Source organism: Microbulbifer mixtoriginis (SeqCode) (genome assembly GCF_052466865.1).
Window position 1 is genome coordinate 1480576 of record NZ_CP174293.1, and the last position, 115343, is coordinate 1595918.

Here is a 115343-nt window from a genome sequence, read left to right on the forward strand (position 1 = left end):
CTCGACCTGGCCGGTGGTGTGCACTTCCTGATGGAGGTGGATACCAACACCATCGTAAAAACCAATATGGAAGGCTATGTGCAGGATGTGAAAACCAAACTGCGCGCGGCCAAGGCCCGTTACCGTAGCGTTAACCTGATCGACGATCGCGAGATTGTGGCGCGTTTCCGCAACGAGGAGCTGCGCAGTCTGGCCCTTTCCACCATGCGCAAGGAATTCCCGCAGTTGCAACTGCGCGAGACCGGCAGTGGCGAGAACCTGGAAATCCGAGCCACCTTGTCTGAGCAAGAGATCAAGCAACTTGAGGATTATGCGGTTTCCCAGAACCTCACCACCCTGCGCAACCGGGTGAATGAGCTGGGTGTGGCCGAGCCGATCGTACAGCGCCAGGGGCGCAACCGTATTGTGGTGGAGCTGCCCGGTGTTCAAGACACCGCCGAAGCCAAGCGGATTATCGGTAAGACCGCCAACCTGGAATACCGTATGGAGGCCCGCCCCGATGAGCTGGTCACCAACAAGGAGTACTTCGAGTACCGCAGCGAGCGCCAACAGCAGATGTACGGCGGCGCCTGGCTGGAGCGCAAGATCATCATCAAGGGTGACAGCGTAACCAATGCGCGTGTCGGCTACGATGAGAGCGGTCTTCCCCAGGTGAATATCACCCTGGATTCCCGTGGTGGTGAGCTGATGCACCGTGCCACCTGGAAGAATGTCGGCCGCCGTATGGGCACCCTGTTTATCGAGACCCGTTTTACCCCGCAGACCAAAACGGATGCCGAAGGCAATGAGATTGTCGAGCAGGTTAGAACTGAAGATAAAAAGATTATCAGCCTGGCCACCGTGCAGAGCGCCCTGGGCAAACAGTTTCGTGTAACTGGACTGGACAGCCCGGCAGAAGCCCAGGAACTGGCCCTGCTGCTGCGCGCTGGTGCGCTGGCCGCTCCCATGTACTTTGTGGAAGAGCGTGTGATCGGCCCGTCCTTGGGTGCGGATAACATCAAGGTGGGTGTGCAATCGGTACAGATCGGTCTGCTCGCAGTCATTATTTGTATGCTGATCTCCTACCGGGTATTTGGTCTCGCCGCCAATATTGCCCTGGCGGTCAATATGATTCTGCTGGTGGCGGTGATGTCGATTCTCGGCGCCACCCTGACGCTACCCGGTATCGCCGGTATCGTATTGACGGTGGGTATGGCGGTGGATGCCAACGTGCTGATCTTCTCGCGAATACGGGAGGAGCTCAGGAATGGGATGCCTCCCCAAACGGCGATTAGTGCCGGTTTCGATAACGCCTACAGCACCATTGTGGATGCGAATATCACTACCCTGATTGTGGCGGTGATCCTCTACGCTATCGGCTCCGGCCCAGTACAGGGCTTCGCGGTGACCCTGTCTATCGGTATTCTCACCTCTATGTTTAGTGCCATCATGGGCACACGCGCAATCATCAATTTGTTCTACGGCGGTCGCCGTGTACAGAAACTCTGGATTTAAGGAGGCTGGCCATGAGTGAGACCAAAGTGGAAAGCGGAAAGATTACCGAGTACATGGGCAAGCGCGTGTACGACTTTATGCGCTGGCGCAAGTTTGCCACCGTACTATCCGTTGTACTGGTGCTGGCTTCGATCGGGATACTGGCGGCCAAGGGCCTGAAGTTCGGTCTGGATTTTACCGGCGGTACGCAGGTAGAAGTGGGCTACGAAGTTACTCCGTTTATTAACGACGTGCGCACTCAGTTGGAAGATGCCGGCTTCGAAGGCGCCACGGTTGTTAACTACGGCTCCGATAACGAGCTGATGATCAAGTTGCCCCCAGAGGTAGCCGAAGAAGAGACTCGTATTAGCGCCACCGATCAGGAGACCACTACGCCTATTGGTGACAAGGTGGTAGAGGTTCTACGTGCCGGCAGTGAGGGCACCGTTACCCTGCGCCGGGTCGAACTGGTCGGCCCGCAAGTGGGTGCCGAGCTGCGCGACGATGGCGGCCTCGGTATGTTGGTGGCGCTGGCACTGGTGATGATGTACGTCGCTTTGCGCTTCCAGTACAAGTTCTCGGTTGGCGCGGTAGCGGCATTGGGGCACGATGTCATTATTGTGCTGGGCTTCTTTGCTCTGATGGGGTTGGATTTCGATCTGACCGTGTTGGCGGCGGTGCTGGCAGTGATCGGTTACTCGTTGAACGATACTATCGTGGTATCCGACCGTATCCGCGAGAATTTCCGTAAAGTGCGCAAGGCAGAGTCGGAGGAGATTATTAACATCTCCATCAGTCAGACCCTGGGCCGTACCTTTATGACCTCTTTCACCACCTTGTTAGTGCTTTGGGCACTGCAGTTCTTTGGTGGTGAGCTGATCCACAACTTCTCCCTGGCGTTGATTGTCGGTGTGGTTGTGGGTACTTACTCGTCTGTTTACGTCGCTGCGAACGTGCTGATGGCATTGAAGATCAGCAAAGAGGATCTGATGCCGCCGGTGAAGGAAGGTGCAGAGCTGGAAGAAATGCCCTAATCGGGAAGAGCTTCCAAATAAAAAAGGCCGCTGCTTAGCGGCCTTTTTTTTGCCCCGATTGTTCAGTTACTGATAAGTAAGCACTGCAATCGGGGTTTTCACTGTGGGGTGATTTGCCTAGCTAGTTGCAAACAGTTAGCTGCGAGGTTTTTTGCCCAGAGTGATATGTTTGGGACCGGAAGTGTTGGTCTGGCCGCTGACACCCTTGGGGACCTGCTCGATCTCGCCACCCTTCTCCAAAAAGGCTTGCACTTGCGCCTCAATACTCTCGCTGGTCTCTAAGGGGGCGGTCTGCTTACGACTGGAAGAGGAGGATGCTTTTTTGGCCACGGTGACTGTCCGGTGTTTTGGGTTGGCCAGTCATCATACAGCAAATTGGATAAAAAAGCATCCAACTGCCTAAGTGGCACTCATAGTGCACAGTTTGCCGCCATTAAAGCCGCAAGGATATTGCCGCCGCCAGCAGTGGCGACTTACTTTGTACGTGATAATGGGAACTTAGCAGTCGCGCAAAATAAGGCGTCCCGCGGTACCCCAGAAGGGGGGAATAAACTGCTTGGCGCTGTTATATGTGATCATTATCACCAGACTTTGAGAAAAGCCAAGTTCCATCCTGGATTAGGATGCGTAATGTGATTGGGAGAATTGCAATCGCTACCAGCATCTTCATTGAAAATGCCACCCACTTAGGTACACCTTTAATGGCGGAGTAGATTCCTATAAGCCAGCAGATGGATAAAGCTACGTAGAAATATGGAGAATCCAGCAGTGAAAACATCCAATCCCCACGTATGTGAGCAGAGCTAGAGCCTCCAGCGCCCCCCAAAAATACAAAAGGAATCATTAAACCAAAGACGAAGCCTGTGGCGAGTACACAATATATTACTGCTTTCGCAACAACCTCCGGCTTACTCGGTTTGTACGCCACCATTACCTCACACAATAAGTGATTAAGAATCGCGAGAGCGAAGATCGCCTCTCCAGCTCCACCTGGAGCTCACCTAAGTAAGAGGCTCGCAGAGAATTATTCGGTCTCCTGCTCCAGGAGTTCGGTATTGGCCACTGGCCAGCCACCCAGTTCCCGCCATTTATTGACGATACCGCAGAACAGGGTTGCGGTTTTTTCCGCGTCGTATTCGGCGGAGTGGGCGCAGCTATTGTCGAACTCAATACCGGCTACCTGGCAGGCTTTCGCCAACACGGTTTGGCCGTAGGCGAGCCCGGCGAGGGTAGCGGTGTCAAAGCAGGAGAAGGGGTGGAAGGGATTGCGCTTGATCCCGGTCCGTTCAACCGCGGCATTCACAAAGCCCAGGTCGAAGTGGGCGTTGTGGGCAACCATAATGGCGCGGGTGCAGCTGTGTTTCTTCACGGCACTGCGGATCTTGCGGAACATTTCCGGCAGGGCGATTTCCTCGGGCCAGGCCTCGCGCTCGGGGGATTCCAGATCGATGCCGATAAAGTCGAGCGCCGATTGCTCCACATTGGCGCCATCGAATGGTTCCAGGTGAAAGCTGTGGGTTTCCAGCGGAAAAAGTTTCCCCTCTTCATCCATATCCAGGATTACCGCCGAAATTTCCAGCAGGGCATCGGTGCGCGCATTAAAGCCGCCGGTTTCCAGATCGATCACAACCGGCAGGAAGCCGCGAAATCGCTGGGCAAGGGAGCTCTTTGGTCCTGTGGGTTCTTCGGCCGGGGTCACTTTGGGTCCTTGTAAATCTCAGTTGTGCCGGGGTAAATCCGGCGGGGTAGGGGATTCGCGGGCTTGGGCCCGCGAGGGTTTGAACTGGAATTATACGAGCTTCCAGTTCAGGGTTTCCCCGGCGGCCAGGGGGATCAGCTTTTCGCCGCCCATATCCAGCGCTTCGGGAAGTGCCCAGGGCTGCTTCACCAGAGTGATGGTGTCCTGATTGCGCGGCAGGCCGTAGAAATCCGGGCCGAAATTACTGGCGAAGCCTTCGAGCTTATCCAGCTTGCCGGCACGCTCAAAGGCTTCGGCGTACAGTTCGATAGCGGAGTAAGCGGTGTAGCAGCCGGCACAGCCGCACTCGTGCTCCTTCTTGTGGTGCGCGTGGGGGGCCGAGTCGGTGCCGAGGAAAAATTTCGGGCTGCCACTGGTGGCGGCTTCAATCAGTGCGGACTGATGATCGCCGCGTTTGAGAATTGGCAGGCAGTAAAAATGCGGGCGAATACCGCCAACCAGCATATGGTTGCGGTTGTAGAGTAGGTGGTGCGCGGTAATCGTCGCGGCAACGCCTTCGCGGGCATTTTGCACAAACTCAGCGGCATTGGCGGTAGTGATGTGCTCAAAAACCACTTTCAGAGTGGGGAAATCTTCTACCAGGCGCGCTAGGGTCTTCTCGATAAATACCTGCTCGCGGTCGAAAATATCGATATCGCTGGTGGTGACCTCACCGTGTACCAACAGCTTCATGCCGCAGGACTGCATTTCTTCCAAAGCCGGGTAAATATTGGCGATGTCAGTTACGCCGGAGTCGGAGTTGGTGGTGGCACCAGCCGGGTAGAGTTTTGCTGCTATTACGCCGCTGGTGTGGGCCTGGCGAATCACTTCGGCATCGGTCTTGTCGGTGAGGTAAATCACCATCAGCGGTTCAAAAGTTCGGCCGGCTGGGATATGCGCGATAATGCGCTCGCGATATGCGGCTGCGCCTTCACCGGTGGTGACGGGCGGTACCAGGTTTGGCATCACAATTGCGCGGTGGAATTGTCGGGCGGCATCGCCAACGGTGCGTTTCAGGGCAGTACCGTCACGCAGGTGAATATGCCAGTCGTCGGGGGCGCGTAGAGTGATTTGCTCCGTCATGGTACTCCAGGATATCAATTGCTGTAGAAGTGTCTCTGTGCGGCGCGCATGCTACCCGATGCAGGGTCAAAATGCGATGCGCGGCCCGGTTAAAAGTTAATCAATTGTATAGACTCTCACCTTGGCGCTAGTCGATTGCGAGCAGAGGCGCTACAATCGCGCCCCGATAAAGTGTGTGGGTATTAATTGTGCCCATAAATACCGAGCCTGGGCATACCTCCAAGAATAACCTCCCCCAGAACGAAACAAACTTCACAGATAGGTGATTCCAATCGCCGCACTTTGATCGTGGCGGCAAAAATCCAGCAGCAGAGGACAGCAATGAGCAAAATCGAGAAGGTAGTACTGGCATATTCCGGCGGACTGGATACTTCAGTGATTGTGCGATGGCTGCAGGATACTTACGGCTGTGAAGTAGTGACGTTCACGGCGGATATTGGCCAGGGTGAGGAAGTTGAACCGGCGCGGGCCAAGGCCGAGGCGCTCGGTGTGAAAGAGATTTATATCGACGATCTGCGCGAGGAATATGTGCGGGACTTCGTTTTCCCGATGTTCCGTGCCAATGCGATTTACGAGGGCGAGTATCTGCTGGGCACCTCTATCGCGCGTCCGCTGATCGCCAAGCGCTTGATTGAAATTGCCAACGAGACCGGTGCCGATGCTATTTCCCATGGTGCCACCGGTAAAGGCAACGACCAGGTGCGCTTTGAGCTGGGTGCCTACGCACTGAAGCCGGGTATTCAGGTAATCGCGCCCTGGCGCGAATGGGACTTAAATTCCCGCGAAAAGCTGATGCAATACTGCGAACAGCACAAGATTCCAGTGGATTTCTCTTCTACGAAGAAAAAATCCCCTTACTCGATGGATGCCAACCTGCTGCATATTTCCTACGAGGGCGGCATCCTCGAAGACCCCTGGGCGGAAGCCGAGGAAGACATGTGGCGCTGGAGTGTGAGCCCGGAGGCCGCACCAGAAGAGCCGACTTACATCACCATCGGCTTTGAGAAAGGTGATCCAGTCTCAATCGACGGTGAGCGTTTGAGCCCGGCCACCCTGCTGGAAAAACTGAATAAGTTGGGTGGAGCTAACGGCATTGGCCGCCTGGATATTGTGGAAAACCGCTATGTGGGTATGAAATCCCGCGGTTGTTACGAAACTCCCGGTGGAACAATTTTGATGAAGGCGCACCGCGCTATCGAGTCCATTACGCTGGATCGTGAAGTGGCGCATATGAAAGATTCCTTGATGCCGCGCTACGCGGATCTTGTGTACAACGGTTACTGGTGGTCGCCTGAGCGCCGCATGTTGCAGGCCGCTATCGATGAATCCCAGGAAGTGGTGAATGGTGAAGTACGCCTGAAACTCTACAAGGGTAGTGTCAGTGCAGTAGGCCGCCGCTCTGTAGATAGCCTCTTCGATGAGCGTATCGCAACCTTCGAGGATGATGCCGGGGCCTACAACCAAAAAGATGCAGAGGGCTTTATCAAGCTCAATGCCCTGCGCCTGCGCATCGCCGCCGGTAAAGGAAGAAAATTGATTTAGTCGGCTTAGTTGATTTAGATCAGTCAAGGCTGGAAATGGATGCGCTTAAATCCTTTTCTGGCCAACAGTGACAGTTATGTGTATGCCTTCGACGTTATAAGCGGGTTCATACATGACTGCTGCAGACCCAGTGGTGGGCCAGGCCCGCTCAGTGGAACCGAATTTTAAAAGCAACGGAAGTAAAAACATGACGACAACGGTGGCAAAGACCGGCCCTGTGCCGGACTATGACTACAATATCGTGCGCCAGTTCACCATCATGTCCGTGGTCTGGGGCATCTTTGGTATGGGCATGGGCGTATTGATCGCGGCTCAGCTGGCCTGGCCCGAGCTGAACGATTTCTGGCAGCCCTTCTCGCACTTTGGGCGATTGAGGCCACTGCACACCAATGCGGTTATCTTCGCATTCGGTGGTAGTGTTCTGTTTGCCACCTCCTACTATGTGGTGCAGCGCACCTGTCAGGTTCGCCTTTGGGGCGGCTGGCTGATTCCCTTCACCTTCTGGGGATGGCAGGTCGTTATCGTGGCAGCGGCTATTACCCTGCCGATGGGCTTCACCTCCACCAAGGAATACGCTGAACTGGAATGGCCGATCGATATCCTGATCGCCGTAGTTTGGGTGGCTTATGCGCTGGTGTTCTTCGGCACCATCATGAAGCGCAAGACTTCCCACATCTACGTTGCCAACTGGTTCTTCGGTGCTTACATCATCACCATTGCCGTACTCCACATTATTAATAATTTGGAAATTCCGGTTGCTCCGTTCAAGTCTTACTCCATCTACTCCGGTACCAAGGATGCGATGATCCAGTGGTGGTACGGCCACAACGCGGTAGGCTTCTTCCTGACTGCGGCCTTCCTCGGCATCATGTACTACTTCGTACCTAAGCAAGCTGGTCGTCCGGTTTACTCCTACCAGCTGTCTATCGTGCACTTCTGGGCACTGATCTCCCTGTACGTATGGGCCGGTGGTCACCACCTGCACTACTCAGCGCTGCCCGACTGGGCGCAGAGCCTGGCGATGGTAATGTCCCTGATCCTGTTGGCGCCTTCCTGGGGCGGTATGATCAACGGCATCATGACCCTGTCTGGCGCTTGGCATAAGCTGCGCACCGATCCTACCCTGCGCTTCCTGGTGGTATCCCTGTCCTTCTACGGTATGTCCACCTTCGAAGGCCCGATGATGTCCATCAAGACTGTGAACGCTCTGTCTCACAACACCGACTGGACTGTGGGCCACGTACACTCCGGCGCATTGGGCTGGGTTGCGATGATCTCTATTGGTGCTCTGTACCACCTGGTTCCGGTTCTGTGGAAGCGTCGCGAAATGTACAGCACCAAGCTGATCAACGCGCACTTCTGGCTGGCCACTGTGGGTACGGTTCTGTACATCGCCGCTATGTGGGTTAACGGTATTACCCAGGGCTTGATGTGGCGCGCCTTCAACGCCGACGGCACCCTGACTTACAGCTTCGTGGAAAGTGTTGTTGCGAGCCACCCGGGCTATGTGGTGCGCTGGTTGGGCGGTGCCATGTTCCTGGTCGGTATGCTGCTGATGGCTTACAACGTCTACCGCACGATTACTGAGAAAGTAAACGATGCCGAAGCCGATAACACCGTTCGTGCAGTGCCTGCGGCATAGGAGTTTAGATCGTGAAGAATCATGACATCGTAGAAAAAAATATCGGCTGGATGATCTTTTTCACCATTATCGCCATCAGCTTTGGTGCTCTGGTAGAGATTGTCCCGCAGTTCTTTACCAAGGCAAATTACACTCCGCTGCCGGGTCAGAAGCCGCTGACCGCACTGCAGTTGGAAGGCCGGGATATCTATATTCGCGAAGGCTGTCACGTATGCCACACCCAGATGGTGCGCCCACTGCGCGCCGAGGTGGAGCGTTACGGCCACTATTCCATGGCACAGGAATCCGTGTACGAGCACCCCTTCCTGTGGGGCTCCAAGCGTACTGGTCCTGACCTGGCCCGTGTGGGCGGCCGCTATTCCGATGAATGGCAGCGTGCTCACCTGTACAACCCACGCAGTGTAGTGCCTGAATCCATTATGCCGGCCTACCCCTGGTTGTTCGACAATGTGGTTACTGGTAATTACACCGCGCGTAAGATGGAAGCGCTGCGCCTGGTCGGTGTGCCCTACACCGATGAGGATATCGCCAATGCCGCCGAGCCTTTCAAAGGTGGCAAGGTGAAGGAAATTGATGCGCTGGTCGCTTACTTGCAACAGCTGGGTACCCTGGTTACCCAAAAACGCTAATAGCGAGGAAGGAAACTCGTGACTATCGAAACTTTGCGGGAAATCGGACTGGTTCTGGGATCACTGGCCTTTCTGGCTATTTGCTGGTGGGCTTTCTCTCCGAAGCGCAAGAAGCGCTTCGAAGAAGATGCCAATTTGCCATTTGCCGATGATGAGCAGCAAGCCGATAAGGATGATTCGTCGGCTGCTCAGAAGGACGAATCCAAATCCGGGCAAAAGCCCGGGACTGAACGAAAACAGGGGCAGGATAAGTAATGAGTACATTCTGGAGTGTGTGGGTAATTGTACTCACCCTCGCCAATCTGGCGTTGATTACCTGGGTGTTGTTCGCCAACCGAAAGGTTGCGGTGGACGACCAGGCTGAACCGGAAAACAAAACAACCGGCCACGTCTACGACGGTATTGAGGAGTACGACAATCCTCTGCCCAAGTGGTGGTTCTTGCTGTTTATCGCCACACTGGTGTTCTCAGCAGTTTACCTGGTGATCTACCCAGGCCTGGGTAACTTCAAAGGCCTTGGTGGTTGGTCATCTGTCGGCGCGTTGGAAGCTTCCCAGGCTAAGGCCCAGGAAAAGTTCGACGAGCAGTTTGGCAAATACCTCGATATGCCTATTGAGCAGATTGCGCAGAGCCCGGAAGCCCTAAAAATGGGTTCTCGAATCTTCGCTAACAACTGTGCGGTGTGTCACGGTGCCGATGCCGGCGGTAACTTTGGCTTCCCCAACCTGACCGATAACGCCTGGCTGTATGGTGGTACCCCGGAGAAAATCCTTGAGACCCTATACAATGGGCGTCAGGGTATGATGCCTCCACAAGGTCCGATTATTGGTGAAGAGGGTGTGCGTAATGCCACCGAGTATGTGCTCTCTCTCAATGGCCTAAACCACGACAAGGCGATGGCTGCTGAAGGCCAGAAGGTGTTTAACACTGTATGTATGGCCTGTCACGGAATGGACGCCAAGGGTAATCAAGCCCTGGGTGCTCCCAACCTGACCGACGATCTGTGGCTCTACGGCAGCAGCCGGGAGCAGATCCAGCACACCATTCGCAGTGGGCGATCCAATATGATGCCCGCGCAGAGAGATAAACTGCGTGAAGACAAAATCCGCCTGGTAGCGGCCTATGTCTACAGCCTGTCCCAGCAGGACGAAGAACAGCAGTAATTTACTATTGAGGCCCGGCATTTGCTGGGCCTTGTTTTTTCAAGGGACTCCGGGCGCTGCAGGGACGGAGAAAAAAGCCTCAAAATAAGTGGCTACCTGGCCCGCGTACAAGATGTGTCCGTGCGAGAGTGAGGTTTGTGTGAGTGATTTAATTCCAACCCGTGAGGAACAGGAAGGTGATGGCGAGGTTCGCTATCGCATGCTGTATGAGTCGGACGATAAAATTTATATCCGACATATCAAGGGTGTTTTCACCCGTATCCGCAAATATACCGGCCTGCCGTTGTTGCTGGCTTTCTTCTTTCTTCCCTGGATCAATATCGACGGGCGCCAGTCAGTCTTTTTTGATCTCCCCACCCGACAATTCCATATTTTCTGGACAACCTTTGGCCCCCAGGACGGCTTCCTATTAGCTTGGCTGCTGATTATTGCCGCCTTCGCCCTGTTTGCTGTTACAACCTGGATGGGGCGGGTCTGGTGTGGCTTCACTTGCCCTCAGACCGTATGGACCATGATGTTTATGTGGGCAGAGCGTATCTGCGAGGGTGATCGCAACAAGCGCATGAAGCTGGATAAGGCCCCATGGAACGCGGAAAAGGTTCTGCGCAAGGGCGGCACGCACGCTTTATGGCTGTTGATTTCTCTGGCTACAGCCTTGGCTTTCGTTGGCTACTTCTATGGCATTCGTGAGTTGGTTGTAGACCTCGCCACCTTCCAAGCTCATCCGCAAGGTGTCTTCTGGGTAGCTTTCTTTACCTTTGCCACTTACATGAACGCGGGCTTCTTGCGGGAACAGGTATGTAAATACATGTGCCCCTACGCACGCTTCCAGTCGGTGATGTACGACGAGGATACCCTTGCGGTTTACTACGATGCCAAGCGTGGTGAGACTCGCGGGCCGCGCAAAAAGAACGTGGACTACAAAGCCGAAGGTATGGGTGACTGTATCGATTGCTATTGGTGTGTGCAGGTTTGCCCGGTGGATATCGACATTCGCGATGGCTTGCAGTTTGAGTGTATCAACTGCGGTCTCTGTGTCGATGCTTGTAACAGCGTCATGGATAAGATGGGCTATGAGCAGGGCTTAATTCGCTTCACCTCTGAAGACGAACTACAGACTGGCAAGACGAACTTTTTACGTCCGCGACTGTTTGGCTACGCAGTCGTTTTGCTGGCCATGATAGGATTGTTTTCGCATCAGGTGGCAACTCGCAGTCCTATCGAGGCAGAAGTCACCCGTGACCGCGGTGCCCGTATGTATCGGGTTTCACAAGGGTTGGTGCAGAATGTGTATACCGTGAAGATCAGCAATATGGATCAGGCAGCTCATGAGTTCACGATCCGTGTTGAGGGCAATCCGAATTATGACTATTCGGTGCGCAAACCGCGCAATATTTACCTGAAGGCCGGGGAGATCTACCCGGTACCGATTCGGGTGAGTGTGCCCGAGACCCAGCTGAAGGACACCAAGCACGATATTGATATCGTGGTGCAGGCTGTCGATGACCCGGAGCTGGTCAATAAGCATCGAGCGGTATTTATTGGTCCCAAGCAGTAGACGGGAAGCCGTTCCCGTTGCAAAGTACGGGCCCGCTCAGGCGGGCTCTGCTTTTCTGCACAAAACGGTAATTTTGGTAACGCGATGAATGAACCAACGTCGAAACCCTGGTATCGGGAATTCTGGGCCTGGATGGTCTTGGCACCGTTGATTACGGTGGTTGTAGTCTCCTCTATTACGGTCTCCATTGCCGTGCGTTTTGCTGATGATCAGGTCAGCGATACCTACTACAAAGACAGCCGCATGTACCATTTTTCCGCGGAGCAAGACCAACGTGCCAAAGCTCTGGGGCTGGCGGCCTTGGTGCAGTTCCAGCGCACTGAAGGTGGCGTTACTGTCGAATTGAATGGCAATACCGACTACCCGGAAAAACTGCTGCTCACTCTGAGCCACCCGATGGAAGAGGATCTGGACCAGCATATTGAGTTGTCACAGCTCTCTGTGGGGCGCTATTCCGGTGAAGTACCGGGCGCCTTAAAAAGCCGCTGGTACCTGCGGCTGATGCCTGAACTTGACCCAAGTGCACACCAGCAAGCCGAGTGGCGTTTGAAAGGCGAGATCAACTTCGATCTGGGCAACGCGGCGCCTATGAACCCCGGCAGTCAATGAAGTCACCCTGTTATCACTGTGGGCTACCGGTTCCCGCTGGCAGTAATCACTCAGTTGTGATCGAAGGTGTCCCGCGCAGCATGTGCTGCCCGGGATGTGAGGCCGTGGCGAGTGCAATTGTCTCCGGGGGATTGGACGGTTTTTACCGTTATCGGGAAAAACAAAGTGATCGCCCGGAGCAGAACCAGCCACAGGATCGCTGGAGTGCTTATGATCTTCCCGAAGTGCAGCAGCAGTTTGTGCACGACTGGGACGGCGGACGCCAAATGGCGGCGCTGCTGATCGGTGGTATTACTTGTGCCGCCTGTGTCTGGTTGATAGAAAAACATCTGGGGCAATTGGCCGGTATCGAGAAAGTCTCGGTCAACGCCAGTACCCAGCGCGCGCAAATTGTTTTCGATCCTGAGCAGATTCAACCCAGCGCCCTGTTTGAGGCCCTGGAGCAGATCGGCTATCGCCCTGCGCCGGCGACTGCCGCCAACCGCGAAAGTGTAATTCAGAGTGAGCATCGCGCTGCCCTGCGCCGCCTTGGGGTCGCTGGTCTCGGTACCATGCAGGTGATGATGTTCGCCATCGCCCTCTATTTTGGTGCCGGCAGCGGTGATGTGGGTGAGTTCGAACGTTACTTCCGCTGGGTCTCTCTGCTGGTAGCCACTCCTGTAGTGTTCTATGCCGCGCGGCCTTTCTTTAGCGCGGCCCTGCGCAGTCTGCGCACGCGCCACTTGAGTATGGATGTGCCGGTTTCCCTCGCTATTGGCCTGGCCTATGGGGCCAGTTTCTATGCCACCGTATTCGGTACCGGCGAGGTATATTTTGAATCCATCTCCATGTTTACCTTCTTTTTGCTGTTGGGGCGCACTGTTGAGATGCGCGCGCGCCACCGAGCGGGGCTAGCCAGCGGTGGGCTCGCGCAGCTGTTACCCATGACCGCGGCAAGGTATGACGGCACTGAGATTACCCACGTCCCCGTAGCAGCCCTGGCGGCTGGCGACCGGATTTTACTGCGCCCCGGCGACACGATTCCCGCTGATGGTGAGGTACTCGAAGGTGAAAGTGGCGTAGATGAATCGCTACTCAGTGGTGAATCTGCGCTACAGCAAAAGACCGTGGGCAGTCCTGTGTATGCAGGCAGCGTCAACGGCGATTCCAGTCTTACCGTGCGTGTCACCGCCGCCGGAAAATCCACGCGCTTGTCGGCGATTGAGCGTCTTGTGGAGCGCGCCCAGCTGGAGAAACCAGCTCAGGTAGCCCTGGCGGATCGGGTTGCCGGCATTTTTGTCGGAGTTGTACTGGTTGCAGCCCTGAGTGCTTTCGCGGTCTGGTGGCAACTGGACCCGAGTAGGGCATTTTGGGTGGCCTTGTCCGTGTTGGTGGTGACCTGCCCCTGTGCTTTGTCTTTGGCGACACCTGCAGCATTGGCCTCAGCAACTCTGCGTCTGCAGGAGCTGGGCTTGTTGGTTGCTGGTGGCAGTCTTTTAGAGACCTTGCCCCGTATCAGCCGCGTGGTGTTCGATAAAACCGGTACCTTGACCCGTGGTGAGCCGCGTATCCTGCGTATTGATTTACTGCGTGATGGTTGGAGCGAACAGAAAGTCAAAGATGTGGCTGCAGCACTCGAGTCCCAAACTCACCATCCACTGGCGCGGGCATTTCGTGCCTGGCGTGGCAACCTGACTGCAAGCCAGCTCAAGGTACATACAGGCTGCGGCCTGGAGGGGCAGATAGAGGGCAACCGCTACCGCCTGGGCCGTGCTGATTTTGCCATCACGCAATCTATTGCGGCTCCACAGGGAGAGGGGCAGTGGCTGTTGCTGGCCGATGATATTGGCGCTATCGCCTGGATCGCGCTTGGCGATAAATTGCGGGACTCCGCCGTACAGGCGGTTGAGCAGCTGGGCCAAATGGGCCTGTCAGTTGAATTGTTGAGCGGCGACCAATCCGCTGAAGTGAAACGGTTGGCTGCCCAGGCGGGCATTGAAGGTTTCCGCGCTGGCGCATCGCCCGAAGACAAGCTCTCCCATATGAAGCAGCGGCAGGACGCGGGGGAGAAAGTCCTGATGGTGGGTGATGGACTCAATGATGTGCCGGTATTGTCAGGTGCTGACGCGTCGGTGGCGATGATGTCTGCCGCTGACCTGGCCCAATCCCGCGCGGATGCGATTCTGCTCAACGGGGACCTGCGGGTGTTGGCGCAGTCTGTCGCCCTGGCGCGTAAGTGTCGCCGGGTCGTACGTCAAAATCTGGCCTGGGCCCTGGGGTATAACGTCATAGCACTGCCCCTGGCGGTGTGCGGCCTGGTGCCTCCATGGGCTGCCGCTATTGGTATGTCTCTGAGCTCTCTGGTTGTGGTCATCAATGCACTGCGCTTGTCTCGAGCCGCACCTTCTACAGAGGACACCACCCGTGTAGAGCCCAATATTCGCCCCAGATTGGCGGATTAATACAGAGGAGTGAAGCGTGGATAGTCTCTATTTCCTGATTCCTATTGCGGTGGTATTTGTTGCTCTCGCCATAAAAGTCTTCTTCTGGGCCGTAAATAACGGCCAATATGACGATCTGGAGACGGAGGGACGACGAATCTTGTTTGAAGATGATCTGCAGGCATCATCCACAAAGACTGAGGAAAAGGAGTAGTAGTTCGTGGGGGATTGGGGATTTTTGGCGGCTGCGCTCGCCATCGGTTTTCTCGGCAGTAGTCACTGTATTGGTATGTGTGGAGGGATTTCTGGCGCGCTGGGCATGGCGGTGCCAGGTAGGCAGACCGCCTGGGTGCAACTGGGTTCCTACCAGTTGGGGCGCGTTGCCAGTTACACATTGATGGGTGGCCTGGCCGGTGCCCTGGGGGCTGCCGTTATTCCGGCACTGACACCCTTGCGGTTTGCTGCAGGAATAATGTTGATTGTGATGGCGCTCTATGTAGCGGGCATCTGGCGCGGCCTGGTGTGGTTGGAGAAGGGCGGTAGCTATCTCTGGCGCTATGTTCAGCCGCTTTCCGCTAAGTTGTTGCCGGTGCGTTCCGCGGGACAGGCTATTGCACTGGGTTCTCTGTGGGGTTGGTTGCCCTGCGGTTTAGTCTACAGCGCCCTGACTTTTGCTTTGGCCCAGGGCAGTGCGGAACGCTCGGCGTTGGCGATGCTTGCTTTCGGTCTGGGCACCTTGCCAGCCATGTTGGCCACTGGCGCCGCCGCCGTACAGGTGCGTAATTTCGTGCAGAAGCCAGGGGTGCGTCTGGGGTTTGCCGCTGCGATTATGCTGTTTGGCTTTTGGACATTGTGGGGTGCTCTCGGCCATGGGGGGCACGGAGATCACAGTAATCACGGTACTATGAATGCCGTGGAATCTGTTGAGGAGAAGCCACAGGAAGAAAGCCACCACCATCATCACTGATTGTTGTTGGCGGGCTTGTGGGGCACGGCAGTAGCAGCACTGTGCCCCTTCAAATCTAAAATTCGATACGCAGCGATAGGTCGACCGCACGCAGGTGCTTGGTCAAACTGCCAGAGGATATGTAGTCGACCTCCAGTTCCGCCAGCTGTGCGATTCGCTCCCGATCTACACTGCCAGAAATTTCAATTCTCGCGCGCCCCTTGGCCATATCCAAAGCACTGCGGGTGTCCGCATCGTTGAATTCATCGAGCATTATTACATCTGCACCGCTATCTAGCGCTTGCTGGAGTTCTTCGAGAGTTTCCACCTCAACCTCTACCAGTGCCTCCGGTTTGATCGTTCTCGCCTGGGCTACGGCCTTGTCGATACCACCGGCAGCGGCGATATGATTTTCCTTGATAAGAAAAGCGTCGTAGAGGCCGATGCGGTGATTGTGGCAGCCGCCGCACAGTACGGCATATTTTTGCGCGCTGCGCAGGCCGGGGATGGTTTTGCGGGTATCGAGGATTTTTACCTCGGTACCGGTGGCGCGTGCGGCGAACTCTGCGGCAGTGGTTGCTGTGCCGGACAGGGTCTGCAGAAAGTTAAGTGCGGTGCGCTCGCCGGTGAGGATTGTGCGGGCATTGCCCTCGAGTTCAAAAATCACGCTATTGGCGGAAACTCTATCGCCATCGGTAAAATGCCAGGTTAATTGCAGGTCGGGATCTAGTTGTCGAAAGATCTCCTCAACCCAGGCGCGCCCGCTCAGGGTGCAGTCCTCGCGGGTGATCACGCGGGCGCGGGCACTGCGATCAGCGGGGATCAGCTGGGCGGTGATATCGCCATCGCCAATATCCTCCTCCAGTGCCGTTCGCACAGCCCTTTGCAGGTCGGTCATGATGTTTGGGATGGTGGAGTCTTTAGGGTGCATTGGCAAACCTCGAAATAAACGCGCGGGCAGTTTACCAAAACCCATGGGATTTGGATTGCCTGGGGGTCCATGCCACTCCTTGCATGTATTTTTCCCGATAGCAGCTGCCCCAACATTTCGCTGTGACAAGTGTCTCAAATGTGTCGCGAAACTGTGTCAATAGGGCAGTTATCATGGGTAAAATCCAAGGCGGATGGGTATCGGCGTAGGCGCACGTTATCCCTGTCTTCACTATTCAATTTACCTGCATTAAAAAGCTTGAAATCTGAGCAAAATCAAGAGGTTATTGGTTTTTTTCAAGCAAAATGTCGATTAATTTCAATTAGTGGTGGCGGTGTGCATCCCAACCTGTTTCCACTGATTGATAGAAGTGGTGTGGGTAAAAAGTAAGGCTTGGTTATTTACCGCGACTTGTGCGGCCAACAAGATTTAAGCCAGCAAATACGTAATAGCCGGATGGTATTTGAAGGACCTCTTGGAAATGAGTGAATCCAGCAAGGTAGTTTCCCTTTCAGAGAAAAGCGCAGAGCGATCTACGGTGCTTGCAGGTAAAGCCATGGTGCTTCCATCGGCCGTTGCAATGTTGAAGGAGAAGGCTTGCGCCGAGTTATTCGAGCGGGTCAAGTCACTGTTTGGCAAAGTGGATGACTCACTTTTTGCCATGGCCGAGCGTGCCCATGGCCAGGAAGAGCAAGATGGATTGTTCCAAGCCTTGCGCCTGTTGCGGGTTGAGCGCCGCAATATTGCAGAAAACTTCATCGGCAATGTCCAACAGGCTTTTCAGATTCGCCAGGAGGCTCAGGACACACCCAGCTTTGCTCCAGATAACCTGTCACTGGTCCACAACGATGATCTAGAGCAGTTGGTGGCTGCAGATACCATGGTGGCTTCTGCAAAACGCGATTTTGCAGAACCTTTAACGGAATTGTGTCTGCGCCTGGATACCCTTTATTCGGTTAAGATTTACGACAAGAACAACCCCTTGGGGCCCGATGTTATTTGCGACGCCTTTGTGGAGGCAATCCAGCCCCTCGATCTACATATTCGCGCCCGCCTCACCCTGCTGAAAAAGTTTGAGCAGCTTGTTATGCAACAGCTGCGGGGGTTTTATGATTTTTGTAACCAGTTGTTGGTGGAGCAGGGAGTATTGCCTTCTCTGAGGGAGCAACAGCGTGCGGCGCGCCAACGGCCTGCACATTCTACGCCGGTGTCAGGTGATGCCCAGACTACAGTGGGTACTGGCCATGCTGCGGCTGAGGGGCAGGGGCCGGTTGCTTCAGGCGTTCCAGTTAGCGGCCACTTTGCTCCGGGCCTAGTACCTGCTACAGCTGGTATGACCCCCATGCCGGCGGGAGATCTGCTCAGCCACCTGGGCGCCTTACAGAGCGGAGCTCATTACCAGGGCGGTGGTACGGCCCAATTGCTCAATGTGGGTGAGCTATTACAGCAGCGTTTGGTAGAGGCAAACCAAGCGGCATCGCTGGCGAAAGTGGACAGTGATGTTATCAAGCTGGTGGAGATGCTGTTCTCCTTTATCCTGGAAGATCGCAGCCTGGCAACGCCCATTAAATCCTTGTTGGGTCGTTTACAGCTGCCCTTGCTAAAGGTGGCTATCGCCGATAAATCATTCTTTAGTAAAGGGGGGCACCCCGCACGTAAGCTGCTCAACGAACTCGCCGATGCAGCCACGGGTTGGCAGGCTCCGGAAAACTATGAGTCCGACCCTCTTTACCGGGAAATCTCCCAGATTGTTGAGCGCGCCCTGAATGAGTTTGATCAGGATATTCATATCTTTTCATCCTTGTTGGAGTCCCTGCGTGAATTTATAGCCCGTGAGCGCAAACGCGCCGAGATGCTAGAACGCCGAGTGGTGGATGAGGCCGATGGCCGTGCAAAAACCCAGGCCGCACGAGCGCGCGTTGCTGCTGTTATGGATGCGTTGGTGGCGGAGCGCGATCTGCCGCCGGTTGTGCAGGACTGGCTCAATAAGGTTTGGAATAACGTTTTATTCCTCACCTGCGTTAAAGAGGGTACTGACAGTGAGGCCTGGAGTCGCGATGTGCGCACCGCTCGAGACCTGGTCTGGAGTGTGCAGGCGCCGATGCCGGAAGCACGCAAGCAGCTTTTGAGCCTTCTGCCAACTTTGCAGGAGCGCCTGAGGGAAGGTATCGAGGCGCTTTCCTACAATGCCTTTGAGGCCCGTAATCTGTTTGCTGGCCTTAAGGAAATTTATCGCGAGCGCTTCGCCTTGGCACAACGCTTAACAGAGGAGCGCGAGCGCTTAGTCAAAGAGCAGGTAGCCAGGGAAGTCCAAGCGGCTACTGCCGTAGAAGTGGTGGCGGAAACACCGGCTGAAACAGCCAAGATTGAAGCAGTTGCAGAATCGCCAGAAGCTGAAGTGGCCTTGGCTGAGGATCGGGTAGCGGTTGATAGTGCCGAAGCCAAAGAGGAAGTTGCTCTGCCGCCTATGGAGGAGATAGAGCAGGCGGTGGCCCAAGCTGAAGTCGCCCCGGTTACTGAGGAGCAGCAGGGACTGGCACAACTCGATGAAGACGATCCCCACTGGCAGATGACCTTCCGCCTGGCTCAGGGTAGCTGGTTCGAGCTGAAGCGATCCGAAGAGGAACAGTTCCGCTGCCGTTTGGCGGCGGTGATCCGGGATATCGACCAGTTTATTTTTGTAAATCGCAATGGTGCCAAAGTAGCGGAATTTGCCCGCCTGGAACTGGCCCATGCCCTGCGCTCAGCACAGTTGTTACCCCTAGATGACGGCATGCTGTTCGAGCGCGCCTTGCAGTCAGTAATCGGTAATGTACGTAAAAAGCGCAGTGAACAGCGTTAGGGAATAAAAAGGCAATTTCATATGCCCGGCAGTCTAGACCGGGTTTCCACTTCTGTCGTCAGACAGTTCCAAACGGATTGGCATATCGATCAACGCTTCCATAAAATGGTTACTGCTGAAATCCCGGGCTACTCGGGTTGGTAGTTTTTTGGAGCGGAGATCGCAGATTGAAATATCAAGTGGATTCCGGCTGGTTATCAGGGGCGCGTCGTGTTCCCAGCCCACACTGCAACAGCCGGCCGGATAACTGCCCTGTAGACCTACTGGTGATTCACAGCATAAGCCTGCCCCCAGGTCAGTACGGTGGCCCTTATATTGATACGTTTTTCCTTGGGCAGTTGGACATTGATGCCCACCCTTACTTCACGGAAATTGCCGCTTTACAAGTTTCTGCCCACTTGCTTATCAATCGCGACGGCATCGTCACTCAATATGTGCCTTTGGACCGGCGAGCCTGGCACGCGGGCAAGTCGGAGTTTAGGGGGCGCAGCAACTGCAATGATTTTTCCATTGGTATTGAGCTGGAGGGCCTGGATACGGATATTTATACCGATGCTCAGTATCTGGCGCTGGCAGAAGTTACCCGAGCGATAATGCAGGCTTATCCGGGGATAGGGGTCGATAAAATTACCGGGCATTCTGATATAGCTCCTGGGCGCAAATTAGATCCGGGCCCAGGCTTTGACTGGCAGCGCTATCTGGGGGACGTAAAAAAAGGCGCCGAGTAATTGTGAGCGGTATTATTGGCACATATTTATTAATTAAAGAGTCTTACAATCGAATCTCGGCACTTTTGTGCCGGTAACTGAATTTCTTTACGCACTATCACGGCAACGTTATGACCTTGCTGATTATTTTATTGACCTTGGGTTTGGTACAAATTTGGGGATCGGGCGCGCCTTTACATCGCGATCACTGGTTCGATCGCTGGAGTACCCACATTGAGGGGCTTTCCCCGCTACAGGGAAAAGAAGGCTTGCTAATCGGATTTAGCGTCCTGCCGCCGGTACTGGTGGCGGCGCTGGCAATGGCTTTTGCCCAATCTTCCGCTGGGGCTTTGGGGGGGCTTTTGCTAGGGGTCCCTCTACTGCTCTATTGCCTGGGACGTGGAAATTTTAATGAGACTTTGAGTGCTTATCTGCGCAACTGGTATCGGGGTGATTTTAACGGGGCCGCCGAAGCGGCACGCCCCCTGTTGCGGGAAATTCACGAGAGTGCCGCCGAGGGCGGACGTTTGCATGAGCAGGTATTTCGCGGAGCGGCCTATTCCGCCTTCGAGCGACTTTTTGCCGTTTTGTTTTGGTTTATCCTGCTGGGTATTCCGGGGGCGCTGCTGTTTCGCCTGAGCGCTCTTTACGCGGAGCGTGCTCGGGGAACCGAACGAGAGGCTCTGGCCGCGCGCTGGCTGTGGTTACTGGAGTGGGTGCCAGTAAGGTTGATGGGGCTAAGTTTCGCCATTGTCGGTAACTTTGCCGGCTGTTACAGGGCCTGGAGGCAGTGCCTGATGTGCCGGGAACGGGATACTGATCAGGTTCTCGAGTCCTATTTGGAGGGGGCCCTGGGGGGGATTGATGCCAGTGAGTGCAGTGCCTCTGCAGATCTCTCCCATATCCAGCGCCAGAGTGGTGCGGAGATCGAAGGTTTGCAGGCGTTACTATCCAGGTCCCTACTGCTGTGGATTACCGCACTGGCACTTACTGTCTTGTTTTTCTAAGTGTGAACACTCGCACCCATTGGGATCAAAGTTCCACAAAAAATTATAAAGTGGGATTTATTTGCTAACAGTTACTTGACTTAACACCAGTATCCAAGAAGATTGCGCCCGCTACAAAATCCAGGTTCTTTGCCTGGCTGCGGGCGACATATACTTAGTGGAGGATGCAGGGGTTGAAGGTTTCATTACTGGAAGCACAAATGCTGTCAGATCTCAGTGTGGCAAGTGGTGGCAATACCGCGGCTTTGGTTGCTGGCCTTAGGGCTTATTTCCGTAGTGGTGCCACTGTGGAACTGAGCTGGAGACGCCGGCAGTTGAATCAACTGCGCAAGATGCTCAGTGAAAATGAATCCCGCTTTATTCAGGCCTTGGGTGAAGATTTACATAAGGCGCCACAAGAAGCTTATCTGACCGAGATTGCTTTCCTCTACGCTGATATCGAACATACTCTGAAACACTTGAAGCGCTGGGTTCGCCCTCGCAAAGTATCCTCACCACTTTTGACCCAGCCCGCAAACAGTTACATCCAGCCGGAACCGCTTGGGGTGGTTCTGATTATTGGTGCCTGGAATTACCCTTTGCAGTTGTTGTTGTCGCCATTGGTTCCCGCGATTGCCGCTGGTAACTGCGCTGTAGTGAAACCCTCGGAGTTGGCTCCCAGTACCTCCCAATTGATTGCTGAACTGCTGCCACGTTACCTCGACCACGACGCTTTTGCCTGTGTTGAAGGCGCTGCGGCCGAGACCTCTAAGTTACTGGAGCAGCGCTGGGATCATATTATGTACACCGGTGGTGCTAGGGTCGGCAGGATTGTTATGGCGGCTGCAGTTGAGCACCTGACGCCGGTTACATTGGAGCTGGGGGGCAAGAGCCCCTGTATTGTGGCTGACGATGCCGATATTGAACTCGCGGCCCGCCGCATTGCTTGGGGAAAGTTTACCAATGCAGGGCAGACCTGTATCGCACCGGATTATGTGCTATGCACCCGTCACACCGCCGATCTCCTGGTGCCTGCTATTCAGCAGGCGGTGACAAAAATGTTCGGAGAGGACCCGCAAAAGAGCTCGGACTACGGACGTATCGTCAATAGCCGGCATACCCTGCGCCTGGCAGATCTTCTCAGTGGTGGAGATGTTATTTATGGCGGTGAGGTAGACGCCGACAACCGCTATATAGCGCCGACACTGATGCGCTGCGTCGATCTCGAAGCTTCAGTGATGCAGGATGAGATCTTCGGGCCAATCCTGCCGGTAGTCGAACTGGATGACTTCGGAAAAGTGGAGGGATTTGTCAATCAGCGGGAAAAACCGCTGGCCCTGTATATTTTTACTAAAAGCGATAGCTTGGCCGAACGGATTCTTTCCAGCTGCAGCTCCGGTAACGCCTGTGTGAATGACTGCATGATGTTTATGCTGGCCCAAGATCTGCCATTTGGTGGGGTGGGAGCCAGCGGTATGGGTTGTTATCACGGTGAACATGGCTTTAAAACTTTTAGCCACTATAAAGCGGTAATGAAGCGCAAAAATATTTTGGATGTTAATTTACGTTACGCCCCTTACAGCAAACGCAAATTCAGTTTGTTGAGAATGCTGCAGAAGTAGAAATACTGAGAAGTGTGACCAGCAGCGGGGATTTTACTGGTTTTTTGGGGGGCTGAATTGGTACATTCAGCAAAAATTATTTAGATAAAAATGCTATGCCCTCGGATCGTAATGACCTACCCACCAGTGCGGATGTTTTTTGTGCCGCGCAAACCATTGCTGACTCTGTCCACCGAACACCGCTAATTCGCTCCCAATTACTCGACCAAGTGGGGGGCGCTAACCTCTGGTTCAAGTGTGAACATCTACAGAAAGTAGGTGCCTTCAAAGCCCGCGGTGCCACCAATGCTCTTGCCAATCTGCCCGCTGGAGCTGAAGTGGTAGCGACTCACTCCTCGGGAAATCATGGTGCTGCATTGGCCTGGGCTGCTGCTGAGAGGGGCCTACCCTGCATTGTGGTGATGCCCGAGACTGCGCCCAGGGCTAAGCGTGAGGCTGTACAGAGTTATGGCGCACAAATAATTATTTGTGGTCCTACCCAATCGGAGCGCGAGGCCGCACTGCAAACCGTAGTAGAGGAAACGGGAGCCCATGTGGTTCCGCCTTTTGACGATAGTCGTATTATCGCCGGGCAGGGTACCGTTGCCCTGGAAGTGGTGCAGCAATGCCGCGATCAGGGTTTTACTCCGGATGTACTCCTGGCACCCGTGGGGGGCGGGGGGCTACTCGCCGGAATTGGTTTGGCCATGGCAGCCCTGGCACCAGATGTCTTGGTAATTGGTGCGGAACCCGCTGGCGCAGATGACGCTCAGAGATCACTACGTGGTGGTGTGCATGTCACCACCCAGCAGCCGCAAACTATCGCAGATGGCCTGCGCACCACACTGGGGCGCAGAAATTACTCTGTAATTCGGCGCACGGTGCGAGATATTGTGACAGTTTCAGAAAATGGTATCGTGCGGGCAATGGAGCTGTTGTGGACGCGTACCAAGCAATTGGTTGAGCCCTCTGCGGCAGTCGGCCTGGCAGCTGTGCTAGAGCACAGCGCGCGCTTTCGCAATAAGAATGTTGCGATTGTCCTCACCGGCGGCAATATGGATTTGGACCGGGCTTCAAGCTTGTTGGCCGAAGCCGAAAAATAACTACAGGACGATTGAATATGAATTTAGGATTTGGCCGCTTTATTTACTGCAAACTCAGAGCGGGCCTGGTGGCATCGGCCCTTTTCCTGGCGGCAATGGCTGCACAAGCTGGGCAGCTGACGCTCACTTCCAGCTCATTAAAACCCGGTGGCAAAATGCCGCTGGCTCATGTGTACAGTGGATGTGGTGGAGAAAACCTCTCCCCCGAACTGAGCTGGAGCGGTGCTCCTGAAGGAACTAAAAGCTATGCGGTAATGGTTTACGACCCCGATGCGCCAACTGGCAGTGGCTGGTGGCACTGGGTGATGTTCAATATTCCCGCTGAGGTAACCAGTTTGCCAGAGGGCGCGGGCGACCTGAAAAATGGTTTGGTACCAGAGGCCGTTCAGGGGCGCAATGATTACGGCAACCCCGGTTATGGTGGCGCCTGTCCACCAAAGGGGCACGGCGATCATCGCTATCGTTTTCGAGTCTATGCCCTGAAAGTAGACTCACTGCCATTGGATGAGAACTCCTCCCCCGCTAAAGTGGGTTTCAATGTAAATGCCAATAAATTGGCGGAGGCCGAGCTCGAGGTTCTGTGGGGCCACTGAGCGCATCAGTTCTAAATTGATGGCCAAGTGCGGGCTAGTTGCCCGCATTATTTTACCAAGGCCAATTATGGGGTTTAAGGGGAAAGGTTGAATATGTCGCAGCAGCAACTGACATGGGGGCAAGCCCTCGGTGCTTACCTTAAGCCTCGTGTACTCACCATGTTTTTTCTTGGCTTTTCTGCCGGCCTTCCGCTCTTATTGGTCTTCTCTACCCTGACCGCCTGGCTGAGAGATTTTGGTGTAAGCCGCACAGCTATTGGTTTCTTTGCTTGGGTGGGAATTACCTTTTCGATAAAAGTGCTTTGGGCCCCAATTATTGACCAACTACGATTGCCTTTTTTCACTGATAAGTTGGGTAAACGCCGCGGTTGGATGTTGGTATCTCAAGTGGGGATTGCTATCGGGCTAGTGGGTATGGCCAGCGTTAACCCGCAGCAATCACTGATGGAAGTAGCCCTGCTCGCTTTATGGGTTGCCTTCTGTTCGGCTTCGCAGGATGTGGCAATTGACGCATACCGAATAGAGGCCATGGATGAAGATTACCAGGGTGCTATGGCGGCTAACTACGTATTCGGTTACCGAGTCGCAATGCTGATTGCCGGAGCCGGGGCGTTATTTATTGCGGATGCTTTCAGCTGGTCAGGTGCTTATCTTGTGATGGCAGCCCTCATGGGGGTGGGAGTGATTACATGCTTGCTAGTCTCCGAGCCTGATCACAGCAAGGTGAACAAAGAGGCAGATAAGCTGCAAAGTGAGTGGGAAGAACGCCTGCTGGGGAAGGGGGAGCACAGCCGCCTGAAACAGTGGTTTATTCGAGCTGTAGTGTGCCCTTTTGTTGAATTCTTTCAGCGCAATGGTCGCTTTGCCCTCGTTTTATTGGTTTTTATCGGTATTTTCCGTCTCAGCGATATTGCGATGGGGATAATGGCGAATCCGTTTTATCTGGATTTGGGGTTCACCAAGACTGAAATCGCGGAAATCAGTAAACTATTTGGGTTTTTCTGTACCATTATCGGTTCCTTTCTCGGCGGGGTTTTAGTTGTTCGCTATGGTGTGCTGCGCCCATTAATACTCGGTGCAGTGATGGTGGCGTGTACCAATCTCTTGTTTGCTCAGCTTGCACTGATAGGACCGGACAAGGCGTGGCTCGCGCTGGTGATTAGTGCCGACAATATCAGTGGTGGTATGGCTAATGCTGTGCTCGTTGCTTATCTTTCCAGCCTGGCCAATAAGGCCTATACAGCCACCCAATATGCACTGTTCAGTTCACTCATGACACTGCCGGGTAAATTTATCAGTGGCTTCTCCGGTATCGTGGTGGATACTCAGGGCTACGCCCAGTTCTTTATTTATGCGGCACTAATGGGGCTGCCGGCCATATTCCTTTCTATCTATTTTTGGCGGCGGGAGAGACGTGGCTGGAGTGAAGAACAGCCCCAGCCGGGTTAAGGGCTTATCGCGGCCATAGGGTGCCCCCTCTCTTTTCGTTTTTCCTATCGAAGGCTTATCGATTTTCTTTTTGGCCACTGAACGTGGCCTTTAGCGTTTTTGGTTACCAGCTATTTGTGCATTGGGTGACGGTAGTCACCGAGCATTTTTGTCAGCTTGTGTCTATGTTGGTGGAGGGGAAACCACTACCTCTCCTGTGCGCCGCTAATACTCCCCCCGCATTTGGGTTTATCGCTGTGTTAATTGGAGAGCGCACATTTTCAATTGCAGAGTTAACAAATAAACGCGACAAACTATGTCCCACGAAACAGTCAGGGAAGCGGTATTTAACCGGAGAATGCTGATCTGTATCGGCACCGGCTTTTCCTCAGGGATGCCGCTGTTTGTGCTGATTCAGCTGGTACCCGCCTGGCTGAGAACTGAAGGGGTGGACCTGGCGACGATAGGCATCTTCTCCCTGTTGGGATTGCCCTATACCTGGAAGTTTATCTGGGCGCCGCTTATGGAGCGCTACGCGTTTCCAATACTGGGGCGCCGCCGGGGGTGGATGTTGGTGATGCAGCTGCTGCTGATCCTTTTTATTGGCGCATTGGGCATGTTCAATCCCCAGTTTAATATTTGGACGATCGCGGCCCTGTGTTTTGGCGTAGCCTTCTTTAGTGCAAGCCAGGATATTGTCCTGGATGCTTTTCGCCGGGAAATTCTACCGGACTGGGAGTTGGGGCTCGGTAACTCTTTTCATGCCAACGCATACCGGATTTCCGGCTTGGTGCCGGGCTCTCTCAGTTTGATTCTCTCGGATCATCTGGCCTGGGGACAGGTCTTCTGGGTGACGGCAGCTTTTATGCTGATCGCAGTTTTTATGACCTTGATGGTAGCTGAGCCGCAACACCCGGCGGAGCGGCCTAGGTCCTTGCGCGAAGCAATTGTCCTGCCATTTGTAGAGTTCTTCACTCGTAACGGTGTTAAGCATGCCATTTTAGTATTGGCATTTATGTTTCTTTACAAGCTGGGCGACAGTATGGCAACAGCCCTGGCGACGCCTTACTATCTGGATATGGGCTACTCCAATACGGATATTGGTATTGTCGCTAAAAATGCTGGACTTTGGCCGGCGGTAATTGGTGGCTTTCTAGGTGGTCTGTTAATCGTACGCATCGGTATTAATAAGTGCCTGTGGATTTTTGGGGTTATTCAGCTTGTTTCGATCTTCGGCTTTATGATTCTGGCCCAAGCCAATGAGGGCTTGGTTGGCACCCCTGGCTTTAAGCCCAGCCTCTGGTTACTGGCAGTGGTGATTGCTTTTGAATACTTAGGGGTGGGGCTCGGGACAGCGGTGTTTATTGCCTTTATTGCTCGAACAACCAGTAAATTACACACTGCGACACAACTGGCACTTTTTACAGCATTGACCTCCCTGCCCAGAACTTTTGCCAATGCCTCCACGGGGTACTTGGTAGAGTCTATGGGATGGACCAACTTCTTCCTGTTGTGCGCAGCGCTTGCGGTGCCGGGGATGCTGTTACTCTTTGTCGTAGCCCCCTGGCGAGGCGAGGGCGAAGAGGCTTAATAGTGGCAAGATCATTCCATGACTGTGCAGAGGATGCCTGATTTAGGGCTTCCAGCGATATTTCGCCATATCTACCCGTCCCTTAAGAAAACTAACTCCTTCACTCTCCAGCCGTTCCCGCTGGCGAGAGGCTCCGGGCTCTGGCAGCGAGATACGGCCCTGGGCATTAATCACCCTGTGCCAAGGAAGAGCAGTGTCCTTGGGTAACTTCCTCAGTTGTTGGCCCGCAAGTCGTGCAGCCCTGGGGAAGCCGGCCATTTCCGCCAGATCCCCATAGGTGACTACATGGCCACATGGGATTGAGGCCAGAACGCGGCATATTCTGGCAAGTGTATCGCTGGCTTGTTCTTTGCTCACAAAATTTCTCTGCTAAACCATTTACCGGAAGTTAGCTTCAGTTTGCCGCAATTGATGCCGAATAGGCTATAAATGAGCATCTAAAGAAGTCTTGCCCACGTATTGCCATGGGTAGTTGGGTAGTAACGGCGTGCCAGATTAATGACAGTTATGGCATTATTGCAGCTTGTTTTGTTTTTTTAGAACGGTTTTCACTGTTGGTTCACCCAGAAACTTTAAGGTCCTCCTGTGGTTCTATCGACACGCTTGTCTAGGTTTTTCACGCAAACTCTTCTCTGTCTGGCGTCTTTGCCACTCCATGCTGGTGTGCTCACCCTTGAGAATGGTGACCGTATTCAGGGAGAGTTGGTGCTGGTTGATAGCGAACAGGTAATTTGGAAGTCAGAAACTTTTGGCCAGGTCAAAGTCGATAAGTCCAAAGTCGTCTCTATGGATGTTGATACTGACTTGAAGATTGCCGGACGCGATGAGCCCTGTACCCTGGCGGGGCACCGGCAGGAGCAGTGGGAAGTCTACTGCGCAGAGGGAGATGGTTGGTTAATTGATTTCCCTGGAGTCGAGCGGGCAGAGCCGTATCCGCACTTTGTCAGTAACCCACTGACTTTCAAAGGCAACGTGAGTGCTGGGGGTGTCTTTGAATCTGGTAACCGTGAGCGAAAAGACCTGGATACCAAACTCAATTTGGATGTTCGTCATGGGGATTTTCATCATCTGATAGGAGCTCTCTACCAGAACCAAGATAGTGAAGATGATGGTGCCCTGGAAAAATACCAGCTGGCCTACGACTTGCGCTGGATCTTCGCAGAAAAGTGGTTTGCTGAGGCAAACACTGAGTGGGAGCATGAAGAGGCGCGCAACTTGGATTTGGGGACCACTATGGGTCTCGGTCTTGGTTACCTATTCTACGATACAGACAAGACTGCATTTTCACTGGCAGGTGGTGTCAGTAGCCTGCAGGAAGATTTTATCGATACCGAGTTGAGTGAAGACCAGGACGACCAATATGTGGCGGGTCGAATTAAGCTAGATTATCGCTATAAATTTTCCCTGGGTCCGGAAATTTACTTTAACCAGGAAACCCTACAGTCTTTTGATCATAGCGATGATTACCAAGCAAATGCCGAGTTGGGTGTACGCACGCCATTGGTTGAAGGCGTATTGATGGAGATCGGCTATCAGTGGCAGTACGACAACACACCATCACTCGAGAGTGAAAAAGAGGATACCAAGGTAACCGTGGGTGTCGGTTATGAATGGTAGTATCTTGCTGGCAACCTGCTTTTAAGAAGGTTGCCAAGGCACAGCAGCAATAAAATTTAAAAATAAGGAGTTCATCATGCAGATTGCCGGCAGCATAGTGGCGATTACTGGCGCAGGCCAGGGTTTGGGGCGAGCAATGGGGGAATACCTGGCTGCACGCGGAGCCCGGCTGGCATTGATTGATGTCAATGAGGAAGGCCTCAAGCAGAGCGTTGCCGCTTGTGAAAAGCATGGCGCCGAGGTTCGTAGCTATATTATCAATGTTGCCAGTGAAGAAGAGGTAGATAAGGGCTTTCTGCAAATTGCCGAAGATTTTGGTGGCCTGCAGGTGCTGATCAATAATGCCGGAATTATGCGCGATGGCATGTTGTTGAAATGCAAAGAGGGCAAAGTGACCGATCGTATGTCTCTGGCCCAGTGGCAGTCTGTTATTGATGTGAATCTGACAGGTGTTTTTCTTTGTGGCCGAGCGGCAGCGGGCATTATGGCGGAGAGTGGCAAGGGCGGGGTGATGGTTAATATCTCCAGCCTTTCCCGAGCAGGTAATATGGGGCAGACCAACTACTCTGCCAGCAAGGCGGGTGTTGCCGCTATGACCGTAACCTGGGCCCGTGAACTGGCTCGCTACGGTGTGCGGGTAGCTGCAATTGCTCCAGGTTTTATTGGCACTGATATGGTTGCGCAGATGCGCCCGGAAATCCTGGAAAGTCTGGTTAAGCAAGTGCCTTTGAGACGCCTGGGTGAGCAAGAGGAAATTGCCTCAACCGTGGCGTTTATTCTGGAGAATGATTATCTAACGGGTCGAGTTCTGGATATCGATGGTGGTGCACGTATTTAATAATTAAGCAGTGCGCGATCAGAAGAGGGTGAACTTTGTTCGCCCTTTTTTTATTTCCCTTTCAGTAATGACTCTAAGGTTTATCTATTCCTTCCTTGCATATCGCGTGTTAAGAGTCTTTCGATAAAACAGGTATACAAATAAGGAAATAATGAGCCAGGCCAGGATGGATGCCACTTCGTGAAATACGGTTTGCTCTAAAGATAAGTGAAAATCCCGCATCACAAAGCCTTTGATTAGTGCCGACCAGGCATACAACATCTTGCACATATGCAGAGCCCACCATGGTCGGCCTGTTATTTGCGGTCGGAAAAAAAACGTATAGACATCGAGTCCAACAAAAAACAGCATTAACGCGGATGGAGCCAAGTAAATGTTGGCATAATTTGGGTGTTTACCAATATCGTAAAGAAAAACCTGGAAATAGAAGACCGCGACCCAGGCAGCTATAGCAGCCAATACCCAATCGATAATATTGGAAGTGATTCTGCCATCATTAGAATGCTTGATTCTCGGCCATATTCGGTAAGCAGAAAATATGGAGTAGCTGAATATACTGATCAATCCCAGTAATAAAAGGTCTGGGTGGGTATTGTAGACATAGGCAATATCGATCTGGTACTTGGGAATATCTGCCTTGAGATGCGGGATGATGTAAGGGTTGAATAGCATCAGCAGGGCACTGATGGAAAAGATAATGGCAATCAACAATGAGCTGAGGCCACCGATCCGATGGTAACGGCTACCCTTCTTCATCAGAAGAGTTAATGGGATAGTAATGAACGTTAAGATTATGGCTGCAACCGTATGAACCTCTATAAATAGATTTAGTCCTTCAGGGGTTGTGAATAGATAATGCATTTAGTAAAGACCTGGCGGCAGCAAGTATTAATAAGGCTTACAGGCAAATGGCGATAGTTAATGGATTTGATTATCAGGAGAAAGGTCTGGGTGAAGCTTTGATAGAAGTAGAGCTTAATCGCTGCTACCAATTGCTCCCCCAGACTTTTGGAACTCTCAATGTTGGAAGAATTTGAAGTCTTTAATCGAAAATTTCTTGATCTAGCAAATTCTCTCCACACCGCCAACCCTATTTTTTGAGAGCATCCACTGCCAGAGCTGTACTCTGCGAACTCTAAATGTTGCGGCACAGAACAACAGGTAATAGCGCCACATACGATAAAAGCGTCTGCCGTAACGATCGGCAAAGCGCGGCCAATTTTCCTCGAAATTTTTATGCCATGCCATCAGGGTTTTATCGTAGTCAGGCCCAAAGTTATGCAGATCTTCAAGTGTGAGAAGGTCTTGGGCTGCCTTGGTTATCTGCGTTGCAGCCGGTATTTCCCCATTGGGGAAAATGTATTTTTCAATCCATGGATCGGTATTGGCTGGTCTTGCTTTACCGATAGTATGGAGCAGTAAAGTTCCATCTTTCTTTAGGCAGCGTTTAGCCACTTCCATAAAAGCTCGATGATTTTTACGCCCAACATGTTCAAACATTCCGACACTGGCAATACGGTCGAAAGGCTCATCAAGCATTCGGTAATCCTGTAGGGAGACGGTAATCGGTAGGTTGGCATAGCGTTCGGAAACATAGGCTCTTTGTTCGCGGGAGATCGTTACTCCGACACACTCTACCTGGTATTTCTGGGCGGCATAGCCGATCAGGCTCCCCCAGCCACAACCGATATCCAATAGACGCATCCCAGGTTCTAGTTGCAGCTTACGGCAGATAAGGTCGAGCTTGGCTTCTTGAGCTTCGTCCAGGGTTTGAGCATCCTTCCAATAACCACAACTATAGGTAAGGCGGTTATCGAGCATACCTGTATAAAACTCGTTTCCGAGATCGTAATGGTGCTCACCAACCTCGAAGGCGCGACGACGGCTTTGCAGGTTGATTAAGAAACTGCGCAGGTAGCGCCAAGCATAGCGCCAGGTCTTGGCATGGCGGCCAAGGTCGGCTTCCAGAATTTTGTACACAAATTGGTCCAGCGCTTGGACATCCCAATCTCCGCGCATATAAGTCTCACCGAGCCCCATACTGTGACGAGCGACAATCTCGTCTAGGGCCTCCTCGCGGTGGACTTGTATATCCCAGGGCCTATCACCATTCACCTGGATGTCGGCCTCGGCTAATATTTCGTCTACCAAGTGGCGACTGCGGCCAATGGCCGGCACTTCTATGGTGTCCTGCTGCTCGCTTGCCATCAAAGCCTCCCTCTCTCCTAGTTGCTGTGGGTTGATTGAGGCGCCCTTGAATAATTTGCCTCCCCACTCCATTTACTTCAGCATATTGAAAAACCTTGATCGTCCCAGCTTCGTAGAGCTGGTTTATTAGGAATTCCCTCAATGCGCCCATTACTGCTTCTATTTATAGTCCTACCTGTACTTGAAATGTGGGTTTTAATCACCGTAGGGAGAGAAATCGGCGCCTTGCCCACGATTGGATTGGTATTTTTAACCGCTATTGTTGGCGTAACCCTGTTGCGGCGGCAGGGCATATCGACCCTAATGCGGGCTCAGGAGAAGATGCGAACAGGCGATATACCTGCCCAGGAGATGGTTGAAGGAATCTTTCTTGCCGTGGGCGGGGCATTGTTGCTCACTCCTGGATTTATCACCGATGCCCTCGGATTTGCCTGCCTGATACCGGGTTTACGCCAACTGCTACTGGGGAGACTGGTGCGTCATATCACCATTGTGCGGCCTGGTGACCCCCGCAGCTCGGACCCCAACCAACGCGGTCCAGATATTATCGAGGGGGAATTTTCTCGGGATGAGCGAAAACCTATGGATCAGGTAGATCACAAGCATCATAAAGATTGAGCTGGTTAAATAGTGCACTATTTTGTGCTTCACCCGGCACTTTTGTAGTTTTTTTATTGAAGACTGTTGAAATCCATTCTCGCGCCCATAGATAGGGTTCAACTGAGAATTAAGCCCCGCCTCTGGGAATCAGAGAGGGGTGAGGTTACCGGCCCATAAAGCCAGTGCCGCCGATGTTGAAAACCTTAAAAAAACGACTCAATGGAGAACTTATCCATGAAAATTCGTCCTTTACACGACCGCGTCGTAGTACGCCGTAAGGAAGAAGAAGCGATGTCAGCTGGCGGTATCGTGCTGCCAGGTGCTGCCAAAGAAAAGCCGAACCAAGGTGAAGTGGTAGCCGTGGGTGAGGGCAAGCAGCTGGACAATGGCGATGTTCGCGCACTGTCTGTGAAGGTGGGTGACACTGTTGTTTTCGGTCGCTATGCCGACAGCAATACCCTCAAGGTGGACGGCGAAGAGCTGATCATCATGAGCGAAGGTGACATCTACGGCGTGTTGGAAGGCTAAGAAAAGCCTTTAACTTTACTCGCAAAAAGAATTTGAGGAATAAGAATCATGGCAGCTAAAGACGTAATTTTTGGTGACGACGCTCGTCAGAAAATGCTGAAAGGCGTAAACATCCTGGCAGACGCCGTTAAAACTACCCTGGGTCCTAAAGGCCGCAACGTAGTTCTGGACAAGTCCTTCGGCGCACCTACCGTAACCAAAGACGGTGTTTCCGTAGCAAAAGAAATCGAACTGAAAGACAAGTTCGAAAACATGGGCGCGCAGATGGTGAAGGAAGTTGCTTCCAAAGCTTCTGACACTGCCGGTGACGGCACCACCACCGCTACCGTTCTGGCCCAGGCTATCGTAACCGAAGGCCTGAAATCCGTAGCCGCTGGCTTTAACCCGATGGATCTGAAGCGCGGTATCGACAAAGCGGTAACCGCAGCGGTCAACCACATCGCTGGTCTGTCCACTCCTTGTGCAGACACCAAGTCTATCGCTCAGGTAGGTACTATCTCCGCTAACAGCGACGAGAGCGTTGGTACCATCATCGCCGAAGCCATGGAAAAAGTGGGCAAAGAAGGCGTTATCACTGTTGAAGAAGGTTCTGGCCTGGAAAACGAGCTGGACGTAGTAGAAGGTATGCAGTTCGACCGCGGCTACCTGTCTCCTTACTTCATCACCAACCAAGAAAACATGACTGCTGAGCTGGATAGCCCTTTCATCCTGCTGGTAGACAAGAAAATCTCCAACATCCGCGACCTGCTGCCCCTGCTGGAGCAAGTAGCTAAGGCTTCCAAGCCGCTGCTGATCATCGCTGAAGACGTAGAAGGCGAAGCGCTGGCAACTCTGGTTGTAAACAGCATGCGCGGCATCGTTAAAGTTGCTGCTGTTAAAGCTCCTGGCTTCGGCGACCGTCGTAAAGCCATGCTGCAGGACATCGCTATCCTGACTGGCGGCACCGTAATTTCTGAAGAAGTTGGTCTGGAGCTGGAAGGTACTACTCTGGAGCACCTGGGTACTGCTAAGCGCGTAACCCTGTCCAAAGAAAACACTGTAATCGTTGATGGCGCTGGTGATGTTAAAGACATCGAAGCTCGCGTTGGCCAGATCCGTGCACAGATCGAAGAGTCCTCTTCCGACTACGACAAAGAGAAGCTGCAAGAGCGCGTAGCCAAACTGGCTGGCGGTGTTGCAGTAATCAAAGTAGGCGCCGCTACTGAAGTGGAAATGAAAGAGAAGAAAGCTCGCGTAGAAGACGCTCTGCACGCTACCCGCGCTGCAGTAGAGGAAGGTGTAGTACCTGGCGGTGGTACCGCTTTGGTTCGCGCTACTCAGGCTATCTCTGTAACTGGCGACAACGAAGACCAGAACCACGGTATCGCTGCAGCCCTGCGCGCTATGGAAATGCCTCTGCGTCAAATCGTTGCCAACGCTGGTGATGAAGCTTCTGTAGTTGTTGATAAGATCAAGCAAGGCGAAGGCAACTTCGGTTACAACGCTGCTACCGGCGAGTACGGTGACATGCTGGAAATGGGCATCCTGGACCCTGCTAAAGTAACCCGTTCTGCACTGCAAGCGGCAGCTTCTATTGCTGGTCTGATGATCACCACCGAAGCTATGGTTGCAGAGATCCCGGAAGACAAGCCGGCTGCTCCTGACATGAGCGGTATGGGTGGCATGGGCGGTATGGGCGGCATGATGTAAGCCGGCCTAACAGCATATCTAAAAAGCCCCGCAATTGCGGGGCTTTTTTTTGTCTAGTGGAAAGTGGTTTACTGGGGGCAGATTTATCCAAGGTTTGAATTGGTGTAGATGAGAGCAACTTGGTGTGATATAGGGCAGTAGCAAAATCGAGTGGAGCAGGGCTGGTAAGTGATGGTGAATCTGACTTAAGTTGAAATAACAAACATAGAATGGAATCGGTGCGGAAATATGGATATCTACGAAATGGTCGAGTAGGGAGATCTGCCAGTACCTGAGTGTGCGAAAACTCTGGGATTTGAGTTAATAAGCTATTCACGTGAAAAAATGGAGATGAAAGCCCGATTTTTTGCCAGGGAGTCATTCTTAAACCCTGCGGGAACAATACAGGGTGGGTTTCTATGTGCAATGCTCGACGACGTAATGGGTCCTGCACTTGTATTTTCGCTGAATATTGGTCAGTTTGCTCCGACACTAGAGCTAAAGACTCAATTTGTTCGCCCAGCTAAAGTGGGGCCAGTTGAGGGTGTTGGCAGAGTTGTATCTAGAGGTGGAACTGTCTGCTTTCTGGAAGGAGGGCTTCTTCAAGAGGGGAAGCTTATTGCTAGGGCATTTAATAAAGGGACACAATTTATAAATCCTTGATGAAGGGTGTGATGTTTTCTGAGGTAAGAATGAGTTTTGAACAAAGCATATATAGCTCCCCGGAAAGTGAGCTTTGCCCGGAGGGGAAGAAGCGGGTTAAGTTGGGGAGCGTTCTTTCTATATTGGGTGCTGTTCTTCAAACCCCGATTATTGTGTTCTTTTATTTGGGGATGTTGAGTTTTTGGGAAACTTTTCAGATCGCCCAATCACTTGATGCATCCCCTGAAGTAATAGCAGGCATGATGAGTCAATCTCTCTCTAATTTTGTTATAGGAGGTCTATTGTCTGGTCCAGGCTTGTTGATTTCCTGTACTGCTTTGTTTTTATCGTCTTTTCGAGCTAAGTGGTTGTTCTGGTATTCTTTAATACTCTCACTGATTTGGATTAGCTCTTTTCCGTTTGGGACACTATTTGGTTTGATATACCTGTTAATAATTTTGATTAAACGAAAATCGTAAATGCAGATTTGATCCATTTTTTCTAATTTGTAAAGCGAGGTGAAATAAATGTTAGACACTATTTTGGATTATTTTCAGCAGCGAGAAATCGATGATGCGAGATATCGAGCTCAAAATGCAAAGCAGATGGCCGCTAACCTGGAACTGGAAGTCGGTGATATTCAGGGGCGCATAGATACATTAGTGTAGGCGAATCAGGCTATGTTGGCGCTTTTATCGGAAAAATTAGGGGTAACCGAGGCCGAACTTATTGAAAAAATGGGGAAGATTGATCTGCGAGATGGTAGCGGGATGGAAAAATATCCACTGGTAACCTGAAAGAGAGCCCTTCTTGTGGCCATAAGGTGAGAAAGCAAAGGGCCAATTGTTACTGGTGTGGAACAGAGCTGACTTTATCCAGCCCGTTTATGGACTCAAAGCGGACTGATTAATTTCCCACTTGATGAAAGAACTACCAATATGGTTTTTGGCATACTTGGATAGTCACTTGGCATCATCGGATTCTTAGTTGGCGCCTTCTGATCATATACTGATTTCAAGATTAACGCTTGGGAGACAGATAGATGGAAGCGGCACTTATCACAGGAGCCTCTGGTGGTATTGGTCTGGAGTTGGCCAAGATGCATGCAGCTAAAGGTGGCAACCTGGTTCTGGTTGCTCGGTCTGAGGGGAAGCTTTTATCACTCAAGCAGCAGCTGGAGAAAGAGTTTGGTGTCCAAGCAATGGTAATTACTGAAGATCTATCTGACCCGTTGTCCGCACAGAGAATTTTTGAGCGAACCCAAGGCGAGAATTTGGAGATTGGTACCCTGATCAACAATGCGGGTTTTGGTGGTCATGGTCTTTTTCATCAGCGGGACTTGGAAGCTGAGCAGAGTATGATGCAGGTAAATATGGTTTCCCTTACCAATCTCACCCATCTGTATTTAAAGGGTATGGTTGCCCGAAATAGCGGGCATATCCTTAATGTCTCATCTACAGCCTCTTTTATTCCTGGCCCTTTACAGGCAGTTTACTACGCAAGTAAAGCCTATGTAACTTCATTCAGCCAGGCACTGGCTGAGGAGTTGAACGGCACGGGTGTAACAGTAACCGCTTTGTGCCCCGGCGCTGTTGCAACAGGATTCGTCGCGGCAGGCGATCTTCAGGGTGTTGATATTTGGAAGAATGCCCGCTCAGCTGAGTCTGTTGCCAGATGTGGTTATCAGGCTATGGAGCGTGGAGATCTGGTTGCTTTTAATGAGACGCGGCTCAAGTTGTTTCTGAATTGGATAATGCCTTTATTGCCTCGTAAAATGCTACTGAAGTTTTCCCGTCAGACGATGGAAAAGTCTTAATTGTAGGAAAGCCCGGTAATGATCAGGCGTGCAGCTAAATTTTTGGTACCTCCCAGCTGGAAGTTGATATTACACGATATGAATATCGATACAGCGCTGGCTCTGGCTTATGCCGGGTTACCTGCGGATTTATTACAGCGGGAGTCTGTGACACTGACTCCGGTGGAATATTTCCGCTTCTGGTGTGGTATTGACCAGGCTTCGAAGGATAAGCCACTGCCGCTCTTATTGGCAGAGCATCTTACGGCTGAAACATTTGATCCCCCTGTGTTTGCGAGCCTTTGCAGCGAAAACCTGAATCAAGCTTTATTGCGGATACAGCAGTACAAACCATTGATTGGTCCAATGGAATTGCACTTGGATATTACTGATAAGTACACAAGGCTTAATTTAGAGTGCTATGGCAGTGATGAAATTATCCCCACAGCTTTGGGGTTGAGTGAATTAATTTTCTATATCCGCCTGGCTCGATTGGGAGCCCGGGATAAAATTCAACCTTTGGAATTGGCTCTACCGCAGTTACCGGAAGATCAAACGCCTTATCAGACTTTCTTTGGTTGCTCAATTAAGAAATCAGACCGGGTGAGAATTTGCTTCTCAGCACAAGATGCACAAAAACCGTTTCTGACTGCCAATGCCCCTATGTGGGATTTCTTTGAAGGTAAATTGAGTCAACAGCTAAAGGACCTGGGCAGCGAAGCCACAATGGGAGAGCGGGTCGGGTCCGTGTTAATGGAGTTATTGCCGGCTGGTGAGAGCTCTATCGAGGCTGTATCTGACCGTTTAATGATCAGCAAAAGAACTTTACAGAGAAAACTTGGGGAGGAAAATCACACTTTTCAGTCTGTCTTACAGGAGGTTAGGGTAAGCTTGGCTGATCACTATCTCTCTAAGTCTAATCTCCATCTGGGAGAAATTTCCTTTATGCTAGGGTTTAAGGAGCCTAATTCATTTATACGCGCTTACCGAGGGTGGAAAGGGGTGACACCTCTTCAATATCGGAATTCGATTTATTGATCAGATTTATCTTTGGTTTTAGTGCTGCTACTAGGTCGAAGGTAAGTTAAACTGGGCCCTAGCGGTGTAGTTAAATATGCTTCTTCATGGTCAGTATAAAGTCGTAGGTCTATTTAAATGCTCTACTTTAAGGCCAGTTGGGAGTTTGGGGGGCAGCTGGATAACCTTAATATAAGTTAGGGTGCTTTTTCTTAAAATTATTCACGGCCTCAATGGTGTAAGGAGTGGCAATTCCTACTTTACGGCCTAATTTAATAATAAAACCATTCAAGTAGGAAAGTTCAGTAACTTTATTTTCTCTAACGTCCTGGTGGGTTGAAGTATAATGGTCCAATTTTTTGGCTTGCTGAGTGAGTTTTCTCCACATCTCTTGTTTATCTTGATTGATCTCAATTTCTTTTGAGAGAACTTCATAGGATTCATAAAGTACATTTTTCATGTGCTTGGTTATTTTGTCGTCTGCAAAAAGCTCCCTGAGGGTTCTTGAATAGGTGGCTGAAAATATATTTGTTGTGCAATTGAAAATAGTCTTTTCAACACGATGCTGTACTATGTTGCTAGTTGTTTTGGTCTCGATAAGTGAGTCTTTGAACAGCTGCAGTAAGCTTTCTGAATATTTGTCATTCCCAACGAGAAGCCCAGAGCCTTTTGTATGCTTCAGTTTATTGTTGTTCAGATTGAAGCCGTCATATACCAATACGCTCGTGAAGTTTTTCTGATAAGTGTGTTCAAACTCTGAGATATCAAGAAGGCAGTTTTGTAATAGAATAATAATTTTTGATTTTGGGCTTGTCTTGCTTAAATTGATGAGGTTTTTCTTTAGGTCATAGATTTTGCATGTTAAAAAAACAAAGTCATAGGATGATTGTGCGCTGATCTCTTTTGAGGTGGGCGGGAAGTCGTACCTCTTAGAGTTGATGAGGAGATATTCTCCAATTCTATCCGCTTTTCTTCCTATGACATCTACATGATAGTTTGCCCGAAAAAATTTTGCCGCTAGGTATGACCCAATGGAACCTGCTCCGAGTATTAATATTTTTCCTTTTTTCATAAGGTTCGTTCAGGATTTTCTTGTTACCTATTTGGCTGGTCGATCTGCAAAAATAATCCCATTATCTGGGTTTACTTCCAGGGCTCGGAGCTCGCCCTGGTAAACTGCTTGAATCTTCCAGCGTCCCCCCACGAAGCGCATACTGGTTATAGGCTTAAATCCAAGACTGTAGAGTTTTGCCCTAATAGTCGATGGATCTAGAGCAATAACCGAAGGCGTTGCTCCGTAAAGATCGGGGCTATCGTAGATTGGGGCGGGTTTGTTAGGGTCTATCCCTGGGGGAATGGGGTTTGTCAAATTACTAACGAGCATGACCGTTACAATAAAACTCACGCGAGGCTCCACACTACAACCAAGCCATGTTTTTAGTGTGGACAGTGGATGATCATTACGCCAGTGATTTTAATTAAATGTTTGAATGAATCGAAAACAATAACCCGGCGTATGGGTTCGCCGGGTTATTATTTTTAAATGCGATTATGCTTTCCAGTACCTAATTTTATCGGGTCATCTTGAGCATAAGGTTCAATAGTTTATTGGAAAGTTTTCCATAGGGGGGGCGCATTAATTTCAATAGGTCGATTGGTCCCTGTTGGTAGATGGGGCGCAATTTGGAGAAGGTAAGGAAGCCTTCGTAACCGTGGTAATGACCCATGCCACTTTCCCCAACCCCTCCAAATGGAATATCGTGCTGTCCAACATGTAATACACAGTTATTTATCGACACACCGCCAGACATAATTTGCTCAATATAGCGATTTTGCAGGTTCTTATCGTTCGTGTAGGGATAAATTGCCAGTGGTCGTGGCTGAGCATTGATATAGTCAATGACTTCTTCAGGCCTTGAATAGGTCATAATTGGCAGAAGCGGGCCAAAAATTTCCCGCTGCATTGCCAGCATGTCCCGATTTACGTTGATTAATAGATGGGGAGGGAACTTTCGCAGGCTGTCATTTCGTTTGAGTTCTCCGGCACTCAGGTCGTAAACCTTAGCCCCCTTATCGACGGCATCATCCAGTGTTTTCCACAGGCGCTGGTAGGCTGCGTTGTCAATAATGGAGGTATAGTCAGGGCTCTGCCAGTTGGGGAAGTGCTTTTTTATTACCCGCTTGGCATGCTCAATAAAGGTATCCAGTTGGTTCTCAGGGATGAAGAGATAATCTACATTGACACATATTTGCCCGGCATTGACCATTTTCCAGTGGATCAGACGCTCCGCAGCTTTTTCGATGGGAAAATCGGGGGCGATGATAGCGGGGGACTTCCCTCCAAGCTCTAGCGTAACTGGAGTCAGGTTTTCTGCAGCGGAGCGCATCACGGCCCGCCCAGTAGTGCTGGAGCCGGTGAAAATTAGGTGGTCAAATTTTAGGCTGGAAAATAGTGGACCTATTTCACCATAGTCAGCAATAAAAGAGAGTTTCTCCTCTGGAAAATACTTGGGGCTAACCTCTTTTAACAACTCAGCAAGTCGACAGGAGTTGGTAGACATCTTTACCATTGCGTGATTGCCTGCGGCAAAGATATTGGTTAGAGGTGAAAAGCTAAGGTTAATGGGGAAGTTCCACGGCACTATTACCCCAACTACTCCCAGGGGTTGAGGTACTACAGTATTTTTTGACAGGGGGTAGGCTTTGAAGTCGATATGGCGCCGCCTGGGCTTCATCCATTTCTTGATGTTCTTTATGGCATCCTTGATGCCGGAAAGGGCAGGGTATATCTCCAATAGCAGGGTTTCTTCCCGCGAGCGATTACCGTAGTCACAGCATATGGCTTCAATGATGGCTTCCTGCTGTTCACGCAGCATTCGTGCCAGGGTTTTTAGATCTTGAACACGCTGCTGATAGCTGGGAACAGGGTTGGCGTGATGGGCTCGGCGCTGGTTGTCTAGCTGGTTCTGGAGTAGCGCCTTGTCTGCATCCTGCCGAGTAAGCGTCTGGATGGTCATTTTATTATCCTTTGGCGTTTGTCTTAGACCAGACTAACGCATTCATCCTCGCGGTGCTTGACCAATTACGTCAGTGAATAGACATAATCACTGTGGTTACGTGAGTTGCCACCACATTGGTAAAAACTGTGATGAATTCAGGCCCTCCCCGGAGTATCCCTAATCCGGGGAGGGTTGGTAAGAATGATCGCAGACTATGCGAGTCAGCTGTTATCGGGTTTTTCGGATTGGACCTCTGCTGAATTAGGATCCACAATCAGGTCGTATTTCTGATCGCCCTTGTAGGCCTCCACTTTCCAGCGTCCTCTTTCCAGGTCTACCTCAACAATAGGGGTGTAACCCTGTTGCTCTAACTTTGTGAGCACCATAGAGAGTGCCATAGCCCCGGGAGGGGGTTTCTCGTCGGCGATGGCGACTTGTAGCGTGGTTGCGGCGATTAGTGCCAGCAACATTCTGCTGAAGAACTTCATTTTTCACTACCTCGCTTGCGGACCCGGTTGAAAAATTGACCGGGTAATAGAAGGTTTACATCTCGCTTTTACTCAGCAAGATACTTGGCCTTTTGATTGCCTTACAGGCCCTGGTCACCGGGGTGACTGAGACGTTTCTGAACTGCTAGACACCACTCCGGGCTGCCGGGCTTTACATCGGCCAGGTTGCCGCCTGTCAGCTTGGTGATTGCATCAAACCACTCTGCACTGCCAATGGGGGGTAGACCTGATGGGTACATTTTTTTCAGGTCGCCATCTTGTTGGGCCATCACTTGCCGCTGTACCCAGGTAAACCAGCCCGGTGTACAAATGGTTTCACTACCCGAAGCGGTAGCCTGTAGCTGATTGGTGGGGTCTTCCGCCGTGCTGCTCGCGTTTCGCTTAATCGGCTGTTTCATTGCCTCGCTGGCTGTTTGACCAGCGGTTACTTCACTACTCGATGGTTGGGCCTTATGTGGCTCACCCTTGCGGTCGCAGCCGGATAAGGCAAAAACCAGAGCGAGTGGCAGAATAAGGTAATGCATAGAGCCTCTGCAGGTGACTGGTTTGAATCTAAGCATAGGAGGGATTTTGCGACTTTGCTGGGTAGAGAAGTTCCAGGTTGACATTAATACCTTTCCAAATGAGAATGCTTCTCAAATTAACCCCAGGGTGATAGGACTCCCATGTTTACCAGATCTCTATTTCAAAAAGCGATTGCAACTGTTGGTTTGATTGGTGCCATTGGGGCCAATGCCGCTGAGCAAGTAAATATTTACTCCTACCGACAACCTTTCCTGATTGAGCCGATCTTGCAGGAGTTCACCGAGAAAACCGGTATTGAGACCAAAGTGGTCTACGCCAGCAAAGGCTTGAACGAGCGGCTGCAAAGGGAAGGGCGCAACAGCCCTGCCGACCTGGTTCTGACTTCCAATACCAGTAGTCTGATGGACCTGCTTAATAAGCAGCTGACCCAACCGGTAAGTAGTGAAATCCTGGAAGACAATATCCCGGCGCAATTCCGTGATAAGGCCGGTAACTGGTTTGGTCTGACAACCCGAGCGCGTTTAATTTACGCCTCCAAAGACCGCGTTAAACCCGGTGAGATCACTCGCTACGAAGAGCTGGTAGAGCCTAAGTGGAAGGGCCGAATCTGTACCCGCAGCGGCAAGCACCCCTACACCCTGTCCTTGATCGCCTCCATGATCGCCCATCACGGTGAAGCAGAAACTAAAGAGTGGTTGCAAGGCGTGAAAGCGAATCTGGCGCGTAAGCCGCAGGGCAATGACCGTGCACAGGTGAAAGCCATTAGCGAAGGTGTCTGCGACCTCTCCCTGGGTAACAGCTACTACTTCGGTAAAATGATCACCAACAAGGAGCAGCCGGAACAGGTGGATTGGGCCAAGTCAGTCAATCTGATCTTCCCTAACCAGAAGGATCGCGGTACCCATATGTTTATTTCCGGCGCGGCGCTGACCAAGCATGCCCCCAACCGTGAAAACGCCGTTAAGCTGCTGGAATTCCTCAGTGGTGCCGATGCTCAATACGCTTACGCTGAGAAAAATTTTGAGTTCCCTGTACGCCCCGGTACTGCTCGCTCTGAGTTGATCAAGGAATATATGGGTGAGTTTAAAGAAGACGATCTGAGCCTCACGGAAATCGGTTCCTACGTTCCGGCGGCTTCCCGTATGGTTGATGAAGTACGCTTTGACTTTTAGAATGATTAACTGAATGGGAGTTGTTGCCCAGCCTATTGGCAGCACTATCTCAGCCTTATTCGAACGGCCCTGTCGAGAGACCAGGGCCGTTCTTTTATAATGAGCTTTTGATTTCTTAATTCATGCTAAACCGAGCGAATTTATCAGCGTCGCGCTGGCTGCTACTGGTAGCTACTATTTCCCTACTGGTAGCCCTGCCAGTGCTATCTATCTTTTGGTTGGCATTTTTCCCTGAAGAAAATATCTGGCCGCACCTGTTAGACACGGTGCTGTTTCACTATGTGTCCTCCACATTGATTCTGGCTGGTGGTGTCGGTTTAGTAACGTTGATAGCAGGCGTGGGCAGCGCTTGGCTGGTGAGTATGTGCCAGTTCCCCGGACGCCGGTTGTTCGAGTGGGCGTTGCTACTGCCGTTTGCAGTTCCCGCCTATGTGATTGCCTACGTCTATACAGATTTACTGGAGTATGCGGGTCCAGTGCAAAAGTCCTTGCGGGCTTGGTTTGGTTGGCAGACGGCCAGGGATTACTGGTTCCCTGAGATTCGTAGTATGGGGGGGGCTATTGCCATGCTGTCACTGGTGCTCTTCCCCTATGTGTATATGCTCGCGCGCGCGGCCTTTATCGAACAGTGCGGCAGTATACGGGCCGCGAGCCGGTCATTGGGCTGCACGCCCTGGCAGAGCTTCTTGCGCGTATCCCTGCCAATGGCACGCCCGGCAATTGCGGTGGGCTTGTCACTGGTGCTGATGGAGACCCTGAATGACTTCGGCACTGTCGACTTCTTTGCGGTGCGCACCTTGAGTGTTGGGATTTACGATACCTGGCTGAGCCGCGGTAATTTAGGGGGGGCGGCACAAATTGCCTGTAGCACCCTGATTTTTGTTGTTCTGTTAATTACGTTGGAGCGAATGGGGCGGGCGAGGCAGAAGCACTTTGTACAGTCACCAAATTCCCAGCGTGAACGTTATGTACTGTGCGGTTGGCGGGCTGGTGTAGCCCTGATGTTTTGTGGGTTACTGTTGGTGGCCGGCTTTATTATTCCCCTGCTGGTTCTGGGTGGATACGCACTTAGTAACTTTTCCAGCTATTGGAGCGAGGATTTTATACAGATCGCCAGCAATAGCTTGTTACTGTCTATTGCAGCAGCACTGGTCTCTGTACTGCTGGGCTTGCTGTTGGCTTACGGTAAGCGACTGCAACCCAAAAGGTCCGTACGACTCTTGGTCGGCTTTTCCAAGCTGGGTTATGCAATGCCCGGGGCGGTATTGGCGATTGGAGTCCTGATTCCACTGGCCGCATTTGATAATGCCGTTGACGCTTTTTTACGTGAGCACTTCGATATCTCCATAGGGCTACTGTTAAGCGGCAGTATTTTTGCCATTATTTTTGCCTACACGGTGCGCTTCCTGGCGGTATCTACGGGGGCCATAGAATCCAGTCTGGAGAAGGTAACCCCATCAATGGATAGGGCTGCCCGCTCTCTGGGGCGCAATAGCTGGCAAACCCTGTGGGCCGTGCACCTCCCCTTGGTGCGTACAGGGCTGCTAACGGGTGGCTTGGTGGTCTTTGTGGATTGTATGAAAGAACTGCCGGCGACGTTGCTACTGCGCCCCTTCGGCTTTGACACCCTGGCGACTTATGTTTACCAGTTTGCTTCTGATGAGATGCTGGAACGCTCGGCCCTGGGGGCTTTATTGATTGTCCTGGTAGGATTAATCCCGGTGATTTTGTTGAGCCGTTCCATTGGGTGGCGCAGAGGTGAGGAACGCACAGCCCTGGCGAGTTCTGAAGCGCCCGCCCTGTCTTGATAGCTGCTATCGGGCTTGGTCAAACACCAGCGCAGAGGAGAGACGTAGGGGAAGTTTATCACCGGGAGCGGCTTGAACATTGGTATTCAATGCGGCCTCGACAGTTTCCCCTTCGGCTAACTGGAAGCGATAGCTCACTTGATTGCCGAGAAAATTCTTTTCCACAACCTGGGCCATAACCGCACTGGGATGTTCGCCTGCGGCAATATCCTCACTGCGCACAAACAGTTCGAGCCTATATCCACTTTCGTATGCAGCTGTTGGCATATTTACTTCCCCTAATGGGGTGCTGATTAGGTCATTGCCCAGGACAGTGCCGGAGATAATATTCCCTTCACTAACGATTCTCGCAACCGCCAAATTCTTTGGCTTCTGATAAGTATCCTGTGGGCTGTCCCACTGCTGTAATTGACCTTGGCTGAGTACTCCCAGCTTGTCTCCAGCAATAAAGGCCTCGTGGCGGTCGTGGGTAACAATAATCGCAGGGATCTTCTCTTCGCGCAGTATATGGCGGACTTCGGCGGCGAGACTGCGGCGCAGCTCGGTATCCAGGTTAGAGAAGGGTTCATCCAACAGCAACAACTTGGGGCGCGGTGCCAGTGCCCGAGCCAGAGCGACACGCTGCTGCTGACCGCCGGATAGTTGGTGCGGATACTGTTGCCCAAAACCTTTCAGGCGCACTAGCTGAAGCAACGACTGGGTACGAGATTGCCGTTGGCCTTTTGGCATTGACTGGATACCGAAGGCAATATTTTGCTCAACGGTGAGGTGTGGGAAGAGGGCATAGTCCTGAAATACCACCCCAATTTTCCGCTGCTCCGCTGGAACCTTTACTTTGGGAGAAGAGATTACTTCTCCAGACAGTTGAATATTCCCTGCAACGACTGGCTGAAATCCAGCGATGGCGTGCAGCAGGGTTGTTTTGCCGCAGCCGCTGGGGCCCAATAAGCAGGCAATCTCCCCGGCCTGTAAAGCAAAGGAAACTGATTCGATAACCACCTGCTCGCCGTAGCGGCACTGCAGGTTTTCTATGGAGAGTATGGGGTGCACGAGTTTTCCGGTAGTTTGGCTTTTAAACACATCGGGCAGCGTTCGGGTGTAGTTGCTGATCATAGTTATCACAAAGCTAGCCGGCAACCAGTCCCGTGTGAAGCATACTATTAGCAGCCCAGCGGGGGCTTCTTCTGATTGGAACTGAGCTGGGTGTTTTTCGACCAGGTTGATTATTTAAACACCCACCCTAAACTCGATAGGCTAATGTATCCTTTCGCATGGATAATAAGATCTCGTCTATCCCAGAATCACAGTGACCAGTTAAATAGTATCGATATCTAATTGTAAAATAAGCCGGTCCAAATCAGATTGTACCATCAGCCTCGGTATAGATATCTTGAACCGCCTAATGCTTGTTGGTAAAGGTTTACTTTAGTGCTTCGCTTTACTGCCAACCATGTTGATCATTTTTAGAGCTTCCTCCGAACAATCGCTTAAAAAGCTCGGAAAAAATACCTGCAACGATATCCTCTTTGTTGATAGAGTCTTTTTCTCGTAGCTTCTCTGCCTTTCTGTCCAGCTGTTTGGCCATGGAATAATTATTGTTTGCTCTGGCGTCTTCAGCCTGTGCTTTTAGTTTATTAGCTTTGGCATTTCTCTCATATATGTTAGCGGTAGAAACACATCCGGAAATAAATATAACTGACAGAGTGAAAAACAATCTTCTCATGCTCGGCGAAACAAATTTGAGATTCATAATATTTTAATGGCCGGTGTTGGCTTGTATAGTGTTGTTAGCACTATACCATAGTTTGATGCAGTAACTCGTTATGTGATGTTGGAAGCAAGCTCAGGTCAAAAGCATCGCTTCCTTAGATCCTTAAAAAACTCCTTGCAGGTCTTTCCCTTTACGCCGTGGCCAAATTAGCTTTGCCACTACACTTATTATGCCTGTTTTTTCATCTTTGCTTTATAATCATTCATTAATAGAAAATAAATCCATAAGGTAGATAATGCAGCAAAGAAACACCAGGTTGATACCCACGTTTCACGCTGTGTAAAGTAGATGATAACGCCGAACAGCATGACAAGTGCCCAAAATTTCCTAAAAACTTGGTTGCTTGATAATAAAAATAAAAAACCTAGTGAAGAATAAATAATGTGTCCTGCCGTAATGGAAAACAAGCTGCCATCGGACAGTATGTAACATAAGCTATGCCCACATACGCTGGTTTTTACCAAATGTCTTGGTCCTGTTTCCAATAGGACGGGTGTCCAAAGATATAAGCCAAAAACAAAACCTATGATGATTAATGTGATAAAAAAAATCCTTTTCCACTTTTTTGTTTCAAGGCTAAAGGCTACGGTTGGTATCCAGGCAAGCCAAAAAAGCAGAGCAAAAAACAAATAGAAAATGGAGGCTGCGGTTGTCAGTGATGTTAAATTTCCGTTGTATCCAATCCATACCACACCTTCACTCGCTTGTTGTAACGCGAAAAGGATAGGGGTAATCGCTAGTAATAAATAGGTTTTATCGTTTTTTATAGCGTGTCTTGTACACAAAGCACCACCAACAAGAAGAACAGCTGCTGATCCGAATGATGCTGTGGCTGAAAAACACATAATGGTTTTCTCTGTATGTAAAATATTGTCATTTAAGCCAGAGTCTTAACGCTTGATGAATTATATAACAATAGCCTTAACCTAAAAAAATAGGTTGAAGTCATCTACTTTGTACTATGCTTATTAATTTATCTGAAAGGGTGGGGCCAATCTCAACGACTTCATTTCACCCTGTAGATGAAATCTAAACACCTCAAGGGGGCATCGAGTTTATCTATGAAATTCTATGCTTGTGCAGGTAAAGTCGATGTCGACTGGGGGTAAGCCAGTTTGATGCCGCTAAGTCGGTTGCAGTGTTTTATTCCGTTATTAACGTTGGCCACCGTTCTGACCCTTGCGTCGGGAGTTGCCTTTTACACATTAAAGTAATAATGCTCCCACAAACATTGATTGTATTAGGAGTATTTTTCTTATCGGCACTCTCTGGTCATTCACTTTGCGCGCATTAATTGGGGATCACCAATAATCTTGTGACAACGAAGTTATTGAGTATGACTAAGGTGGTTGGCGATGGCTCAGTCAACTGCACCTTGCCCAAGCAGACAGGAAAATCCGCTGAAAGGTGGTTGCTGTGAACTATTTTCCCCTATTAACGGCACCATGGGTTTAGGCGTGGATGTCACGGTTAAGCCCATCTGCGGTAAATAAGAACTGGCGGTCAAATGTTATTACCCTCATAAACTTGGACGTCCTTATCACACTGATATAATCGCGAATTTTAGACTCATTTCGGATGTTGAGGTCACGGTGAACACTTACAACTATTTGAGTCACTGTTTGTCCGGATTATTGACCATACTCGAACGACCAGAGGGTAAAGAATACCCTCACTTAGATAGCCAGACGGAGGCTCGAAGGGCAGATGCCTTATTACTTGTGATTATTAAGTTTTTGGAAATGGCCACAATCCTTGCACTTAATACCATGTTGGTAGAAAAATAGAGGCATACCCAAGAGTAAGAAGACCAAAAATGCGGGCTTTTTTCCCTTGGTAAATGGCTCAACATTTCGTGAAGAGCAGGACTCACATTTCCTTTCCCCTTCACACCCTAATTCTTGGTCTACAAGATTGGAGCGGTCTTGCTTAAGGATTTCATGGGCTTTATCAAGGTCGCTTTCCGACACTTGAAGCCTTACTCCACCCATAGCATTAGAATATAGCCACTGCATATTGACTGTGTGCTCATCTGCAATGAAAGCGCTTATTCCTTCAGACTCAAGTCTTGCTTTTGCAATCTGGGCTTCATATGGAAATGAGAATCTAGCAACGGTTACTAGCAAGTGATCACCTTAGCGCTTAACGAGGGTATAGAAAAAATCTAAATTTTTGTATGATTATTTTACGAAAAAATAGTCTACTTTCCAGTGAAAACTAAATCAGAATGCACAAAGCAAGATGTCAGCTGAATTGCTCTGTCAGGTGCGGCGGTTGGCTCGCTTATACTTTTCCTGGTACTCGCGGCGCTGCTTAGTAATTTCATACAATACAATCCCAGAAGTTGTTCCAAGGTTTAAGCTTTCTATCATTCCAAACATTGGAATAGATACGCAGAAATCGCTATTTTTGACTGCAAGATCACTGATACCTCTAGATTCGTTACCAAACCATACTGCTAATCTTGGCTGAGTGTAATCGGCCTCATGCAATATAAAGTTGTCTTTTCCTTTTACATGAGGAGAGGTAACAATCGAGGTAAATCTGTTGTTCGCCAAATGATCCAGGCATTCTTCGGTACTATCAAATCGCTTTACAAAGCTCCATTTGATTGCTGAGACAGACGGTTTTGAGAGTGATTTCCTTTCTCTCATTTCCTTCCATTCATCAGGCAGTGAGTTGCGTGGATCAATAATATAGGTTTTTTCGACGCCTAAAGCATTGACGTTTCGAATGACTGTCCCTATGTTCTTCATATCCATCGGGTATTCAAGAACACATATTAGATTTTTACAGCGATAAGGCTTAATTTGATTGGCTCTTTTCCGAACGTCGCTTTTATCAACTTCCATCTTCTTGAAGATCTCAGATAATTTATTCAGACCTAACGTTGCCAGCACAGGTAGCCGAAGTGGGGCGTGGTTTGTAGCATAATAGGGGTGCAGGTCCTTGCACAAGAAGGTGCATAGCTTTGGGCGTTGAATGGACCCCCTTGTTAAGGTTATTCACAAATTACGGTCCCGGCATTGTATGGAGTAAAGCTGAAAGTACATTTATCTGATATGCACTGCTCAATGAGATATGAGCCCCAGCCACAACCATTTCCTATATGGCTCACATAACAATGGCACTCATTGGTCACTGTGCCGTCAGATTTGCTAACTTCAATACTTTCACCATCATAGTTATACCGTGACACATAGGAGAGATATTGCAATGCAATAGTTCTTGTAACTGAATACTCCACTCCCGAAGATTCAATTTGAACCTGAAACTTTGGCTCCGGCTTTCTCTGCTCTTTGGTACTTGTACAGCCTGAAAGCAACAATACAATTGTTACCAATATCGTTATACATGGCCGTCTTATCGTCAGCAGAGGCCAGAAGGGCTGGAACAAACTGCCTGTGTTTGTATAGTTGTTTTTGTCCGATTCTGATGTTGAAAATCCTTTTCGCTAACGGGTATATTGAGACCTACTTACGTCATCCACCGACAGCCCTTTGGACTCAAAATATTCGATGACGTTATTGGCCAAATCCTGCTGATCTTCCACCAACAAAATTGAACTTGTATTCAGCCTCCCTTCCTTAACAGGGCCCCAACGGAAAACTTTAAACTGCTGCGATTGGCTATCATGCCAGCGCTGCACACTACCAATGCACTGACAAGTAAAGTAGCCATGATCCATAACCAATCTGGCTTGTAATTAATGCCAAATTGAGACTGATAGATCAATTGAGCTGTAAGGTTGGTACCTAAAATGGCCCCCACGCTAGCAATTAAAGAAGTCAGCAACCACTCAAACAGGCTTAGTTTACCGCAGGCAAGGCGTGATTGGCCAAAGCTGATCAGTAAAGCGTTCTTTTTACGCTCATCAGCTTCATAGCCTTTGACCGACGCACTGATCACCAGCAGTGCCAGTAAAATAATCATCAAACTAAATCCAGATACCAGCTTAATCACCATCGACAAAGTATCATCAAAGCGTTGCGTCAATTCGCGCACCGAGATTAACCGCAATGATGGGTGACGCTGCCAAAGCTCTGCCAGCTGACCCCAAGCAGTGTCCGCAAGCTCAAGGCTACCCATATAAAGTGGTGGTGTTTGAAGCTGGTTCATGGTGCTTTGTGGCACATTAAACCAAAAGGTGATGGAACCTTTGCCAGGCACGTATTTATGACTGGCTTTGATTTCAAAGTTCAAAGATTGCCCCGCAACTTCAAACTGTAATTGGTCGCCGAGTTTCAACCCCATATCAGTCATGACTTCTTGCTCTACCGATACTTGTTGCCAGTCGGCATCTCGATCTTGCCAGCGTTGGCCTGTCACTGTTTGGTTGTTGGTTGCTTGCTGAATACTGAAATGCAAGCGGACTGGCTTTTGTAAGCTAGCCAAACTTTCGCTGGGGCTGGTGGCAAATTCCGCCAACGTCTGGCCATTGACATGGCTTAGCTTCCCGTACCAAAACGGCTTTAATTGGCGAATGTCACTGCCAGTTTGTGCACTCCACTGGCGAATGTCTTGCACCTGTTGTTCATTGGCCTGGGTGATGATCAGATTACCATCGTGCTCGCGGGTATAGCCTTCCATGGTTTGGCCAATGTCTTTCATCAAACTCAAGGTGAACAGCAACAAGGTGGCACACATTCCAACGCCTAAAATTTGAATGGATTTGCTGAGTAAGCGCTGTTTCATCATATAAAAACCAAAAGCTATCATACCCATTGCACGGCTCGCCACCGTATGGCCCAAACTCAGCACCAACCAAGTCAATACCATCATCAGCATCAAGGTGGCTGCCATAGCGGATAGCGTCATGGCCGTGAGCAGACCGTTGTTGGAGTAAACAAAGGCCACCGTAGCTACACTAATTAATGCAAATCCATAGCGAGGCAATAAGTGATTCGGACTCGACATTTGGCGAATCAACTGTGCCGGGGTCACTTTGGCCATCACTAACCAATTGGGAATTTGAAAAATTGCCAATAGAGCCAACAATAGCGCGTAGCTGCTGAGTAAATCTGTCCATACCCAGGTGGTTGTTAGGTCAGCAAACTGTGTCTGCATTTGCTGCAAAATTAGGTATTCCGCCCCCCATGCCAAGGCGGTTGCCGGAATTAGCCCTGCAATGACTGTTAATAGCCATTGACCAAATGATAAAGCAAACACTCGGGGTTTATCGCTGCCCATGGCCAAACACACCGCCGCAAAACGCTGCTGGGATAACAACTGACGTCGACCGGCTTGGTCGATGGCAATGGCCGCCATCAAAAATAACAGTACCGATGCTAAGCCCACAAAATTCTCAACCCGTTGCCAAAACATTGCCAACGGATGGCCGCTGTGTTTGTCATAAAGCTGTGCAGTTACTAGCTCAGTGGTGGCCCATTGTTTTAGGGTGTTCAATTCGTTTTTATCCCCCACAAGTAAATAGCGAAAGAGGGCATTGTCGGCTTGTATCAGTGGAAGGTCATCTAGATGCACCAATGCGCGCATCGCCACCGAATGGCCTTCGAGCAGGCGGTCGGGTTCATGTTGCACCAAACCTGTGAGCTTTAATTGCCCATGCCCCATATCTAAGGATTGGCCAAGGGCGAGCTTCAGTGAAGCAAACAATCGGCTATCGACCCATATTTCACCGGATTTAGGCCCATGCCTCAGGGATTGCCCTTGTCCATCCGTCTCAAACGCCACTTGCACGGTGCCTTGTACTGGATAATGATCATCCACTGCTTTTAACTGCACCGCTTGCCAATGGTGATCATGGGTCAAGGTTACGTTCACCAGCTGGCTCACGCTCAACTGCTGTGCATGCTGGTGCAACTTGTTTATTTGCGCATCGGTTAGGGCTTGATGCTGAGAAATTACCAAATCGCTGCCAAGCATTTGTTGCAAATTATTGGCCAAATAAGCCTGAATGGAACTGCTGGTCAAACTGAGCGTTAAAATGAAGAACATCAAACTTGCTTGGGTCCAGCGAATTAAGCGCGCATCCCCTTGATGGTATTGCTGGCGGAATAATTGCCACACTAATAAAATCAGCATAATGCGCCCACCCTAGACGCAGCTTGGTTGCGCGCCATGACCGTTAATTTGCCTTGACCCAATTGCAGCAAAGTATCGGCCTGCTGCGCTAATTCCATCGAGTGAGTGACGAGTACCAGCCCCGCGCCGCTTTGCTGACAGCAATCAAACATCAATTGCGCAATATGTTGTGCGGTTTTCTCATCTAGGTTACCCGTAGGTTCATCGGCAAAAATAAATTGCGGCTGTATGGCAAAAGCACGGGCAATGGCCACCCGTTGTTGCTCACCACCGCTGAGCTGCTGTGGTTTATGATACATTCGCTCAGCTAGCCCCACTTTGTCGAGCCATAATTTGGCTGTGGTTAATGCACGTTTATCGCCTTTTAGTTTTAAAGGCAGCGCGACGTTGTTTAAGGCATCAAGTTCGGGTAACAAATGAAACTGCTGAAAAATAAAACCTGAGATTTGACGTAGGCTCTTTAATAGCTGTGGCTTACCATTTTTCTGGAATTGCACTTCGCCAGAAATGGGAGGTTCAAGACCCGCCATTAACAGTAATAAGCTTGATTTACCTACTCCAGAGGGGCCCACAATGGCGTAAGACTGACCACTGTGCAGCTCAATATTTAAATCCTCAAACAGGCTGACCTGTTGTTTGGCCAAGGTAAAGCGATGGTCAATTTGCTTTAAGTGAATACTGCTAGACATGGCTAGCTCCTTTAAAGAACTGGTTGAGCAGCACTTTAAAGAAGCAGAAGTGAAATGAAGGTGAAATCAGTAGAAACAAGTTGCTAAGTTGTCAGAATACAGGTAGTGAGACTTTATGTTGTTTGATAACGCCTAGCTTATCAGGGAGGGTAAGGAGTCCAATAGAGGCTGCTGATCGGAACGTAGTGCATCTGCTTGTTAAATTCATTGCTTGGAACTGCCTTTGACAGTGAATTTTTTTGTTAGCTTACGATCGGTGAGTAAATTTAGGTTTTCAGCGTAGTAATTTTGATCAATAGATAACACCCAGATGGTACCAGAAAGATTAACGGTAGCTTTAAGAGGAAATGTCACCGAGAACCTCGTTAAGATTGCTTTAGCTTCAACTCCATCTTGTGGTAACGCACCAGTCAGCAGTTCTGGTTCACCAGTGCATTCAAGCTTTAAAAGTTGAGAACCTGGTTGCTGATTATAAAGCTCTGTTTCTACATCCTTTACTACGAAGCTACGATAATCCGTTCCCAGTCCTAGCCACTCAATCATATGAGTGCTTTTATCTGCACAGTCAAAACCCGAGATTTCAATGTGCTTACTTTTGTTAATGGACTCAATAGACTCTGCCAGTACCGACATACTCAATAGTGTAAATGTTATAAGTTTCAGAATCTTTAGCACGATATTTCCGTGAATTTAATGCCCGTCGCAAAGGCGAGCAATTTGTTGTGAGTCCAGCGCAAGAAGTGCGTGCATGTGCCGGCTTTCGTTAGAGAGTAAGCGCACTACCGGCACTGACATGAAACGGTTCTCCAACAACCTCAACTATTTCTGGGATAGGAAAGTTGTTACCACTACAGTCAATTTCTATGTATTCAACCATTCCTGATTTTCCAGAGAATATTAGGATCTCTAACGTTTTACCTGCTTCCGCAAGATTAAAGTTTGCTTCAAAAATTACACCATATTTACCTGGAACTGCAATGGCCTTGGTGAAGTCCGGGACCAGAACCTTGAAGCTATTACATCCGCACTGACAGAACTCAGAAAACACGGCTTTGTCGAGGTGGTTCTTTAGCGCTTGTGTATCGGGGAACTGACATCTCTCTAAAATGAAGTTAATCCAATCCCTTGCTCTGTATTCGTTATTCATAGATTCTCTAACATTGACTGCATTGTGTATCGTTAGGGTTTGTAACCTGAAAGCTCCACAATTTTTTCTACACGAGCCTGCTCCACTGGAATATCAAAACGCTCTAGCCAGCTATACGAAAACGAAAAAATCAATTCACAAAAATCAACCGTACGATTTTCAATTGGAAAAATGTATTTCTCGCCAATTGAAAGTTGTAAAGAATCACGGCTCTGTATATTTAAGTTTCTTCCCAAATTTCCTTTAAGCCAATGCTTGACCGAAAGTTGGTACTCATACTCATCTTTTGCCTTCAGATCGTACTTTCCTGAAACCACTTGGGCAACAATAACTCTGGGCGCTGATTCTAGAATTCCTCTATGCAAACTGGCGGATCACGCTCGGCACATTCCCAGCTGTAGCAGGTGCAGGAACAAAGAAACAAAATTATTGGTAGTAGTTTCATAGTGCCTTAACGTCCCCGGAGGCCCGCTGGGCCGTAGCATCCTGCTTGCGTTTGTTAGATTTAGTCGAAGCAAATAGCATGGTTTACCATACCTAGCTCGACATTTGCCCAGCAACCACAAGGATTATTGGAGGTAGAGCACTGACCCACGGCAAAAACGTTGCCAGCCTTACTCTCCGAAACCCTACATTCACCCTGGCATTGTGAGTTACTTAGACAGGATTTTCCGGCATCTGAATAGTTAATGATGCACATTCTAGTACCGGACATACATACAGGACGAAGCTCCCCACCAACCGCGAGGCACTGTTCTGCTGTTTCAATTGCATTGAGTCTGGCAAGTTTTTCTTGCTTATCTTTAGAAAGCATCCACTGCTTCATAGCAAGCAATATCAAGATTACTAAAACAACGGTTGATATTGACTTGGCCATGGCAATCTAACGTCTGCAAGAAACGTGAGCGTTGTGAGTCGAGGCCGATAGGCCGGTTTGTTTGCGTTTGTTAGCCAATTCTATCCACTTTAGTTTGATCTTTGATATATCCCAACTGAAATAGCTCTAAGGCAATTCTTTTAAGCTCAGATATCTCTTTTGCATTACGATCTTTTTTCACACTAAGGATCTGGTATCTCTTTTGCATCAGCTTGATGTTCTGATCATTTTGTCTGCAGTCGACGCATTTGGTACAATCGGCATCAACATAAAACCCCAGCCCTTCAAACCAGTGCTTCTGCTCGTTAGCAAAAAAAATAAACCATCGCCTGCATTGAATACAACAGCGTTCTATATCTACGTAAAACTTACGCGGAAATATTGAATAGTTCTGCCTATCAATATTTGCCGGGATAGCCGTTTCGGGGAAAACACTATCTTTATCAAGGCTCCAATGAGCAGACGCAGCCATTTCAGCCGTCATCTTGCTTCCGGAGTATATTGGCTTGGAACCATATCGTGGATGATCTACGTACTCTCTGTATCTCATTTTACGCTTCTTTGACATTAGTTTTTGGTTAACGCCCGGTTAAACGGCTCGCGCTTGTGCGAGTCCGGCGATCAAAGGGAACGTCTGCTGCGGTTTGTTAATTACTTTGTATAAGAGCATAAGGAATTAGGACTGTTGCAGCCAAGGCTCCCAGTAAGATTGGAATCAGGAAAACCCAAGCTATAGGTCGCCACCCGTCACTCCATATAATAGAGCCCTCTAAATGGTTGATAGGTCCATAAGTTAAAACAATTAATAGTCCTAAATTGGTCCACACCCACAGCATTACCAGCAGTGCCATCGAGGCAGGAGACCAACCTATAAAAGGAAGAAAAAAGGACACAACTAATAACCACCTATATGGATAAAGCTTAAGTGCAACCTTTGTATAAAAATCAGTAAATAGTCTCATAGTGTGTACAACAGTTAGCGCCGAGTTGATCGACTTGTTAGGTGGCAGTAGCACCAGAAGCCATTTGGCGCAGGATAGCATCTGCACACTCGAATCCCCATAGGCCAAGGCTCAGTCCCCCATTTACCGAAAGGTCGAACCCAGGGAAGAACAGGGTGGGCTCAACGATGCTACGGCTACGGCCATCGGTCCGAGGCATTAGGCGGGACATCTCGTCATTCCATTCTAGGAATCTTGCAGGCTCCTCGAACAAGTCATCTAAGCCCGGCTCCATTCCAGTAGCAAATACGACCAAATCAAAATCTTCGTGGCCATTTTGGAAAACGGCGCCCCTCTTGCTCAATCGTTGCAGGGGATTCTCTTTCGCATCAATTACTTTGATCCGTCCCTGCTTTATCGCCTTTACGGTGCCTTGATCCATCCACGCTACTCGGCCGTGCAATGAGATTTGGGTCGCTGGGCCCGAATCCGGCGGATGGATTCCATACTCGCTCATATCGATTGAGAAGGTAGAGAGGAACTTGTCCTTCTTTGCGAGTTTCTCCCGAAACGCTGGGTGAGAGCGCGTATAGGCGTGCGACTCTTCAATGTGCCTTGAAGTGAACCCGGTCTTGAGGAACCGCGCAACACGGGCAGCGATTCCCAGGCCTCTCAATGACAACACATGGCGCGGGCCTCGGATGAGCATCTTCACTTCGCGGGCGCCACCCTCAGTGAGATCCAAAGCGATTTCTGCGGCAGAGTTTCCACTTCCGATTACAAGGGTTCGCTTGCCTTTGAAGGAGGTCGCATTGTGATACTGTCGACTATGTATCGCCGTTCCCCCGTATTCGCTTAAGCCATCAATCTCCGGCCAAATTGGTTTCCTATTGGACGCCGTGGCAATTACCAAAAACCGTGATCGGAATTCCGACTTAGAGCTCCTTATCGACCAGCGCCCGGCGTCCAGAGCAATTGACGAAACCTCCGTGTCTGCCACGATATTGCCGAGCAAGTTGTGGCGTGCTGCGTATCGCTCGAAATATTCGATGAGGTCGTCTCTCGGAAGGAACTCAGGGTAGTCGCGGCGAATTCCACCGTCATCGGGCAATTCGTGAAACGGCGTGTGAAGGCGGATCCGGTCATAGTTCCCACGCCAGAACCCTCCGCATCCTTCCCCTTTCTCTAAGATGGCCAAGTTGGTGAGACCTGCGCTCTTCAGTCGGGCGGCACAGGAAAGTCCGGCGAATCCGGCTCCAATCACTACTACATCGTGCTCGTTATCCATCGGACGCCTCCAGCTGGTGGTCGAAGCGGGGGAGCATTTATGTCACCTAAACGCCTCAATAACCGGCAGCAGGCTCGGAGCGAAGCGCAATATAAGCTGTCCGGCGCCGCAGGCGCGAAGTTAATTGACTTGTATGGTTGTTCTTGCCCGATTCTGATGTTGAAAATCCTTTTCGCTAACGGGTAAATTGAGACCCACCTTCAGCGGCCACCGAAGGCCTTGTTTATCACAGTTCGCTGCCTGGCAGGTTCGTAAAAGACCGATAACAAGTATGAACGTGAAAAGCACTCACTAGGCATAACTTGAATAGTCATGTGGGCCTTGAGCCCGAATAGCAAGATGGAGATGGCTTATCTTACTGGAAGCTAAAGAGATCAATGTCGGTATTTATTCCAGTAGTAAACAACTCGATATTTATGTGAGATCTACTGGCCAATTCTTTAGTGATAACAATGCCAAAAATGGCATTAAAGATGCCATTAAACAACTACAACCTCTTATATCTCAGAGCGTATTAATAGAGTCTATTGAAAGACGCGAATTAGAGTTTGTTTGCGCCGCAGATAAAGCAGGATTACCTATTGTCGTTTGCAATCCGTCTCAGATAAGAAGCTTCGCTAAATCCGAAGGACGCCTCGCTAAACTGACGAGCTAGATGCAATTGATATTGCACATTCTGGTGAGGCCATGAATCCAAGACTGTAGATGCTAAAACAAGAAAATTCAGGGATATCAGTGACTTACTGACTGTAATAAGCCAGTGCTTAGAGATGAGCACAATCCAAAAGAATCGACTTCAGAGGATGCCTAAGTCAGTGCACAAACTTATCCAGACCATTCTAAACACCATTAAAAAAGAGTTACAAGATATCGACAAACAACAGGATAAACTCGTTAACAGCGTGTCTGAGTGGCGGCAAAGGCACGACCTATTATTGAGCACTGAAGGAGTCGGAAATGTATTAGTTTATACGTTGATGGGAGAACTTCCTGAACTGGGAAAATTGAACCGTAAAGAAATCGATGCACTTGTAGGTATCGCCCCGATGAACCGTGATAGTGGCAGCTTCCAGGGTTAGCCCTATATTCGAGGCGGACGACATCGTGTGTGTACAGTCTTATTTTCTTCTATGATGTCGGCAATACAATGCACCCTAAATTAAAACCAATGTATGAGTGCCTAGTCGCTACGGGCAAACCAAAAAAGATGGCTTAAATAATTGACTAAGGACCATAGTCACTTGTTATGCCACTTTAACCAAGGGAGCTACATGTGCCATATAGTTTACCTTTCCCAAAGGAACCCCTTTCATCCGCATGATGTTGTAAGCAGAAACCAAATGAAAATAAAAGTTGGGGATTAGAAATTCTTGAATGTAATCCTTCCCCTCTAACTCAAGATATTGATTTCCACCAAGGTTTATTCGCTTTAGTTCTGACAATTTTGAATCTCTTAGCTCCGAATCTTGAAGTTGAGATTTAGTTCGCTCAATTAGGTTCTTAGCTACAGTTAAGGACTCAATTTTAGGGGATAGATTATCGGATTCCTGATTTTTGCACCAAAGCGAGAAATTGTAAGGCTGATTACATGTGTAGGCGATCTGTGTGCCAAAAGGAAGCATGTCTTCAATTAGTCGAAAATCCAATATGGATTCTGACTCCTCATGGAAGTGCTGTTCAGAAATTTCAAGAATATGACCAAGAGTCGTTAGTCTAGACGAAAATAAATCGACTAAACTCTTAGTTCTTTCCTTTGACATTGTATTACCTCCTTAACAGTGGAAAGTCTTAGTCATAACGCCCCAAGCACTGGCCGGAACGTAGTTGGTTGATTTTGTGCTATTAAAGCACAAAATAAAGCGGCGCAGTGGAGGTCAAGTACATTGCTTTGTCAGTTTTTTGAATCGCAAAATGATAGCTTATTGCGTAAAACCAAACCAATAATCCCATTAGGATCTGAAGAAAGCTCGACGATTGATTGTTTGTTATCGCCGATTGGTATTCGATGACACGGATTAGACCGGATTTGATCGTTTTTCCGATATAGAAAATACAGTTGAACTGAACCCAATTCAACAGGCATCCATGAGTCATTAAATGTAAATCGATCCCCTATTTCAAAAGTACTCTTGATTGAATTCAATACCAAGAAAGTTGAGTCGATACCTCGATTCAGATCTTGCAATCTCTCCCACGCTGGAGAGTCACGCCACTCAATAGGCTTTGCGTTATATGAGCTAATTTCATGTGTCAGATCTGCGTACGCGATGCGGCCTGAGATTTTCTTAGCAATAACAATGTCAGTGGCATTATTCAAATCAACACTTAAATTCTTATGATCATATTCAAACGAAATGGCTCGCTGAGAATAAAGGATGATTAATAAGGTTAGATATATAACTTTCATTGATCGAAGCCCGATGAAAACTAACGCCTTGCAGCAGAGGTCGGCACGTAGCGACGGTCCTGCAGGCTGCGATTGTTATGTTTCGTTTTTCTTGAGCTGATTTTCAAGGCTCTTTAAATCACCTAGCACCCATACATCAGAGATTCGATCACCTTCAAAGGTAAACAAGGCGCACCCACTCCAAGTTACGCGTTTATGTGATGGTAAAAAGCCCATAAACTCATCTCTATGAAATCCGGTAAAGGACATCTTTGCAAAAACCTTGTCTCCCTCTTCTACGAGATCTTCAATAATGCATTTGTAATCACCCAGCGCTTTGTGAACCATATCGACATATTCAGCGAAACCTTTGTGACCTCGCTTTTCCTGCCCCAATGATCCTCTAAAGGAGAAGCTCTCATGCAGGATCGATGGCATAGCTTTTTTATCGTGGGCATCCCAAAGAACCTCATAAAATCTTCGAACTTTATCTTTATGCACTAGTCATCCTCAGAAACATAACGAAGCGGTGTGTAAGCTGTCGGGCGCCAAAAGCGCGTAGTTAATTGACTTGGTACGCCCAGCCTGGGCATGGACCAATGGGGTGAAAATCCCCTGTAGGGAGATCACCATTTAATGGATTCCATTAAATGCTAACTACTAGCGAATGGCAACTGCAGCATCGCGAGGTTTTGTGGGGAGGAAGTCGCTAGCAAAACTAGGAGCTGACGAACAGAAACATCATATAAGGCTTAGCCTGGAGGCGAGGAGGCGAGGAGGCTAAGGATACCGCAGCTATGTGGCCAATGGGCCGAGCTAATGATGTAGTCGTGTATTGCAAGATCACGTTCTTATCTGGAGAGGTCTGTTTTGCTTGCTGCTGTCTGCGTGACCTGAAAGTCATAATAGGGCCTAACCCGCTAACCCGCTAACCCGCTAACCCCGATTCAGGAAACTCACTTTATGGCCTATGTAGATCACAAGCCGATCGGTGCCATTTCCCAAAATGCGCCCCCTATCCTTGAGTGGCTGGGAATCTCAGCAAAACACTGGCTCTATCTCAATTGGAACTTTGAAAGCTGCTTTAAAGGCCTGGTGGGATCAGCAGAGGTTGTACGGCAAGCCTGTATTCAGCTCAATAAACACTGGGTACATGGCATAGGCGGCTGCCAACGTTTTTTCGGCAACGCTCTAATAATTCCCTCCCAACCTTTCGATACTATTCCTTCCGGTTTGGCCAAAATCACGAAATCTAAAGCATAATTTTTCAGCAATTCACGTCGTCCTAAACTCGGCTAGGAGAAATGGCCGTTAAGGTGGAAGGCTCGTACTACTTCCGGTGGCATTTCTCCTACCCTATTCAAAAGGTAGGCGTCTACTCTGTGGGGGAAGGTTTCTAGCAGTCCAAGCCAGCGTTTTTAAGTCTGATTGATTGCCTTTTTATAAATCAGTTATCACATTCAATGAATGCAATGCTTTCTTTTTTCCAAAGCTCCTTTTCTGTGCTCGCACCATTTACCTCCATTATTGTTGGTATATGATATGGAGGCCCTGATTGAAGTTTTTGCTTTAATTCTTTAGTATTTTCCCTAACCAATAATGGGCAGCCGTACTTTGACAGTCTTTCTTGAGCTTGCCTTAACACCGTATATTCAGAATTTGGAAAAAGATACGCGTTGTCTCTAAGAAGCAGATAGCCAGAAAAACCAATGGTGCAGACAGTAAAAATTGAAACAAAAATTGTGAAAAAATACATTGATAGCATCGATGGATATTTCTTATAAAATCCTAGCTGTAGCATAAGTTTGCTAAGCTCTTGACCTTCAATGATTATTTGTGGCTTATTAAAATTTTTAATTTGGCTTGGCTTAGGAAAGAATGATAGCTTTAAGGATTCAGAAGGATCTAACTTTGTAATAAGAAACTCCATTTTGGATTTATCATAACTAAACTCAACTTCGCCATGCCGCTTGTTTGTTCTTACTACCGGAGCGTATTCTAAAGGAGAGGTTAAATTTATTCTGACATTTTCTAGCACACGCTTCGAAAGGTTTTCAATCCATAGCTGAGACACAAAAAAGCCATCCACTTTTGTTTTTTTTCTGAGTTCACTTGGTAGTAAATTCGGGGAGGGCTCCTCAAATTGCACGTTTATTGGATCCGGTGCGTCTTTAGCTACGGTATAAAAAAAGCTTAGTATCGAGAATGGATTCCACATTTAAGATTGGTTTCCTTATAATTTATAACGCCTCAAGCATCGTCGCAGTTTACTGCGTCCGCGTTCTTTGACTCGTTAATTTTTTTAAGTCGCTCATTTCTAACCATGGTCTGCGCCTATGTAGCATTCGATGGCAATTAGAGCACACCAAGGCTATATCTTCCTTTTTGGTTTCCTCTCCATCCTCATGGAGCTCACTTACAGGTTTGGTATGGTGCGCCTCGATAAACTCAGCGCCCAGTTCCCCATAAAAATCTTCAAAATCAAAGCCACAGCTCTCACATTGTAGTTTTCTGTATTTAGCCAACGCTTCTGCTTTAACTTGCGATATCAACGTTGAGTTTCTCTCCCTTGCTCTGTGCAGTTTTTCTTTTATCTTTCCCTCTGGAAACCCATTACGAAAGGAGGGCTTGTCTGGATCAAGTTCATCTGCTTTCGCTCGGTTTTCTGCAAGAGAGACCAATTCACCTAGAAATTCGGATATTTCGTCTACAATTCTTGGCAAAGAGATAACGGCATCAAGGCCAAAGAAATACTTCTCAAAATATTCTTTACGCTCATCATTTCTTCCATCTCTCTTTGATGGTCTATAACGCCAATGAAGATACTCTCCGTCCTCGTCAGAGGAGAAGCTATGAATTTCAGCTATTGGTCCAGCTTTATCCTCAGGAAAGAGAACGACATAGTATCCATTTGCTTCGTTCCATTTTATTAAAAGTAACCAAAGATTTACTCCCTTAGGATTTTCAATTAAAAATCCGCCTTCGAAATCCTTTGAATCGGCCCATTGGTGAAAACCCTTCAATGGTTCGGGGGTTAAGTCTTCACTAATAGAGGGGAAAGCCTTCTCTTTACTTCTGTATTGGGAGAGCAGTCCATATAAACTCTTTACTATCTGAATATCCACTTATCTCTCCGTAGAAGTTAACTCTCGCCACTCAGGTGAGAAACTTGTTTCGAGTCCAAGGCACGGAGTGCCTGAATGTGCTGGCGCTTGTATGGTTGTTCTTGATCGATTCTGATGTTGAAAATCCTTTTCGCTAACGGGTAGATTAAGACCCATCTTCGGCTGCCACCGAAGGCCTTGCTTATTAAATCCTAGGTCGTTTCTGGACACCCATCAAAGGAAGAGCTTAAGACGTTACAGCTATCGACACAATACGGAAGTCACAATAAAAAACTGGATATTAAAACAGTTAAACCCATACCCGATGACCCAGCCTCGCCGCTCACAGATCTCACTTGATGCGACTCCGTACTATCACTGCGTCTTCCGCTGTGTACGCAGGGCATTCCTTTGTGGAAGAGATACTCAATTAGGGAGGGATTATGAGCACCGGCGCCAATGGATTGAGACTGGGATGCAAAAGCTAGCTGCTTTCTTTGCGCTGGAGATCGCTGCCTATGCGGTAATGAGCAATCACTACCATGTGGTGCTCTATATTGATTCTAAAACAGCCAAAACTTGGTCTGATACTGAGGTCATTTTCCGCTGGCAGGAGCTATTTAAAGCTTCTAATTTGGCTCAGCGCTTTCTTCAGAGTGCCTCTCTGGATTGCAGTGAAAAGAACAAGCTTAAAGAGCTGATCGGGCTATGGCGAGAGCAATTAATGGATATTAGTTGGTTTATGCGCTGCCTAAACGAATCTATTGCTCGCCAAGCCAATGCAGAAGACCAGTTGTACTGGCCGCTTCTGGGAGGGCCGTTTCAAGTCTCAGGCGCAATTGGATGAAAGAGCCTTGGCTGCCTGCATGGCCTATGTCGATCTCAATCCTATCCGTGCCGATATTGCAAAAACCCCAGAGGACTCCGATCATACGTCCATTCAGCAGCGTATTCGCGCTGTGATCTCAGGTGAGCAGCCTAAAGAGCTACTACCGTTTGTGGGCGGCGAGCGCCTTAATATGCCGAAAGGGTTGCCCTTTCAATTGGATCACTATTTGGCGTTAGTAGACTGGAGTGGCCGGCATTTAGACCCCAAAAAGCGCGGTGCCATTTCTCAAAATGCGTCCCCTATCCTTAAGCGGCTGGGAATCTCAACAAAACACTGGCTCTATCTTAATCGGAACTTTGAAAGCCGCTTTAAAGGTTTGGTGGGATCAGCAGAGGCTGTACGGCAAGTCTGTATTCAGCTCAATAAACGCTGGGTACATGGCATAGGCGATTGCCAACGTTTCCTTTCTGCAACGCCCCACTAATTACCTCCCAACCTTTCGATACTATTCCTTCTGGTTTGGCCAAAATCGCGCAATTTTCAAACCTAAGGCATAATTTTTCAGTATTTCACCTTGCCGTACACCTGATCAGGAGAAGTGGCCGTCAAGGTGGAAGGCCTGTACTTTTTCCTGTGTCATATTTCAATCTATGGGTGTCCTATTGTTACTATTGTTAGTTTGACACGTCGCTCTCTCATTGTTTATGGTGCTTGTATAGGCTCTCAGGAACAAAATATATATTCTTCTTTGCTCTAGTACATGCAACATAAAATTTGTTTTTAGTTTGAGAGGCTAATTCATCAAGCTTATCTTTTTTATAGTGCTGTAGTGTGGTTGGATTTAATACAATGCATACATCTGAATAGCAATCTAAACCCTTAGTTGCCCCCCAATTTTCAGTAACTCCTGGGTAACGCTTACTATCTTTGAAAAACAACTTCACGATATTATCATCATGATAAATCTCTTCTGCCAATTTTGAGGACTGTACTAATTGGATTGAAGTTATATCATCTCTATGGGATTGTATTGTTATCCCTGTTTTTTCAGATACAAAATTACAAGTGGTTGGGCTACATCTATAGCTATGAGATAGCATTTCTGTATCAATTACATAGCCAGAAGCAACTAACTTTCTTGTATAGTTATCCAAACTTTTATGTATATTTGAATTAATATTACCATCACGACTTGTATCGAATGTATGTTGATAAAAATCACCAACCAACAGTAAGGTCTCTATTTTTGGTGATAGGTTGCATATGAAATTAAAATCATGTCCACCAAAGTCTTGTACCTCATCGATGCATACTAAATTGAAGTATTTTTCAATTCTTTCCGAAACTTCACCCATGATCTTGCACTGCTCAAGGAGTTTCGCAATTCTATTATGGTAAACTCTACCATGACTATCTTTATAGAATCTTGGGTCACTTCTCTTTAATCTAAGAGTAAATGCAGGAGGTGTATCCCAGTTAATTCCCTTAGACTTAACTCTATTACCAAGTAAAGGCTTTAAGCAAAATGAATAAATGAAGTTGAAATAGGTATAGACTCTTACCCCGCTAGGAATAAAGCCTATTTTATCTATTATCCTTGACTTGATGTTTTTATAGTTATTTTCTGTATATGTTACTATCAGTGCTCTAGTGTTTTCTTCAATTCTATTGATTATATTGCTTGTTTTACCTGAGCCAGCTACTGCTAATACTACTCGTTTATCCATTCTATAGCTCGAGATAAGTAATCTGGTGAATTTAACGAATCGGATTTTTTATCTAGAATTTCGAAAGCACAATCAGCTTTATTTTTAAGCATATACTCTAACACTGAGAGCTTTCTTCTTCCTGGAGCAAAAAGCTCATCACAAATCTCCTTATTATGGTCATAAAAACAAATTTCAAAAGTGCTTTTTTCATTATCCTCTTCATAAAAAACATTTATATTATCACTTATGTACTCATTATAATTATCAGCACAATTAGCTTCATAATCTCCATCATTATCTCTAACTACTGCCACTCGTATATTTAGTAACTTTGCTAAATCAAGATAACGTTTGAAACTAGTTCCTCCAACAGAAATGATATGAACATCATCACTATCTAATGTTCTTGATGTTACAGTCTCATAGAGAGCATCCATTAAAATATATTCTGCATCACCTTCTACTAAGATGACTTTTGAAGATAAAATAAATTCTAGTATGTTATTGTCTGGAGCCTTCATGAAGAACTTAGCTGTATCTTCTGGCAATGACTCTAGAGATATTGGAGCTGTACTATTGCTATTCAGTAATATGGTATTTCTTAAGTCCAACCTTGTACTTATTAAGCTATTATGAGTTGCAATAAATATTTGTTTTGCTTCTGAATCAGAAATTCGATTAACAAGCTTTTTCATGTTTGTGTGGCTTAAGTGATTTTCCGGCTCTTCAAGTAAAAGAGTATCTATGCTTTCACCATCACTATTTCGGCTAAGTGCAAATTCAGTTTTTATAAAGCATTGGCGTCCTTTACCTCTATTTTCTAAAGCTATTTCGCCTTCAGTTATAGTTAGATCTGTTTCAAGATTTGATTTATTGCCAGTTTTCACTGAAAATTGATATTTATCAATATCTTCATTTATTTGTCGTAAGCTATCTTCAACAAACCTTTGCTTTTGTTGTCTGTACTCATTTTGCAAAGATATTCTTTGAGTTTGACTGGATAAAGATTCGTAAACAGTTTTGATATATTCTTTAGTTGCATATTCACTGTTGATTTGTGAGCTATCAATTGAAAGATATTTTAGAAACTTTCTATATCCTGAATATGCTTCACCTGAAAAGGTTGTAAATTTGACACTATAGTATTCAAATGGAAAATTACTTTCATCTTGCGTGAGCACTTCACGTATTTCGCTACCTAATTCTTCGATTGGTTCGCAAGTTAATTTCAGTCCATCTGAAACGACATTATCCAAATTATTCTTTCCATTTAAATCTGGATTATCTTGTTCGTTCAAAAATATCTCTATATGTAGAGTTGGTAGATCACTTTCTTTTTTATCACCAGATAGGAATTCTTTTATTGCATCTGTATTAAAGATGTTTTCTAAACCTATTGATTCTACTTTATTTTTACTACCGCTAAGTACAAGCTCTATTGCAGTTAAAATTGTACTTTTTCCGGCTTCATTATCACCAATTAAAATGTTTTTATCTTCATGGAATTTTATTTCGCTCTCCCTGAATCTTTTGAAGTTGATTAATTTGATTTTTTTAATTTGTTTCATCAAATACTACCTATAAATTGTAAATATATATTTCTCTAAGATATGTATAGACGTGTAACATCTATATAGTAACCATTTTGATCACTATTATCCTGATTGTTATCTCAGAATCAATTTCTATGCCAAAGCCTAAATCTTTATTTAAAACCATAGACTTAAAGCATCCTGATACGTCCGTGCAAACTAGAAAAACGATCACTTTGACTACTATCCCAATTTTAACGCTAGTCCGTAACCCCTTTATTTCGTTATTGTTTTTGGGTTTATCTTCTTGTTCTCCAATATCACGGTCAATATGATCGTAAATCCCTAAGCTAGCACTCGCTAACTTTTACAGGCTGGTATTAGTTGAGGAGTGGTTAAGGTATCCAGGGTTCCTCTGAATCACTCTGTAATATCTCTGCGGATCTTGAAGGCTAAAGATGTTAGGCGCAGTTCGCCGCGAATGGACGTAGCCCTTTGCAAGCGTTGCAACGCAGCAGATGTGGCTTTCAAAGATCGGCCTGAGGGGCTTCCATAACGATTCATTTCTTCTATGGTCTAGTCATTCCTGTGAAGCTTCGCTCTTATTGAAACCACTCTGTAAGTAGAGGCATCACTGGGTTCTTCAGAGGCTCCTAAATCTTGCAGTAATATTCTGAAAGTTACTTTGGTCTATGGAGAGATCTTTTCTGTAGATATGTGGAGTACGTATTAAGCTGAAGCATTGATGATCTATCGTTGTCTGAACTCCAGCGTGGGAGCGGTGGGTATATTAATCTAAACGGCCATTTTTATATGCAACCGAAATTTTCAATGCGTGAGCAACAAAAAATATAGGCACAAAAATAATCTTATTAGATTTTATTAGGATTGTTTTAGTGTCAAAGCCAAGTAAAATCGATAGATATTTATTGGTATTTTAGCGGCGATTAAGAAGCCATCTAAAAACAACAATCAAAGCAGCTCGGTTCAATAGTATCGAGAGAATCAAGAACCCAAGAATTTTCTAAAAACTATCCCCTCAAAGGAGAACGGTAGCGTGAAGTAAGAATAAGTAAAAGGCGCTGACCCAAGGTGCTGGAACACCTGGGGCCAGCTAACCAAATTGATACGCTAATTATCAAGATGGCTATATGCATAGTACGCTAGAAACCCGCTCGTCTTCAATAAAGTGGAGCACAATCAGCGGTTTGGAGAGATTCTCTAAGCCCTGGGGGCGCTGCGTCTGCCTTTTCTTTTTCTACGCCTACCGTTCTCGCGCACCTCCTCGTACTTACTCAAAACCTTTCTATCCAAGCTTCCTCAACGGGGAAGGTCTATCCATGGTTTGAGTATCAGTAGGAAATAAATATGTTGATCTTAAAGCGCCGCGCTGGCGAAAACTTACGGATTGGGGCGAATGTCTCAATCACAGTATTAGGCGTTAAGGGTAATCAGGTAAAGGTAGGCATACTTGCTCCAAAATCCTTGCCAGTACACCGCGAGGAGATTTATAGGCGGATCAAAAGGGGAGGAAATATGGACAATGGGAATCGTTGAGGATCTGATCAGGATTGTGGCGTTTAACCATAAGTGGGTGGTGTTGCTATGAAAGCGCTAACTGCTGATAGTTAGCGCTTTCAGTCGAGCTTTTCGCTGCGGATAGAGCTACAGGTTAAGCTCGGGAGTGATCTGTATTAGTGATGCTTATGCTTAAATTCAGCAGCAAATTTGTCTGCTAATTTAAAGTACTGATTCAGATCCTTGCGGGTTTTTTCTGGGCGGTTGTTTTCGGAGTTAATGTGGATGTTTTCCACAACAACGGCGATGTCTTTTGCCAGCTTTTGTCTTTCACCCTTCAGGTTCTCAGCGAAAAACTCAACACTTTTCTCAAGCGTGTAGGTGATGACATGTATCTGGTGAAGCTCAGCAGCATCAAGCTTTTGCTTGCTCTTAATTTCTGCGGTTTTCTCAACGAAAATCTTCTTGGCATCCTTCATCGAAGTAACATCCGCTACTTTAAGGTGCTGAATGGGCTTTTCTCCAGAAGCATCGCTAGCTTGCGCTGTGGTAGCAAAAGTAACCGCAAAAAGTAGTGCAATTAAAATTCTCATCTTTCCTCTCTGACGCCCAAACTTTAAGGGTTGGTAAGGCATTGATCGGGCGAGGTGAATGCCTAACATTTAACAGTGATCATTTTGCTCACTTTGATCGCTATCGTAAATGAGGATAACTATCATTAACATTCATGATACAGGAATTTTTAGGTGCTCAAAACATTTGTCGTAAAAATTGCGATCAAGCTGATCGAAATTTGTAAGGAATAAGAAAATTGAATCTGGAAAGGATGCGCAGGGGAGGGGGCAACGGAGGTTTTTAGCCAGGAAGAGGCGACTCCCGTATTATGGAATTTGATCTGTTAACCCTCTCTTCGTGTAACAAAGAGAAGGTTATTTACAGAAAGAGCCGGTTAACTCTGTATTATTGAGACCGGTTTCACAAATTAATTGGTACGGAGGCTAGGAAATCTCTCCCAGAACATTAACCATCGCCGAAGTTAATTGGCTGAGGTCTTCTTTCGAGATCACATAGGGCGGCATGGCGTAGACCAGCTTGCCGAAGGGGCGCAGCCAAACTCCGCGTTCGATTAGAGCTTCCTGCACTTTGGCCGTATTTACCGGCTCGCGCATTTCCACCACGCCAATCGCTCCAAGGGCTCGAACATCGGCGACACCCGGTGCGGATTTTAATGGGGCTAGCTGTTCGGTCAGCTGTTGCTCGATCGCCGCTACTCGCTCCTGCCAGGGTCCGCTGAGTAGCAGTTGAATACTGGCATCGGCGACGGCACAAGCCAGTGGATTCCCCATAAAAGTGGGGCCGTGCATAAAGACTCCGGCCTCGCCATTGCAAATACCTTCGGCAATTCGGTCGCTACACAGCGCGGCCGCTAAAGTCATGGTGCCGCCGGTGAGGGCCTTGCCGAGGGTAAGAATATCCGGGCTGATTGCAGCGTGATCGCAGGCGAACATCTTGCCACTGCGGCCAAAGCCGGTGGCGATTTCATCGGCAATCAGCAGCAGGTCGTATTCGTCACAGAGTGCTCGTACCCGGCGCAGGTAATCTGCGGAATAAAAGCGCATACCGCCGGCACCCTGCACTATGGGTTCGAGAATTACCGCAGCCAGTTGCTCGCTGTTTTGCGCAATCAGTTGTTCCAATTCACGGATATCTTCATCCGGGCAGGTTTCGCCGAAAGGGGTTTGTGGGGCGGGGGCAAACAGGTGTTGGCTCAATTGCCCGGCAAACAGGTGGTGCATGCCGGTAACGGGATCACAGGTGGCCATGGCCCCAAAGGTATCGCCATGGTAGCCATTGCGTAGGGCCAGCAATTTACTTTTACCCGGTTTGCCCTGGGAGTGCCAAAATTGCAGGGCCATTTTGATGGCCACTTCCACAGACACTGAACCGGAATCAGCCAGAAATACCCGGTTGAGGCCGGGAGGAGTGATTTCCACCAATTTCTTGCACAGCTCGATTGCGGGCTCGTGAGTTAAACCCCCGAACATCACGTGGGACATTTTGTCCATCTGATCGCGCATGGCCTGGTTTAGCTCGGGCACATTGTAGCCGTGCAGGGCGCTCCACCAGGAGGACATGCCGTCGATCAGGCCGCGGCCATCTTCCAGGAAAATTCGAACTCCCTCAGCCCTGGCCACCGGATAAACCGGCGGCGGGTTGATCAGCGAGGAGTAGGGGTGCCAGATATGTTTGCGGTCGAATTCCAGGTCCATAAAAACTACATCTTTATTCTTAAGAGCCGACAATCATCAGTTAGGCCAGTTCGCGCAGTACTCTGAGCGGGGGCTGGCTGATCGAGCTGTAACACGCCAGGGTACCGGCGGTGCCAACCAGTACTGCACCGGTGAGTGGTCCGGTTAGCCAAAGGACTGGGTGCAATATCACCGGCAGTTCAAAGACCCAATAAGACAGCACGGCCAAGGTGGCTTCGGCACCGATAGCCGCGAGCAAGCCGGCGGCAAAACCCAGTAGGCCAAATTCCAATATCAGGCTTCTCAGCAACAAGCGCCTGCGGCCTCCCAGTGTGCGGATAATTGCCGCTTCCTGCAATCGCTCGGCGATACTGGCGCGCACCCCGGCAATTAATACCAGGACCCCGGCAACCAGCATCAGGGCCATGACTGATTCGATAGCAAAGGACACCTGGTTAATGGTGTCGCGGATACGCTGGATGATCTTATCCAGCTCTATCACGCTGACGCTGGGGAAGGCGCGAACCAGATCGTTGACCAGTAACTTGTCCTCCGGTGGGAGGTAAAAACTGGTGATATAGGTAGCCGGGAAATCATCGATAGTGCCCGGAGCAAATATCATATAGAAGTTGGGGCGCATGCTGTTCCAGTCTAGTGAGCGGAAGCTGGCTACCGGGGCTTCTACTTCGAGGCCGCCAATAGAGAAACGCAATTGATCTCCCAGTGACAGCTCCAGCTGGGCTGCCAGCTCCACTTCTACGGAAACACCTTCGCTGGCCTTGTCCCACCACTCGCCTTCCAAGATGCGGTTGTCCGGCGCCAGGGTATCGGTGTAGCTCAGGTTTAATTCCCGGCGAACGCCACCGGGACGATCTTTTTTCTCTTTAATCGAGACGCCGTTAATCGCCACCAAGCGGCCGCGCACCATGGGATAAAACTCGGTGCTGCTTACCTCACCCTCTGCCAGCATATTTTCCATGGTTGGAACATCGTGAGGGGCGATATTCAGGAGGAAGTGATTGGGGGCTTTTTCCGGCAATTGCATCCGCCATTCGTCCACCAGGGCGGTACGGGCAAAGACCATGGCCAGCATGGCCAATAATCCGGTGCCAAAAGCGGCAATCAATAAGGTGTTGAATGCGGCGCGGCGTTGCAGGCTGCCCAGGGCTATTCGCCAGGCGCCCCCCAGGGAAGCCAGCTTGCCGCGCACCAGGAGTCGGTTAACCAGGGCGCTGCCCGCCACCAATAGGAGCATGCCGACAAACAGGGCGAGCGTCATAAGCAGGCTGCCGGAAAGCCACCAGATCAGGAGCAGCATGGCGCTGGGGCCGAGAATCAGCCCGAGCCATTCGCGTCTGTCTGGATTGCTCCAGTCGTGCCGCAGGGTTTGCATCGGGTCTGTACGCGCCAAACGGAAAAGAGGCGGTAGGGCAAAGCCCAGGGCGCAGGCGAGGCCGGTGGCGAGTCCAATTAGCAGTGGGCTCCAGCTGGTAGCCGGGGGTTGTACCGGGAAGAACCCTTCCATCAGGTTGACCGCCTGGCTCTGGATAAAGGTGCCCAGTGCCAGCCCGATAGCGGTGGCAATCAGGGTGAGGGCGGCCAGCTGTCCCAGGTAGATACCGAGAATTTTGTTGCGCCCGGCGCCGAGGCTTTTCATTACGGCTACATAGGCTCCGTGGCGTAGCCCGTAGCGCCTGGCTGCCAGGCCAACGGCGACACTGGCGAGGAGAACGGCCAGGCTGGCGGCGAGAAACAGGAAGGACTCGGCTCTATCCAGGGCTGAGGCAACCCGGGGCTGGCCTTCGCGCAGGTCCAAGATCCGCTGGTGTTCAGTCAGTTGGGGTTTGAGCCAGTCAAAGTAATCCTTCAGAACTTGGTCATCACCGGCAAACAGATAGCGGTAGCGCACACGGCTGCCGGGCTGGATTACACCTGAGGCGGGTAGGTCGGCGGTATTGGCTAATACTCGCGCGCCCATATCAAACAGGCTGGTACCCCGGTCGGGTTCTCGCTCCAGTATGGCTGTCACTTTCAGTTGGGTGTCGCCGAGGGCGATAGGATCGCCGAGCTGGATTCCCATCAAAGGTAGAAGGCGGGACTCCACCCAGGCTTCTCCCGGGGGAGGTCCTTGTGGTGCAATTTCTCCAGGGCCTCCCTGGGACTTGCTGATTTCCAGTTGCCCCACCAGCGGATAGCCTTTGTCGACGGCTTTGACCGAGACAAACTGGAACTGATCGTTGGCGGAGATCATGGATGAAAACTGGACTATCTGGCCCTGTTCTAACCCTTTTTTATTGGCCTCTTCCAGCCATGCGCTATCCACAGGCTTGCTGCTGCGCAGCACCCGCTCTGCGGCCAGGAAAGTGAGGGATTGCTGCTCCATGGCGCGGGTAAGGCGGTCGGTGAAATGGGCAATGGCGGTTACACAGGTCACGGCCAGTACCAGGGCACTGGCGATCAGGGCCAGCTCGCCACCGCGCCAGTCCCTGAAAAGCAGTCGCAGCGGCAGCATCAGGCAGATACCTCCGAGAAGTTGTCGTCACCGGTGAGGGGCTCGTAGGATTCCACGGCACCTGCAGACATACGCAAGTGAGTGGCGCAGCGTTCAGCCAGGCGCTGCTCGTGGGTTACCAACACCAGAGTGGTTCTGGATTCGGCATTGAGCTTAAAGAGTAAATCGATGATCTTGGCGCCGTTGCCGGCATCCAGGCTGCCGGTGGGTTCGTCGGCAAAAAGGATAGCGTCCTCGCCGCTGAAGCTGGCGAATGCCCTGGCAATGGCGACCCTTTGCTGCTCCCCGCCGGAGAGTTGGCGCGGGTAATGGCCCAGGCGATGCTCGAGCCCGACCTTGGCCAGGAATTCCTCCGCGCGTTTGGCGGCGCCGCGTTCACCACGCAGCTCACTGGGCAGCATGACATTCTCGCGAGCGGTGAGACCGGGTAGTAGCTGGAAGGTTTGGAAGACAAACCCCACACAGCGGGCGCGTACCGCCGCACGTTGTTCTTCATCCATGGCGGTAATTTCTTCGCCGGCCAGCCAGATTTTTCCCTCACTGGGCTTGTCCAATCCAGCTAATAGACCGAGCAAGGTGGACTTGCCGGAACCTGAGGCACCGGTCACAGCCAGACTCTCTCCACGCGCCAGCTGCAGGGAGATATTGTTTAATAGGGTCAATGGCCCTTCGCTGGTGGAGACTCTGTGATACAGGTTTTCTGCCGTAAGAATGGCGGACATACTGTGTTCCCTATACGGATGCGCGAATTTTTGGAGAGTATGACATGACGACAGCCATTTTTCGGCAGATGGCGGCTCAATTCAGCTTGGTACTGTTGCTGTTTATCCCCATTGGAGCTGCCCAGGCAAGTAAGGCAGATACCTTGTTGGTCTTGGGTGACAGTATCAGCGCGGCCTACGGTATCAATGAAGAGCAGGGGTGGGTGCAATTACTGCAGGAGCGTTTGCAGGAAAAGGGCAAAAAAGTTCGGGTGATCAATGCCAGTATCAGCGGAGAGACGACTTCTGGTGGGTTGACGCGTCTGCCGCGCCTGATGCAGGAGCACAATCCGCGTTGGCTGATTGTAGAGCTGGGCGGCAATGATGGTCTGCGGGGATACCCTCCTCAGTCTTTACAGCGCAATCTGATGGAGATGGTGAAACTGGCGAAGAATTCTGGTGTAGAGGTTTTGCTGCTTGGCATGCGTATCCCGCCCAACTACGGCCGCGCCTATACCAATGCTTTTGCCGCCGTTTACCCCAAGGTGGCCAAATCCGAACAGGTCGGGTTGGTGCCCTTCTTCCTGGAAACCGTCGCGCTTGCAGACGGTGCCATGCAATCCGATGGTATCCACCCAACCGCTAAAGCACAGCCAGCCTTGCTGGAGCATGTTTGGCCTTGTGTAGAGTTCTTGTTAGCGGATAAGTCGGATGGGGAGTCGTGTACTCCGTGATCGAAATGCGTACAATCGCGCCCCCTAGCAATATGAAAGCCTCGCTCCACACAGATAGGCGATGGCTGTGACCCCCAGCCCCGGTCACCGGTACCGAAATAGTTAGAGAGACACCATGTCCGAAGTGGAAAATCGCCGCGAGCGACTCGAATTCAACAAACTGCAGAAACGCCTACGCCGCCATGTGGGTCGCGCTATTGCCGACTTCAACATGATTGAAGAGGGCGACAAAATCATGGTTTGCTTATCCGGCGGTAAGGATTCTTACGCCATGCTGGATATTCTGCTGAACCTGCAAAAAACCGCCCCGGTGAACTTTGAATTGGTGGCGGTGAATATGGACCAGAAGCAGCCTGGTTTCCCTGAGCATATCCTGCCGGAGTATCTGCGCTCCCTCGGCGTGCCACACCATATCGTAGAGAAAGATACCTATTCGGTGGTGCAGGAAGTGGTGCCAGAGGGCAAGACCACCTGTAGCCTTTGTTCGCGACTGCGTCGCGGTACCCTTTATGGCTTTGCCGAGGAAATCGGTGCTACCAAAGTGGCCCTTGGTCACCATAAGGACGATATCGTCGAGACCTTGTTCCTGAATATGTTTTACGGTGGTCGCCTGAAGGCGATGCCGCCCAAGCTGCGTGCCGATGATGGGCGCAATATTGTGATTCGCCCGCTGGCTTATTGCCGAGAAGAGGATATTGCCCGTTACGCGGAGTTCAAGGAATTCCCCATTATTCCCTGTAATTTGTGTGGTAGTCAGGAAAACTTGCAGCGCCAGGCGATCAAGCAGATGTTGCGGGAGTGGGACAATAAATTCCCAGGGCGTAGTGAAAATATCTTTGCCGCATTAACACGTATATCCCCGTCGCAATTGGCGGACAGGGATCTCTACGATTTTGAAAGTCTGGAATTGGACCGCTCTAAGCCGTCGGCTGCCGAGCGCCCTGACCATTTAATTCAGCGCCAGGTGAATTCGTGGGAGCCGGACGATGCGCAGGAGGTTGAGCCCCAGTATATCTCGGCGCTGAATTTGTAGGATCGGCACCGCTCACCAGCTGGGCATAGCTGCATTCAAAATCCCGCGTAGTGGCACTGGGTCCGTGATGGAAGTGCTGGTGCCACAATCGCGCCATTTTGGCCACATCGTGGGTGTCTGATTCGGGTATTTTGTGCACTTCTGCCGAGCGGTAAACCAGCCAGGCGATAGCGGTGGCATAGCGCAGGTTGGTGGTCAGTTCGCTGTGGGGGTGGTCGAGAAAATCCCGTTGGCTGGCGAGCCCTCGAATTTTTGAGGCCAGTGCGGGGTGATCAATCAGGTAGTTATCCCAGATTTCCCGGTGTGTATGTGGCTGGATTTGATAGATCCCCAACCCGTGGCGCCGTCCCTGCTTGAGATGAAAGCCCAGCTGTGACTCCTGTGCAGCGGTGCCCAGCAAAAGGTTTTCCATGCCCTGGCTCCAGGCTCTCAAGTGCTTGAGGGTTGGACGGATAACCTGGAGGCGCAGTTCGTCCAGACAGATGCCCATAGTATTGTCTTTTTTCTGTGGTTGTTCTGAATATTTAGTTTGTGGATTGAGTTGGCGCCAGCCGTTAAGTAGATTTACGCGCAATAAACATAATTATTTTTGAAGTGGCTCCGGTTCTGTAGTGCATTTTGCTCAAAAAGCGAGCAAGTGTCGCAGTCATTGCCTTCTTTCGGTGCCATTCCGTTTTTGAGCAGAAGGAATTCCCATGTCCGCACAGTGGCTCGTCGCCCTAACTTTTATCGCCTACCTGGCGCTGATTCTGGTGATCGGTATTTACGCCTATTTACGCACCAAAAATGCCAGTGACTATTTCCTCGGTGGCCGTTCGCTGCCTCCAGCTGTAGCAGCCTTGTCGGCTGGCGCTTCGGATATGAGCGGTTGGTTACTGCTGGGTTTGCCCGGAGCTGCTTATGCTGCAGGCCTCTCCGCAGGCTGGATCGCTATAGGCCTGTTCTCGGGAATTGTGTTGAGTTGGGTTAGCATGGGACGTCGCCTGCGTATTTATACCTATGAGTTGGATGACTCCCTCACAGTTCCCGCTTACCTGGATCGTCGCTTCAAAATGGGGCACCCCTACCTGCGCACGGTATGCGCGGTCTTTATCCTGCTGTTTTTCCTCTTCTATGTGGCTTCTGGTCTGATTGCCGGCGGTAAGCTATTTGAAACGGTATTCGGTTGGGATTACCACTGGGCGGTAATTGTTGGTGCTATAGCTGTCATTTCCTATACGCTGTTTGGTGGGTTCCTGGCGGTATCCTGGACTGATGTGTTTCAGGGCTTATTAATGAGCGCTGCTCTGATTGCCGTACCACTGGTTGTGATTTCGGACCAGGGCGGTTTCTCCGCCAGCTGGGCCCAGTTGCAAGCGCAGCAACCGCAATTAACGCATTGGCTCACAGATGGCAGCGGCCAGGCATTGGGCTTAGTAGCGATTCTCAGCTCTTTGGCCTGGGGGCTGGGTTACTTTGGTCAGCCCCATATCCTGGCGCGCTTTATGGCAGTGCGCAGCCCCGATGATGTGCCGGCAGCGGCAACCGTTGCCGCGGTGTGGTCCCTGATCGGTTTTCTCGGTGCCATGGCGGTGGGCCTCTTCGCCCACCTGCAAATGCAACAAGGGCTGCCCGATGGCGAGACTGTTTTTATGGAGCTGGTTCAGGTGTTGTTCCACCCGATTGTTGCCGGTGTGCTGTTGGCAGCAATCCTCTCAGCCATCATGAGTACGGCAGATTCTCAGCTGTTAGTGTCATCTGCGGCACTGGCGGAAGATATCTATCATGTTTGGTTTGGTCGCAAGACCAGTCCGGAGGCCATGGTTAAAGTGGGGCGCTGGGCTGTTGTTGGGCTCTCCCTGATCGCGGTGTGGATCGCGATGGACCCGGATTCCAAGGTTTTGGATGTGGTGAGCTATGCCTGGGCAGGACTCGGTGCCGCGTTCGGCCCGGCACTGTTGATCAGCCTTTACTGGTCCCGTATGACGGGCAGTGGAGCCATTGCCGGGGTTCTTGTCGGTGGGCTTACTGTAGTGATTTGGGAGCAGCTGTCTGGGGGAATCTTCGATATCTATGAGTTGCTGCCAGGTTTCATTTTCTCAGCAGCTGCTATCGTCATAGTTAGCGCGCTGACGAAATGCCCGGAAACTGTGGCCTCCCAACACAAGAAACTGCTGGGATAAGCCCGGGGGCTGCGGGGCCCTGTTGCATTGGCCCGGCCACTTGTCTGCAGTGCAGAGGACGCGTCCTACTCATGGGCGCGACTGTTGTGAAGCGAAAAGGATTTCCATCCGCAGCGATTATTCAAATAGCGGTTGGAGATACTGAGTGATCAAAGTTCATCTCGGTGATATCACACGATTGAACGTCGATGTCATCGTCAACGCCGCCAATACACGCCTGCTCGGCGGTGGTGGTGTGGACGGGGCCATTCACCGTGCCGCAGGTCCTAAGCTACTGGAAGCTTGTCGAAGTATCGGCGGCTGTCCAGTTGGCGAGGTCCGTGCTACCAGCGCTTTCTCAATCCCCGTTAAACGTATTTATCACACGGTCGGACCCGTTTGGCGCGGGGGCCGCCTGGGTGAGCCAGAGCTGCTATCGAGCTGCTATCGCCAGTGTCTGGCCTTAGCGCGGCGAGAGAGCATGTACTCTATAGCCTTCCCCGCGATTAGCTGCGGTGTTTACGATTACCCTCCCAGGCAGGCTGTGGAAATTGCTGTAGAGCAGGTACAGCAACACCAGGAGAGGGAAGGGGCGCCAGTGAGTATTGTTTTTTGTTGTTTCGACGAGGAAATGGCAGAGCTCTATCACACCCAACTGGATGCCTATGTACGGCGTTAGCTGATTACTTTGCGCTTTTGCCTGATACATTCGGCCATTGATTGCGTTGCAGCTGTTTAGCAAGATGAGCGTCTGACAATAAAAAATAAGAAAAGGAGATTGTCATGCGCAGTGCCCAACAGTGGTTTGCCGAATATGGTGAAAGCCATCAGAACCCCGTCAATAAATCGATTCACTGGATTGCGGTACCAGTGATTTACGCCACCGTCGCTGGCCTTTTATGGGCCATACCTCAGCCGCAGTTTATGGCATCAATACCCTGGTTAAATTGGGCCGTAGTGATCACAGTGCCGGTGATGTTGTTCTATTTCGCCCTGTCATTCTCCATTGGCCTGGGGATGACTGCACTAACGCTAGTGTGCCTGTGGGCCTGGTCTGTGGTAGAGCGGCTGGGAATACCCGTCTGGCAAACCGCGCTGGGACTGTTTGTGCTGATGTGGATTTTTCAGTTTATCGGTCACCATATCGAAGGGAAAAAACCTTCCTTCTTCAAGGATATTCAATTCCTGCTTATCGGCCCCGCCTGGGTGATAGGCTTCATCTATCGAAAACTGGGAATTCAGTACTGATTTCATGTGCTGTTAGCAAGCAAGAGAGGCGATGGGTCAGTCGTCTCTCTTGTGATCTAACTCCGCAAATTGGGGCTAGCGGTTGTAATGGACCGGCACCTCTAAAGTCTCTTTCACTTCCTCCATTACCACATAGCTGGTGCACTCCTGTACCTCCGGTAGGGTCAAAAGTGTCTCGCCATAAAACTTACGGTAGGCGCTCATATCGGCAACTCGTGCCTTGATCAGGTAATCGAAGTTGCCTGATACCAGGTAACACTCCTGTACTTCCGGCAGGGCTGCTACAGCATTGCGGAACTCTTCGAAGGCGTCCTGGGCGGAACGGTTTAGGCGAATCTGCACAAAAACCACCAGGGCTGCGTCGAGGAACTCTGGATTGATCAGCGCGGTATAGCCCTGAATAACCCCATCATTTTCCAGCCGTTTCACCCGCTCGACACATGGCGTAGCAGTCAATCCCACTTGACGAGCTAGCTCTGCATAGCTGGTACGGCCATTTTTTTGCAGAACCCGCAAGATATTGCGGTCTACGGTATTCAGCTCTCCCGCGCGCTTGCGCATATCTTGTTTCCTTTGTGGGCGATCAGATCAATAAATAGTCTTATTGCTATTGTAAGTAGTTGATTCCACTAGTTTGTTAAAAATTCTTACAGAAATCCACTTTTAAAGTGGCCCTATACTGGGTAAAACACAGAAAGTAGGTGTAGCTCCAAGTTTTTTGCGGAGACTACGCCAAACGCAGAGATTAAGGAGCAGAAAATGTTGATTGGCGTCCCGAAAGAGATCAAAAACCACGAGTACCGTATTGGCCTGACGCCGTCTAGTGTTCGCGAACTGATCGGCCATGGTCACCAAGTAATCGTACAGAAAGATGGCGGTGCCGCTATCGGTTTTACTGATGAAATGTACGAGCAGGCCGGAGCCAAAATCATCGAGACTCCGGAAGAGATCTTTGCTACTGCCGATATGATCGTCAAGGTGAAAGAGCCGCAGCCCAATGAGTGCGAAATGCTGCGCCCAGGGCAGGTTCTCTACACTTACCTCCACCTTGCTCCAGACCCCAAGCAAACCGAGCTGCTGGTAAAATCTGGTGCAACCTGCATCGCTTATGAAACTGTGACCGACCGCTTTGGCGGCCTGCCTCTGCTGGCCCCCATGTCCGAAGTTGCCGGCCGTATGTCTGTACAGTGTGGTGCGCATCACCTGGAAAAAGCCCAGGGCGGCCTGGGTGTATTGCTGGGTGGTGTTCCCGGTGTTGCACCTGCCAAAGTGCTCATCATCGGTGGTGGTGTTGTTGGTACCAATGCCGCCAAGATGGCGCTGGGTATGGGTTCCGACGTCACTATCTTGGATCGTTCATTGCCACGTCTGCGTCAGCTGGATGACATTTTTGGTGGTGCTGTACGCACCGAGTACTCCACGAATGATGCGATTGAAAAGCACGCTCTGGAAGCAGACCTGGTCGTAGGTGCAGTGCTGATTCCTGGCGCCGCAGCTCCCAAGCTGCTGACCCGCGATATCATCAGCCGTATGAAGAAGGGTGCAGTGGTAGTGGATGTAGCTATCGACCAAGGTGGCTGTTTCGAAACCTCCAAAGCGACCACTCACCAGGAGCCCACTTACGTTGTCGATGGTGTAGTGCACTACTGTGTGGCCAACATGCCCGGTGGTGTAGCACGCACCTCCACCATGGCTCTGAACAACGCTACCCTGCCTTACGCTGTAGCCTTGGCAAACAAAGGCGCTAAGCAGGCGTTGCTGGATGATGCCAACCTGCTGGAAGGTCTGAATGTTCACGCCGGTATGGTGACTTACAAGGCAGTTGCCGATGTACTGGGATATGAGTTTGTAGATCCGAAGCTGGCTTTGCAAAAAGTAGCTGAGGCGGAAGGCGCCGTAGCTTAATAGGATGCGGCTGCGTCAGCCGCACCTTGAACAAGAAAGCGGTAACGCGCTTGTTTTGAAGGGAAATTTTCCCCGGAGCGCTCTTTGGCGTTCCTCTCTGTGAGACCTGGTGGCTTGTGCCACCATTGTAGCCGCGTTTAAACGCGGCTTTTTTATTGCTAATTTATCGTTACCCTTGAACGATAGCTCCGCTTCCCCTAAGAAAAAATAGTTTTGCTCCTTAACTATTTTTCATTTTTCAATAAATACAATGATTTGTGTCGTAAAAAAAGGAGGCCGCGGTGGCCTCCCTTTAGATGTCTATTTATCCAGCCTTATTCGCTTCTTCTTCCCTGATTCTGGCCGGACTTTAATAGCTAGAGTAGCCAAACTTCAACTCGACGATTTTTAATTTTTGCGCTGGAGTTATTCGAGGCGATTGGGAGGTAAGCACCAAAACCCTGCACTGGCGCGGTACTAATTTTATAATCGCGCAGAGCTGAACGTACGGTAACTGCGCGAAGTTTGGATAGGATAACCGAACGTTCAGGGCTGACTTTCTCATCGCCAAACCCGACAAGTAATAGTTTTCGACCTTGGTTCTGTGGCTTTTCCATGTACTTTGCCAGCCTTTCAATATCCTGCTGAGCCTTGTTATCCAGGGAAGCACTGCCCTCGGAGAAACGGAAATTGATACTGAGTCGCTCAGCATTTCGGGTAAGCTTCAAATATTCGCTTGGTCCTTCCCGAGAATCCTCTGGTTTAAAGCCGATGGGAGTTTGCGCGACGAATCCAGAGGATTTCACCTGTTCCTGTCCCAGCTCACTCTGTACAAAACGCAGAAATTCTTTCGCTGTAGAGTTGGAGGAATAAATCGGAGTGTATAGGAAAAGGCGGCGTGACAGTGGGTAGTCTTCCGTAGCAATGGTTAGGTGCTCTGGAGCCTGCGGCAGAGTATTTTGGTCAGAAACGGCTACAGCCTTTGCCTGACGAATGGATGCTAGCCCAACAAAACCGATTCCGCGCGGATCAGAGGTAACACGGTCGGAAAGTTGATCATTGGACTCGAAGCGCTTGGCCCTGCTGGTGAGAGCGTAACGCTTGCCAAGCACCAAGCTTTTAAAAGTATCCCAGGTGCCTGATTGGTCGTCTCGGGCATAAACGTTAATTCGCCCTTTGCCTTTACCGAGTTCCGACCAGTCTTTAATTTGACCAGAAAAAATAGCACTTATTTGCTGTAGGGTCAGTTGGTGAAGTGGGTTGCGTGGATGCACTATTATGGCCAGTCCATCTATGGCAATGACATGCTCCGCATTGCGGCTGCGCATATCGCCCAGCATGCTCAGCTCTGTGAACTCACCGTCTTTGATTGGGCGCGAAGCCATGGCGATATCGGCCTTTGCCAGCTTTAACCCAGTAAAGCCCGTACTGGAACCATGTGCAGCAATATCGACAAATACAGAATTGTTGCCAACTTTTGCCTGAATACGGATTTCGTTGGGAGCGTCTAGTGGCTGGACACTAATGTCATTCGCCCCTTTCGCAATGAAATAGTCTTGAACCAAGTTGGGTGCCAGTTGTGCGCCAATAGTATTGGAGCCGTGTAGGCTAAATAGCTTTCCATTGCTGTCTGAAGGAAAAGGAGGAAGTTCAGCGGTGGCGAAAGGGCTTAGAAGGTTAGTAGCAAGCAGTATTAATAGTATTAATGAGCGGCACAGTCGTTGAAGAAAAAGGTACATGTGATCTCAGAGCCTAGGGAAGTAAAACGAGGCCGCAAAATATGTCTTAATTGTGACAAAATGATGAAATATTCATGAAGGAAGCGTGCAAAAGTCTCAAATTTGAGTCCAGGACAATTTGCGGTAAACAAGACCATATTGCCGTAGCTTTTTGAAAGCTTGGGGCGAGCGATATTAATGGCTTGTGAAATAAATATGAGAAGTATGGGTCACATGCACTGTGAAATTGGCATGTGACCACGATTCGAGACTTACACTTAACAGGAGGGGAAAAGTCGGCTAACCAGAACTGGTAGGGCTGTTTCTACTCGGAGAATTCGTGGACCCAGGTGTACAGAGTGAAACCCCGCTTCTTTTAACTTCTCAACTTCGTAGGCAATAAACCCCCCTTCAGGACCAATTGCCAGGGTGCAGGCCTCTCCGATGTCTACTGGGCAAGCAGTGCCACCGACCGGGTGAGCAACCAGTTTTTGAGAGCCCTGACACAGCTCAGGTAGCTCATCTTCCACAAAAGGTTTAAAGCGTTTGCGCAATAGAATTTCTGGCATTTGTGTGTCGACGGCTTGCTCGAGCCCAAGCAGGCATTGTTCAAAAAGCTTTTCCTCTTCTAGCCATGGGGTTTGCCAATAAGACTTTTCCACCCGGTAGCTATTGATCAAGACCAGCTTCTTAATTCCCAGTGCGGTGACATGCTGGATAATGCGCTTCAGCATTTTGGGGCGTGGCAGCGCCAGGATCAGGGTGATGGGAGGAGGTGGTGGAGCGTTTTTACTTAGCTCCACCCGGAGCTCTACTTGCTGATCGGCGAGAGTAGTGATTTGCCCATAGCCGATATTTCCGTCCAGCAGACCTACGCGCAGTTGCTGACCGGGCTCGGCCCGGTGGACATTGACAATATGCTCTAGCCTACGGCCAGAGAGGCGGACGACATCAGGGCTGATAAAGTCCGCTTCTTGCAAAAGAATCAAATTCAAAATCAAGTCTCTTGAGACTATGGAGAATTGTTAGTTTTAGTGGCTTTTACAGAGGCTAGAGCTTAGCACTGGCAATGGCTCCTTTGCCGAGCCCCTCATAGGCGCGCACTCTGACTTCACTGCCGGGGTACTGTTCGGCAAGAGTCGTGGCGATATATTGAGCCAGCTGCTCAACAGTGGTATCGCAATCCAAAATTTCACAGGCGCTTGCGGGCAACTGCAAAGTGAAATCTCCCTGTTGGGCTCTGTAGGCGAAGACCAGGCTATGTCCATTCTCTTTATTTTCTTCACGCAGGTCTTCACGGGTACCCAGGTAAATATCTTTCCAACGTTGAGACCACTTTTCTTCTAGCGATTTGTCTCTCTTTCCATTAACAAAAATTTGGATGCGAGAGCGGTGGCCGTGGGCAATACGTTGGCAATTGCCCTGATGTTTTTTCAGTCCGTGGCTGTAGTGGTAAAAGGCATCCTGAATTTGCTCGTCTTCAAAAGATAGCTTGAGCTGCTCAACACTGGCAGGGAAGGAGTTAGCCAGTTGCTGAACACTCCAGCGGGCAACACTTTCAGCATTGATGCTATCGCTCTCTACTAGGGCGAATGCCTGTTCTGGTCCAGATACTGAAATCTGCTTGCCGCTTGCGAGTTGCCACTTGAGAGAGATATTGCCGTCTTGATGGGCTAGCGCCAGGCCAGGGGCGAGGATCGGAACCAGGAGGCGGTGATCCAGCTGATCATCTAACCAGTGGCGCAATGTCTTTTTAACGATACCAAAATCGCAAACCATGCCCTGGTGATCGAGAGCCCCATCCAGGGCGGCATTCGCTAGCCAGGTTTCGCCCACTAAACCACGCTGGTGGTCCAGGTAGCTGAAATCAACATTGGTCAAATTATCGACAAACAGATGCATGGTTAACTCTTCAGAACGGGATAAAGTAGTAGTCGCCTATTATAACCTGTTAATAGGGCTGGAACTTGCGCCTTTAACCCTCTATAATCGCGCCCTCTTCGGATGCACCGAAGATCGTTGTGGTGGCCCTTCCGGTCCCCTCGCAATGAGCAGCTGCGAACCCCGCCAGGCCCGGAAGGGAGCAACGGTAGCAGTGGTATCATGTGCCGAGGGTGTTGCTGGTTGGGCTGCCTCCTTAAACGCCTTCCTTTTTAAAGCTTTCCCTGATTCTTCGCCAGATGGCCTCTGAGGCTAATCGTCCCGCTGTCTGTTGGCAGCCGTACCCGATCACGCCGTATTTTTCCCCAGAAACCGCCGAATACGTGAGATTTTGTGTCGATCTGTAGCTAACTCATAAGCTTACCGTCGCTGCTAGCAGCTTGCTTATGCTATAAACGGCGACAGTTATAGCTAGGCCCAATAACGATTATTTGAGGGGAAGATGAAGAAAGTTGCTCTTGCCATTGCCGCTGCAGTAGCGCTGTCTGCCTGTGACAGCAATCAGCAGTCACCAAAATCCATGGGGGTGGCTCAGGCCACCGCAGAAAGCCCAGCGGCCAAAAATGGCCCGCTGACTGCTGAGGATGCCAAGGCATTCCTCAATGATGCCCAGGCCCGCCTGGAGAAAATGGCTCAGGAAATGAGCCACGCCGCTTGGTTGGCATCCACTTATATCAATCTTGATTCACAGTATGTAGAAGCCCTCGCCTCCGAGCGCTACACAACGATGGCTGTGGAGCTCGCTTCGGAAGCGGCAAAGTTTAATGACTTGGAGCTCGATCCAGATACCCGTCGCCAATTGACCATGCTGAAGCAGGGTTTGGTGTTCCCGGCGCCGAAAGATCCCGCTTTGACCGCTGAGCTGGCCCAGATCGGCTCGAAAATGCAGGGTATGTATGGTGCCGGTAAGTACTGTCGGGAAGAGGAAGGGGCTGAAAAGTGTTACACCCTGACCGAGATGGGTCAGGTTATGGCTAGCAACCGCGACCCAGAGCTGCTCAAGGATTTGTGGGTGGGCTGGCGTAAAGTTTCCCCTCCTATGAAGCCTCTGTATGAGCGTCAAGTGGAGATCGGCAATGCCGGCACTGAGGAGCTGGGTTACGATAACCTGAGTGTTTTCTGGCGCTCCAAGTACGATATGGAGCCAGATGCCTTCGCTGCCGATATGGATGCTCAGTGGGGCAAAGTGAAGCCTTTGTATGAGGCATTGCATTGCCATGTACGCGCCAAGCTAAATGATCACTACGGTGATGAGGTAGTACCTGCTCAGGGTAAAATCCCCGCACATCTGCTTGGTAATATGTGGGCTCAGGAGTGGGGCAATGTCTATGACCTGGTCAAAGACGATGACATGCAGGCACCCTATGACCTGACCCAGCTCGTTGTTGACTCGGGTATGAGTGAGCAGGATATGGTCAAGGCGGGTGAGAAGTTCTTTACTTCTCTCGGCTTCAAACCATTGCCCAAAACTTTCTGGGAGCGTTCTCAGTTCACGCAGCCCCGTGATCGCGATGTTGTCTGTCACGCCAGCGCCTGGAATATGGACGGCCAGGATGATATCCGCATCAAGATGTGTATTAACAAGACCGGAGAAGATCTGGTTACTATCCATCATGAACTGGGCCACAACTTCTATCAGCGCATTTATAAGGAGCAGCCCTTCCTCTATAAAGAGGGGGCCAACGATGGTTTCCACGAAGCTGTCGGCGATACCATTGCCCTGTCTATCACACCTAAGTACCTGAAGGAAATTGGCCTGATGGATGAGGTGCCGGATGAGAGCAAAGATATCGGTTATCTGATGCAGCAGGCACTGGATAAAATTGCTTTCCTGCCTTTTGGTTTGCTGGTAGATAAGTGGCGCTGGCAGGTTTTCAATGGTGAGGTTCAGCCGGCTGATTACAATAAGGCTTGGTGGAAGCTGCGCGAGGAGTATCAGGGTATCCAGGCCCCGGTAGAGCGCACCGAAGCGGACTTCGATCCGGGTGCCAAGTACCATATTCCCGGCAACACTCCTTATGCCCGCTATTTCCTCGCTCGTATTCAGCAGTTCCAGTTCCACCGCGCATTGTGTGAAGCTGCTGGCGAGACCGGGCCACTGCATCGCTGCTCTATTTATCAAAATGATGAAGCGGGCAAGAAATTGCGTACCATGTTGGCTATGGGTGCCAGTAAGCCTTGGCCGGATGCGATGGAAGCTTTGACAGGCCAGCGCGATCTGGATGCATCTGCAATTATCGATTACTTCCAGCCTTTGATGGCATACTTGGAAGAGCAGAACAAGGGTCGTCAGTGCGGCTGGTAATCTGCTAGCTTTGCGAGAAGTGGCCAAAAAAGGGGAGTGTTACTCCCCTTTTTTTGTTTAAAAAATGTCAGGACTGCATTTGAGTTAAGGGGAATTCAACTTCAGAAAACTCTACAGCGGCTTTAATAAAAGCCTCCATTGGAGGGTGAAGTGATCCAGTACCGGCCATATAGCGGTTCATATTTTTGTGTGCCAGGCCGGAGTTGATTGTTGGGGTTGTATTGGTCTTCACGATCTTTAATAGGTCGAATCCAAGCGGTGGCCCCCGATCATCAATACCTGGAGTTAAGAATGAATCACTCTCTGAGTGTGCAATGCTATACATTTTGAGAGTGTTGTCGATCGTATCCAGGTTTGAACCGGATAGTGATTTCACGGTACCACCAAGCCCTACGGTTTCGGTTATTGCGCTGTCACCCATATCGCGGTTGACATCCGCAGGCGTAATTCCGGGCATCAAAAAACCGCGTCCAACACCGGCCAAGCCGGTAAACCATTTTTCACCGAGTCCTGATATCTTGATGCCGAACTCGGTACCATTACGCGCCATGGTTGTGATAATACTGCTATGTGGTATGCCATTACCCGCATCCGCAATCGCTTTACAGGTGGCCATAATGGCATTCAGGGAAAATGATTCATCTTGGTAAATCTGTGAGGCAATTTTCTCTATCCACTCTTTTTTAGGGCTGGCCTTGATAACACCAGGGAGGAGAATTCTGGAGAATATTAAAGTGGCAGCATTGGTCATTACATGGCAGTCATCGCCCATAAGTAGGCTTCTGCCGATGATTGGCAGGAAGTCAATCCCATCGACATCGGCAATGGCTTGATTGAGAACTGGGGCCACATTGTTCTCAACCCAGTGGAGGTAATCGATAGCGCTTTTTTCGTAAACGCCAAAGCGAATGGAGCTTCCACGAAAATCACCTCTGTCATCACTGAGGTTGGAGTAAGTTCTATAGCCAGAGAGTTGGTCCTCAACAATATACACTGACATCGAAGAGGTAATAATGCCGGCCATTGGTCCAACGGCATTGTGATCATGGCAAGGCTCTAAATCCACCTCCCCTTTTTTCATCATCTCTATGGCGGCTTCTTTGTTTTTTGCGAGCCCTTCAAATAGGAGGCCGGCAATAATTGCCCCCTTTAAAGGGCCGGAGGCCTGGTTCCATGTGATTGGTGGGCCGGCGTGTAAAATCAGATTCTTGCGCATGCCGGGTATGTGATCCCCAGCTTTGCCAATCCCGATTAATATCGGCACGGACTGCTTCATACGTTTTATGGTTTCGTCATTAGCTTGTTGATTTAGGCCTCGGAATTTTGGCGTTGCCAGCTTTTCCAGAAGCTCCTCCATACTGGGCCTAAATTCAACATCTGTTTTCATGGCTATTCTCTTGAGTCCAGCAAGCTGGCATATTGCTTGGTAACGACATCCATATCGCGCAGCATCAAGTCTGTAGTGCCAGTAATTACTTGAATCTGACGCTGTTCAGATAGTTTCATTTCCCCTTCAAAGCCTCGGCTGGCATAACTGAGATGATCCTTGGCTTTGAGAAGGTTGCTGCTGATTTCAGGGGTGTTGAGTGTGCTCTCCAAAAGGCGGGTTAGGCGACTGGAGTACTCTGTAAGATCTTGTTGTAGCCCTTGCTCCGCTTCAGCTGGTGAGATGTTCCAAAGTTTAGCAGCATAATTCTTGCAAATTCTTTGAGAAAGCATTCGCTGCCGACCGGCAATGTTGATTAGTTCGGCAGAATTGTGATTGGCGAGTTGCTGTAATTTAACCACGTAGCTGTGCGTTTCTGTTAATAGTTTATTGCTGCGCAGGAATAAGTCGGTTGCTCCTTCCCTGGTTACCGGTTGCAGACTGAGTTGCTTAAAGGGTTGCCATTCGCTCTGTACTTTTTTTAGCTGATCTTTGATTTTTTCTGCAGCTGGGAACGTATTAAGTTTCTGATTGTTACGCTCGAATTCCTGCACTGACCGTTTCAATACTTTCTGGTGGCGTTGTGCTTCGGGTTGTATACCGTTTAGGATAAATGCTTGCGTGATTCTTTGAGATAGCATTCGTTGACGCCCTGCTATATTAATTGCCTCTCCCATGGTTAATGCTGCAACATCAAGACTTGCTATTAATAGGAGAAATACCGCGGTTAATTTCATGTTTTGCTCTTTTGGTTTGACTTTTTAAGTTTGAGGTTTTGGGCCTGCCTGCTAGTTTTTCTGCTACCCCATTTCAGACTTATTAGTGAGGGGATTACCTTTCTGCTTTAGAGTCACTGTTGTCGCTCACTGTGGCATGTTACAAAAATTATCTAGAAAGCTGGTGTTCGCGATAAAGTCATTTTGTTTTCTTTTAAGTGAGTGTTAATAATTTGAGTATTTTCAATAATGAGTCGATTTTCGATGTTGTGTTGTTTTTCTTAAGTGTTGATGAGGCTATATAACAAATTACTTTCGATAGATATCTAACCATTAATTCTTAACATTGTTATTAAGTGGTATTGATGTTGATGGGGGGAGTTTGTGGGTCTAGAGGTGGTGGAGTGAGAGGTCGATAGGAGAATTAAAAAAGGCCCTACCGGAGTAGAGCCTTTTGTTTGCCGAGGGGGCGAACTACTTAGAAGCTGTAGTTTACACCTGCACTGAATAGCCAGGCCTCAGTCTTGGTGGTGCCGCCATCGTAGTATGCGAAAACAGCTCCAGGCTCTGAAACTTCCTGGATTCGCTCATCATCACCCCAGATGAAAGCGAAGCCAGCATCAACACTCAGGCGATCATTGTGAGTGTAGGTGCCGCCCAGGGTCAGCCATTGACGGTCGGTATCGGGGATAGACAGTGTGCGCCAAGTAATTGGTAAATCGAAGCCTGTCTCTTCTCTAATAACTTCCTCTTCGTGGCGATTGAAGCCGTCACGAGCTGCACCTTCGTCATGGGCGTAACCAAAGCGTACGGTTACATTGTCATTAAAGAAGTATTCGGCCGCAAGGCTGAAGCGGGAGCCGCTCTTAAAGTTTTCCTCTTTAAGTACTTTGGGGTCCCACTCGGCGCCGCCCGCTGGAACAAATGCGGCTAGGCGCTCGAAGCGATCCCAGTTAGTGTACATATAGCCAACAGCGATAGCCCAGTTGTTATCGTAACGATGGTATAGACCCAGCTCCAGGGTGTCGGGTAGGTTCAGGGTCAGGCTGCCGCTGGCATCATCAAAGGGATCTTCTGCGGGGGTAACATCCGAATTAACATCACCCTTTAGCTTGGGGTCGTACTTTGCGTGGTAAGAAATACCTGCGCGGGTGTTGTCACTAATGCGCCACAGGGCGCCGACTGTCCAGCTTACATCCCAGCCATCCCCTTTAACATCCAAGATAGTTGCATCGGCCAGAGCAGGAACAACATCGTAATCTGTGGGGAAGGTGGTTAATAATTCTGCTTCGGCGTAGAGGAAGTTAATAGATGCGCCGATACTAAAGGTGTCATTAATATCGTAAGCAACAGAGGGCTGGATATTAAGGGTCAACAAGTTGGTTTTGTTGGCGATGATGGTGCCGGGGAAGCTGTCGGGGAAATCAGTCTCAAGACCGAAATCTGTGTACATAGCTAAGCCCCAGGACCAATCGTCATTGATTGGTGCTGCCAGATACCCATTGGGGATAAAGGCGCTGGTGGCATAGTCACTAGCGTCAGCCACAGAAGAGCTAACGGCAACATATCTGCCAAGTTCAGGGACAAAAGCGTAGTTAGTAACTGTTCCGGCCACGTCGATTTCGGGGTCGACGTAGGTGAGGCCGCCAGTCAAAGTATAAGTATCAAATAGTGCAGAACCAGCCGGGTTACGGGCTAGGATGGAGGCATTATCACCGATAGTGTTTTCGGCAGCGAAGGCACGGCCAAGGCCGGATGCGCTGGTTTCCTGTAGGTAGAAGCCCGCGGCCATAGCGCCTTGGGAAACGGAGCCGATTGCTGCGGCTAAAACTGCATGTCGCAGGTATTTCTTATTCATGAGAGCCCATCTCTAAGTCTGCTGATTACTGAAAACCATAAGTAGCATTGGAAATGCTGGGATATGGAAGGAAGGCCATTAGATTTATATAGATGCCTTCCGTTTTCGTAGCAAATCCCTCGCTTTTAAACAGGTTAGGCAACAAGGAATTGCCTGTGCAAGGGAAAGGAGTCACTTTATAAAGAGAAAGGAGGCAAAAATCCATCAAATGTGAACATTTTTTTTGCCTCTGTAAAAAAATGGTAATTTATTGGCCAGCACCGACACTTTTGCCATTGATAGATAGCTTTTTCAAAGTAATTTGGTACTTTTTGCCATTTTCCTCACGTTGTACCAGCTTCACTAGGGCGTAGTTCCATTGAGGCGCAATCCAGACGGTCGTCTCTCTTTCTGAGTCCGCATCTCTAACCCGGCGTACCTTTATTGCTTCTACTTTTCCCATTGGTGTTTTTACTACTTCGGTGCCCTCTTTGGCGAAAGTGTACTTGCGAATCTTCTTACCATCGGCGACCTCATATTGGAGATTTTCTTTGCCTGCGGCGACATCCAGTGTTAGCTGCATTTGGTAGCTCAATTTATCCAGGATGTTTGGCGATACGTTTTCCATATCCCGTTCTGGGTTGGAGACGTTGAACACCATGCCTTTGTCGGGTTCGAAGCTGAGAACTGTACCGCGATCGCGGCCGAGTCCTTTGCGGCGATACTCATAGTGGTAGGGGGTAATATTGCCGTCCTGGCTGATAAAGCGGGAATATTCTTTAATACTGGCAAAAAGCGCAAAGGTATTAAAGTCCAGCCGCCAACTCCCTTCTTGCCCAGTAAGCTCACGAGTGGCTGTAACACTAATGCCGTTGTACCTTGCGGTATAAGTCGCCTTAAAGGGCTCCAATTGGCTGGCGAGTGATTGAGTGGAGAGAAGGAGAAAAAACAGAGAGGAGATAAAAATGCGCACGACAGAGCCTCGCAAAATCTGAACCTCTTTGAATACTAGCTGGCGCGACCCGCAAAGTACATTGCAATGCTGATCCCGCCAGCTTGGCTTTGCTTAACTATCGATTCTGGCGCCACTAAGAGGTAGAAGCTCGCCGTCCAGTTGCGAGCGGTCTGCCAGCATTTTTAGGCGCCCCTGGGCAAACCAGGTAACAGCCATGGGGTAAATGACGTGTTCCTGTACCTGAACCCGCTTTGCCAAAGATTCGGGAGTGTCCCCTTCCTTTATAGGTACGGCGGCTTGAACGATGGGTGGTCCGCCATCGAGCTCTTCGGTGACAAAATGAACGGTAACACCGTGCTCACTATCACCGGCTTCCAGAGCACGCTGATGGGTATGGAGCCCTTGATATTTTGGCAGTAAAGAGGGGTGAATATTGAGCAGGCGACCGCTGTAGTGGCGAACAAACTCGGGAGTGAGGATACGCATAAACCCGGCCAGGACAACCAAATCCGGCTGATGGCTGTCGATTTCTGCGATTAGCGCCTGGTCGAAGCTTTCTCTGCCGGAGAAGTTGCGATGGTCGACCACTGATGTGGGGACTCCGGCCTCGGTGGCGCGCTTGAGGCCGAAGGCCTCGGGCTTATTGCTGATTACTGTGCAGACGGAAAAGTCTGCCCCGGCATTTGCCGAGGCATCCAGGAGCGCCTGCAAGTTGCTGCCGCTACCGGAAATCAGCACGGCAACTTTGCATACTCCCTGTGACATTACAGGCCCGCCAGCTCTACGGCATCTGCGCCTGCCACAGCATCTTCGATTTTGCCCACGACGAAGGCGTCTTCACCTGCTTGCTTCAGGGTTTGCAGTGCTTGGTCGGCTTGTTCCGCAGGTACGCAAATTACCATACCGACACCACAGTTGAAGGTGCGGTACATTTCGCGGGCGTCGATGTTGCCTGCCTGTTGGAGCCAGCGGAACACTTCGGGCATCTCCCAGCTAGTGACGTCTACACGAGCAAGACAGCCTTCTGGGAGTACGCGGGGCAGGTTTTCCAGCAGGCCGCCGCCGGTGATGTGGCTGAGGGCATTTACCTGGACGCTCTTCATCAGTTGCAGCAGATTCTTAACATAGATGCGGGTGGGGGCCATCAATGCCTTGGCCAGCGTTTCGCTACCGCATTCCTGTTGTAAATCGGCGTCACTGACTTCAAGTACCTTTCGGATTAAAGAGTAGCCATTGGAGTGGGGGCCGCTGGAAGCGAGTCCAATGAGCACATCACCACTCTTTACTTTTTTGCCATCAATAATCTCGGATTTCTCCACGACCCCTGTGCAGAAACCGGCCAGATCGTAGTCGTCGCCTTCATACATGCCGGGCATTTCGGCGGTTTCGCCACCGACCAGGGCACAGCCTGACAACTCACAGCCTTTACCAATACCTGAGACAACCTCAGCGGCGATATCCACATTCAGCTTGCCAGTGGCATAGTAATCGAGGAAGAAAAGTGGTTCGGCACCTGCTACCACCAAGTCATTGACACACATAGCAACCAGGTCGATACCAATGGTGTCGTGGATACCCAGGTCCATAGCCAGGCGCAGTTTGGTACCCACGCCATCGGTGCCGGAAACCAAGACTGGCTCTTTATAGCCGCTGGGGAGTTGGCAGAGAGCGCCAAAACCGCCCAGGCCTCCCATGACTTCCGGGCGGGAAGTGCGCTTGGCGACATGCTTGATACGCTCTACCAGGGCGTTACCCGCGTCGATATCGACACCGGCGTCTTTATAAGAGAGGGATGTTTCAGCGGATTGCGGCTTGGAATCGCTCATGATTCTTCCTGCAGTGGGTCTTCGAAGGGCGCGTATTCTAGCCGGGTCTTGGTCCGGTAGCCACGCCCAGTGGGCATCTCAATGAAGGAATCTGGTATTTATCTTCAGTTAAACGGCTAGAAACCCTCTAATAGTGAGAACTCGGGGCTGAGAGAAGTCGCCGACGCTGATACAATAGCCCCAATTTTTATCCCAGCCGTGGATTTTGGCGTCTTGCGCAATAACAACGATTTCGTGCAAGCTCACGGGTTGGAATGAGGTTTGGAGAAGAATCCTATGCACAAGCTGCTCCGGCAGGGATTGGTGTTGCAGTTTTTGGTCCTGTTGTTCGGTGCCCTAATTCTGCCAGTCCAGGCTCGAGTTATCTCGGACCTGTATGAAGTGGTCGAGGCTGTACCGAGCCGTGGGGCTACTGACCGCGCGAGTGCTGGCAGCCGGGGGCTGGAGCGGATATTTGTGCGTGTCACCGGAGACGCCGCAATTGGCAGTAATCCAAATTTGCAGCCTATCCTGAAGAAAGCCCAGCATTTCCTAGAAGGTTACCGCTACACCAGCGAAGATAATCAGCTCTACCTTCATCTCTCTTTCGATCCCCAAGCTATTTCCAGGCAAATCCATCAGTTGGGTTTGCCAATGTGGCCCAATAATCGCCCCGGCACTCTGGTGTGGCTGGCTGTGGATACCCTAAAGGAAGGGCGCAGTATCCTTAGAGAAGAAGATGCCCCGGAGCTCTTTTCGGTATTGGACGCTATGGCTGTGGAGCGCGGTGTGCCATTGGATTTCCCGGTGATGGACCTCAATGATCAGCACAATATGCCTCTTGGTGACCTTTGGGCTCAGAGTGAACAGGCCGCAGAGCGCGCTGGTTTACGCTACAGGCCGGATGCCACTTTGATGGGGCGCTTGCTTCAGGCGTCGGGACGCCGCTGGCAGGCTGATTGGTTATTATTGCACGGTGGTCGCAGTTATGCCTTTGATAGCAATGGTGGCTCTTTGGAAGAGGTTGCACTGCGCGGTGTTAATCAGATGGCTAACTTGCTTGCCCAACGCTATGCCGTGCGCCCCGGTATTGAGGATGCCCAACAGGGCTCAATTTTTGTGGAGTTATCTGGCGTGGATAGCTTTGCCGATTACGCAGAGGCCTCGGCCTATTTACAGGGACTGGCGCAGGTGAGCAGTGCAAATCTCCTTTCTGTGGAGGGAGATCGGATGCGCTTGGCATTGAGTGCCACCGTAGGCCTACGCAATTTGCGCGATACCCTGGCGTTAAATCATAAGTTGCGAGCACATGGGGACGAGGATGCCATTGAGTTGAATGGGCACCGTGCACCTTTGGGCAGCGCTGATAATCCGTTGCGCTATCGTTGGGATTGAGATGAGTATTCCGCAACAGTTGCCGCTGGGAGTATCCCTGCGAGACGATGCTACCTTCGATAACTTTTATCTGTCGGAGTCGGACCCCAACCGCCAAGTTGTAGCTCTGCTGCAGTCATTTGCCAGTGGGCAAAATCCCGAAGCGGTGATTTACATCTGGGGGGATGCAGGAAGTGGTGTTAGCCACTTGCTGCAATCTGCTTGTCAGAGTGCCGAGGCCAATGGTCGCAGTTTCCAATATATTCCTATGGCTGAATTGATGGCCATGGACCCGGTTGTACTGCTCGACGGCCTCGAGCAGTTGGATCTGGTGTGTATTGATGATCTGCACTTGTTAGAGGGGCAGCCCGAGTGGCAGACGGCGATGTTCCATTTATACAACCGGGTCAGAGACAGCGGTAGGCAGTTATTATTAGGGGCGCGAAAATCTCCGCGGGGGATGGATATCTCCTTGGCTGATTTGTTGTCGCGCCTGCAGTGGTCGCTGGTATTCCAGTTACAGCCAATGAATGATCGCGACAAAGTGGCGGCCTTGCGCAGGCGTAGCCGCCTGCGCGGCTTCGATCTGCCCGAAGACGTGGCACAGTACATTTTGCACCGAGCGCCAAGGGATACTCGCGCACTGTTCCTGCTGTTAGAGCAGTTAGATAGGGCCTCCCTGATGGCACAGCGTAAAATTACCATCCCCTTTGTAAAGCAGGTGCTGGATATCTAGGGTATCCAATTTGCCCTAAGCCTAACTCAGTAGTTGACCTAGGAGACTGTCAAAGAGTTCTGGGTCATCTGCCGCCGCCCCTTCTATAACCCCCCCCCCTTTGCTTCCTCTTTTGTTCCCAGATTTGTATTCAATCTGGTGGTGACTAGAGCTGCACTTCTATTCTTCTTCTGTGAATTGGCTTTCATCGACCATATTAAATGGTGGTGGCCGCAGGGGCTGCATGGTGGTCTCCGTCTGCTTTTACCTCCAATGCCCTCAGTTTGAGGAAATTGTTATGCCGAATATTCATAAAGTCCTCTATGTGAGCCATGCTGCTGAAGATGAGTCCAGTGGGTTGTTACAGGCTTTTGCCATAGCCCGCAATAATCATGCGGAAATTAAGGTGCTGCTGGTTTGCCCAGCGGTACCGGCGGGGTTTGAGGACTTTAGTAGCTTCTGTGTTAAGGCAATGCTGGAACGTGTAAATGAAGGAATTGCCGCAGCTCGAGAGCGTATGAAGCTGTCGAAAGAGCAGGTGAATATAGAGATCGAATCTGACTGCGGTCCACGCCCTGCAGAGAGAGTTATTCGCCGCGTACTTAGCGAAGGTTACGATCTGGTAATTAAAAATGTGGAGGGGCTGAGCCAGCTCAAGGGCTTCAAAGCCATTGATATGGAGTTATTACGCAAGTGCCCCTGCCCAGTGTGGCTGTGTCGTCCCATAGAGCGTGCGCACACTGAGATAAGGGTGGCCGTGGCGATTGATCCCGAGTGTGATGAGGGGAGTACTTACGATCTGGCGATCCGCTTACTACGTTGGGCGCGGGTGTTGGCGGATAGTTGTAACGGTATTTTACACGTTGTTTCCTGCTGGGATTATGACGTTGATGAGTTCTTGCGTCGTCACTTCCCTATCAGCGCCTCTGAAGAGGAGCTGGACCAGGCTACAGAAGCGGCTCGAGCTCAACACCGCTCAAAATTGGATGTACTTATTCGGGCTGCGGGTATCGGCGGGGATATTCAAGTTCACCATGTCATTGCTCACCCAGATAGCTATATTCCCCTGCTGATCGATGAGGAGGAGCTGGATCTCCTCATCATGGGTACTGTGGGTCGTGCGGGTATACCCGGTTTTATTATGGGAAACACTGCCGAGAATATTCTGCAAAAGGTGAGTTGCTCTCTGCTTGCGTTAAAGCCCAGTGATTTTGTTTCTCCCATCAAGATATAGCGCTTAATATGGGTGTGCGGTGTGTCGGCAGTATAATTTTTTCTATGACCTAGCTGGCCATGACTCACTCAGGGTAGGGCCGTCATGGGGCGGAGAGGAGTTAGAACCGCAATATCTATATTAGGAGAATAAAAAATGATTAAAACGTTGGCCAAATGGCTTGGCGGTATTTTGTTATTGGGGGTTGCGGCGGTTTCTGTTGTTGCGGTCAACGCGATCTATTTTAAACCCTGGTCAATAGATGTGTACTTTGAGCGGGCCTTTTTCAAGCTCGGCAGTACCAGTCCAGAAATTCTCTCCCAGTTGCGATTGCTCGAGCAGTTTGGAATCGATGGACACAATGCCCATCTTGATGACGCTTCTGAGGCTGAACAGCAGCGTCAGATGCAGATGATTAAGGATGAGCTTGCCGTTCTGCAGGAGTACGATCGTGCAGGCATGGATGGCCAGCAAGCGATCTCTTACGATGTATTTGCCTACTTTCTTGGCAATATGGTGGAGGGGGAGCGCTGGAAACACCACAATTATCCGCTTAACCAAATGTTTGGAGTGCAAAACAGCCTGCCGGAGTTTCTTGCGGAAGTGCACCAGATTCATAATGTCAAAGAAGCGGATTATTACCTTTCCCGCCTGAGTGAGGTTGACCGCAAATTTTCACAGGTGCTTGATGGTCTAAAAATCCGTGAGCAAAAAAACATCCTGCCTCCCCGCTTTGTTATCGACAGCGTGCTGGAAGAGATGCAAGATTTTATAGCGGTACCGGCCCATGAGAATATTCTTTATACCTCCCTTGAAGAACGCCTAAATAAAGTTGAAGGTCTGGCCGATGGGGAGCGGGTGCGTATCCTCGCTCAGGGAGAGGCCTTGATTGATGCAGAAGTATATCCTGCATATAAGAATCTGATTGCTTACTATCGCGAGTTACAACCCAAGGTTTTCGAAAATAATGGTGTTTGGGCGCTTCCTGATGGGGAGGCGTTTTACGCGTACCAGGTTCGTAGCCACACCACAACGAATTTGTCCCCCGAGGAGTTGCACCGAGTTGGTATTGAAGAGGTGGCAAGAATAGAGGGGGAGATGAATCGTATTTTCTCTTCAATTGGGCAAGATAGCGGCAGTATCAGCGCCCGCTTTTCTGTGATTAACAATGATCCCCAGTTTTTATACGAAGATTCGGATGCAGGGCGCGAACGCATAGTTGCCGACTACCAAGCGATGATCGATGAGATTAATGCTGGGCTAGGAGATTATTTCGATGTGAAGCCGGCGATGGGGGTTGAAGTACGACGGGTACCAGAATTTAAAGAGCAGGGCGCACCGGGGGCTTACTACAACCCTCCGGCTATGGATGGCTCCCGTCCGGGGGTTTTCTATGCAAACCTGCGTGATGTTCATGAAACCAAGAAATTTGGTATGCGCACGCTGGCCTATCACGAAGCGGTTCCCGGCCACCACTTCCAGTTGGCGATTGCTCAGGAGCTAGAAGGTGTGCCCACTTTCCGCAAATTGGGTTTGTTTACGGCTTACGCTGAGGGGTGGGCACTTTATTCTGAGCAGGTTGCCAAGGAAGCGGGCTTTCAGGAAAACCCCTACGATGATCTTGGCCGTTTGCAGGCCGAGATGTTCCGTGCGGTGCGTTTGGTGGTGGATACTGGTATGCACTACAAGCGCTGGAGTCGCGAAGAAGCCATCGAATATATGGTGGAAAAAACTGGCATGACCGAAACCGAAGTGACCACAGAAATCGAGCGTTACCTGGTAATGCCTGGGCAGGCACTGGCCTACAAGGCTGGAATGTTAAAAATTCTGCAGTTGCGTGATCGGGCCCAGGCGGAGCTGGGCGAGGCGTTTGATATTCGCCAGTTCCACAATGTGGTGCTGACCAATGGGGCCTTGCCATTGGCAATCTTGGAGCGCCAAGTGGATGACTGGATTGCAATTAAAAAAGGATAAAGTAGTTTTTAACTCCTTTAGATAGTTGCAAAAAAGGCCACTCTGAGAGTGGCCTTTTTTATTGGGTGCTATTTACCCGGAGAAGTTAGCTCTTAGCTTTAACGCTTGCAACCCAGCCGTCTACCAGTTCTTCGAGAACATTTAGTGGTACCGCACCGTTAGCCAAAATGGTGTCGTGGAAGCCGCGCACATCAAATTGATCACCCAGCTCGGCTTTGGCTTTCTCTCGCAGCTCAATAATTTTCAGCATACCGATTTTGTAAGCCGTCGCCTGACCAGGCAACACAATGTAACGCTCGATGGCTTTAACCACATCGCCTTTCGGGTTTGGTGTATTTTCAACCAGATAATCGATAGCCTGTTCGCGAGTCCACTTTTTGGCATGAAGTCCGGTGTCTACTACCAGGCGACCTGCACGCCACAGCTCCATTGCCAGGCGGCCAAAGTCGGAATAGGGGTCTTCATAGAAGCCCAGCTCTTTCGGTACTAACTCTGAATAGAGGCCCCAGCCTTCGGTGTAGGCGGTGTAACCGCCGTACTTACGGAATTTGGGGATATCCTGAAGCTCTTGTGCGATAGAGAGCTGCATATGGTGACCGGGGATGCCCTCGTGGTAAGCCAGTGCTTCCATTTGGTAAGTGGGCATATCTTCCATGTTATACAGGTTGGCGTAGTAAATACCTGGGCGCGAGCCATCGGGCGCCGGGCGCTGATAGAAAGCTTTACCTGCGGATTTTTCACGGAAAGGTTCCACAGCTCTTACATCCAGGTCGGCTTTGGGCTTAGTGATAAACAGCTCGTCCAGGCGACCTTTCATAGTGTCGATAATGGCCGTAGCCTTCTCCAGGTATTCCGCTTTACCTTCCTCAGAAGTGGGGTAGTAGAACTGCTTGTCGGTACGCATGAACTCGAAGAATTCTTGCAGGTTACCCTCAAACTTCACTTTGCGCATAATCTCGCGCATTTCATCGTGAATCCGCGCAACTTCCTTGAGGCCAGTCTGGTGGATCTCATCGGCTGTCATATCGGTGGTGGTGTATACACCCAAGCGGAACTTGTAGAAGTCATCACCGTTGGCCAGTTTCCAGGCGCCGTCATCGGTAGTGGCTTTCTTTTCCAGTTCCTGTAAGTAGCTGATCAGTTTTTTGTACGCCGGGCCAGCGCTCTCTTGCAGGGCGGTGCTGGCTTTATCGATCAGTGCTTTTTTCTGTTCGGCGCTGATTCCCAGCTTTTCGACTTTACCTTTGAAGTCAGCAAAAAGCGGACTGTCTTTCTCACCTTCAAAAGGTGCGCCGCTGATCAGGTTTTGTGAGTCGCTGATCACATAGGGGAAGACAAACTTCGGCACAATAGTACCGGCCTTGGCGTTGGCTTTCAGGTTCTCTTCCAGTTGGGCAAAGTATTGGGGCATGCCGTTCAGTCGGGCGATGTAAGCCTCGGCATCACTCACTGCATCGATACGATGCTGGCTGATCAGCAGGGATGCCGCACTGGTATGGGTGGCATACATCTGGTTGACCGGGTAGTAGTGGTTACGCCACTTGTAGCCTTCAATGTCTTGCTCAAGATTGCGCTTGGCAAGACGCAGGCTCAGGCGAGTGGCTTCATCCAAAGTATTGGGGTCAACCTTATTCAGCTCGGCGAGCTGGCGCTTGTTGATTTCCAGTGTTTCTTTGGCGAATTCTGGGGAGAGATTATCCCACTTATCGTAATCTTCTTTTTTGCCCAGGAAGGTTTTGAACTCTGGACTGCGAGACAGATGCTCCTGGAAGAAGTCCTCGAACATCTGGTTTACCTGCTTGATGGCCTCTTGGCTCACCTTGGCAGTGCTGTCTTGAATGGACTTGCTTTCCGCGGTGACGGAGGCAGCATTCTGCTGTGCAGCTTCGGGGGCGCCGCGGTCACAGCCACTGATAACCAGCGCGCTAATGGCAGCTGCGATCAGGGTTGGTTTCAACTTCATAAGCATATTCCCAGTGTTCGGATAATCATTGCTATATTGTGCCACTTGGGTGGCATTCTTTAGGTTTTTGAGCCAATTCTGGCCGCGCTTAACGTGGCGAGAACAGCGCACTCCAGAGGGTATTGTGCGCACTAGATGGGTCTTTGACTAGGGGCAGTATTCTGAAGCCATGTCGGGAGTGATTTCCTCCCATAAAAAAAGCGGGCACTGCCCGCTTTTTAGGTAATTCCGCGATTAGGCGAAATTCTGGTTTACAAATTCCCAGTTCACCAGCGCCCAGAAAGCTTCCATGTACTTAGGACGCAGGTTGCGGTAATCGATGTAGTAAGCGTGTTCCCATACGTCGCAGGTCAGCAGTGGGGTAACGCCTTCATCAGTCAGCGGAGTGGCTGCGTTGGAAGTGTTGACGATAGCTACTGAACCATCGGCTTTTTTCACCAGCCAGGTCCAGCCAGAGCCAAAGTTGTTTACCGCGCTGGTGGTGAACTCTTCCTTGAACTTGTCAAAGCTGCCGAATGCTGCGGTGATAGCTTCTGCAACAGCGCCAGTGGCTTCGCCGCCGCCGTTGGGGCTCAGGCAGTTCCAGTAGAAAGTGTGGTTCCATACTTGTGCGGCATTGTTAAATACACCACCGGAAGAGGATTTGATCACTTCTTCCAGGGATTTATCGGCGTCAGCAGTGCCTTCCAGCAGACCATTCAGCTTGTCAACGTAAGTCTTGTGGTGTTTACCGTAGTGGTACTCCAGAGTCTCTTCAGAGATATGGGGGGCCAGGGCATTCATCGCGTAGGGGAGTTCGGGCAATTCGAAAGCCATGGTGTCTTCCTTCCTTTGTTTAGGGTTATTGGTGAGAGCATTCTACACGCGCCGTATGCCAGAATTAAGCCGGCGCAGTAGAATAGGGGATTTTGGGACGTTTTCCTCGAACTCAAGGGGTGGTGTTTGATGACACCAATGTTTTGCTGTCGTCTATTCTTACTTATGGCCGATTACTTTTTCGTCAATTTTTGGTATAACTGCCGCATAATTCGACGAATCTGTCCCGGCTTGATTGTCTCTAAGTAATGAATTTAGCGGTGCCGGGCGGGACAATCCCGAACTGACCAGTACCGAACCCACCAGATTAGTTACCGGGTGTATTGATACATGCAACGTAGAGAGCCCACACTGGACGGCAGCGCCGCCATCGAACCCGCACTGGAGCCCAGCTCTCCTGAGCGCAGCGAGCAGGCCCAGGAACCACAAGTGATCGTTGAGGAGCGCCGCGGTGGCTTCTCCTTCCTAGGCCTCTGTGCCTTGGTCTTAGCCATGGGGGGACTTGCTGCTTCTGGTTTCCTCTACCAGCAGTGGCAGGAAAGCCGTACCCAGCTGTTCAACGCGGAGAATCGCATAGCCGATGCCGAGAACCGGATTGCTGAGCTGGAGAAGCGCTTTAGTCTCTCTGATGAGGAGTCTACAGCCTCCGTTGAGGTGCTGAGCGCCAAGGCCAAGGAGAACTCCTCCGAGATCCGCAAGCTTTGGGGGGTGGCTTACGATACCAACCGCAAGAGTATTGCAGCCAACAAGGCCGCAAACGAAGCCAACAAGAAACAGGTTGCTTCACTCAACAGCAAGCTCGGTAGCCTCGATGCCAGTGTGAAAAAGATTGCTGCGGTTGAATCTGCCCTGGCGGAATTGCGTAAAGGCAGTATCGAGAGCAAGCGTGAGATGACTGACAAAATTTCACGCCTGGAGCGTCAGCTGGCCTCTGTGCGCAGTGATCTGACTATGCGTGTCGGAGCCAATGAAGAGGCAGTGGAGTCTATTGATGCCTACCGTCGCTCGGTGAACAAAGATCTGGTACAACTGCGCGATGCGATTCGCTCTCTGCAGTCCAGTGAGCCTACAGCCTCCTCAATGTAGTTTTTCAGGGGCTAGAAAAGGCGAACCTTGGGTTCGCCTTTTTTATTGCCTGTGGAAAATTTATCGCCATTTTAATAACAGGCCAATAACCTTACATTTCGTGTAGAATCGCCGGCCTTGAGACGTTAATCGGAGTTGGGCATGACCACTATCCGCCAGGATGATCTGATCGACAGCGTTGCTGATGCGCTGCAATTTATCTCTTACTACCACCCACAGGACTTCATTCAGGCCCTGAACAAGGCTTATGAGAAAGAGGTCAACCCGGCGGCTAAAGACGCCATGGCCCAGATCCTGATCAATTCACGGATGTGTGCCGAGGGCCACCGCCCTATCTGCCAGGATACCGGCATTGTCACCGTGAAGTTGAAAGTGGGTATGAATGTGCGTTGGGAAGCGGACATGAGCGTTACCGACATGGTCAACGAAGGTGTGCGCCGCGCTTATCAAAATGCCAGCAACGTGTTGCGCGCCTCTATTCTTGCCGACCCAGATGGCGCCCGTAAGAATACCGGCGATAACACTCCGGCAGTGATTCATTATGAAATCGTTCCTGGTGAAACTGTGGAAGTGTATGTGGCAGCCAAAGGTGGTGGCAGTGAAGCCAAAACCAAATTTGCCATGCTCAACCCCTCTGATTCTGTAGTGGATTGGGTTCTGAAGATGGTGCCTCAGATGGGGGCGGGCTGGTGTCCGCCGGGCATGCTGGGTATTGGCATTGGCGGTACTGCTGAGAAAGCTATGTTGCTGGCCAAAGAATCCCTGCTCGACCCTATCGATATCCAGGAGTTGCAGGAGCGCGGTGCCTCCAACCGTGCCGAAGAGTTGCGCCTGGAACTATACGATTCTGTCAACAAGCTGGGTATTGGTGCCCAGGGCCTGGGTGGCTTGACCACTGTCTTGGACGTGAAAGTGAAGGATTATCCCACTCACGCAGCAAATAAGGCCGTAGCAATTATTCCCAACTGCGCCGCCACTCGTCATACCCACTTCACTCTTGATGGCTCTGGCCCTGCGCGCCAGACTCCGCCGAAGCTGGAAGACTGGCCGGAAATTACTCGAGAAGCTGGCAGCAATACTCGCCGTGTCAACCTGGATACCGTTACTGCAGAGGATGTACAGAGCTGGCAGCCCGGTGAAACCTTGCTGCTGAATGGCAAGATGCTTACTGGTCGCGACGCCGCTCACAAGAAAATGGTGGATATCCTAGCGAAGGGGGAGAAGCTGCCAGTGGACCTGACTGGCCGCTTTATCTATTACGTAGGGCCGGTAGATCCTGTGCGCGATGAAGTAGTTGGCCCCGCAGGCCCAACTACCGCCACCCGTATGGATAAATTTACCCGCACCATGCTCGAAGAGACCGGCCTGCAAGGGATGATCGGTAAGGCAGAGCGTGGCCCAATGGCAATTGAAGCGATTCGTGACAATAAAGCGGTGTACCTAATGGCTGTGGGTGGCGCTGCGTATTTGGTGGCTCAGGCGATTAAAGCCTCCAAGGTAATTGGCTTTCCGGAGCTGGGTATGGAAGCCATCTACGAGTTTGAGGTGGAGGACATGCCAGTAACCGTAGCAGTCGATAGCCAAGGTGAGTCTGTGCATACCACGGGACCATTGATCTGGAAGGCGAAAATCGAGGAGGGTATCGCCTAAGGGCTGCCCCAATTTAAACAAGCCGGGTCCGCGAGGTTCCCGGCTTTTTTTTGTCTTCAAGCTTTTAGGGATTAAGTTTGGCGGGACTAGGTTGTCTTCTCAGCTAGCCACGGTAAAACAAGCATAGTAAAAGTCTAACCTGATGCCTCAATTAGATTCATCCTGGTACAGCCCACTCCAAAAGCCTCTACATCCCCAGCTCTGGGTAAAGCTGCAAAATGGTTTCTCTTAGCCAGCGATGGGCGGGGTTGTTGGTTTGTGACTTATGCCAAATCAGCTGCAGGCTGACCTTGGGAAAATCCATAGGCAGTTCAATTGTACGAACAGGTAATGCTCGGTAATGAGAGGACTTCATCATCCTTGCGGGTACAACGGCAATTAAATCGGTGGTGGCGACTATATGAGGAAAGGAGGATAGGTGAGGGACACGCAGGCAAATATTGCGCTGCAATTTATTCGGTCTGGCTAGCCTCTCCATCGGTGAGCCTACGGGGTTTCCTCTCAGCAATGATATTTGTGGTATTGATTTAAAATCCGCCTCAGAGATGGATTTTCCTACCTTCTCATTATGCTCCCCTGCGATCACCACCAATTCTTCTTCGGCAATAATCAGACTGCTGTAATTGGGAGATTCTAATGGTAAATAATCGACAATTAAGTCGACTTCTCCATTGCTTACCATTCTGGAAGTCATCTCTGATTCGTCAGGTAATATTGTGAGCTTTATCCCTGGTGCATACTCTCGTAGCCAGGCACTGAGTCCTGGAATCATAAGGGTTTCCACCACATCGGGTAGAACAATCGAAAAATCCCGTTCTGCCCCGCGATGTTCAAAGTCGAGCTGCCGGAAGCTTGATCTCACTGCTCCAAGAGCCGTGTGAATGGAAGGGTGTAGTGTCAGCGCACGCTCGGTAGGGCGTAGGCCTTTTGCGGTGCGGATAAAAAGTGCATCGTTATAGGTGGATCTCAAACGCTTTAAGGCAGCACTTACTGCAGGTTGGCTCATGTGTAGCTTTACTGCAGCCCTAGTCAGGTTGCGTTCGACCATCAGGGCATCAAATACAGGCAGTAAATTCAAGTCCATTGATCTGAGATGATTCGACATTATCAGTCTCACAAATAATGCTGTTAATTATTATTTATTAGAATTCAATCATCCGCCTGATTATATTTCTGGTCAATCAAATTCTTAGATTTTCTAGTGCAAATGATGAGGGGCACTCTGTACATCGCTATTAGATGGATGTAATCAAACTGCCGGGTTTTGATTGTTTATATAGTTTTACGGAATTCCAACGCTAATAAAAAGGAGCAAATATGTCGATCAATCATGATGCGGCCCCTTTCAGGGCTGGATACAGGGCACGAGTGAAAGGCCGTTACCATGGATGGCTTCATCTGATGGGTATTCTAGCTATTGGTGCCGGAGTTTGTATTTTCTGCATGTTTCAATTGGATTTGTTAAAAACTTGGGAGCTGTTAGTGATCCCCGCAGGGACGGTTATATATAATTTTTCTGAATACGCTAGTCACCGTTGGGCTGGTCATAAAAAGATTCGGATTGCAGGGCTGTTTTATCGCAGACATACCGGGGATCATCACAGTTTTTTCTCTCCACCCCTATTTTCTATTGACTCTACCAAAGACTGGAGAATAGTACTTTTCCCCATTTATTTAACTGCGACTCTTGCTTTAGTGATTGCGCCAATTTTAGGATACTTTTTCTCCATACTTTTTTCGATAAATGCTGGTTACCTCTTGATTGTGACTATGGTAGTAAATCATTTGGGTTATGAATTGTTGCACTTGGGATACCACCAGCCTCTAAATCATTGGTTCCATCGAGTTCCCGTTCTGCGTGAGTTGGCTCAATTGCATCGCATACATCATCAACGTAAATGGATGAATGAATGTAATTTTAATTTGACTATCCCTCTGTTTGATCTTTTGCTGGGCACTTTTCACTGGAAATCTATTGGATCTTGTCAGAAGAGTGAGAGTTAGAGCTCTACAGAGTGTTTGGTTCAAATAGAACCCGTCTTCTCCAGTTGGGTCAACATTAGTTCTCGAATAATCGGCACTGGCGCACTGCCAAAACTTAGAAAGCTTTCATGGAATTCCTTTAAGTTGAATTTATCTCCGAGCTTATTCTTTACTTCTTCGCGCAAGGCAAGGATATCTGTAAATCCGGCAAAATAGCTGGTGAGTTGAACCTGGCTGAGAGTTGCTCTACGCCACTTCCCCTCCGCCTCAGCCCGTTGTTGAAAAGCCCCATCAACCATTAAATTCATTGCTTCGGCTTCTGTCATCCCCTTAACTTGTACACCGTAATCCAAAATGGTGTTGGTAATCACGCGTAAATTCCACTTGTAGTACATCAGCCAGAGTTCCGGCGAAAAATCCCCGTATCCAGCCTCCAGCATCATACGTTCGGCATAGACCGCCCAGCCTTCAATCATGGCGCTGTTACCGAAGATGGTTTTAATAATACTCGGAGACTGGTTGGCATAAACCAACTGGGTATAGTGACCGGGGATGGCTTCGTGAATGTTCAGTATTTGCAAAGTGTAATGGTTATATTCCCGCAGCAGGCTATTCGCTTGCTCGTCACTGTAATTCTCTATGGGCAACACATTGTAATAGGTATTGGCATCCTTATCGTAGGGACCAGGCGCATTGATAGAGGCAACAGCAAAGCCGCGTAGATAGGGGGGGGTAGTGCGTACTATTAGTGGCTTTTCTTTGTCCAGGTCGAGTAGATTGTGCTGTATGACAAAGTTTGCCAGCTGTGGTATTTGCTTTTCTATCACCTCTTTGAATGTATCTTTACTGGCATGATTAAGGGATAGTTTTTCGAGTAGGCGCCGGACCTTTTCCATTTGATTCGATGGTGCCTGGGTATCGGGAAAATGTTTGGGCCAAAGTTGCTCGGTGAGCGCCGCCATTTTACTGTGGACCTGTTTTTTTTCTTCCAAAGCACGCAGGTAGAGGGCGCTGGCACTGGTATCAATCTGAATATCAAAGCGGAATTTTTCTTCATATAGCTTTTCTCCAATACGGAAATCACGAAACCTTCCAGATTTTTCCAGGCTGGTTTGTAAATTTTTTAAAAAGTTTACATAGTCTTTTATCGCTTCACGGGAGGCGTGCAGACGTTGCCTGAATACTTCTTTTTCATCATCAAACATCTGGCTGCTTTCTACCAGGTTTTCTACCCTAGTCCCAAAAACTTCCAGGGCACCTTCGTTCTGCTGAATAGCCAACATTAATTGTGGCGCGGCGGGCCTACGGATAGCCTGCTTTGCGGCTTGGTAGTAATCGGGAACCAAGCGCATACGCGTATTGAAGGTGCGCAGTCGGTTTTTGAGGGGGGCGTACTCGGTATTTAAAATCAGGGCAAAAGGATGGGATACGTTATATATGGAGGGGTCCCACTGGTAGGATTTGAAGGTGGTATATTCCCACTGCAGGCGCTGTAGGAAATTCATAATAAGCGCCATATCGGTGAGGGAAGAAATACTGAGTAATTCACTATCCAGAGCGGCGAACTTGCGTTCATAAGTTTGAGCGAAGTCCAATAGATAGGCGCGGAAGGCCTTGTCAGGCACTTGTAAATGTATGGCAGCCTCATAATAGCCTTCGCGGACTGCCCAGGAAGGAAATAGTTTCCACAGACCGTTAACGAACTGTTGGCTCAGCTGCTGAAAGGCCAGTTCCATCTCGGCACGCATTTCAATCATCGTTTCAACTTGAGGGGGCACTATGCGCTTCCTATCGGTACCTTGGGGGCCGCAGGCACAAACAAGAGTGAGCGACGTCAAAATCAACAGTTTAAGAGGGGCTTTCATGGCGATCCTTGCCAAAAGGGGTTTATAAACGCTTGTGTATCTGCTTAAAAATTATCATATCGGCCGGAGACCCTTGATCAGCCTGACAATGGTTGTTTACACCGTGAATTGATATCCAAGCATTTAGCACACTGTCCCATATTGGCGAGTGAAAACCGTAGATAATGCGTTTTTAACGTCTGCGCTTGTGTCGTGGAAGAGCCCCGGTTAGAGTGAGCCCCACGTGAAATAACCGATAATAAACAAGGTTTTGAGGATTTATTCATGACTGAGCTAGCCCAACAACAGTGTGAAGCCTGCCGCGCCGATGCCCCTCTCGTCAGCGATGACGAGCTGCCAGGATTGCTGCGCCAAATTCCTGATTGGACGCCAATGACCCGCGACGGCATTATGCAGCTGGAGCGCGTGTTCAAGTTCCGGAGTTTCAAGCAGGCCTTGGCGTTTACTAACCGTGTAGGTGCCATCGCAGAAGAAGTGGGCCACCACCCGGCACTGCTTACTGAGTGGGGTAAGGTAACCGTGACCTGGTGGAGCCATGAGGCCAAGGGGTTGCATAAGAATGATTTTATTATGGCTGCGCGCACCGACCAGCAAGTAGATGCAGACTAAGCATCTCCCAAGGGCGCATCTAGCGCCCAATTTTCTGCCATCCCGCGTCATTTCTAAACTGAGGTTGCCCTAGAAGGAACCCTTCGGTTCTATTCACTCCCCTAAACACCTCCTGGTTCCGGAGTCGTGGAGTCGTTCGGTAGCCCTGTATATCAATAGTTGAAAGTGTGTGCCCTGGATAGAAGGAGAGAGATTTTGTCTGAGTATACTTCTACAGTGGTCTGGCAACGTGACGACCAGATTTTTACCGACAATCAATACAGCCGCGCTCATACTTGGCAGTTTGATGGCGGTTTGTCAGTTCCAGCCTCTTCATCTCCCCATATTGTCCCAATCCCCTACTCACACCCAGAAAATGTCGACCCAGAAGAAGCTTTCGTGGCGTCGCTATCTAGTTGTCATATGTTGTTTTTCCTTGCAATTGCCGCAAAAAGGGGTTTCGTCATTGATGAGTATCGCGATGAAGCGATAGGCGTGATGGATACAATAGGGGGGGGTAAGTTGGCCATGACTAAGGTCACCCTGAGACCTTTGATCCGCTTTTCTGGCGAAAAGAAACCTAGTCGCGAGCAATTGGAAAAAATCCACCATCTTTCCCACAAGCAGTGCTTTATTGCTAACTCCGTAAAAACGGAAGTGGTTACTGAGATTCGGGAGGTATAACTACTCATTGAAGTGAGTAGGTTTCATAAATACTCATGTAGACGGCAGTATGTTTAAAGTTATTGAAACTGTGGCTTCAGTTGAGGATTTTCTTCGCCTCAGGCAGATTAGTGGGCTATCCCCAAGAAGTCGGGAGGCCGCAGAGAAGGGGTTGCCAAATAGTCTCTATGGCATTCATATTCAAATTCGTTCAACCACCATTGCCATGGGGCGGGTGGTTGGTGATGGAGCCTTAAATTTTGAGATTGTGGATGTCGCTGTCGCCCCAACTTTTCAAGGTCAAGGGTTGGGAAAGGTTGTGATGGAACACATTATGTCTTATTTGGATCGTGAAGCGCTTCCTTCTGCTTATATTACCCTTATGGCGGATGTACCGGAGCTGTACGAGAAGTTTGGCTTTAAGTTAAGCAGCCCTGAAAGTGAAGGGATGTACATGTTGAAGTAGATTTATTTCGAAGTATGTAAATTCTTGGCTGTAATTAAGGCCATATTGGGTATCGGGTAGAGTGTTTTATATTCAGCGATGTTTTTAGAGTAACTTGTACACCTTGTGTTTCTTTCTGTTCACTTTTTTAGTGGCTTAAACACATCCGTGATATCTCCAACCAATTTGGGGTTCTTTGGGTCGGCAACCCGCTTTCCTGTGCCCTTTGAAAAATCGATTCCATGTAAATCTACCCAAACAATATTTGGATTTTTAACCCAGTTGAAATAGTAAATTCGGCGGTTTAAATCAATCACCGAAAGCCACCAAGTGGGATAAGTAGCTGGTTCTTTAGTTCCTTCTTCCTGACTGGGACGGCTATAAGGTGCGCCAAAAGGAACGGCCACAGTGCGGATTGCACTTAGGAGGTAAGAGACTGCCTGAATAGCATTGGCAGGTTTTGGTAGATTGTGTTGATAGTAAGATAATCTAACAAAACGGTCAGCGCCATCAATCCCTCCAGGAACAGATTTAAGCCCTCCAAAGCCTTGGTAAAAAGGCAGGTTTTGAAGCTGCCATCCATATGGTGGGTCATTTGTCATGACCGAAAATTTCTTACCGTGATGTACAACTAATTTACCATCGATTATTTCGAAGATAGCTGAATCACCACTTGGGTCCTCTATTGCCATATGTGCACCAAGTACTTCGTCACCAACTTTCACTGGCGATATGCGTATATTTTTCATCCCAATGACGGCATCTGCGACTGTAGCATGGTTATCGAGAATAAAACGCAGCCAGCGCATATAGGATACTCCTGGCGTATTATTTGGTTTGGCGTAGCGGGTTGCTCCAAGATATAGAATATGTGCCGTTAGACCTTTCTCGTTAATTCCGTCGGTAGCACCGTCATTATTTGAGAAGCCATATTGGCGGGCATAAGGAATAATACTTTGTACAACACTTCCATATTTTGAAGTCCATTTGGCGGGGTTATGGCCGTCCTCACCGACCATCTTCATACCTCGAGGATTTATATAAAGAATATCCTCAAAAGAATGTCCCCAATCCATTGATCTGGCGGCAAAAACACCTTGCTCATTATTCCAGGTAACCCGGGAGCATGCATAGAGTATCGATGGCCAGGAAAATTGGAGCAACGTTATAATCAACGACACTTTATTTGTAGCTGTTTTGATCACTTCATAACTCGTATATTTAGGGTGATTAAAAGCATGTAGTTTAGTTGTCTTTTCTAAGAATATCTGTCTATCTTGGCTTCAAGAAAGCCAATATTAAATACATGATAAGCTTGTAGATTCCAAATTTTTAAGAGATTTTTTTGCGTTTCGTGAGGTTGGTCTTATCTATCTCTGCCGAAAGATAAAAGTTTCTGAACAATGTGCTAGGAATTTATATAGGTGCGTGAGACCTTATGGTTTTGAGTAATTTATTGTAGGGTTGGAAAGTTGATATTACGTCGTCTTTAGGTGTAGTCATCATTTCCTTCTTAGGAGTTTTATTCTAAGTTGTTTAGTTGTTAATTGTGTTAAGTAGATTGCAAAAATTTCAATAGATGCTGCGGTAAGTTCTCTAGATGCTTGTTTTTTTTGATCTGTCTAATTTTTATTCTTTCTAATACTTTATTAATAGAGGTGAACGACTGCGTGTGGGTAGGATCGCCACTGAGTTATAAATTCATAAAAAATTAATGTTTCAGACCCAGCTCTTTGACCGGAATATTTTTATCTTTTATTTTCTCATTATATATTCTTGATTGTATTTTGGTCTGTATATTTTGTTGTGTAGTACTATATATAATGATAGTTTGTCGTGAAAATTAATGTTGTCTCTATTATGTCGGGATTTGATCATGCGTTATGAAATATGGGCTTGATGGTGAGCGATGCTGCAATATGTTTACACTCAGAGATAAGATAACTGTTTAGACTATGTGAGAGATGAATGTATTGTCTGATTTATGGTCTTTGCAGTGTTACTCGTTAAGTTAGTAGGGTGTATATAGGTCAAAACTAGCTATGCGATTCGATGTTGGTTAAAAAGCTATGAAGCGCTATTGGGTATGCCTATTTAGGTCATGCATGTTAAGCGCTTTTAGTTGAGTGGGGCTTTTTATCCTGTTTTGTTGATTTGAATTTATCACCAGCTAAAAGAAGGAAATTTTAATGATAAAAAAAATAATTAAGGCATCATCTCTTGGTATTATGTTGCTGTTCAGCTTGTCAATTCAGGCGGAGACGAGAAGTGCGCTTGTGGGGGGGCGGCTGATCGATGGTTTTGGTAATCGGCCAATCGCAAACAGTGTTATTTTAATTCGGGGAGACAAAATTGAGGAAGTTGGCACGGTTGAAACACTTCCCGTCCCCGACGGGTATCAAATTATTTCTACTGAGGGGATGGATGTCTTACCTGGACTTTGGGAAAATCATGCTCACCTAATGCTCAGTGGACACTCGGACTATGTGCATTGGGACAAACACTACCTACATCGCCTGACCAATGAAATAATGCCTGCTAGTGCAATACAATTACTGCTAGCCGGGGTTACTAGTGTTCGTGATTTGGGTGCTCCGCTAGAAGCATCTTTAGAGATAAAGCGCAAAATCATTTCTGGTGAAATTGCCGGGCCAAGGCTATTTATTTCCGGACCATTTATCCAACATGAAGTTTATCCTGGCACTGAAGCTTTTCGTTGGTCAGTCTCTAGTGCCCCTGAAGCAAAAAAGAAAGTAAACTTACTGGCAACAGCTGGTGTCGATATAATTAAGCTGATTGACCATGACAAGATGACTATAGAAGTTGCTCAAACGGTCGTGGATGAGGCCCATAAGCATGGTTTAAAAGTTGTAGCTCATTCGCACCGCCCAGATGAGATCCGCAGAGGGCTGGCCATAGGTGTCGATAACTTTGAACATACAGGGCTGACAACAGCACCTGAGTACCCTGAAGATATCATCCAGTTATTAAAAGAGCGCACTGCTAAGGGCCGCGTTGCTGGAGGCCCGCTTTTCTGGACTCCAACCGTAGAAGGTCTCTGGAACTATAGTAACACTGTGGATAACCCGGAAAGGCTGGATGATACATGCTGGCACAAAGGACTAAAACCAGACACTATTGACGATATTAAACAGTCATTGAGAAACCCTGGGCAATTGCAGTACATGCAGTTAACTCCCTTACGTAAACCAACTTTGAAAAAGAAAATCTCCCAGCTTAAAGATGCTGGTGTGGTGTTTCTTGTGGGGACAGATAGTGGTATCCCAACTAAATTTCATTGCCAAAGCACTTGGAACGAATTGGCCGTTTTGGTTGAAGAGATGAATTTTTCCGCTATGGATGCAATTCGAGCAGCTACCTACTGGCCCGCAGTAATGATGGGGGTTTCGGACCAATCAGGGACTATATCTAAAGGAAAATTTGCCGATATCATCGCAGTAAGAGGGGATGCGCTGAGGCATATTAACCTTCTATCCAATGTCTCATTGGTTATGAAAGGAGGAGTCCTCTATAAAAAGGGTGGACAGGCAATAGAATCTTACCCAACCTCCCAAAGGTAAAATCCAAGGAATCTCCTCTTAAAATATCAGCAAACAGTCCCATATACTCCTGTATGGTGTAAGTTATAGACCAGTTTGGTAGCTCTAATGATTTTTTATTTTGAGCTTTATGGGAGCTGTTTGCTTAGTGGGTAAAAATTCATGTTCAGAAAATTTATTTTTTAATCATCTAAAAAGAAGTTGTTTTCCGGATTGTAATAGCAAAAATCGTGATCTAGGTTCTTGCGAAAGCAGTAGGGGTCTTTTGCTTCCATTTCGCCCCATAACCCTAGATTGGAGTAGTATGCAGAGTCTTGTTCAATCTTGAATTTATCTCCGCAATAGTAGGCGTAATTCCAAGCGGCTCCTCTTGCAACCATTTCTTGATTGATGTTGTACCCATTTGCAAATAGATAGCCAGTTTCTCTGCCGTATTGATCCCTTCCTGTCGATTGGAAATCCACAGTGCCAAATGACAATAAATGATTCAGGGTCTGAGTAGCTTCTGGGCCATATATTTGCGTGCTGGGATAGGTTTCTGGTGCATCAATGCACTGAAGGCGTATTTCAACATATTCACCAGAAACATATCCGTGAACTGTGTCACCGTCTATTATCCTGTAGTTAGTCAGTGGAGCCGCTTGTAATGAAGTGGAGAGTGTACACAGCAAAATTAATCTTTCCATTGGGATTATCTGCGTCGTTTTTTTATGTGCGCAGGATAGGGAGTATTTATTACGTGTTTATTTATAGATTGTGATAGTAATAAATAGTTTTTGTTAAAGGGTGAGAGTGTTTTGAGAGGCTAACATGAGGATGTTTCTTAGTTCTAAGCGGTAGGTACCTAAGATCTGTCTGGAAA

109 protein-coding genes and 1 other RNA gene (1 of these 110 running past the window's edge) are annotated in these 115343 nt (G+C 49.4%); 58 read left to right on the top strand and 52 right to left on the bottom strand.

The features are described from left to right. Nucleotides 1–1494, top strand: the 3' portion of a protein-coding gene (secD, locus tag ACJJJA_RS06620; RefSeq protein WP_444888287.1) for a protein translocase subunit SecD. 375 nt of this gene lie to the left of the window's left edge; 1494 of the gene's 1869 nt are visible here — the last part of the coding sequence; the start codon falls outside the window, past its left edge; the stop codon is at nucleotides 1492–1494. Nucleotides 1495–1505: 11 nt separating this feature from the next. Continuing rightward, nucleotides 1506–2507, top strand: coding sequence for a protein translocase subunit SecF (gene secF, locus ACJJJA_RS06625; RefSeq protein ID WP_252084940.1), 1002 nt, complete (start codon nucleotides 1506–1508; stop codon nucleotides 2505–2507). Between the two features lie 135 nt (nucleotides 2508–2642). Here the strand turns inward: secF and ACJJJA_RS06630 are convergent, their stop codons facing one another. The 3 genes from ACJJJA_RS06630 to pyrC form a co-directional block, all read right to left on the bottom strand. Further along, on the bottom strand, nucleotides 2643–2837 hold the full coding sequence (locus ACJJJA_RS06630) for a PFL_1563 family small protein (RefSeq protein ID WP_252084941.1): 195 nt from the start codon (nucleotides 2835–2837) through the stop codon (nucleotides 2643–2645). 694 nt (nucleotides 2838–3531) lie between these two features. Beyond that, complete coding sequence (gene rnt, locus ACJJJA_RS06635) at nucleotides 3532–4206, bottom strand: ribonuclease T (RefSeq protein ID WP_252084942.1); 675 nt, start codon at nucleotides 4204–4206, stop codon at nucleotides 3532–3534. 90 nt (nucleotides 4207–4296) lie between these two features. Beyond that, nucleotides 4297–5328, bottom strand: a complete 1032-nt coding sequence (pyrC, locus tag ACJJJA_RS06640; protein ID WP_444904088.1) for a dihydroorotase — start codon at nucleotides 5326–5328, stop codon at nucleotides 4297–4299. 321 nt (nucleotides 5329–5649) lie between these two features. On the opposite strand from pyrC, the gene ACJJJA_RS06645 reads away from it, so the two are divergent. The 10 genes from ACJJJA_RS06645 (at nucleotide 5650) to ACJJJA_RS06690 (ending at nucleotide 15858) form a co-directional block, all read left to right on the top strand. Continuing rightward, a complete protein-coding gene (locus tag ACJJJA_RS06645) occupies nucleotides 5650–6870 on the top strand; it encodes an argininosuccinate synthase (protein ID WP_252084944.1) in 1221 nt (406 codons plus the stop codon). Nucleotides 6871–7057: 187 nt separating this feature from the next. After that, a complete protein-coding gene (gene ccoN, locus ACJJJA_RS06650; protein WP_444885924.1) occupies nucleotides 7058–8512 on the top strand; it encodes a cytochrome-c oxidase, cbb3-type subunit I in 1455 nt (484 codons plus the stop codon). Between the two features lie 11 nt (nucleotides 8513–8523). Next, on the top strand, nucleotides 8524–9141 hold the full coding sequence (gene ccoO / locus ACJJJA_RS06655) for a cytochrome-c oxidase, cbb3-type subunit II (RefSeq protein WP_152452172.1): 618 nt from the start codon (nucleotides 8524–8526) through the stop codon (nucleotides 9139–9141). A gap of 18 nt (nucleotides 9142–9159) precedes the next feature. Beyond that, nucleotides 9160–9396, top strand: coding sequence for a cbb3-type cytochrome oxidase subunit 3 (locus ACJJJA_RS06660; protein WP_252084946.1), 237 nt, complete (start codon nucleotides 9160–9162; stop codon nucleotides 9394–9396). Further along, nucleotides 9396–10304, top strand: a complete 909-nt coding sequence (ccoP, locus tag ACJJJA_RS06665; protein WP_252084947.1) for a cytochrome-c oxidase, cbb3-type subunit III — start codon at nucleotides 9396–9398, stop codon at nucleotides 10302–10304. Before ACJJJA_RS06660 ends, ccoP begins: the two co-directional genes overlap by 1 nt. 139 nt (nucleotides 10305–10443) lie before the next feature. After that, the gene (ccoG, locus tag ACJJJA_RS06670) at nucleotides 10444–11862 is read left to right on the top strand and encodes a cytochrome c oxidase accessory protein CcoG (protein ID WP_444904089.1); all 1419 of its coding nucleotides are present in this window, start codon (nucleotides 10444–10446) and stop codon (nucleotides 11860–11862) included. A gap of 84 nt (nucleotides 11863–11946) precedes the next feature. After that, a complete protein-coding gene (locus ACJJJA_RS06675; protein ID WP_252084949.1) occupies nucleotides 11947–12471 on the top strand; it encodes a FixH family protein in 525 nt (174 codons plus the stop codon). Beyond that, entirely contained in the window at nucleotides 12468–14912 is a 2445-nt protein-coding gene (locus ACJJJA_RS06680; protein ID WP_444904090.1) for a heavy metal translocating P-type ATPase, read from the top strand. Before ACJJJA_RS06675 ends, ACJJJA_RS06680 begins: the two co-directional genes overlap by 4 nt. 16 nt (nucleotides 14913–14928) lie before the next feature. Beyond that, nucleotides 14929–15105 carry a cbb3-type cytochrome oxidase assembly protein CcoS gene (gene ccoS / locus ACJJJA_RS06685; RefSeq protein ID WP_252084951.1) on the top strand — a complete coding sequence of 59 codons (177 nt, stop codon included), beginning with the start codon at nucleotides 14929–14931 and terminating at the stop codon, nucleotides 15103–15105. 6 nt (nucleotides 15106–15111) lie between these two features. Next, nucleotides 15112–15858: a sulfite exporter TauE/SafE family protein gene (locus tag ACJJJA_RS06690; protein WP_444904091.1), complete on the top strand. Its 747-nt coding sequence runs from the start codon at nucleotides 15112–15114 to the stop codon at nucleotides 15856–15858. 55 nt (nucleotides 15859–15913) lie between these two features. Here ACJJJA_RS06690 and nadC read toward each other — a convergent pair whose 3' ends face one another. Continuing rightward, nucleotides 15914–16735, bottom strand: a complete 822-nt coding sequence (nadC, locus tag ACJJJA_RS06695) for a carboxylating nicotinate-nucleotide diphosphorylase (RefSeq protein WP_444905231.1) — start codon at nucleotides 16733–16735, stop codon at nucleotides 15914–15916. 171 nt (nucleotides 16736–16906) lie between these two features. Here nadC and ACJJJA_RS06700 point away from each other — a divergent pair, with 171 nt between their 5' ends. From ACJJJA_RS06700 to ACJJJA_RS06740, 9 genes are all read left to right on the top strand, one after another. Further along, nucleotides 16907–17158 (top strand): hypothetical protein, encoded by a 252-nt coding sequence (locus tag ACJJJA_RS06700; protein ID WP_444904092.1) that lies wholly within the window; start codon nucleotides 16907–16909, stop codon nucleotides 17156–17158. 91 nt (nucleotides 17159–17249) lie between these two features. After that, entirely contained in the window at nucleotides 17250–19610 is a 2361-nt protein-coding gene (locus ACJJJA_RS06705; RefSeq protein WP_444904093.1) for a DUF1631 domain-containing protein, read from the top strand. 167 nt (nucleotides 19611–19777) lie between these two features. Next, nucleotides 19778–20338 (top strand): 1,6-anhydro-N-acetylmuramyl-L-alanine amidase AmpD, encoded by a 561-nt coding sequence (ampD, locus tag ACJJJA_RS06710; RefSeq protein ID WP_444888295.1) that lies wholly within the window; start codon nucleotides 19778–19780, stop codon nucleotides 20336–20338. 110 nt (nucleotides 20339–20448) lie between these two features. Beyond that, nucleotides 20449–21324, top strand: coding sequence for a regulatory signaling modulator protein AmpE (gene ampE, locus ACJJJA_RS06715; RefSeq protein WP_444888296.1), 876 nt, complete (start codon nucleotides 20449–20451; stop codon nucleotides 21322–21324). A 164-nt stretch (nucleotides 21325–21488) separates the two neighbouring features. Next, complete coding sequence (locus tag ACJJJA_RS06720) at nucleotides 21489–22925, top strand: aldehyde dehydrogenase family protein (protein ID WP_444904094.1); 1437 nt, start codon at nucleotides 21489–21491, stop codon at nucleotides 22923–22925. Between the two features lie 95 nt (nucleotides 22926–23020). Beyond that, on the top strand, nucleotides 23021–24007 hold the full coding sequence (locus tag ACJJJA_RS06725; RefSeq protein ID WP_444904095.1) for a threonine ammonia-lyase: 987 nt from the start codon (nucleotides 23021–23023) through the stop codon (nucleotides 24005–24007). Between the two features lie 17 nt (nucleotides 24008–24024). Further along, the gene (locus ACJJJA_RS06730; protein ID WP_444885770.1) at nucleotides 24025–24600 is read left to right on the top strand and encodes a YbhB/YbcL family Raf kinase inhibitor-like protein; all 576 of its coding nucleotides are present in this window, start codon (nucleotides 24025–24027) and stop codon (nucleotides 24598–24600) included. A gap of 93 nt (nucleotides 24601–24693) precedes the next feature. Then, nucleotides 24694–26049 (top strand): AmpG family muropeptide MFS transporter, encoded by a 1356-nt coding sequence (locus ACJJJA_RS06735; RefSeq protein ID WP_444904096.1) that lies wholly within the window; start codon nucleotides 24694–24696, stop codon nucleotides 26047–26049. Nucleotides 26050–26344: 295 nt separating this feature from the next. After that, complete coding sequence (locus tag ACJJJA_RS06740) at nucleotides 26345–27619, top strand: AmpG family muropeptide MFS transporter (protein WP_444885768.1); 1275 nt, start codon at nucleotides 26345–26347, stop codon at nucleotides 27617–27619. Between the two features lie 42 nt (nucleotides 27620–27661). Here the strand turns inward: ACJJJA_RS06740 and ACJJJA_RS06745 are convergent, their stop codons facing one another. Beyond that, nucleotides 27662–27976 (bottom strand): MGMT family protein, encoded by a 315-nt coding sequence (locus tag ACJJJA_RS06745; protein WP_252084961.1) that lies wholly within the window; start codon nucleotides 27974–27976, stop codon nucleotides 27662–27664. Nucleotides 27977–28264: 288 nt separating this feature from the next. Between ACJJJA_RS06745 and ACJJJA_RS06750 the strand changes: the two genes are divergently transcribed. Continuing rightward, complete coding sequence (locus ACJJJA_RS06750; RefSeq protein WP_444888299.1) at nucleotides 28265–29236, top strand: DUF481 domain-containing protein; 972 nt, start codon at nucleotides 28265–28267, stop codon at nucleotides 29234–29236. 76 nt (nucleotides 29237–29312) lie between these two features. After that, on the top strand, nucleotides 29313–30074 hold the full coding sequence (locus tag ACJJJA_RS06755; protein ID WP_252084963.1) for an SDR family oxidoreductase: 762 nt from the start codon (nucleotides 29313–29315) through the stop codon (nucleotides 30072–30074). 84 nt (nucleotides 30075–30158) lie between these two features. Here the strand turns inward: ACJJJA_RS06755 and ACJJJA_RS06760 are convergent, their stop codons facing one another. Both ACJJJA_RS06760 and cfa read right to left on the bottom strand, forming a co-directional pair. After that, nucleotides 30159–30830, bottom strand: a complete 672-nt coding sequence (locus ACJJJA_RS06760; RefSeq protein ID WP_444904097.1) for a hypothetical protein — start codon at nucleotides 30828–30830, stop codon at nucleotides 30159–30161. Nucleotides 30831–31136: 306 nt separating this feature from the next. Then, nucleotides 31137–32282 (bottom strand): cyclopropane fatty acyl phospholipid synthase, encoded by a 1146-nt coding sequence (gene cfa / locus ACJJJA_RS06765; RefSeq protein WP_252084965.1) that lies wholly within the window; start codon nucleotides 32280–32282, stop codon nucleotides 31137–31139. Between the two features lie 141 nt (nucleotides 32283–32423). Between cfa and ACJJJA_RS06770 the strand changes: the two genes are divergently transcribed. The 8 genes from ACJJJA_RS06770 to ACJJJA_RS06805 all read left to right on the top strand — a co-directional run bounded on the left by ACJJJA_RS06770 (nucleotide 32424) and on the right by ACJJJA_RS06805 (nucleotide 38553). Continuing rightward, on the top strand, nucleotides 32424–32900 hold the full coding sequence (locus ACJJJA_RS06770) for an FxsA family protein (protein WP_444885763.1): 477 nt from the start codon (nucleotides 32424–32426) through the stop codon (nucleotides 32898–32900). A gap of 216 nt (nucleotides 32901–33116) precedes the next feature. Next, nucleotides 33117–33410, top strand: a complete 294-nt coding sequence (locus tag ACJJJA_RS06775; protein ID WP_152452204.1) for a co-chaperone GroES — start codon at nucleotides 33117–33119, stop codon at nucleotides 33408–33410. Between the two features lie 48 nt (nucleotides 33411–33458). Beyond that, a complete protein-coding gene (gene groL / locus ACJJJA_RS06780; RefSeq protein WP_252084967.1) occupies nucleotides 33459–35099 on the top strand; it encodes a chaperonin GroEL in 1641 nt (546 codons plus the stop codon). A 288-nt stretch (nucleotides 35100–35387) separates the two neighbouring features. Next, nucleotides 35388–35741 (top strand): PaaI family thioesterase, encoded by a 354-nt coding sequence (locus ACJJJA_RS06785; protein WP_444905232.1) that lies wholly within the window; start codon nucleotides 35388–35390, stop codon nucleotides 35739–35741. Between the two features lie 29 nt (nucleotides 35742–35770). Beyond that, on the top strand, nucleotides 35771–36199 hold the full coding sequence (locus ACJJJA_RS06790; RefSeq protein WP_444904098.1) for a hypothetical protein: 429 nt from the start codon (nucleotides 35771–35773) through the stop codon (nucleotides 36197–36199). 48 nt (nucleotides 36200–36247) lie between these two features. Then, nucleotides 36248–36388, top strand: coding sequence for a hypothetical protein (locus ACJJJA_RS06795; protein WP_444904099.1), 141 nt, complete (start codon nucleotides 36248–36250; stop codon nucleotides 36386–36388). 374 nt (nucleotides 36389–36762) lie between these two features. Next, complete coding sequence (locus tag ACJJJA_RS06800; protein WP_444904100.1) at nucleotides 36763–37536, top strand: SDR family NAD(P)-dependent oxidoreductase; 774 nt, start codon at nucleotides 36763–36765, stop codon at nucleotides 37534–37536. 18 nt (nucleotides 37537–37554) lie between these two features. Next, a complete protein-coding gene (locus ACJJJA_RS06805; protein WP_444904101.1) occupies nucleotides 37555–38553 on the top strand; it encodes an AraC family transcriptional regulator in 999 nt (332 codons plus the stop codon). 166 nt (nucleotides 38554–38719) lie between these two features. Here ACJJJA_RS06805 and ACJJJA_RS06810 read toward each other — a convergent pair whose 3' ends face one another. The 5 genes from ACJJJA_RS06810 to ACJJJA_RS06830 form a co-directional block, all read right to left on the bottom strand. Continuing rightward, nucleotides 38720–39604, bottom strand: coding sequence for a ketopantoate reductase family protein (locus tag ACJJJA_RS06810; protein ID WP_444904102.1), 885 nt, complete (start codon nucleotides 39602–39604; stop codon nucleotides 38720–38722). A gap of 27 nt (nucleotides 39605–39631) precedes the next feature. Further along, nucleotides 39632–39937 (bottom strand): hypothetical protein, encoded by a 306-nt coding sequence (locus ACJJJA_RS06815; RefSeq protein WP_252084975.1) that lies wholly within the window; start codon nucleotides 39935–39937, stop codon nucleotides 39632–39634. Between the two features lie 166 nt (nucleotides 39938–40103). Next, entirely contained in the window at nucleotides 40104–41549 is a 1446-nt protein-coding gene (locus ACJJJA_RS06820; RefSeq protein ID WP_252084976.1) for a coniferyl aldehyde dehydrogenase, read from the bottom strand. Nucleotides 41550–41752: 203 nt separating this feature from the next. Then, nucleotides 41753–42019: a PepSY domain-containing protein gene (locus tag ACJJJA_RS06825; RefSeq protein WP_252084977.1), complete on the bottom strand. Its 267-nt coding sequence runs from the start codon at nucleotides 42017–42019 to the stop codon at nucleotides 41753–41755. A gap of 101 nt (nucleotides 42020–42120) precedes the next feature. Further along, nucleotides 42121–42564 carry a hypothetical protein gene (locus ACJJJA_RS06830; protein WP_444898832.1) on the bottom strand — a complete coding sequence of 148 codons (444 nt, stop codon included), beginning with the start codon at nucleotides 42562–42564 and terminating at the stop codon, nucleotides 42121–42123. 141 nt (nucleotides 42565–42705) lie between these two features. On the opposite strand from ACJJJA_RS06830, the gene ACJJJA_RS06835 reads away from it, so the two are divergent. After that, nucleotides 42706–43737 (top strand): Fe(3+) ABC transporter substrate-binding protein, encoded by a 1032-nt coding sequence (locus tag ACJJJA_RS06835; protein WP_444898831.1) that lies wholly within the window; start codon nucleotides 42706–42708, stop codon nucleotides 43735–43737. 122 nt (nucleotides 43738–43859) lie between these two features. After that, on the top strand, nucleotides 43860–45545 hold the full coding sequence (locus ACJJJA_RS06840; protein WP_444904103.1) for an ABC transporter permease: 1686 nt from the start codon (nucleotides 43860–43862) through the stop codon (nucleotides 45543–45545). A gap of 6 nt (nucleotides 45546–45551) precedes the next feature. Here the strand turns inward: ACJJJA_RS06840 and ACJJJA_RS06845 are convergent, their stop codons facing one another. The 3 genes from ACJJJA_RS06845 to ACJJJA_RS06855 all read right to left on the bottom strand — a co-directional run bounded on the left by ACJJJA_RS06845 (nucleotide 45552) and on the right by ACJJJA_RS06855 (nucleotide 48161). Further along, the gene (locus ACJJJA_RS06845) at nucleotides 45552–46658 is read right to left on the bottom strand and encodes an ABC transporter ATP-binding protein (RefSeq protein ID WP_444904104.1); all 1107 of its coding nucleotides are present in this window, start codon (nucleotides 46656–46658) and stop codon (nucleotides 45552–45554) included. A gap of 325 nt (nucleotides 46659–46983) precedes the next feature. After that, nucleotides 46984–47295, bottom strand: a complete 312-nt coding sequence (locus ACJJJA_RS06850) for a hypothetical protein (protein WP_444904105.1) — start codon at nucleotides 47293–47295, stop codon at nucleotides 46984–46986. Nucleotides 47296–47483: 188 nt separating this feature from the next. Then, nucleotides 47484–48161 carry a DUF6629 family protein gene (locus tag ACJJJA_RS06855; RefSeq protein ID WP_444904106.1) on the bottom strand — a complete coding sequence of 226 codons (678 nt, stop codon included), beginning with the start codon at nucleotides 48159–48161 and terminating at the stop codon, nucleotides 47484–47486. Nucleotides 48162–48671: 510 nt separating this feature from the next. Between ACJJJA_RS06855 and ACJJJA_RS06860 the strand changes: the two genes are divergently transcribed. Continuing rightward, entirely contained in the window at nucleotides 48672–48809 is a 138-nt protein-coding gene (locus ACJJJA_RS06860) for a hypothetical protein (protein ID WP_444885748.1), read from the top strand. A gap of 222 nt (nucleotides 48810–49031) precedes the next feature. Here ACJJJA_RS06860 and ACJJJA_RS06865 read toward each other — a convergent pair whose 3' ends face one another. From ACJJJA_RS06865 to ACJJJA_RS06905, 9 genes are all read right to left on the bottom strand, one after another. Continuing rightward, complete coding sequence (locus ACJJJA_RS06865) at nucleotides 49032–49442, bottom strand: putative signal transducing protein (RefSeq protein WP_444885747.1); 411 nt, start codon at nucleotides 49440–49442, stop codon at nucleotides 49032–49034. Between the two features lie 135 nt (nucleotides 49443–49577). Next, entirely contained in the window at nucleotides 49578–50168 is a 591-nt protein-coding gene (locus tag ACJJJA_RS06870) for a TrmH family RNA methyltransferase (protein ID WP_444885746.1), read from the bottom strand. 721 nt (nucleotides 50169–50889) lie between these two features. Continuing rightward, entirely contained in the window at nucleotides 50890–53361 is a 2472-nt protein-coding gene (locus tag ACJJJA_RS06875) for an ABC transporter permease (RefSeq protein ID WP_444904107.1), read from the bottom strand. After that, a complete protein-coding gene (locus tag ACJJJA_RS06880; protein WP_444904108.1) occupies nucleotides 53355–54050 on the bottom strand; it encodes an ABC transporter ATP-binding protein in 696 nt (231 codons plus the stop codon). Before ACJJJA_RS06880 ends, ACJJJA_RS06875 begins: the two co-directional genes overlap by 7 nt. Nucleotides 54051–54254: 204 nt before the next feature. Continuing rightward, nucleotides 54255–54725, bottom strand: a complete 471-nt coding sequence (locus ACJJJA_RS06885; protein WP_444904109.1) for a hypothetical protein — start codon at nucleotides 54723–54725, stop codon at nucleotides 54255–54257. An 88-nt stretch (nucleotides 54726–54813) separates the two neighbouring features. After that, complete coding sequence (locus ACJJJA_RS06890; RefSeq protein ID WP_444904110.1) at nucleotides 54814–55197, bottom strand: hypothetical protein; 384 nt, start codon at nucleotides 55195–55197, stop codon at nucleotides 54814–54816. A 32-nt stretch (nucleotides 55198–55229) separates the two neighbouring features. Next, nucleotides 55230–55562, bottom strand: a complete 333-nt coding sequence (locus ACJJJA_RS06895) for a hypothetical protein (RefSeq protein WP_444904111.1) — start codon at nucleotides 55560–55562, stop codon at nucleotides 55230–55232. A gap of 582 nt (nucleotides 55563–56144) precedes the next feature. Beyond that, entirely contained in the window at nucleotides 56145–56558 is a 414-nt protein-coding gene (locus tag ACJJJA_RS06900) for a zinc-ribbon domain containing protein (RefSeq protein ID WP_444888318.1), read from the bottom strand. A gap of 515 nt (nucleotides 56559–57073) precedes the next feature. After that, a complete protein-coding gene (locus ACJJJA_RS06905) occupies nucleotides 57074–58303 on the bottom strand; it encodes a flavin-containing monooxygenase (protein ID WP_444904112.1) in 1230 nt (409 codons plus the stop codon). 815 nt (nucleotides 58304–59118) lie between these two features. On the opposite strand from ACJJJA_RS06905, the gene ACJJJA_RS06910 reads away from it, so the two are divergent. Then, nucleotides 59119–59382 (top strand): transposase, encoded by a 264-nt coding sequence (locus ACJJJA_RS06910; protein ID WP_444904113.1) that lies wholly within the window; start codon nucleotides 59119–59121, stop codon nucleotides 59380–59382. A 165-nt stretch (nucleotides 59383–59547) separates the two neighbouring features. On the opposite strand, the gene ACJJJA_RS06915 is transcribed toward ACJJJA_RS06910, so the two are convergent. The 3 genes from ACJJJA_RS06915 to ACJJJA_RS06925 form a co-directional block, all read right to left on the bottom strand. Beyond that, nucleotides 59548–60063 (bottom strand): DUF1993 domain-containing protein, encoded by a 516-nt coding sequence (locus ACJJJA_RS06915; RefSeq protein ID WP_444904114.1) that lies wholly within the window; start codon nucleotides 60061–60063, stop codon nucleotides 59548–59550. A 131-nt stretch (nucleotides 60064–60194) separates the two neighbouring features. Continuing rightward, nucleotides 60195–60710 carry a hypothetical protein gene (locus ACJJJA_RS06920; RefSeq protein WP_444904115.1) on the bottom strand — a complete coding sequence of 172 codons (516 nt, stop codon included), beginning with the start codon at nucleotides 60708–60710 and terminating at the stop codon, nucleotides 60195–60197. 75 nt (nucleotides 60711–60785) lie between these two features. Beyond that, nucleotides 60786–61190, bottom strand: a complete 405-nt coding sequence (locus tag ACJJJA_RS06925; RefSeq protein WP_444904116.1) for an ester cyclase — start codon at nucleotides 61188–61190, stop codon at nucleotides 60786–60788. 462 nt (nucleotides 61191–61652) lie between these two features. On the opposite strand from ACJJJA_RS06925, the gene ACJJJA_RS06930 reads away from it, so the two are divergent. Continuing rightward, nucleotides 61653–61952, top strand: a complete 300-nt coding sequence (locus ACJJJA_RS06930) for a hypothetical protein (protein ID WP_444904117.1) — start codon at nucleotides 61653–61655, stop codon at nucleotides 61950–61952. 184 nt (nucleotides 61953–62136) lie between these two features. Here the strand turns inward: ACJJJA_RS06930 and ACJJJA_RS06935 are convergent, their stop codons facing one another. Next, nucleotides 62137–62907, bottom strand: a complete 771-nt coding sequence (locus ACJJJA_RS06935) for a hypothetical protein (protein ID WP_444904118.1) — start codon at nucleotides 62905–62907, stop codon at nucleotides 62137–62139. Between the two features lie 49 nt (nucleotides 62908–62956). After that, nucleotides 62957–63814, bottom strand: a complete 858-nt coding sequence (locus ACJJJA_RS06940; protein ID WP_444904119.1) for an HNH endonuclease — start codon at nucleotides 63812–63814, stop codon at nucleotides 62957–62959. A gap of 454 nt (nucleotides 63815–64268) precedes the next feature. Between ACJJJA_RS06940 and ACJJJA_RS06945 the strand changes: the two genes are divergently transcribed. Beyond that, entirely contained in the window at nucleotides 64269–64640 is a 372-nt protein-coding gene (locus tag ACJJJA_RS06945) for a hypothetical protein (RefSeq protein ID WP_444904120.1), read from the top strand. Further along, nucleotides 64573–65106, top strand: coding sequence for a hypothetical protein (locus ACJJJA_RS06950; protein ID WP_444904121.1), 534 nt, complete (start codon nucleotides 64573–64575; stop codon nucleotides 65104–65106). The genes ACJJJA_RS06945 and ACJJJA_RS06950 overlap by 68 nt, the downstream gene beginning before the upstream one ends. A gap of 211 nt (nucleotides 65107–65317) precedes the next feature. Here ACJJJA_RS06950 and ACJJJA_RS06955 read toward each other — a convergent pair whose 3' ends face one another. Together ACJJJA_RS06955 and ACJJJA_RS06960 are read right to left on the bottom strand one after the other, a co-directional pair. After that, nucleotides 65318–66349, bottom strand: coding sequence for a hypothetical protein (locus ACJJJA_RS06955; protein ID WP_444904122.1), 1032 nt, complete (start codon nucleotides 66347–66349; stop codon nucleotides 65318–65320). Further along, the gene (locus ACJJJA_RS06960) at nucleotides 66334–67899 is read right to left on the bottom strand and encodes an ATP-dependent nuclease (protein WP_444904123.1); all 1566 of its coding nucleotides are present in this window, start codon (nucleotides 67897–67899) and stop codon (nucleotides 66334–66336) included. The genes ACJJJA_RS06955 and ACJJJA_RS06960 overlap by 16 nt, the downstream gene beginning before the upstream one ends. Before the next feature lie 1332 nt (nucleotides 67900–69231). Between ACJJJA_RS06960 and csrA the strand changes: the two genes are divergently transcribed. After that, the gene (gene csrA / locus ACJJJA_RS06965; protein WP_444904124.1) at nucleotides 69232–69420 is read left to right on the top strand and encodes a carbon storage regulator CsrA; all 189 of its coding nucleotides are present in this window, start codon (nucleotides 69232–69234) and stop codon (nucleotides 69418–69420) included. Nucleotides 69421–69557: 137 nt separating this feature from the next. Here csrA and ACJJJA_RS06970 read toward each other — a convergent pair whose 3' ends face one another. From ACJJJA_RS06970 to ACJJJA_RS06985, 4 genes are all read right to left on the bottom strand, one after another. Beyond that, nucleotides 69558–69974, bottom strand: a complete 417-nt coding sequence (locus tag ACJJJA_RS06970) for a DUF6746 family protein (RefSeq protein ID WP_444904125.1) — start codon at nucleotides 69972–69974, stop codon at nucleotides 69558–69560. A gap of 405 nt (nucleotides 69975–70379) precedes the next feature. Then, nucleotides 70380–71651 (bottom strand): adenosylmethionine--8-amino-7-oxononanoate transaminase, encoded by a 1272-nt coding sequence (gene bioA / locus ACJJJA_RS06975; protein WP_444904126.1) that lies wholly within the window; start codon nucleotides 71649–71651, stop codon nucleotides 70380–70382. A 40-nt stretch (nucleotides 71652–71691) separates the two neighbouring features. Further along, nucleotides 71692–74142 carry an ABC transporter permease gene (locus tag ACJJJA_RS06980; RefSeq protein WP_444904127.1) on the bottom strand — a complete coding sequence of 817 codons (2451 nt, stop codon included), beginning with the start codon at nucleotides 74140–74142 and terminating at the stop codon, nucleotides 71692–71694. Beyond that, a complete protein-coding gene (locus ACJJJA_RS06985) occupies nucleotides 74142–74864 on the bottom strand; it encodes an ABC transporter ATP-binding protein (RefSeq protein ID WP_444904128.1) in 723 nt (240 codons plus the stop codon). The genes ACJJJA_RS06980 and ACJJJA_RS06985 overlap by 1 nt, the downstream gene beginning before the upstream one ends. A gap of 44 nt (nucleotides 74865–74908) precedes the next feature. On the opposite strand from ACJJJA_RS06985, the gene ACJJJA_RS06990 reads away from it, so the two are divergent. Next, entirely contained in the window at nucleotides 74909–75577 is a 669-nt protein-coding gene (locus tag ACJJJA_RS06990; RefSeq protein WP_444885725.1) for an arylesterase, read from the top strand. A 115-nt stretch (nucleotides 75578–75692) separates the two neighbouring features. Continuing rightward, nucleotides 75693–76610 (top strand): tRNA 2-thiocytidine(32) synthetase TtcA, encoded by a 918-nt coding sequence (gene ttcA / locus ACJJJA_RS06995; RefSeq protein ID WP_252085012.1) that lies wholly within the window; start codon nucleotides 75693–75695, stop codon nucleotides 76608–76610. Here the strand turns inward: ttcA and ACJJJA_RS07000 are convergent. Continuing rightward, nucleotides 76495–77100 carry a hypothetical protein gene (locus ACJJJA_RS07000; RefSeq protein WP_444904129.1) on the bottom strand — a complete coding sequence of 202 codons (606 nt, stop codon included), beginning with the start codon at nucleotides 77098–77100 and terminating at the stop codon, nucleotides 76495–76497. The two genes, ttcA and ACJJJA_RS07000, sit on opposite strands and share 116 nt — an antisense overlap. Nucleotides 77101–77305: 205 nt before the next feature. On the opposite strand from ACJJJA_RS07000, the gene putP reads away from it, so the two are divergent. The 3 genes from putP (at nucleotide 77306) to ACJJJA_RS07015 (ending at nucleotide 79999) form a co-directional block, all read left to right on the top strand. Beyond that, the gene (gene putP, locus ACJJJA_RS07005; RefSeq protein WP_444888335.1) at nucleotides 77306–78772 is read left to right on the top strand and encodes a sodium/proline symporter PutP; all 1467 of its coding nucleotides are present in this window, start codon (nucleotides 77306–77308) and stop codon (nucleotides 78770–78772) included. Between the two features lie 145 nt (nucleotides 78773–78917). After that, on the top strand, nucleotides 78918–79430 hold the full coding sequence (locus ACJJJA_RS07010) for an O-acetyl-ADP-ribose deacetylase (protein WP_252085015.1): 513 nt from the start codon (nucleotides 78918–78920) through the stop codon (nucleotides 79428–79430). 104 nt (nucleotides 79431–79534) lie between these two features. Further along, nucleotides 79535–79999, top strand: a complete 465-nt coding sequence (locus ACJJJA_RS07015; RefSeq protein ID WP_252085016.1) for an Mpo1 family 2-hydroxy fatty acid dioxygenase — start codon at nucleotides 79535–79537, stop codon at nucleotides 79997–79999. Between the two features lie 75 nt (nucleotides 80000–80074). Here the strand turns inward: ACJJJA_RS07015 and ACJJJA_RS07020 are convergent, their stop codons facing one another. Continuing rightward, entirely contained in the window at nucleotides 80075–80560 is a 486-nt protein-coding gene (locus ACJJJA_RS07020) for an Lrp/AsnC ligand binding domain-containing protein (RefSeq protein WP_152452263.1), read from the bottom strand. Between the two features lie 198 nt (nucleotides 80561–80758). On the opposite strand from ACJJJA_RS07020, the gene ald reads away from it, so the two are divergent. Beyond that, nucleotides 80759–81904, top strand: a complete 1146-nt coding sequence (gene ald, locus ACJJJA_RS07025; RefSeq protein WP_444904130.1) for an alanine dehydrogenase — start codon at nucleotides 80759–80761, stop codon at nucleotides 81902–81904. Nucleotides 81905–82260: 356 nt separating this feature from the next. On the opposite strand, the gene ACJJJA_RS07030 is transcribed toward ald, so the two are convergent. The 3 genes from ACJJJA_RS07030 to ACJJJA_RS07040 all read right to left on the bottom strand — a co-directional run bounded on the left by ACJJJA_RS07030 (nucleotide 82261) and on the right by ACJJJA_RS07040 (nucleotide 85503). Then, a complete protein-coding gene (locus ACJJJA_RS07030) occupies nucleotides 82261–83622 on the bottom strand; it encodes a substrate-binding domain-containing protein (protein ID WP_444904131.1) in 1362 nt (453 codons plus the stop codon). Between the two features lie 257 nt (nucleotides 83623–83879). Then, nucleotides 83880–84596 (bottom strand): 16S rRNA (uracil(1498)-N(3))-methyltransferase, encoded by a 717-nt coding sequence (locus tag ACJJJA_RS07035; RefSeq protein ID WP_444904132.1) that lies wholly within the window; start codon nucleotides 84594–84596, stop codon nucleotides 83880–83882. A 55-nt stretch (nucleotides 84597–84651) separates the two neighbouring features. Then, nucleotides 84652–85503: a 6-carboxytetrahydropterin synthase gene (locus ACJJJA_RS07040; protein WP_444904133.1), complete on the bottom strand. Its 852-nt coding sequence runs from the start codon at nucleotides 85501–85503 to the stop codon at nucleotides 84652–84654. 129 nt (nucleotides 85504–85632) lie between these two features. On the opposite strand from ACJJJA_RS07040, the gene ffs reads away from it, so the two are divergent. After that, nucleotides 85633–85730: signal recognition particle sRNA small type (gene ffs, locus ACJJJA_RS07045), an RNA gene on the top strand. A 254-nt stretch (nucleotides 85731–85984) separates the two neighbouring features. Next, nucleotides 85985–87847 (top strand): M2 family metallopeptidase, encoded by a 1863-nt coding sequence (locus tag ACJJJA_RS07050; protein WP_444885718.1) that lies wholly within the window; start codon nucleotides 85985–85987, stop codon nucleotides 87845–87847. A gap of 67 nt (nucleotides 87848–87914) precedes the next feature. On the opposite strand, the gene ACJJJA_RS07055 is transcribed toward ACJJJA_RS07050, so the two are convergent. The 6 genes from ACJJJA_RS07055 to purM form a co-directional block, all read right to left on the bottom strand. After that, nucleotides 87915–89234, bottom strand: coding sequence for a YlbE family protein (locus ACJJJA_RS07055; RefSeq protein WP_444904134.1), 1320 nt, complete (start codon nucleotides 89232–89234; stop codon nucleotides 87915–87917). A 2-nt stretch (nucleotides 89235–89236) separates the two neighbouring features. Continuing rightward, nucleotides 89237–90010 carry a type IV pili methyl-accepting chemotaxis transducer N-terminal domain-containing protein gene (locus tag ACJJJA_RS07060; protein WP_444885716.1) on the bottom strand — a complete coding sequence of 258 codons (774 nt, stop codon included), beginning with the start codon at nucleotides 90008–90010 and terminating at the stop codon, nucleotides 89237–89239. 457 nt (nucleotides 90011–90467) lie between these two features. Continuing rightward, nucleotides 90468–91847 carry an OmpP1/FadL family transporter gene (locus ACJJJA_RS07065; protein ID WP_444888343.1) on the bottom strand — a complete coding sequence of 460 codons (1380 nt, stop codon included), beginning with the start codon at nucleotides 91845–91847 and terminating at the stop codon, nucleotides 90468–90470. Nucleotides 91848–92094: 247 nt separating this feature from the next. Beyond that, nucleotides 92095–92799 (bottom strand): DUF3108 domain-containing protein, encoded by a 705-nt coding sequence (locus ACJJJA_RS07070; protein ID WP_444904135.1) that lies wholly within the window; start codon nucleotides 92797–92799, stop codon nucleotides 92095–92097. A gap of 93 nt (nucleotides 92800–92892) precedes the next feature. Continuing rightward, the gene (gene purN, locus ACJJJA_RS07075; protein ID WP_444885713.1) at nucleotides 92893–93546 is read right to left on the bottom strand and encodes a phosphoribosylglycinamide formyltransferase; all 654 of its coding nucleotides are present in this window, start codon (nucleotides 93544–93546) and stop codon (nucleotides 92893–92895) included. After that, entirely contained in the window at nucleotides 93546–94607 is a 1062-nt protein-coding gene (gene purM, locus ACJJJA_RS07080) for a phosphoribosylformylglycinamidine cyclo-ligase (RefSeq protein ID WP_444904136.1), read from the bottom strand. The genes purN and purM overlap by 1 nt, the downstream gene beginning before the upstream one ends. Nucleotides 94608–94883: 276 nt before the next feature. Here purM and ACJJJA_RS07085 point away from each other — a divergent pair, with 276 nt between their 5' ends. From ACJJJA_RS07085 to ACJJJA_RS07100, 4 genes are all read left to right on the top strand, one after another. Continuing rightward, nucleotides 94884–95981 (top strand): DUF2066 domain-containing protein, encoded by a 1098-nt coding sequence (locus ACJJJA_RS07085; RefSeq protein WP_444898800.1) that lies wholly within the window; start codon nucleotides 94884–94886, stop codon nucleotides 95979–95981. 1 nt (nucleotide 95982) lies between these two features. Beyond that, nucleotides 95983–96696 carry a DnaA regulatory inactivator Hda gene (hda, locus tag ACJJJA_RS07090; protein ID WP_252085029.1) on the top strand — a complete coding sequence of 238 codons (714 nt, stop codon included), beginning with the start codon at nucleotides 95983–95985 and terminating at the stop codon, nucleotides 96694–96696. Between the two features lie 277 nt (nucleotides 96697–96973). Next, entirely contained in the window at nucleotides 96974–97909 is a 936-nt protein-coding gene (locus tag ACJJJA_RS07095; protein ID WP_444904137.1) for a universal stress protein, read from the top strand. Between the two features lie 135 nt (nucleotides 97910–98044). Further along, nucleotides 98045–99862 (top strand): DUF885 domain-containing protein, encoded by a 1818-nt coding sequence (locus ACJJJA_RS07100; protein ID WP_444904138.1) that lies wholly within the window; start codon nucleotides 98045–98047, stop codon nucleotides 99860–99862. Between the two features lie 85 nt (nucleotides 99863–99947). Here ACJJJA_RS07100 and ACJJJA_RS07105 read toward each other — a convergent pair whose 3' ends face one another. Beyond that, nucleotides 99948–101825, bottom strand: coding sequence for a DUF885 domain-containing protein (locus ACJJJA_RS07105; RefSeq protein ID WP_444904139.1), 1878 nt, complete (start codon nucleotides 101823–101825; stop codon nucleotides 99948–99950). 234 nt (nucleotides 101826–102059) lie between these two features. Beyond that, nucleotides 102060–102641, bottom strand: a complete 582-nt coding sequence (sodB, locus tag ACJJJA_RS07110) for a superoxide dismutase [Fe] (RefSeq protein WP_252085033.1) — start codon at nucleotides 102639–102641, stop codon at nucleotides 102060–102062. 330 nt (nucleotides 102642–102971) lie between these two features. Between sodB and ACJJJA_RS07115 the strand changes: the two genes are divergently transcribed. Together ACJJJA_RS07115 and ACJJJA_RS07120 are read left to right on the top strand one after the other, a co-directional pair. Continuing rightward, nucleotides 102972–103727 carry a Clp protease/crotonase-like domain-containing protein gene (locus tag ACJJJA_RS07115; RefSeq protein WP_444904140.1) on the top strand — a complete coding sequence of 252 codons (756 nt, stop codon included), beginning with the start codon at nucleotides 102972–102974 and terminating at the stop codon, nucleotides 103725–103727. A gap of 141 nt (nucleotides 103728–103868) precedes the next feature. Next, nucleotides 103869–105377, top strand: a complete 1509-nt coding sequence (locus tag ACJJJA_RS07120; RefSeq protein ID WP_444904141.1) for a fumarate hydratase — start codon at nucleotides 103869–103871, stop codon at nucleotides 105375–105377. Between the two features lie 187 nt (nucleotides 105378–105564). Here the strand turns inward: ACJJJA_RS07120 and ACJJJA_RS07125 are convergent, their stop codons facing one another. After that, nucleotides 105565–106482 carry a LysR substrate-binding domain-containing protein gene (locus tag ACJJJA_RS07125; protein ID WP_444904142.1) on the bottom strand — a complete coding sequence of 306 codons (918 nt, stop codon included), beginning with the start codon at nucleotides 106480–106482 and terminating at the stop codon, nucleotides 105565–105567. Between the two features lie 212 nt (nucleotides 106483–106694). Here ACJJJA_RS07125 and ACJJJA_RS07130 point away from each other — a divergent pair, with 212 nt between their 5' ends. Continuing rightward, the gene (locus ACJJJA_RS07130) at nucleotides 106695–107381 is read left to right on the top strand and encodes a sterol desaturase family protein (protein WP_444904143.1); all 687 of its coding nucleotides are present in this window, start codon (nucleotides 106695–106697) and stop codon (nucleotides 107379–107381) included. A gap of 20 nt (nucleotides 107382–107401) precedes the next feature. Here the strand turns inward: ACJJJA_RS07130 and ACJJJA_RS07135 are convergent, their stop codons facing one another. Then, nucleotides 107402–109138 carry a DUF885 domain-containing protein gene (locus ACJJJA_RS07135; protein WP_444904144.1) on the bottom strand — a complete coding sequence of 579 codons (1737 nt, stop codon included), beginning with the start codon at nucleotides 109136–109138 and terminating at the stop codon, nucleotides 107402–107404. 351 nt (nucleotides 109139–109489) lie between these two features. Here ACJJJA_RS07135 and ACJJJA_RS07140 point away from each other — a divergent pair, with 351 nt between their 5' ends. From ACJJJA_RS07140 to ACJJJA_RS07150, 3 genes are all read left to right on the top strand, one after another. Further along, nucleotides 109490–109834, top strand: coding sequence for a 4a-hydroxytetrahydrobiopterin dehydratase (locus tag ACJJJA_RS07140; RefSeq protein WP_444904145.1), 345 nt, complete (start codon nucleotides 109490–109492; stop codon nucleotides 109832–109834). A gap of 195 nt (nucleotides 109835–110029) precedes the next feature. Beyond that, on the top strand, nucleotides 110030–110497 hold the full coding sequence (locus ACJJJA_RS07145) for an OsmC family protein (RefSeq protein ID WP_444898793.1): 468 nt from the start codon (nucleotides 110030–110032) through the stop codon (nucleotides 110495–110497). Between the two features lie 49 nt (nucleotides 110498–110546). Continuing rightward, complete coding sequence (locus ACJJJA_RS07150) at nucleotides 110547–110942, top strand: GNAT family N-acetyltransferase (RefSeq protein ID WP_444904146.1); 396 nt, start codon at nucleotides 110547–110549, stop codon at nucleotides 110940–110942. A 119-nt stretch (nucleotides 110943–111061) separates the two neighbouring features. Here ACJJJA_RS07150 and ACJJJA_RS07155 read toward each other — a convergent pair whose 3' ends face one another. Further along, a complete protein-coding gene (locus ACJJJA_RS07155; protein WP_444904147.1) occupies nucleotides 111062–112126 on the bottom strand; it encodes a bile salt hydrolase in 1065 nt (354 codons plus the stop codon). Nucleotides 112127–113110: 984 nt separating this feature from the next. Here ACJJJA_RS07155 and ACJJJA_RS07160 point away from each other — a divergent pair. Next, the gene (locus tag ACJJJA_RS07160; RefSeq protein WP_444904148.1) at nucleotides 113111–114502 is read left to right on the top strand and encodes an amidohydrolase family protein; all 1392 of its coding nucleotides are present in this window, start codon (nucleotides 113111–113113) and stop codon (nucleotides 114500–114502) included. Between the two features lie 161 nt (nucleotides 114503–114663). Here the strand turns inward: ACJJJA_RS07160 and ACJJJA_RS07165 are convergent, their stop codons facing one another. After that, entirely contained in the window at nucleotides 114664–115167 is a 504-nt protein-coding gene (locus ACJJJA_RS07165; protein WP_444904149.1) for a thermonuclease family protein, read from the bottom strand. Nucleotides 115168–115343: the final 176 nt, after the last annotated feature.

What these genes read in the sequence shown, in the direction of transcription:
- secF (WP_252084940.1), top strand. Translation starts at nt 1,506, where the DNA reads ATGAGTGAGACCAAAGTGGAAAGCGGAAAGATTACCGAGTACATGGGC.
- pyrC (WP_444904088.1), bottom strand. Translation starts at nt 5,328, where the DNA reads ATGACGGAGCAAATCACTCTACGCGCCCCCGACGACTGGCATATTCAC.
- ACJJJA_RS06645 (WP_252084944.1), top strand. Translation starts at nt 5,650, where the DNA reads ATGAGCAAAATCGAGAAGGTAGTACTGGCATATTCCGGCGGACTGGAT.
- ccoN (WP_444885924.1), top strand. Translation starts at nt 7,058, where the DNA reads ATGACGACAACGGTGGCAAAGACCGGCCCTGTGCCGGACTATGACTAC.
- ccoP (WP_252084947.1), top strand. Translation starts at nt 9,396, where the DNA reads ATGAGTACATTCTGGAGTGTGTGGGTAATTGTACTCACCCTCGCCAAT.
- ACJJJA_RS06675 (WP_252084949.1), top strand. Translation starts at nt 11,947, where the DNA reads ATGAATGAACCAACGTCGAAACCCTGGTATCGGGAATTCTGGGCCTGG.
- ACJJJA_RS06680 (WP_444904090.1), top strand. Translation starts at nt 12,468, where the DNA reads ATGAAGTCACCCTGTTATCACTGTGGGCTACCGGTTCCCGCTGGCAGT.
- nadC (WP_444905231.1), bottom strand. Translation starts at nt 16,735, where the DNA reads ATGACCGACCTGCAAAGGGCTGTGCGAACGGCACTGGAGGAGGATATT.
- ACJJJA_RS06700 (WP_444904092.1), top strand. Translation starts at nt 16,907, where the DNA reads ATGTGTCGCGAAACTGTGTCAATAGGGCAGTTATCATGGGTAAAATCC.
- ACJJJA_RS06705 (WP_444904093.1), top strand. Translation starts at nt 17,250, where the DNA reads ATGAGTGAATCCAGCAAGGTAGTTTCCCTTTCAGAGAAAAGCGCAGAG.
- ampE (WP_444888296.1), top strand. Translation starts at nt 20,449, where the DNA reads ATGACCTTGCTGATTATTTTATTGACCTTGGGTTTGGTACAAATTTGG.
- ACJJJA_RS06720 (WP_444904094.1), top strand. Translation starts at nt 21,489, where the DNA reads ATGCAGGGGTTGAAGGTTTCATTACTGGAAGCACAAATGCTGTCAGAT.
- ACJJJA_RS06725 (WP_444904095.1), top strand. Translation starts at nt 23,021, where the DNA reads ATGCCCTCGGATCGTAATGACCTACCCACCAGTGCGGATGTTTTTTGT.
- ACJJJA_RS06730 (WP_444885770.1), top strand. Translation starts at nt 24,025, where the DNA reads ATGAATTTAGGATTTGGCCGCTTTATTTACTGCAAACTCAGAGCGGGC.
- ACJJJA_RS06735 (WP_444904096.1), top strand. Translation starts at nt 24,694, where the DNA reads ATGTCGCAGCAGCAACTGACATGGGGGCAAGCCCTCGGTGCTTACCTT.
- ACJJJA_RS06740 (WP_444885768.1), top strand. Translation starts at nt 26,345, where the DNA reads ATGTCCCACGAAACAGTCAGGGAAGCGGTATTTAACCGGAGAATGCTG.
- ACJJJA_RS06755 (WP_252084963.1), top strand. Translation starts at nt 29,313, where the DNA reads ATGCAGATTGCCGGCAGCATAGTGGCGATTACTGGCGCAGGCCAGGGT.
- ACJJJA_RS06760 (WP_444904097.1), bottom strand. Translation starts at nt 30,830, where the DNA reads ATGAAGAAGGGTAGCCGTTACCATCGGATCGGTGGCCTCAGCTCATTG.
- cfa (WP_252084965.1), bottom strand. Translation starts at nt 32,282, where the DNA reads ATGGCAAGCGAGCAGCAGGACACCATAGAAGTGCCGGCCATTGGCCGC.
- ACJJJA_RS06770 (WP_444885763.1), top strand. Translation starts at nt 32,424, where the DNA reads ATGCGCCCATTACTGCTTCTATTTATAGTCCTACCTGTACTTGAAATG.
- ACJJJA_RS06775 (WP_152452204.1), top strand. Translation starts at nt 33,117, where the DNA reads ATGAAAATTCGTCCTTTACACGACCGCGTCGTAGTACGCCGTAAGGAA.
- groL (WP_252084967.1), top strand. Translation starts at nt 33,459, where the DNA reads ATGGCAGCTAAAGACGTAATTTTTGGTGACGACGCTCGTCAGAAAATG.
- ACJJJA_RS06790 (WP_444904098.1), top strand. Translation starts at nt 35,771, where the DNA reads ATGAGTTTTGAACAAAGCATATATAGCTCCCCGGAAAGTGAGCTTTGC.
- ACJJJA_RS06795 (WP_444904099.1), top strand. Translation starts at nt 36,248, where the DNA reads ATGTTAGACACTATTTTGGATTATTTTCAGCAGCGAGAAATCGATGAT.
- ACJJJA_RS06800 (WP_444904100.1), top strand. Translation starts at nt 36,763, where the DNA reads ATGGAAGCGGCACTTATCACAGGAGCCTCTGGTGGTATTGGTCTGGAG.
- ACJJJA_RS06805 (WP_444904101.1), top strand. Translation starts at nt 37,555, where the DNA reads ATGATCAGGCGTGCAGCTAAATTTTTGGTACCTCCCAGCTGGAAGTTG.
- ACJJJA_RS06810 (WP_444904102.1), bottom strand. Translation starts at nt 39,604, where the DNA reads ATGAAAAAAGGAAAAATATTAATACTCGGAGCAGGTTCCATTGGGTCA.
- ACJJJA_RS06820 (WP_252084976.1), bottom strand. Translation starts at nt 41,549, where the DNA reads ATGACCATCCAGACGCTTACTCGGCAGGATGCAGACAAGGCGCTACTC.
- ACJJJA_RS06825 (WP_252084977.1), bottom strand. Translation starts at nt 42,019, where the DNA reads ATGAAGTTCTTCAGCAGAATGTTGCTGGCACTAATCGCCGCAACCACG.
- ACJJJA_RS06830 (WP_444898832.1), bottom strand. Translation starts at nt 42,564, where the DNA reads ATGCATTACCTTATTCTGCCACTCGCTCTGGTTTTTGCCTTATCCGGC.
- ACJJJA_RS06835 (WP_444898831.1), top strand. Translation starts at nt 42,706, where the DNA reads ATGTTTACCAGATCTCTATTTCAAAAAGCGATTGCAACTGTTGGTTTG.
- ACJJJA_RS06840 (WP_444904103.1), top strand. Translation starts at nt 43,860, where the DNA reads ATGCTAAACCGAGCGAATTTATCAGCGTCGCGCTGGCTGCTACTGGTA.
- ACJJJA_RS06845 (WP_444904104.1), bottom strand. Translation starts at nt 46,658, where the DNA reads ATGATCAGCAACTACACCCGAACGCTGCCCGATGTGTTTAAAAGCCAA.
- ACJJJA_RS06850 (WP_444904105.1), bottom strand. Translation starts at nt 47,295, where the DNA reads ATGAATCTCAAATTTGTTTCGCCGAGCATGAGAAGATTGTTTTTCACT.
- ACJJJA_RS06855 (WP_444904106.1), bottom strand. Translation starts at nt 48,161, where the DNA reads ATGTGTTTTTCAGCCACAGCATCATTCGGATCAGCAGCTGTTCTTCTT.
- ACJJJA_RS06860 (WP_444885748.1), top strand. Translation starts at nt 48,672, where the DNA reads ATGGCTCAGTCAACTGCACCTTGCCCAAGCAGACAGGAAAATCCGCTG.
- ACJJJA_RS06870 (WP_444885746.1), bottom strand. Translation starts at nt 50,168, where the DNA reads ATGGAAGTTGATAAAAGCGACGTTCGGAAAAGAGCCAATCAAATTAAG.
- ACJJJA_RS06875 (WP_444904107.1), bottom strand. Translation starts at nt 53,361, where the DNA reads ATGCTGATTTTATTAGTGTGGCAATTATTCCGCCAGCAATACCATCAA.
- ACJJJA_RS06880 (WP_444904108.1), bottom strand. Translation starts at nt 54,050, where the DNA reads ATGTCTAGCAGTATTCACTTAAAGCAAATTGACCATCGCTTTACCTTG.
- ACJJJA_RS06890 (WP_444904110.1), bottom strand. Translation starts at nt 55,197, where the DNA reads ATGAATAACGAATACAGAGCAAGGGATTGGATTAACTTCATTTTAGAG.
- ACJJJA_RS06900 (WP_444888318.1), bottom strand. Translation starts at nt 56,558, where the DNA reads ATGACGGCTGAAATGGCTGCGTCTGCTCATTGGAGCCTTGATAAAGAT.
- ACJJJA_RS06905 (WP_444904112.1), bottom strand. Translation starts at nt 58,303, where the DNA reads ATGGATAACGAGCACGATGTAGTAGTGATTGGAGCCGGATTCGCCGGA.
- ACJJJA_RS06915 (WP_444904114.1), bottom strand. Translation starts at nt 60,063, where the DNA reads ATGTCAAAGGAAAGAACTAAGAGTTTAGTCGATTTATTTTCGTCTAGA.
- ACJJJA_RS06920 (WP_444904115.1), bottom strand. Translation starts at nt 60,710, where the DNA reads ATGAAAGTTATATATCTAACCTTATTAATCATCCTTTATTCTCAGCGA.
- ACJJJA_RS06930 (WP_444904117.1), top strand. Translation starts at nt 61,653, where the DNA reads ATGGCCTATGTAGATCACAAGCCGATCGGTGCCATTTCCCAAAATGCG.
- ACJJJA_RS06935 (WP_444904118.1), bottom strand. Translation starts at nt 62,907, where the DNA reads ATGTGGAATCCATTCTCGATACTAAGCTTTTTTTATACCGTAGCTAAA.
- ACJJJA_RS06945 (WP_444904120.1), top strand. Translation starts at nt 64,269, where the DNA reads ATGCAAAAGCTAGCTGCTTTCTTTGCGCTGGAGATCGCTGCCTATGCG.
- ACJJJA_RS06950 (WP_444904121.1), top strand. Translation starts at nt 64,573, where the DNA reads ATGCAGAAGACCAGTTGTACTGGCCGCTTCTGGGAGGGCCGTTTCAAG.
- ACJJJA_RS06955 (WP_444904122.1), bottom strand. Translation starts at nt 66,349, where the DNA reads ATGGATAAACGAGTAGTATTAGCAGTAGCTGGCTCAGGTAAAACAAGC.
- ACJJJA_RS06960 (WP_444904123.1), bottom strand. Translation starts at nt 67,899, where the DNA reads ATGAAACAAATTAAAAAAATCAAATTAATCAACTTCAAAAGATTCAGG.
- csrA (WP_444904124.1), top strand. Translation starts at nt 69,232, where the DNA reads ATGTTGATCTTAAAGCGCCGCGCTGGCGAAAACTTACGGATTGGGGCG.
- ACJJJA_RS06970 (WP_444904125.1), bottom strand. Translation starts at nt 69,974, where the DNA reads ATGAGAATTTTAATTGCACTACTTTTTGCGGTTACTTTTGCTACCACA.
- bioA (WP_444904126.1), bottom strand. Translation starts at nt 71,651, where the DNA reads ATGGACCTGGAATTCGACCGCAAACATATCTGGCACCCCTACTCCTCG.
- ACJJJA_RS06980 (WP_444904127.1), bottom strand. Translation starts at nt 74,142, where the DNA reads ATGCTGCCGCTGCGACTGCTTTTCAGGGACTGGCGCGGTGGCGAGCTG.
- ACJJJA_RS06985 (WP_444904128.1), bottom strand. Translation starts at nt 74,864, where the DNA reads ATGTCCGCCATTCTTACGGCAGAAAACCTGTATCACAGAGTCTCCACC.
- ACJJJA_RS06990 (WP_444885725.1), top strand. Translation starts at nt 74,909, where the DNA reads ATGACGACAGCCATTTTTCGGCAGATGGCGGCTCAATTCAGCTTGGTA.
- ttcA (WP_252085012.1), top strand. Translation starts at nt 75,693, where the DNA reads ATGTCCGAAGTGGAAAATCGCCGCGAGCGACTCGAATTCAACAAACTG.
- ACJJJA_RS07000 (WP_444904129.1), bottom strand. Translation starts at nt 77,100, where the DNA reads ATGGGCATCTGTCTGGACGAACTGCGCCTCCAGGTTATCCGTCCAACC.
- putP (WP_444888335.1), top strand. Translation starts at nt 77,306, where the DNA reads ATGTCCGCACAGTGGCTCGTCGCCCTAACTTTTATCGCCTACCTGGCG.
- ACJJJA_RS07015 (WP_252085016.1), top strand. Translation starts at nt 79,535, where the DNA reads ATGCGCAGTGCCCAACAGTGGTTTGCCGAATATGGTGAAAGCCATCAG.
- ACJJJA_RS07020 (WP_152452263.1), bottom strand. Translation starts at nt 80,560, where the DNA reads ATGCGCAAGCGCGCGGGAGAGCTGAATACCGTAGACCGCAATATCTTG.
- ald (WP_444904130.1), top strand. Translation starts at nt 80,759, where the DNA reads ATGTTGATTGGCGTCCCGAAAGAGATCAAAAACCACGAGTACCGTATT.
- ACJJJA_RS07030 (WP_444904131.1), bottom strand. Translation starts at nt 83,622, where the DNA reads ATGTACCTTTTTCTTCAACGACTGTGCCGCTCATTAATACTATTAATA.
- ACJJJA_RS07040 (WP_444904133.1), bottom strand. Translation starts at nt 85,503, where the DNA reads ATGCATCTGTTTGTCGATAATTTGACCAATGTTGATTTCAGCTACCTG.
- ACJJJA_RS07050 (WP_444885718.1), top strand. Translation starts at nt 85,985, where the DNA reads ATGAAGAAAGTTGCTCTTGCCATTGCCGCTGCAGTAGCGCTGTCTGCC.
- ACJJJA_RS07055 (WP_444904134.1), bottom strand. Translation starts at nt 89,234, where the DNA reads ATGAAAACAGATGTTGAATTTAGGCCCAGTATGGAGGAGCTTCTGGAA.
- ACJJJA_RS07060 (WP_444885716.1), bottom strand. Translation starts at nt 90,010, where the DNA reads ATGAAATTAACCGCGGTATTTCTCCTATTAATAGCAAGTCTTGATGTT.
- ACJJJA_RS07065 (WP_444888343.1), bottom strand. Translation starts at nt 91,847, where the DNA reads ATGAATAAGAAATACCTGCGACATGCAGTTTTAGCCGCAGCAATCGGC.
- purN (WP_444885713.1), bottom strand. Translation starts at nt 93,546, where the DNA reads ATGTCACAGGGAGTATGCAAAGTTGCCGTGCTGATTTCCGGTAGCGGC.
- purM (WP_444904136.1), bottom strand. Translation starts at nt 94,607, where the DNA reads ATGAGCGATTCCAAGCCGCAATCCGCTGAAACATCCCTCTCTTATAAA.
- ACJJJA_RS07085 (WP_444898800.1), top strand. Translation starts at nt 94,884, where the DNA reads ATGCACAAGCTGCTCCGGCAGGGATTGGTGTTGCAGTTTTTGGTCCTG.
- hda (WP_252085029.1), top strand. Translation starts at nt 95,983, where the DNA reads ATGAGTATTCCGCAACAGTTGCCGCTGGGAGTATCCCTGCGAGACGAT.
- ACJJJA_RS07095 (WP_444904137.1), top strand. Translation starts at nt 96,974, where the DNA reads ATGCCGAATATTCATAAAGTCCTCTATGTGAGCCATGCTGCTGAAGAT.
- ACJJJA_RS07100 (WP_444904138.1), top strand. Translation starts at nt 98,045, where the DNA reads ATGATTAAAACGTTGGCCAAATGGCTTGGCGGTATTTTGTTATTGGGG.
- ACJJJA_RS07105 (WP_444904139.1), bottom strand. Translation starts at nt 101,825, where the DNA reads ATGAAGTTGAAACCAACCCTGATCGCAGCTGCCATTAGCGCGCTGGTT.
- sodB (WP_252085033.1), bottom strand. Translation starts at nt 102,641, where the DNA reads ATGGCTTTCGAATTGCCCGAACTCCCCTACGCGATGAATGCCCTGGCC.
- ACJJJA_RS07115 (WP_444904140.1), top strand. Translation starts at nt 102,972, where the DNA reads ATGCAACGTAGAGAGCCCACACTGGACGGCAGCGCCGCCATCGAACCC.
- ACJJJA_RS07120 (WP_444904141.1), top strand. Translation starts at nt 103,869, where the DNA reads ATGACCACTATCCGCCAGGATGATCTGATCGACAGCGTTGCTGATGCG.
- ACJJJA_RS07125 (WP_444904142.1), bottom strand. Translation starts at nt 106,482, where the DNA reads ATGTCGAATCATCTCAGATCAATGGACTTGAATTTACTGCCTGTATTT.
- ACJJJA_RS07130 (WP_444904143.1), top strand. Translation starts at nt 106,695, where the DNA reads ATGTCGATCAATCATGATGCGGCCCCTTTCAGGGCTGGATACAGGGCA.
- ACJJJA_RS07140 (WP_444904145.1), top strand. Translation starts at nt 109,490, where the DNA reads ATGACTGAGCTAGCCCAACAACAGTGTGAAGCCTGCCGCGCCGATGCC.
- ACJJJA_RS07150 (WP_444904146.1), top strand. Translation starts at nt 110,547, where the DNA reads ATGTTTAAAGTTATTGAAACTGTGGCTTCAGTTGAGGATTTTCTTCGC.
- ACJJJA_RS07160 (WP_444904148.1), top strand. Translation starts at nt 113,111, where the DNA reads ATGATAAAAAAAATAATTAAGGCATCATCTCTTGGTATTATGTTGCTG.
- ACJJJA_RS07165 (WP_444904149.1), bottom strand. Translation starts at nt 115,167, where the DNA reads ATGGAAAGATTAATTTTGCTGTGTACACTCTCCACTTCATTACAAGCG.